Origin of the sequence: Ruegeria sp. TM1040, assembly GCF_000014065.1 — a bacterium.
Classification (GTDB): domain Bacteria; phylum Pseudomonadota; class Alphaproteobacteria; order Rhodobacterales; family Rhodobacteraceae; genus Epibacterium.
In genome coordinates, this window is record NC_008044.1 from 1052530 (window position 1) to 1167427 (window position 114898).

103 protein-coding genes (1 of these 103 cut by a window edge) are annotated in these 114898 nt (G+C 61.2%); 64 read left to right on the forward strand and 39 right to left on the reverse strand.

The genetic code is table 11. The features are described from left to right. Window positions 1–1312, forward strand: the 3' portion of a protein-coding gene (locus TM1040_RS09265; RefSeq protein ID WP_011538327.1) for a methyl-accepting chemotaxis protein. 515 nt of this gene lie to the left of the window's left edge; only the last 1312 of its 1827 coding nucleotides appear in the window; the start codon falls outside the window, past its left edge; the stop codon is at window positions 1310–1312. Between the two features lie 1033 nt (window positions 1313–2345). On the opposite strand, the gene TM1040_RS09270 is transcribed toward TM1040_RS09265, so the two are convergent. Then, window positions 2346–6149, reverse strand: coding sequence for an efflux RND transporter permease subunit (locus TM1040_RS09270; RefSeq protein WP_011538330.1), 3804 nt, complete (start codon window positions 6147–6149; stop codon window positions 2346–2348). Next, on the reverse strand, window positions 6146–7393 hold the full coding sequence (locus TM1040_RS09275) for an efflux RND transporter periplasmic adaptor subunit (protein ID WP_011538331.1): 1248 nt from the start codon (window positions 7391–7393) through the stop codon (window positions 6146–6148). The genes TM1040_RS09270 and TM1040_RS09275 overlap by 4 nt, the downstream gene beginning before the upstream one ends. Before the next feature lie 364 nt (window positions 7394–7757). On the opposite strand from TM1040_RS09275, the gene TM1040_RS09280 reads away from it, so the two are divergent. The 5 genes from TM1040_RS09280 to TM1040_RS09300 all read left to right on the forward strand — a co-directional run bounded on the left by TM1040_RS09280 (window position 7758) and on the right by TM1040_RS09300 (window position 13595). After that, window positions 7758–8426, forward strand: a complete 669-nt coding sequence (locus TM1040_RS09280) for a hypothetical protein (protein ID WP_011538332.1) — start codon at window positions 7758–7760, stop codon at window positions 8424–8426. Window positions 8427–8494: 68 nt separating this feature from the next. Next, window positions 8495–9820, forward strand: a complete 1326-nt coding sequence (locus TM1040_RS09285; RefSeq protein ID WP_011538333.1) for a PQQ-like beta-propeller repeat protein — start codon at window positions 8495–8497, stop codon at window positions 9818–9820. Window positions 9821–10133: 313 nt separating this feature from the next. Then, window positions 10134–11612 (forward strand): ribosome biogenesis GTPase Der, encoded by a 1479-nt coding sequence (der, locus tag TM1040_RS09290; protein WP_011538334.1) that lies wholly within the window; start codon window positions 10134–10136, stop codon window positions 11610–11612. A gap of 249 nt (window positions 11613–11861) precedes the next feature. After that, window positions 11862–12815, forward strand: coding sequence for a fatty acid desaturase (locus tag TM1040_RS09295; protein WP_011538335.1), 954 nt, complete (start codon window positions 11862–11864; stop codon window positions 12813–12815). Between the two features lie 120 nt (window positions 12816–12935). After that, window positions 12936–13595 carry a helix-hairpin-helix domain-containing protein gene (locus TM1040_RS09300; RefSeq protein ID WP_011538336.1) on the forward strand — a complete coding sequence of 220 codons (660 nt, stop codon included), beginning with the start codon at window positions 12936–12938 and terminating at the stop codon, window positions 13593–13595. Between the two features lie 119 nt (window positions 13596–13714). Here the strand turns inward: TM1040_RS09300 and serS are convergent, their stop codons facing one another. After that, on the reverse strand, window positions 13715–15007 hold the full coding sequence (gene serS, locus TM1040_RS09305) for a serine--tRNA ligase (RefSeq protein WP_011538337.1): 1293 nt from the start codon (window positions 15005–15007) through the stop codon (window positions 13715–13717). 255 nt (window positions 15008–15262) lie between these two features. Between serS and yajC the strand changes: the two genes are divergently transcribed. From yajC to TM1040_RS09350, 9 genes are all read left to right on the forward strand, one after another. After that, window positions 15263–15547 carry a preprotein translocase subunit YajC gene (gene yajC, locus TM1040_RS09310; protein ID WP_011538338.1) on the forward strand — a complete coding sequence of 95 codons (285 nt, stop codon included), beginning with the start codon at window positions 15263–15265 and terminating at the stop codon, window positions 15545–15547. Between the two features lie 34 nt (window positions 15548–15581). After that, the gene (gene secD / locus TM1040_RS09315; RefSeq protein ID WP_011538339.1) at window positions 15582–17246 is read left to right on the forward strand and encodes a protein translocase subunit SecD; all 1665 of its coding nucleotides are present in this window, start codon (window positions 15582–15584) and stop codon (window positions 17244–17246) included. 3 nt (window positions 17247–17249) lie between these two features. Beyond that, a complete protein-coding gene (gene secF, locus TM1040_RS09320) occupies window positions 17250–18218 on the forward strand; it encodes a protein translocase subunit SecF (protein ID WP_011538340.1) in 969 nt (322 codons plus the stop codon). Window positions 18219–18465: 247 nt separating this feature from the next. Further along, complete coding sequence (locus TM1040_RS09325) at window positions 18466–18819, forward strand: Mth938-like domain-containing protein (protein ID WP_011538341.1); 354 nt, start codon at window positions 18466–18468, stop codon at window positions 18817–18819. An 84-nt stretch (window positions 18820–18903) separates the two neighbouring features. Further along, window positions 18904–19518, forward strand: a complete 615-nt coding sequence (ccmA, locus tag TM1040_RS09330; RefSeq protein WP_011538342.1) for a heme ABC exporter ATP-binding protein CcmA — start codon at window positions 18904–18906, stop codon at window positions 19516–19518. After that, a complete protein-coding gene (gene ccmB / locus TM1040_RS09335; protein ID WP_011538343.1) occupies window positions 19515–20171 on the forward strand; it encodes a heme exporter protein CcmB in 657 nt (218 codons plus the stop codon). The genes ccmA and ccmB overlap by 4 nt, the downstream gene beginning before the upstream one ends. 44 nt (window positions 20172–20215) lie before the next feature. Beyond that, a complete protein-coding gene (locus tag TM1040_RS09340) occupies window positions 20216–20950 on the forward strand; it encodes a heme ABC transporter permease (RefSeq protein WP_011538344.1) in 735 nt (244 codons plus the stop codon). Then, window positions 20943–21098 carry a heme exporter protein CcmD gene (gene ccmD / locus TM1040_RS09345; protein WP_011538345.1) on the forward strand — a complete coding sequence of 52 codons (156 nt, stop codon included), beginning with the start codon at window positions 20943–20945 and terminating at the stop codon, window positions 21096–21098. Before TM1040_RS09340 ends, ccmD begins: the two co-directional genes overlap by 8 nt. After that, window positions 21091–21627 (forward strand): DsbE family thiol:disulfide interchange protein, encoded by a 537-nt coding sequence (locus TM1040_RS09350; protein ID WP_011538346.1) that lies wholly within the window; start codon window positions 21091–21093, stop codon window positions 21625–21627. The genes ccmD and TM1040_RS09350 overlap by 8 nt, the downstream gene beginning before the upstream one ends. Window positions 21628–21629: 2 nt before the next feature. Here TM1040_RS09350 and TM1040_RS09355 read toward each other — a convergent pair whose 3' ends face one another. The 3 genes from TM1040_RS09355 to acnA all read right to left on the reverse strand — a co-directional run bounded on the left by TM1040_RS09355 (window position 21630) and on the right by acnA (window position 25754). Beyond that, window positions 21630–22334 (reverse strand): SDR family NAD(P)-dependent oxidoreductase, encoded by a 705-nt coding sequence (locus tag TM1040_RS09355; protein ID WP_011538347.1) that lies wholly within the window; start codon window positions 22332–22334, stop codon window positions 21630–21632. Window positions 22335–22518: 184 nt separating this feature from the next. Beyond that, window positions 22519–22866: a hypothetical protein gene (locus tag TM1040_RS09360; protein WP_011538348.1), complete on the reverse strand. Its 348-nt coding sequence runs from the start codon at window positions 22864–22866 to the stop codon at window positions 22519–22521. Between the two features lie 140 nt (window positions 22867–23006). Next, the gene (acnA, locus tag TM1040_RS09365) at window positions 23007–25754 is read right to left on the reverse strand and encodes an aconitate hydratase AcnA (protein WP_011538349.1); all 2748 of its coding nucleotides are present in this window, start codon (window positions 25752–25754) and stop codon (window positions 23007–23009) included. Between the two features lie 219 nt (window positions 25755–25973). On the opposite strand from acnA, the gene TM1040_RS09370 reads away from it, so the two are divergent. Beyond that, window positions 25974–26681 carry a DUF1223 domain-containing protein gene (locus tag TM1040_RS09370; protein ID WP_044026714.1) on the forward strand — a complete coding sequence of 236 codons (708 nt, stop codon included), beginning with the start codon at window positions 25974–25976 and terminating at the stop codon, window positions 26679–26681. Between the two features lie 3 nt (window positions 26682–26684). Here the strand turns inward: TM1040_RS09370 and TM1040_RS09375 are convergent, their stop codons facing one another. The 6 genes from TM1040_RS09375 to TM1040_RS09400 form a co-directional block, all read right to left on the reverse strand. Beyond that, window positions 26685–27605, reverse strand: a complete 921-nt coding sequence (locus TM1040_RS09375; RefSeq protein ID WP_011538351.1) for a lysophospholipid acyltransferase family protein — start codon at window positions 27603–27605, stop codon at window positions 26685–26687. Window positions 27606–27758: 153 nt separating this feature from the next. Continuing rightward, a complete protein-coding gene (locus TM1040_RS09380; protein ID WP_011538352.1) occupies window positions 27759–28862 on the reverse strand; it encodes a flagellar motor switch protein FliG in 1104 nt (367 codons plus the stop codon). Window positions 28863–28940: 78 nt separating this feature from the next. Beyond that, entirely contained in the window at window positions 28941–29486 is a 546-nt protein-coding gene (locus TM1040_RS09385; protein WP_011538353.1) for a tetratricopeptide repeat protein, read from the reverse strand. Window positions 29487–29627: 141 nt separating this feature from the next. Next, window positions 29628–30932 carry an adenylosuccinate lyase gene (gene purB, locus TM1040_RS09390; RefSeq protein WP_011538354.1) on the reverse strand — a complete coding sequence of 435 codons (1305 nt, stop codon included), beginning with the start codon at window positions 30930–30932 and terminating at the stop codon, window positions 29628–29630. 114 nt (window positions 30933–31046) lie between these two features. Next, window positions 31047–31307 carry a DUF6455 family protein gene (locus tag TM1040_RS09395; protein ID WP_044026715.1) on the reverse strand — a complete coding sequence of 87 codons (261 nt, stop codon included), beginning with the start codon at window positions 31305–31307 and terminating at the stop codon, window positions 31047–31049. Window positions 31308–31391: 84 nt separating this feature from the next. Beyond that, window positions 31392–32663: a bifunctional alpha/beta hydrolase/OsmC family protein gene (locus TM1040_RS09400; protein ID WP_011538356.1), complete on the reverse strand. Its 1272-nt coding sequence runs from the start codon at window positions 32661–32663 to the stop codon at window positions 31392–31394. A gap of 128 nt (window positions 32664–32791) precedes the next feature. Here TM1040_RS09400 and TM1040_RS09405 point away from each other — a divergent pair, with 128 nt between their 5' ends. After that, window positions 32792–33379 carry an NUDIX hydrolase gene (locus TM1040_RS09405; RefSeq protein ID WP_011538357.1) on the forward strand — a complete coding sequence of 196 codons (588 nt, stop codon included), beginning with the start codon at window positions 32792–32794 and terminating at the stop codon, window positions 33377–33379. Between the two features lie 53 nt (window positions 33380–33432). Beyond that, the gene (locus TM1040_RS09410; RefSeq protein ID WP_254658869.1) at window positions 33433–34284 is read left to right on the forward strand and encodes an endonuclease/exonuclease/phosphatase family protein; all 852 of its coding nucleotides are present in this window, start codon (window positions 33433–33435) and stop codon (window positions 34282–34284) included. An 18-nt stretch (window positions 34285–34302) separates the two neighbouring features. On the opposite strand, the gene dddP is transcribed toward TM1040_RS09410, so the two are convergent. Further along, window positions 34303–35646: a dimethylsulfonioproprionate lyase DddP gene (gene dddP, locus TM1040_RS09415; RefSeq protein ID WP_011538359.1), complete on the reverse strand. Its 1344-nt coding sequence runs from the start codon at window positions 35644–35646 to the stop codon at window positions 34303–34305. 193 nt (window positions 35647–35839) lie between these two features. Here dddP and TM1040_RS09420 point away from each other — a divergent pair, with 193 nt between their 5' ends. Next, window positions 35840–36607, forward strand: coding sequence for a heme-dependent oxidative N-demethylase family protein (locus TM1040_RS09420; protein ID WP_011538360.1), 768 nt, complete (start codon window positions 35840–35842; stop codon window positions 36605–36607). A gap of 37 nt (window positions 36608–36644) precedes the next feature. On the opposite strand, the gene TM1040_RS09425 is transcribed toward TM1040_RS09420, so the two are convergent. The 3 genes from TM1040_RS09425 to TM1040_RS09435 form a co-directional block, all read right to left on the reverse strand. After that, window positions 36645–37649, reverse strand: a complete 1005-nt coding sequence (locus TM1040_RS09425; protein WP_044026716.1) for a hypothetical protein — start codon at window positions 37647–37649, stop codon at window positions 36645–36647. Between the two features lie 261 nt (window positions 37650–37910). Beyond that, entirely contained in the window at window positions 37911–38723 is an 813-nt protein-coding gene (locus tag TM1040_RS09430; RefSeq protein ID WP_011538362.1) for a lytic murein transglycosylase, read from the reverse strand. An 87-nt stretch (window positions 38724–38810) separates the two neighbouring features. Beyond that, a complete protein-coding gene (locus tag TM1040_RS09435; RefSeq protein ID WP_011538363.1) occupies window positions 38811–40073 on the reverse strand; it encodes an Hsp70 family protein in 1263 nt (420 codons plus the stop codon). Between the two features lie 164 nt (window positions 40074–40237). Here TM1040_RS09435 and TM1040_RS09440 point away from each other — a divergent pair, with 164 nt between their 5' ends. Next, window positions 40238–40699 (forward strand): hypothetical protein, encoded by a 462-nt coding sequence (locus tag TM1040_RS09440; RefSeq protein ID WP_044027069.1) that lies wholly within the window; start codon window positions 40238–40240, stop codon window positions 40697–40699. 146 nt (window positions 40700–40845) lie between these two features. Here TM1040_RS09440 and glnA read toward each other — a convergent pair whose 3' ends face one another. Both glnA and TM1040_RS09450 read right to left on the reverse strand, forming a co-directional pair. Continuing rightward, the gene (gene glnA, locus TM1040_RS09445; protein WP_011538365.1) at window positions 40846–42252 is read right to left on the reverse strand and encodes a type I glutamate--ammonia ligase; all 1407 of its coding nucleotides are present in this window, start codon (window positions 42250–42252) and stop codon (window positions 40846–40848) included. Between the two features lie 87 nt (window positions 42253–42339). Next, on the reverse strand, window positions 42340–42678 hold the full coding sequence (locus tag TM1040_RS09450) for a P-II family nitrogen regulator (protein ID WP_011538366.1): 339 nt from the start codon (window positions 42676–42678) through the stop codon (window positions 42340–42342). Between the two features lie 168 nt (window positions 42679–42846). Between TM1040_RS09450 and TM1040_RS09455 the strand changes: the two genes are divergently transcribed. Further along, complete coding sequence (locus TM1040_RS09455; protein WP_011538367.1) at window positions 42847–44433, forward strand: bifunctional ADP-dependent NAD(P)H-hydrate dehydratase/NAD(P)H-hydrate epimerase; 1587 nt, start codon at window positions 42847–42849, stop codon at window positions 44431–44433. On the opposite strand, the gene TM1040_RS09460 is transcribed toward TM1040_RS09455, so the two are convergent. Continuing rightward, on the reverse strand, window positions 44430–44978 hold the full coding sequence (locus TM1040_RS09460) for a Hint domain-containing protein (protein WP_011538368.1): 549 nt from the start codon (window positions 44976–44978) through the stop codon (window positions 44430–44432). The genes TM1040_RS09455 and TM1040_RS09460 overlap by 4 nt on opposite strands. Before the next feature lie 268 nt (window positions 44979–45246). Between TM1040_RS09460 and TM1040_RS09465 the strand changes: the two genes are divergently transcribed. From TM1040_RS09465 to TM1040_RS09505, 9 genes are all read left to right on the forward strand, one after another. Then, window positions 45247–48036 carry a bifunctional aconitate hydratase 2/2-methylisocitrate dehydratase gene (locus TM1040_RS09465; protein WP_011538369.1) on the forward strand — a complete coding sequence of 930 codons (2790 nt, stop codon included), beginning with the start codon at window positions 45247–45249 and terminating at the stop codon, window positions 48034–48036. A gap of 504 nt (window positions 48037–48540) precedes the next feature. Next, complete coding sequence (locus TM1040_RS09470) at window positions 48541–50823, forward strand: methyl-accepting chemotaxis protein (protein WP_254658887.1); 2283 nt, start codon at window positions 48541–48543, stop codon at window positions 50821–50823. A gap of 637 nt (window positions 50824–51460) precedes the next feature. Next, window positions 51461–55207, forward strand: a complete 3747-nt coding sequence (locus tag TM1040_RS09475) for a chemotaxis protein CheB (protein ID WP_011538371.1) — start codon at window positions 51461–51463, stop codon at window positions 55205–55207. 4 nt (window positions 55208–55211) lie between these two features. Beyond that, entirely contained in the window at window positions 55212–55595 is a 384-nt protein-coding gene (locus tag TM1040_RS09480; protein ID WP_011538372.1) for a response regulator, read from the forward strand. A gap of 16 nt (window positions 55596–55611) precedes the next feature. Further along, window positions 55612–57957: a transporter substrate-binding domain-containing protein gene (locus TM1040_RS09485; RefSeq protein WP_011538373.1), complete on the forward strand. Its 2346-nt coding sequence runs from the start codon at window positions 55612–55614 to the stop codon at window positions 57955–57957. After that, window positions 57954–58349 (forward strand): response regulator, encoded by a 396-nt coding sequence (locus TM1040_RS09490; protein WP_011538374.1) that lies wholly within the window; start codon window positions 57954–57956, stop codon window positions 58347–58349. Before TM1040_RS09485 ends, TM1040_RS09490 begins: the two co-directional genes overlap by 4 nt. A 463-nt stretch (window positions 58350–58812) precedes the next feature. Beyond that, a complete protein-coding gene (locus tag TM1040_RS09495) occupies window positions 58813–59934 on the forward strand; it encodes a porin (protein WP_044027071.1) in 1122 nt (373 codons plus the stop codon). Window positions 59935–60231: 297 nt separating this feature from the next. Continuing rightward, complete coding sequence (tig, locus tag TM1040_RS09500) at window positions 60232–61563, forward strand: trigger factor (protein ID WP_011538376.1); 1332 nt, start codon at window positions 60232–60234, stop codon at window positions 61561–61563. Window positions 61564–62001: 438 nt separating this feature from the next. Next, window positions 62002–62943, forward strand: a complete 942-nt coding sequence (locus tag TM1040_RS09505; RefSeq protein WP_011538378.1) for a GGDEF domain-containing protein — start codon at window positions 62002–62004, stop codon at window positions 62941–62943. Window positions 62944–63087: 144 nt separating this feature from the next. On the opposite strand, the gene TM1040_RS09510 is transcribed toward TM1040_RS09505, so the two are convergent. Then, on the reverse strand, window positions 63088–65046 hold the full coding sequence (locus TM1040_RS09510) for a bifunctional 2',3'-cyclic-nucleotide 2'-phosphodiesterase/3'-nucleotidase (protein ID WP_011538379.1): 1959 nt from the start codon (window positions 65044–65046) through the stop codon (window positions 63088–63090). A gap of 280 nt (window positions 65047–65326) precedes the next feature. Further along, window positions 65327–65797: a lytic transglycosylase domain-containing protein gene (locus TM1040_RS09515; RefSeq protein ID WP_011538380.1), complete on the reverse strand. Its 471-nt coding sequence runs from the start codon at window positions 65795–65797 to the stop codon at window positions 65327–65329. 485 nt (window positions 65798–66282) lie between these two features. On the opposite strand from TM1040_RS09515, the gene TM1040_RS09520 reads away from it, so the two are divergent. The 3 genes from TM1040_RS09520 (at window position 66283) to TM1040_RS09530 (ending at window position 69448) form a co-directional block, all read left to right on the forward strand. Then, window positions 66283–67131, forward strand: coding sequence for a flagellin (locus tag TM1040_RS09520; protein ID WP_011538381.1), 849 nt, complete (start codon window positions 66283–66285; stop codon window positions 67129–67131). 329 nt (window positions 67132–67460) lie between these two features. Beyond that, the gene (locus TM1040_RS09525; RefSeq protein ID WP_011538382.1) at window positions 67461–68306 is read left to right on the forward strand and encodes a flagellin; all 846 of its coding nucleotides are present in this window, start codon (window positions 67461–67463) and stop codon (window positions 68304–68306) included. Window positions 68307–68596: 290 nt separating this feature from the next. Continuing rightward, window positions 68597–69448 (forward strand): flagellin, encoded by an 852-nt coding sequence (locus TM1040_RS09530; protein WP_044026718.1) that lies wholly within the window; start codon window positions 68597–68599, stop codon window positions 69446–69448. Between the two features lie 1156 nt (window positions 69449–70604). On the opposite strand, the gene TM1040_RS09540 is transcribed toward TM1040_RS09530, so the two are convergent. The 4 genes from TM1040_RS09540 to rpsF form a co-directional block, all read right to left on the reverse strand. After that, a complete protein-coding gene (locus tag TM1040_RS09540) occupies window positions 70605–70889 on the reverse strand; it encodes a hypothetical protein (protein WP_044026720.1) in 285 nt (94 codons plus the stop codon). A 185-nt stretch (window positions 70890–71074) separates the two neighbouring features. Continuing rightward, window positions 71075–71689 (reverse strand): 50S ribosomal protein L9, encoded by a 615-nt coding sequence (gene rplI / locus TM1040_RS09545; protein WP_011538386.1) that lies wholly within the window; start codon window positions 71687–71689, stop codon window positions 71075–71077. Between the two features lie 13 nt (window positions 71690–71702). Then, window positions 71703–71930, reverse strand: a complete 228-nt coding sequence (gene rpsR, locus TM1040_RS09550; RefSeq protein WP_005608650.1) for a 30S ribosomal protein S18 — start codon at window positions 71928–71930, stop codon at window positions 71703–71705. 30 nt (window positions 71931–71960) lie between these two features. Then, complete coding sequence (gene rpsF / locus TM1040_RS09555; RefSeq protein ID WP_005608637.1) at window positions 71961–72314, reverse strand: 30S ribosomal protein S6; 354 nt, start codon at window positions 72312–72314, stop codon at window positions 71961–71963. 397 nt (window positions 72315–72711) lie between these two features. Between rpsF and TM1040_RS09560 the strand changes: the two genes are divergently transcribed. The 3 genes from TM1040_RS09560 to TM1040_RS09570 all read left to right on the forward strand — a co-directional run bounded on the left by TM1040_RS09560 (window position 72712) and on the right by TM1040_RS09570 (window position 75109). Then, window positions 72712–73245 carry a hypothetical protein gene (locus TM1040_RS09560; protein WP_011538387.1) on the forward strand — a complete coding sequence of 178 codons (534 nt, stop codon included), beginning with the start codon at window positions 72712–72714 and terminating at the stop codon, window positions 73243–73245. Window positions 73246–73515: 270 nt separating this feature from the next. Then, window positions 73516–74091 (forward strand): YceI family protein, encoded by a 576-nt coding sequence (locus TM1040_RS09565; protein WP_011538388.1) that lies wholly within the window; start codon window positions 73516–73518, stop codon window positions 74089–74091. Between the two features lie 235 nt (window positions 74092–74326). Further along, window positions 74327–75109 (forward strand): substrate-binding periplasmic protein, encoded by a 783-nt coding sequence (locus TM1040_RS09570; protein WP_011538389.1) that lies wholly within the window; start codon window positions 74327–74329, stop codon window positions 75107–75109. A 147-nt stretch (window positions 75110–75256) separates the two neighbouring features. Here the strand turns inward: TM1040_RS09570 and TM1040_RS09575 are convergent, their stop codons facing one another. Next, on the reverse strand, window positions 75257–76489 hold the full coding sequence (locus TM1040_RS09575; RefSeq protein WP_011538390.1) for a cytochrome b/b6 domain-containing protein: 1233 nt from the start codon (window positions 76487–76489) through the stop codon (window positions 75257–75259). A gap of 246 nt (window positions 76490–76735) precedes the next feature. Here TM1040_RS09575 and fabD point away from each other — a divergent pair, with 246 nt between their 5' ends. The 24 genes from fabD to TM1040_RS09695 all read left to right on the forward strand — a co-directional run bounded on the left by fabD (window position 76736) and on the right by TM1040_RS09695 (window position 97770). Beyond that, a complete protein-coding gene (gene fabD, locus TM1040_RS09580) occupies window positions 76736–77671 on the forward strand; it encodes an ACP S-malonyltransferase (RefSeq protein WP_011538391.1) in 936 nt (311 codons plus the stop codon). Between the two features lie 20 nt (window positions 77672–77691). Then, window positions 77692–78429, forward strand: coding sequence for a 3-oxoacyl-[acyl-carrier-protein] reductase (gene fabG, locus TM1040_RS09585; RefSeq protein ID WP_011538392.1), 738 nt, complete (start codon window positions 77692–77694; stop codon window positions 78427–78429). 384 nt (window positions 78430–78813) lie between these two features. Continuing rightward, complete coding sequence (locus tag TM1040_RS09590) at window positions 78814–79047, forward strand: acyl carrier protein (RefSeq protein ID WP_005645147.1); 234 nt, start codon at window positions 78814–78816, stop codon at window positions 79045–79047. Window positions 79048–79230: 183 nt separating this feature from the next. Continuing rightward, complete coding sequence (locus tag TM1040_RS09595) at window positions 79231–79974, forward strand: HisA/HisF-related TIM barrel protein (RefSeq protein WP_011538393.1); 744 nt, start codon at window positions 79231–79233, stop codon at window positions 79972–79974. A gap of 561 nt (window positions 79975–80535) precedes the next feature. After that, window positions 80536–81804 carry a beta-ketoacyl-ACP synthase II gene (gene fabF, locus TM1040_RS09600; RefSeq protein ID WP_011538394.1) on the forward strand — a complete coding sequence of 423 codons (1269 nt, stop codon included), beginning with the start codon at window positions 80536–80538 and terminating at the stop codon, window positions 81802–81804. A gap of 1 nt (window position 81805) precedes the next feature. Further along, a complete protein-coding gene (gene mltG / locus TM1040_RS09605; protein ID WP_011538395.1) occupies window positions 81806–82960 on the forward strand; it encodes an endolytic transglycosylase MltG in 1155 nt (384 codons plus the stop codon). A gap of 320 nt (window positions 82961–83280) precedes the next feature. Beyond that, window positions 83281–83634: a hypothetical protein gene (locus tag TM1040_RS09610; protein WP_044026721.1), complete on the forward strand. Its 354-nt coding sequence runs from the start codon at window positions 83281–83283 to the stop codon at window positions 83632–83634. Next, window positions 83603–84904, forward strand: a complete 1302-nt coding sequence (locus tag TM1040_RS09615; protein ID WP_254658870.1) for a DNA-packaging protein — start codon at window positions 83603–83605, stop codon at window positions 84902–84904. Before TM1040_RS09610 ends, TM1040_RS09615 begins: the two co-directional genes overlap by 32 nt. Before the next feature lie 249 nt (window positions 84905–85153). Beyond that, window positions 85154–86359: a phage portal protein gene (locus TM1040_RS09620; protein WP_011538398.1), complete on the forward strand. Its 1206-nt coding sequence runs from the start codon at window positions 85154–85156 to the stop codon at window positions 86357–86359. Further along, window positions 86352–86576: a GTA head formation protein, RCAP_rcc01685 family gene (locus TM1040_RS09625; protein WP_011538399.1), complete on the forward strand. Its 225-nt coding sequence runs from the start codon at window positions 86352–86354 to the stop codon at window positions 86574–86576. The genes TM1040_RS09620 and TM1040_RS09625 overlap by 8 nt, the downstream gene beginning before the upstream one ends. A gap of 34 nt (window positions 86577–86610) precedes the next feature. After that, window positions 86611–87183: an HK97 family phage prohead protease gene (locus TM1040_RS09630; protein WP_011538400.1), complete on the forward strand. Its 573-nt coding sequence runs from the start codon at window positions 86611–86613 to the stop codon at window positions 87181–87183. Between the two features lie 20 nt (window positions 87184–87203). Next, a complete protein-coding gene (locus TM1040_RS09635; protein WP_011538401.1) occupies window positions 87204–88400 on the forward strand; it encodes a phage major capsid protein in 1197 nt (398 codons plus the stop codon). A gap of 178 nt (window positions 88401–88578) precedes the next feature. Beyond that, window positions 88579–89181, forward strand: a complete 603-nt coding sequence (locus tag TM1040_RS09640; RefSeq protein WP_011538402.1) for a head-tail connector protein — start codon at window positions 88579–88581, stop codon at window positions 89179–89181. Further along, window positions 89178–89516, forward strand: a complete 339-nt coding sequence (locus TM1040_RS09645; RefSeq protein WP_011538403.1) for a head-tail adaptor protein — start codon at window positions 89178–89180, stop codon at window positions 89514–89516. Before TM1040_RS09640 ends, TM1040_RS09645 begins: the two co-directional genes overlap by 4 nt. After that, a complete protein-coding gene (locus TM1040_RS09650) occupies window positions 89513–89920 on the forward strand; it encodes a DUF3168 domain-containing protein (RefSeq protein ID WP_011538404.1) in 408 nt (135 codons plus the stop codon). Before TM1040_RS09645 ends, TM1040_RS09650 begins: the two co-directional genes overlap by 4 nt. Before the next feature lie 35 nt (window positions 89921–89955). Continuing rightward, window positions 89956–90369 (forward strand): phage major tail protein, TP901-1 family, encoded by a 414-nt coding sequence (locus TM1040_RS09655; protein ID WP_011538405.1) that lies wholly within the window; start codon window positions 89956–89958, stop codon window positions 90367–90369. Window positions 90370–90372: 3 nt separating this feature from the next. Continuing rightward, window positions 90373–90696, forward strand: coding sequence for a gene transfer agent family protein (locus tag TM1040_RS09660; protein ID WP_011538406.1), 324 nt, complete (start codon window positions 90373–90375; stop codon window positions 90694–90696). After that, complete coding sequence (locus TM1040_RS09665) at window positions 90693–90908, forward strand: rcc01693 family protein (protein WP_011538407.1); 216 nt, start codon at window positions 90693–90695, stop codon at window positions 90906–90908. The genes TM1040_RS09660 and TM1040_RS09665 overlap by 4 nt, the downstream gene beginning before the upstream one ends. Window positions 90909–90911: 3 nt before the next feature. Further along, window positions 90912–91571: a phage tail tape measure protein gene (locus TM1040_RS09670; RefSeq protein WP_011538408.1), complete on the forward strand. Its 660-nt coding sequence runs from the start codon at window positions 90912–90914 to the stop codon at window positions 91569–91571. A 13-nt stretch (window positions 91572–91584) separates the two neighbouring features. Then, window positions 91585–92217, forward strand: coding sequence for a DUF2460 domain-containing protein (locus tag TM1040_RS09675; protein ID WP_011538409.1), 633 nt, complete (start codon window positions 91585–91587; stop codon window positions 92215–92217). Further along, window positions 92217–93095, forward strand: coding sequence for a DUF2163 domain-containing protein (locus TM1040_RS09680; protein WP_011538410.1), 879 nt, complete (start codon window positions 92217–92219; stop codon window positions 93093–93095). Before TM1040_RS09675 ends, TM1040_RS09680 begins: the two co-directional genes overlap by 1 nt. Continuing rightward, a complete protein-coding gene (locus TM1040_RS09685) occupies window positions 93092–93529 on the forward strand; it encodes an NlpC/P60 family protein (protein ID WP_011538411.1) in 438 nt (145 codons plus the stop codon). Before TM1040_RS09680 ends, TM1040_RS09685 begins: the two co-directional genes overlap by 4 nt. Window positions 93530–93541: 12 nt before the next feature. Continuing rightward, window positions 93542–97462: a baseplate multidomain protein megatron gene (locus tag TM1040_RS09690; protein ID WP_011538412.1), complete on the forward strand. Its 3921-nt coding sequence runs from the start codon at window positions 93542–93544 to the stop codon at window positions 97460–97462. Beyond that, on the forward strand, window positions 97459–97770 hold the full coding sequence (locus TM1040_RS09695; RefSeq protein WP_011538413.1) for a hypothetical protein: 312 nt from the start codon (window positions 97459–97461) through the stop codon (window positions 97768–97770). Before TM1040_RS09690 ends, TM1040_RS09695 begins: the two co-directional genes overlap by 4 nt. A gap of 112 nt (window positions 97771–97882) precedes the next feature. On the opposite strand, the gene TM1040_RS09700 is transcribed toward TM1040_RS09695, so the two are convergent. Then, a complete protein-coding gene (locus TM1040_RS09700; RefSeq protein WP_011538414.1) occupies window positions 97883–98089 on the reverse strand; it encodes a cold-shock protein in 207 nt (68 codons plus the stop codon). 358 nt (window positions 98090–98447) lie between these two features. Here TM1040_RS09700 and cysE point away from each other — a divergent pair, with 358 nt between their 5' ends. Together cysE and TM1040_RS09710 are read left to right on the forward strand one after the other, a co-directional pair. Further along, entirely contained in the window at window positions 98448–99254 is an 807-nt protein-coding gene (gene cysE / locus TM1040_RS09705) for a serine O-acetyltransferase (protein ID WP_011538415.1), read from the forward strand. A gap of 169 nt (window positions 99255–99423) precedes the next feature. Beyond that, complete coding sequence (locus TM1040_RS09710; protein ID WP_011538416.1) at window positions 99424–99723, forward strand: DUF1330 domain-containing protein; 300 nt, start codon at window positions 99424–99426, stop codon at window positions 99721–99723. Window positions 99724–99869: 146 nt separating this feature from the next. On the opposite strand, the gene TM1040_RS09715 is transcribed toward TM1040_RS09710, so the two are convergent. The 7 genes from TM1040_RS09715 to pgk form a co-directional block, all read right to left on the reverse strand. Further along, window positions 99870–101210: a pyruvate dehydrogenase complex dihydrolipoamide acetyltransferase gene (locus TM1040_RS09715; RefSeq protein WP_011538417.1), complete on the reverse strand. Its 1341-nt coding sequence runs from the start codon at window positions 101208–101210 to the stop codon at window positions 99870–99872. Window positions 101211–101221: 11 nt separating this feature from the next. Next, window positions 101222–102598 carry a pyruvate dehydrogenase complex E1 component subunit beta gene (locus tag TM1040_RS09720; RefSeq protein WP_011538418.1) on the reverse strand — a complete coding sequence of 459 codons (1377 nt, stop codon included), beginning with the start codon at window positions 102596–102598 and terminating at the stop codon, window positions 101222–101224. A 17-nt stretch (window positions 102599–102615) separates the two neighbouring features. Further along, window positions 102616–103629 carry a pyruvate dehydrogenase (acetyl-transferring) E1 component subunit alpha gene (gene pdhA, locus TM1040_RS09725; protein WP_011538419.1) on the reverse strand — a complete coding sequence of 338 codons (1014 nt, stop codon included), beginning with the start codon at window positions 103627–103629 and terminating at the stop codon, window positions 102616–102618. A gap of 430 nt (window positions 103630–104059) precedes the next feature. Next, complete coding sequence (locus tag TM1040_RS09730; protein ID WP_011538421.1) at window positions 104060–104359, reverse strand: FtsB family cell division protein; 300 nt, start codon at window positions 104357–104359, stop codon at window positions 104060–104062. A gap of 231 nt (window positions 104360–104590) precedes the next feature. Next, entirely contained in the window at window positions 104591–104914 is a 324-nt protein-coding gene (locus TM1040_RS09735; RefSeq protein ID WP_044026722.1) for a low molecular weight protein tyrosine phosphatase family protein, read from the reverse strand. Window positions 104915–105144: 230 nt separating this feature from the next. After that, complete coding sequence (locus tag TM1040_RS09740; protein ID WP_011538423.1) at window positions 105145–106917, reverse strand: methyl-accepting chemotaxis protein; 1773 nt, start codon at window positions 106915–106917, stop codon at window positions 105145–105147. A gap of 304 nt (window positions 106918–107221) precedes the next feature. Beyond that, a complete protein-coding gene (gene pgk / locus TM1040_RS09745; protein ID WP_011538424.1) occupies window positions 107222–108412 on the reverse strand; it encodes a phosphoglycerate kinase in 1191 nt (396 codons plus the stop codon). Window positions 108413–108791: 379 nt separating this feature from the next. On the opposite strand from pgk, the gene TM1040_RS09750 reads away from it, so the two are divergent. Then, window positions 108792–109298, forward strand: coding sequence for a peptidylprolyl isomerase (locus TM1040_RS09750; RefSeq protein ID WP_011538425.1), 507 nt, complete (start codon window positions 108792–108794; stop codon window positions 109296–109298). Further along, entirely contained in the window at window positions 109291–109839 is a 549-nt protein-coding gene (locus TM1040_RS09755; protein ID WP_011538426.1) for a peptidylprolyl isomerase, read from the forward strand. The genes TM1040_RS09750 and TM1040_RS09755 overlap by 8 nt, the downstream gene beginning before the upstream one ends. 91 nt (window positions 109840–109930) lie before the next feature. Here the strand turns inward: TM1040_RS09755 and TM1040_RS09760 are convergent, their stop codons facing one another. The 5 genes from TM1040_RS09760 to TM1040_RS09780 all read right to left on the reverse strand — a co-directional run bounded on the left by TM1040_RS09760 (window position 109931) and on the right by TM1040_RS09780 (window position 114849). Then, window positions 109931–110563, reverse strand: a complete 633-nt coding sequence (locus tag TM1040_RS09760; protein ID WP_166485540.1) for a calcium-binding protein — start codon at window positions 110561–110563, stop codon at window positions 109931–109933. A gap of 387 nt (window positions 110564–110950) precedes the next feature. Next, a complete protein-coding gene (locus TM1040_RS09765) occupies window positions 110951–111472 on the reverse strand; it encodes a bactofilin family protein (protein ID WP_011538428.1) in 522 nt (173 codons plus the stop codon). Beyond that, complete coding sequence (locus tag TM1040_RS09770) at window positions 111462–112793, reverse strand: DUF5930 domain-containing protein (protein ID WP_011538429.1); 1332 nt, start codon at window positions 112791–112793, stop codon at window positions 111462–111464. Before TM1040_RS09770 ends, TM1040_RS09765 begins: the two co-directional genes overlap by 11 nt. A gap of 227 nt (window positions 112794–113020) precedes the next feature. Then, window positions 113021–113863 carry a ferritin-like domain-containing protein gene (locus tag TM1040_RS09775; protein WP_011538430.1) on the reverse strand — a complete coding sequence of 281 codons (843 nt, stop codon included), beginning with the start codon at window positions 113861–113863 and terminating at the stop codon, window positions 113021–113023. Window positions 113864–114387: 524 nt separating this feature from the next. Next, window positions 114388–114849: a peroxiredoxin gene (locus TM1040_RS09780; protein WP_011538431.1), complete on the reverse strand. Its 462-nt coding sequence runs from the start codon at window positions 114847–114849 to the stop codon at window positions 114388–114390. Window positions 114850–114898: the final 49 nt, after the last annotated feature.

Genomic DNA, 114898 nt, shown 5'->3' on the forward strand with positions numbered 1-114898 from the left:
TGGTTTTGCGATTTTCGCAGGCTTTTCGGTCGTCTTCTACCTCATCGCAGTTGCGGTATCGCGCCCGATCGAGAATGTGGTGACGCATATTGACGCGCTGCAGCACGGTGACACGACGCGTGAAATCCCCGAGGCGAACCGCCGTGATGAAATTGGCGCATTGGGCAAGGCGCTGGTCGATTTCCGCGACACATCCGCCGAGCAGAAGCGCATGGAAGAAGAAAAACGCAAGCAGGACGCGGTGCAGGAACATGTCGTGACCGTTCTCTCCGAGGCGCTTGGCAAGCTGTCCACCGGCGACCTCACGGTGAGCATCAAGGACGATTTCCCGGCGGATTACGAGAAGCTCAGCAAGGATTTCAACGCTCTGGTCAATCGCCTGTTCGATACGGTTTCGGCTGTGGTCGATGCGGCGGACAGCATCCAGAACGGTTCCACCGAGATCAGCTCGGCCTCTGACGATCTTGCGCGCCGCACCGAGAGCCAGGCGGCCACCCTTGAAGAAACCGCTGCTGCACTGGATGAGCTGACTGCATCGGTGCGTCAGGCCGCCGAAGGGGCTGGAAGCGTGTCCAACACCATGGAAGAGGCAAAAGCCGAAGCCGTGAACAGCGGCACCATCGTCAACAATGCCGTTTCGGCCATGACCGAGATCGAGCAATCCTCGAATCACATCTCTCAGATCATCGGCGTGATTGATGACATTGCCTTCCAGACCAACCTTCTGGCGCTGAACGCGGGTGTCGAAGCCGCGCGTGCAGGTGAAGCAGGGCGCGGGTTTGCCGTGGTGGCCTCCGAGGTGCGCGCCTTGGCGCAACGCTCCTCCGATGCAGCCATGGAGATCAAGACCCTCATCGGCGACAGCTCCAAACAGGTGGAACGTGGTGTGGATCTCGTCGGCAAGGCAGGCGATGCGCTTCACAACATCGTTGAGCGTGTCACCCAGATCTCCGGCCTGATCTCTGACATTGCACAAGGCGCGAGCGAGCAATCCGCAGGTCTTGGCGATATCAACAGCGGCATGGTGGAACTGGATCAGGTGACCCAGCAGAACGCCGCCATGGTGGAAGAGGCGACTGCCGCGAGCCATATGCTCAAGGCCAATGCGGTCAACCTCGCGCAGATGGTTGCTCATTTCCAGCTCGGCGCCGGTGGGCGCGCGGCTTCTGCTGCTCCAGCCCCTGCTGCAAAGGATGCCGAGACGATCGCGCCGTCGGCCCATGGCGAGGATTGGGACTATACGCCCGAACCAAGTCAGGTGGCCGTCGCCAGCAGCGGCAACGCGGCGGCGAAGATCTGGGAAGACTTCTGACGCAATTGTTGCTGGTGGCCAATACGCGCCGGCCTCGATTGCAAAGCTCAGCTTACCCCGGCGCCACCTGGCGCCGGGTTTTTCGATCTGAGCCCAATATGCAGTCTCATCGCACGCTGTACAGGGACGTATGGCGGCGGAACGAAGGGAGCCGCGACGGTCTGACGCGAGATGCGATGAAACTGAGCCCCCATGCCGTTGTGTTCACGCAGAGAGTTGCATTGTGATCCACGTTTTGACCTCCAAGCGCGCTCCGAGCGTGATGAATGGTGCTGTGTTCAGTTTTTCCATCGGCACCGGCCCAATTGAGATCAGACATGTGATGGGCGCAGGCTCATTCGTGCCCTGTGCAATGCGCGCCATCCTCGAGGCGTCCGCGCCTATCAGATAGAGGATGATTGGGCACGGCCGTGTGGCAGTCAGGCTGTCATCGCAATGGCGCAAAAAGACGCGCAATCCCAATCCTTGTTGAGAGTCTTTGAACGGGATTGTTTCGCGCCGATCCCGTTTGGACTGGGATCGCTGATCCAACAGTGTGGCCTTTCGCAAGGCTCGACTAAGGTATTGAAAATAGTCCGATGAAAGGCAGACGCCTCATTGGTGTATCCGCTCCTTCGGTCAGCCTGAAGGACGCGCAGAGACACGCGCTTGGCGCGATCCGCAAAGAGCAGGGGGGCAATTCCGCCAAAGGCCCTCGTAGCAAGATTGTCCCGAACAAACGCAGAGGGCTCTGCCATGTAGAGGGCGCTCCAACACGCGCGGTTATCGGTTGAGTGACCTGAAACGACTGGTTGGCGACAATGTGGGTAGGGACAGGCCGGAGTGTTCTGGCGCGGGGATCTCTATGATTTTCCGAAGAACCTGCGCGCGGCGTGGCAGGCCAAGGGGCGGCATTTGCGGGACATGTGACTGAACACGCCAGCGCACCCCGCGTTGCCTCACTCACAGTCTCTTGCGCGAGACTTTGGATACAGGCAATGGGGATCAAAAAACGCCCCGCTGAAGATCCAGCGGGGCGTCCATGGTGCTTGTGCTATTCGGCTGCCTCAAGGGGCTTTGGGCCGATGCGCGGCGGCTCTGTCGTGCCCTTTTGCGCGGGCGGCTTCGTGCTGTCCGGCCAGTCTGGCGCGGTCCAGTCCACCTCTGTCGAGGGCAGTCGCCGTGCTTTCTTGGCAAGCTCCATATCCCGTGCGATCTGGCTGCCGCGACCTCCCGTCACGCGGGCCAGCAGGCGCAGCAGGGCCACCACATAGGTCCAGAACCAAACACGGATCGCCAGCAACGAGGGCGTAACCACCAGCGTCAGAACTGTCGCCACGCCGAGGCCGAACACAACCGCAGTGGCCAGCTGTTTCCACCAGAGCGCGGTCGGGCTGTCGATGGAGTAGCCGCCGTTGACGAAGTCGAGACTCACGCCAAACATCATCGGGGCAAGGCCCGCCATGGTTGTGATCGTGGTCAGCAGCACCGGACGGATGCGCGCCTCGGCGGTGCGAATGATCGCCTCAAGGCGCGGCATGTGCTGGCTGAACTCCTGGTAGGTATCGATGAGAACAATGTTGTTGTTCACAACGATCCCAGCCAGCGCCACGATGCCGGTCCCGGTCATGATGATGGAGAAGGGCTGCTCCATGACCATCATTCCGATCAATACGCCCGTGGTGGACAGGACCACCGCCAGAAGCACCAGTATCGAGTTGTAGAAGCTGTTGAACTGCGCCAGCAGGATCACAAACATCAAACCCAGCGCGCCCGCAAAGGCTTTCATCAGGAAGGCACCGGATTCGGCCTGTTCTTCCTGGTCACCGGTCCATTCCCAGTCGATCGAGGCGTCAAACGGAGAGCTTTCCAACCAGGTGGTCAGTTCCGCGATCCGCTCGTTGGCATTGATCGCGACGGTCTGCGTGCTGCCGCTCGATAGGGCCTCATTGAGCTCGGCAACAGAGCCGACACCGGTGAGGGTCTTTACTTCGACCAGAGCGCCACTCGGTAGGGTGACCGTCTCGCCGGAGGGCGCAATCCCTTCTGGGATCGCCTTAACAACAGCCAACGAGACCGTCTCGCCACTGTCGTCCTCGGTGAGGACACGGCTCAGCCCGGGTTCAACATCTGCCTTCACGTCATAGTAGCGCTGCTGCTCGACGCGCGAGATTTCGGCGAGTTTGGGCACCGGCTTGCGGGTCACAAAGTTGGAGAGTGGCACCAGGCCTTCCTCGGTGCGCAGCTTCAACGTGTCGAGCGTCGACAGAACGCGCTGCTCATCGGGAAGGCGCAGACGGATTTCGATTTCCTCGTCCGAGCTGTCGACGCGCATGGTATCAAGGAGGATGCCGCGGGTCACCAGCTGCACCATCGCGCCCACGGTGGCCACGTCGGCGCCGTAGCGTCCGGCCTTGGCCACATCGACGTCGATTTCCCAATCGATGCCCGGCAGGGGCAGGCTGTCTTCGATCAGCGTGAGCCCGGGCGTGGTTTCGAATTTTTCGCGCGCCATTTCTGTTGCGGCGCGCAGTGGCTCCCACTCGTCGCCCTTGATGCGCAGGTGCAGGGGTTTGCCCGATGCCGGTCCGCCCTCAAGCGCCTTGATCTCCACCTCAAAGCCCGGAAGCGTGTCGGTGAGTTGTGTCAACTCGTCCAGAACCGTGTTGCCGTCAAAGGCATCTGCCGTGACTTCGCGTTCAAACAGTCCACCAAGTATCGGCTCGGATTGGGTGGGGCGGTCTTCCCACGGGATGATCTCGAACTGGACCTGGCCAATGGTGTCGGGCGGTGTGCTGGCGCCCGATGCATCTGTGTTGAGCCCGCCTTCGCCGGCAAAGGAGAACACGTTGATCACAGCGGGGTGCTGCATGATCAAGGTCTCGGTGGCACGCACCATCTCGTCTTTTTCGCGCAGAGAGATATTGCCGCGTGCGCGCACATAGGCTGTGGCCTGCTCGGGTTCGCTTTCGACAAAGAACTCGACGCCGTGGTTGTTGGTCTGAAAGAGGCCAAAGACCGTAACGATGCCAAACCCGACAACGACAAGCGTCACGATCGGCATCACCGGGTTGCCGACGATCATCTTGATGACCCAGCCAAATCCACCAAGGCGCTGGCCTGCGACCACGCGGCGCTGACGCCGTTGCAGTTCTGCTGCGCCAAGCGTGATGGAGGCCGCAACCGCAAAAAGAATGAAGATAAGCGCCCCAAGAAACGTGGCCCAGATGCTCTCGCCGGCGTCAATCAGGTAGCCGGGGTTCAAGAGCTGCATCGCACCGGCAAACATGCCCCAGAGCGACACCGGCACCAGTGCGACACGGACCACCCAGGGCAGCGTGCGGCGCAGGGCGTCAGAGGCCACACCAAAAGCACGGCTCAGACGGCCTGTGACACCGCCCATCACGGGCAGATAGATCAGCGCCACCACGAGCGAAGCCGAAAGAACAAAGATCAGCGTCACCGGCAGCATGCCCATGAACTCGCCCGGTACGCCGGGCCAGAACAGCATCGGCAGGAAGGCGCAGAGCGTTGTTGCGGTCGAGGATACCACCGGCCAGAACATGCGCTGCGCTGCCTCTACATAGGCGTGCATCGGGCCGGAGCCTTCGGCGATGCGTTTGTCGGCGTATTCCACCACGACGATGGCGCCGTCCACAAGCATCCCGACCGCAAGGATCAGGCCGAACATCACGATGTTGGAGACCGAAATCCCCATGACGGCAAGGAAGGCAAAGCACAAGAGGAACGAAGTGGGGATTGCAAAGCCCACAAGCAGTGCCGCGCGGCTGCCCAGGGCGGACAGCACCACGATCATCACCAGCGCCACCGCCGTCAGAACCGAGCCTTCAAGCTGGCTCACCATCGAGCCGACCACGCGGCTCTGGTCGTTGGAGGTGCCAAGGGTCACGGCGGCCTGCAGTTCGGGCGGCCATTTTGCCTGCGATTTTTCAAGCGTCGCCTTCACCTGGTCCACGGTGTCGATGAGGTTGAACCCTTTGCGTTTCACCACCTGCAGGGCAAATGTATCGGCGCCGTTGAACCGTGCGGTGCCCTGGCGATCCTCGAAGGTAAAGTTGATCTCGGCAAGCTCGCCCAGGGTCACGACCCGGTCGCCATTGGTCTTGACAGGCAGGCCGTAAATGTCCTCGACACTGTCAAAGGAGGAGGGGATCTTGACCGAGAACGTGCCCTGATCGCTCTCGACCTCGCCGGCGGCAATCAACTGGTTGTTGTTCTGCACAACATTGATGAGTTCAACGGCGGTGACGTTGTAGGACTCCAGGCGCAGGGGGTCGATCAGCACCTCGACCATCTCGTCGCGGTTGCCTGCGATCCCGGCCTCAAGCACCGAATCCAGCGCCTCGAGGTCGTCCTGCAGATCCTTGGCGAGCCGCGCCATGGTGCGTTCTGGCACCGGGCCGGACATGTTCACGATGACGATGGGAAATTCAGAAAAGTTGATCTCGTGGATCGCGTATTTCTCGGCGCCTTCGGGGAATTCCGCCTCGGCCGAGTCCATCGCGTCGCGCACATCGGCCATGACGGCTGTCTTGTCCCAGCCGAAGTCGAACTCCAGCGCCACGCCCGCATAGCCTTCGGCTGCGGTGGCAGACATTTTGTCGAGCCCGTCAAGATCGGCAAGCTCGGTCTCCATCACCTTCACCAGGAGTGTTTCAGAGTCCTCGGCAGAGATGCCGGGGAATGGCACGGAGATGAAGAGGGCAGGGATTTCGATGTCGGGCTCGCCCTCTTTGGGCAGGCTCACATAGGCAAATCCGCCGACCAGCAGCGAGATCGCGATGAAGGCGAGGACCATCCTCGCCCGATCTGCGGCCCAGTTAACAAGACCGATCATTCACTCATCTCCTGATAGGTGGGGGCAAGGGCGACGCCTTCGGTGACAAAGTCCTGTCCCACGGTGATGACATTTGCTTCCTCTGGTAGCCCATCGAGCCAGACACCGCTGGCTTCGTCGCGCAGCAAGGTGACGGGCACAAAGCCCGCGGTCATGTCGTCGCGCACCACGCGCACACCAAGCTGGCCTTCGTTGTTGAGGGTCAGCGCCGATTGCGGCAAACGATGCGCCTTGGTGCCTTCGGCGGCAATCACGATCTCTGCGGTCTGACCGTCGCGGATTTTGAGGTCCGGGTTGGCGACCGTGATCTCAACCTCGAAGGTGCGGGTTGTTTCATCGGCAGAGCGGCTGATGAAGGACACGGTGCCCGTCACTTGTTGGCCGGTTGCCAGCCGTGCGCCTGCAGCGGCACCCATTTCGACACGGTCGATCGAGGTCTCCGGCACATAGCCAACCAGCTTGATTGTATCGAGCTGGATCACCGTCGCGCAGAGGGTTCCAGCCTGCAACAGGCTTCCGAGCTCTGCGGTGTCGGACTCGAGGATCCCATCAAAGGGCGCGTGGATCACGATGCGTTCGATCTCCTGCTCGGCGGCATCCACTGCGGCAGAGGCGGACTCGATGCTCGCATGCGAAGAGGTGAGCCCGCCCTCGGCTGTCGCGATGGCCGCTTGCGCGGTGCGCTCGGCGGCGCGGGCTGAGGCGAGGCGTGTCTCGGAGGCAAATCCGCCTTCCGAAAGCTTCTCTGCCGCCGTGAGGTTGATGCGCGCTTCTTCGAGTACGGCTTTTGCCTCTTCAAGGCGGGCCTCGGCTGCGGGGATATTGGCACGGGCCTCCGCGAGGCGGGCGCGCGCCTCCAATAGGGAGGCAGGTCGCGTGCCCGGATCGAGTTCACAGAGAACATCGCCCTTCTTCACAGAGGCCCCCTTGCGCAGCGGCTCAGAGATCACGGTCGAGGAGGTCTCTGCCAGCACATTCACCTGCCGAATGGCCCGGGTCTGCCCACGCAGAACCACCGCATTGTCGATGGCGCGCGCCGTGGAGTGCACGGCAACAACTGCGACCTTTGGACCAGATTGCGCCACATCGGTCGATGCGTCGCCCGGTTCAGCCTGCGCGTCAGTGGCGTCAGCAGACGGGGCGTCCTCGCCGCGGGCGAAGGCCAACAGGCTGTCGCGCTCCATGACCACAGCATAGAGGCCAGCGGTCACGACCGCAGCGGTCAGAAGAGGGATGATGCGCATTCTAAAATTCGACTCCGAAATTGGACACTTTTCTGTGATGTCTACCGTGTTCCAAGGCGTCACACTGTGAAGCAGGTCACATTCAGCGAAGGTAATAAGGGCGGCACAAAACGGGACCGCTGCGCGGCTAGAGGTAGAACTTTTCCGCTAACAAGAAAATGGCTCAGATTGCTGATGTTGTACAAATTGGCGCAAATGACGTGAAAAACGGGGTGTTTCAGGCTGGTTTGTTTCCGAAGAGGGGCATTTTTACGCGCAGCCGAGGGGACTTGGCTTGCTGCGCGCCACAGGCTATGTCACATCGACACATATATTATCCGCACCACGCAGGGGCGGAAAGACTTGCGGGACAGGGGCCGTTTTTATGAGCGATACCGACAGTTTTATCGACGAGGTCACAGAAGAGGTTCGCCGGGACCGGCTGTTCTTGATGCTCAAGCGCTATGGCTGGATTGGCGCTGCGGCTGTTTTGCTGATCGTGGGTGGCGCCAGCTGGCGCGAATACAGCAACGCCAAGGCCGTGGGTGCGGCGCAGGACGTGGGCGACAAGATCTCCGCCGCGCTCGCGTCAGATGCGCCCGAAGCGCGCGCAGCCGCCCTTGCCGAGATTTCCGCAGACCAGGCAGGGGCGCAGGCCGTGGTCGATTTTGCGCAGGCGGCAGCGCTTGTGGATGCGGGCGAGGTTGAACAGGCCGCAGCCCTTCTCGACGGGATCGCGCAGAACGGCGATCTGGCGCAGGTGTATCGCGACATTGCGGCTTTTAAATCGGTGACGCTGCAGGCTGAAACCCTCGCCCCCGAAGAGCGCCGCTTGCGCCTAGAAACACTGGCCGCGGCCGGCGGGACGATGCAGTTCCTCGCCAGCGAGCAACTGGCGCTTCTCGACATCGAAGAAGGCGAGACCGACGCCGCGCTTGCACGGCTGAGAGACATCGCAGCCTCTGCCGGTGTGTCTCGAGACTTGCAAGAGCGGGTTTCACAAGTGATTGTGGCCCTCGGTGGATCGCTGGACGAAGCAGCGCAAGAAGGCTGAGGTCGGGTTCGGGCGGGACGCGGCCGAACCAGTGATAATGACCCATGGAAAGTGACAGGGGCGGAGTGATGATGGCAATTCCAGGTGGCTTTGGCCTGCGCGCGGGCGTGATGGCGACGGCGATGGCGGCTCTCTTGATGGGCTGCGCAGAGCCGGAGGAGATCCTGCGCGGCCCCCGCGAAGACATCCGCGCCGAAGCCCGGGGCGGAGAGTTCGAAAACCGCTCGGTCGCCATCTCATTGCCCCGCGTCGTGACCAACACCGCGTGGCAGCAAAGTCCGGGTCAGCCGACCACGCGCACCGCCCATGCGGCGCTCTCGGCGGCACCGGCGCTGGTCTGGTCCACCAATATTGGCGCAGGAGACAGCCGCAAACAGCGCATCACCGCAGCTCCCGTGGTGGGCGGAGGCCGGATCTATACGCTCGATGCGGCCTCGACCGTATCTGCGGTATCGCCCGCTGGCGCCGTCTTGTGGCAGCACACCATCGAGCCGGCCAGTGATGATGCGGACGATGCCACGGGAGGCGGCATCGCTTACGCGGATGGCGTGCTTTATGTGTCGTCGGGCTTTGGCGTCCTGAGCGCGCTTGATGCAAAAACCGGCGCGCCGGTGTGGCGACAGGAACTGGACGCAACCGGCTCTGGCAGCCCCACGATTCGCGATGGGCTTCTGTATCTGGTGGCCGGGGATGACACCGCCTGGGTGATTGACACGAAGGATGGGCGTATCGCCTGGCAACTGGAAGCGACGCCAAGCGCGTCCAACATCCTGGGCGCTCCGGCGCCTGTGGTGGGCTCCGAGATCTCGATCTTTGCCTTTGGCTCGGGGGATCTGATCGGCACGTTCCGTCGCGGAGGGTTCCGCCGCTGGATCGCATCTGTGTCTGGTGCGCGCACCGGGAGCGCGATTTCGCAGATCGGAGATGTGACCGGCGCCCCCTTCATGGATGGCAATCGCGTCTATGTCGGCAACCAGTCGGGGCGTACCGCGGCCTTTGATGTGGCCTCGGGCGATCGCCTCTGGACCGCGTTTGAAGGCACGTTCGGCCCGGTCTGGGCGACGGGCGGTAGCCTGTTCTTTGTCAGTGACCGCAGCCAGCTGATGCGCCTCAGTGCCAATGATGGCAGTCCGATCTGGTCTGTGGATCTGCCGGGCTACCTGAAAGACAAGCCCCGCAAACGTGCAGAGATCGTAGCGCATCACGGCCCCATTCTCGCTGGCGGTCAACTGGTGGTGGCCTCCAATGATGGGCTTTTGCGCTTCTTTGATCCGGTCGATGGACGGCAGACCCGCACCGTCGAGATCAAGGGCGGTGCCACGACGGAGCCCGTCGTGGCCAATGGCACGCTTTATGTGGTGACGCGTGATGGCCAACTGGCGGCCTTTCGCTAAGAGAGACTTCTGACCCGAGGTTTTGCGCTGCGCCTTGCGCATCGCCGGGGGCGCGCCGTTGGCGCGGTGAGGCCGGGCGTAAGACGGCATTGGTTCTGGTTGGATCGACGCTGCTGCTTCAACTGTGCCCTTACGCGTGTTTCTGGCGCGGTCTCAGGAAGGCGAGCGCGCCTGGGCATTCAGGCTCTGACCTCTGCAAGACGCGTGACTGCGGCAAATTTCTCTGCCATGGGCGCGTTTGAATTTATTTACTGGCGTGTGCAGCAAAGATACGCTATGCGCGCGGTTCACCCATCACGGAAAGTTCTGTTCCATGTCGTTTACGCTCGCCATCGTGGGGCGCCCAAATGTGGGCAAGTCCACTTTGTTCAACCGCCTTGTCGGCAAGAAACTCGCGCTGGTTGATGACCAGCCCGGAGTCACGCGCGACCTGCGCGAGGGCGAGGCACGGCTGGGCGATCTGCGCTTTACGGTGATCGACAGCGCCGGTCTGGAAGATGCAACCGACAACAGCCTCGAGGGCCGCATGCGCCGCCTCACCGAACGTGCGGTGGAAATGGCCGATGTGTGCCTGTTCCTGATCGATGCGCGCGCAGGCGTGACACCCACCGATGAGGTTTTTGCCGAGATCCTGCGCAAGAAATCCGCGCATGTCATTCTGGCGGCGAATAAATCCGAAGGGTCTGCGGCGGATGCGGGCGTGCTGGAGGCCTATGGCCTCGGGCTGGGGGAGCCGATCCGCATGTCCGGTGAGCATGGCGAAGGGCTGAATGATCTCTATTCCGAACTGCTGCCGGTTTCGGAAAAGTTCGAAAAACTCGCCGAGGAGACCGCGCCCGAAACGGATGTGGTCCTCGACGAGGATGAAAACGAGGCGTTCAACGCGGGCGAAGAGATCGCGGCCACGCCGGTTCCGACACTTGAAAAGCCGCTTCAGGTGGCCGTTGTCGGGCGCCCGAATGCCGGGAAATCCACGCTGATCAACAAGATCCTTGGCGAGGACCGTCTCTTGACCGGTCCCGAAGCCGGGATCACCCGCGATGCCATCAGCCTCAAGATCGACTGGTCCGGCACGCCGATGCGAATCTTTGACACCGCCGGCATGCGCAAGAAGGCCAAGGTGCAGGAAAAGCTCGAGAAACTCTCGGTCTCTGATGGCCTGCGCGCGGTCAAATTTGCCGAGGTCGTGGTGGTTTTGCTTGATGCGGCGATCCCGTTTGAACAGCAGGATCTGCGGATTGCGGACCTTGCCGAGCGCGAGGGGCGCGCGGTGGTGATCGCGGTCAACAAATGGGACATCGAGGACGAAAAGCAGGAAAAGCTCAAAGCGCTGAAAGAAGCCTTCGAGCGCCTGTTGCCGCAGCTGCGCGGCGCGCCTCTGGTCACGGTTTCGGCCAAGACGGGCCGGGGGCTAGACCGGCTGCATGCCGCAATCATGAAAGCCCATGACGTGTGGAACCGTCGGGTGCCGACGGCTGCGCTCAACCGTTGGCTTGCGGGGATGCTGGAACAGCACCCGCCGCCCGCACCGCAGGGCAAGCGCATCAAGCTGCGCTACATGACCCAAGCCAAGACCCGTCCGCCGGGCTTTGTGGTGATGTGCTCGCATCCCGACAAAATGCCCGCGAGTTACAACCGCTATCTGGTGAACGGGCTGCGGGAAGATTTTGATATGCCGGGCACGCCCATTCGTCTGACTTTGCGCGGTCAGGGGGACAAGAACCCCTATAAGGGCAAGAAAAAGTCGACGCCCTCGCGTCTGCGCAAACACCTTGAAGGCCGCAAGAGCTGAGCGACCCGATCTGAACGGGGTGCGGCGTGCAAACAGGCGTGCCGCGCCAGATCCTGCCTTTCCTCTGCCGTGACCCTGATCCCCCCAGCCGGTTGTTGCACCGGCTGGGGCGTTTGCGTGTGGGGGCTGCGGTTGCCAATCTGCGCCCTGGGACTTGTCTTAGACCGTATGCATATTAACTATATGGAAGTGATTTAATCGGACACCGCAGTCACGCGGGTGTCACAGAGCGTATTTATGGGGTCAGACATGGATCTGAGAGCCTACACACGCCAGTACACCAAAAAGGACAACCGGCTCGCCGCGTTGAACTACTTTGGAACCTTCGTTGTCTATTTTACGAGCCTCTATCTGGCGATTACCTATTCAAATCTATGGTTTGTGATGTGGCCTGCGGGCATTGTTTTTGCCTTCAGCGCCGTGCGGCTTTATGTGCTGCAGCACGACACCGGGCATCATTCTCTCTTTGAAACCCGGGCACAGAACGAATTCGCGGGGCATGTGCTCTCGCCTTTCACCTTCGCTCCCTTTGAGGTGATGAAGCAAAATCACAACCTGCATCACGCCAATGTGGGCAATCTCGAACACCGCGAAACCGGCGAGATCCATACGATGACGGTCGAGGAGTGGAACCGGGCGGGGTTCTTGGAGCGGGTGCTCTACCGGCTCTATCGCAATCCATTTGTGCTGGTGCCCCTCGGTGCGGCGTTCACCTATTTTGTTCGCTACCGCTGGCCCAAAAACACGGTTGAATTCGGCGTTTTTCCGGTGCTCCTGCACAACATCGCCATCATCGCTCTGCTCTATGGGCTCTATCTGCTGGCCGGGGCAGAGGGGCTTTGGATCTGGCTTGGGTTCTCTTTTCTGGGTGGTATGATCGGGGTGTTCCTCGTCTATTTGCAGCATAATTTCGAGGATACCTATTGGGACCGGCGTCCCGATCTCGATCCGCGCGATGCGGCCTTGCAGGGATCGTCCTGCCTGGATTTCGGGTGGTTTTTCGATTTTGCCGTGGCCAATATCACCCTGCACGACATCCACCATTATAACGCGCGCATCCCGTGTTATCGGCTGCGCCAGTGCCATCACAATATGCCCGAACATATGTCGCTGCGTCGGATCAAGTTTCGCGAGGCGATCCGCGCGCTTGGTCTGAAGCTCTGGGATGAGAAGCAAAAACGTCTGGTACCTTTCCCGAGCTGAGAAAAGGCCGCAAGGTTGCTGCGCACAATCCGTACGCATGAGAGGTTGGACAGATCGTCGAACCCGGTGCTACGCTCGCGATGTGATTGACTTCAGGCAGGTGTGAGGAACGAGGAACGCATGACCCCAATTTTGAGACTCCCAGGCGTCGGGCCGGCATTGGCGAAGGCTTTGCAGGATCACGGTATTCGCAGTGTCGAAGATGTCGCTGCACGATCCGAAGCCGAGTTGACGGCGGTGCCCCGGCTGGGGGTTGCGCGCGCTCAACGCCTGAAAGCCGCTGCGCAAGACATGACCAAGGCAGCTGCAGAACCTGCGGCTCCACGTGCGGCCAAATCTACGGCGCGTGCCAAAGCCCCAGCCAAGCCCCGCACGGCCCGCGTTAAACCGGCCAAACTCAAGGCGGTGGAGGCCGCAAAGGATGCGGCGCAGTCTGCGGCCAAGGCCGTAAAGGCAGGCGTGAACGCTTCTGAGGAAGAGACCCGCGAAAGCCTGCAAAGTGCGGTCGCGGCGGCAGAGGCCGCACGTCTGGCGGCGGAAGAAAAAGCGGCCAAGGCTGAGGCCAAGGCGGCCAAAGCTGCCAAGAAGGCCAAGGCGCTGATGGCCCAGTTTGCTGAGGCCAAGGAAAAAGCCTCCTCCAAAGCCGCCAAGGAAAAGACCAAAGCCAAGAAGGAAATCGCCAAGGAGAAAGCCAAGGCGAAGAAAATCCTCAAGGAGCAATCGGACGAAAAACCAAAGAAGAGCAAAAAAGCCAAGAAAAAGAAGAAGAAGGACAAATAGACTTTGTGGCTTAGGGCCTTTGAGTGAAAAAACCGGTGCGATGTGGCACCGGTTTTTCTGTTTTAACGCTCTGTTGCGATGGGCTGGGGGACACCCCTCGGCCCGGCAGGCGGTTTAGATCAGGCCAGTTGGCCCTCTGCGGTCAAGGTCAACTTGCCGCCAAGATAAGGCGCAAGCGCGTCGGGCAGTTTTACCGACCCATCCGCCTGCTGGCCGTTTTCGAGCACCGCAATGAGACAGCGCCCCACCGCAAGACCGGAGCCATTGAGCGTGTGCAGGAACTCCGGCTTGCCCCCATCTGCGGGCTTGAAGCGCGCGTTCATGCGGCGGGCCTGAAAGTCGCCTGTGGTCGAAACCGAAGAAATCTCACGATAGGTGTTTTGCCCCGGCACCCAGGCCTCGATGTCATAGGTGCGACGCGCGCCAAAGCCCATGTCGCCGGTGCAGAGCACGACGGTGCGATAGGGAATGCCGAGCTTTTCCAGAATGCCCTCGGCGCATCCCAACATGCGCTTTTGCTCCTCGTCGGAGGTCTCGGGATGCACGATCGACACCATTTCGACCTTCTCGAACTGATGCTGGCGCAGCATGCCCGAGGTGTCCTTGCCTGCCGAGCCTGCCTCCGAGCGGAAACACAGCGTATGCGCGGTGTAGCGGATCGGCAGCGCTGCCTCGTCGATGACGTCTCCGGCCACCGAATAGGTCAGCGGCACCTCGGAGGTGGGCACCAGCCACCAGCCATTGGTGGTCTGATAGCTGTCCTCGCCGAATTTCGGCAGCTTGTCGGTGCCATACATGGCCTCATCCCGCACCAGCACGGGCGAGTTCACCTCGGTGAGGCCGTTTTCGTCGACATGGGTGTCGACCATGAACTGCGCCAGTGCGCGGTGGATCCGTGCGACAGCGCCTTTCAGCACCACAAAGCGCGAGCCAGAAATCTTGGCGGCGGTTTCAAAGTCCATCGCCTTGGCGACACCGGCGATCTCGAAATGCTCCTTGGGGTCAAAATCGAACGCGGGCACATCGCCCCAGCGCTTTACCTCGACGTTGTCGTCCTCGTCTGCGCCGTCCGGCACATCTTCGGCCGGGCTATTGGGGATGCGCGCGAGCATGTCGGTGAGCTTGGCATCCAGCTCCTTGGCTTCGGCCTGCATGGCGGCCACTTCGGCCTTCTTGTCGGCCACTTCGGCGCGCAGGCGCTCAAACTCGGCCTCATCGCCCTTCGCCTTGGCGGCGCCGATGGCTTTGGCGGCCTTGTTCTGGTCGGCCTGAGCGGTTTCGGCCGCGAGGATCTTGGCGCGGCGGGCCTCGTCGAGTTCCAGCACCTGAGACGACAGGGCAGAGTCTCCACGACGGGCCAGGGCGGCGTCGAAAGCGGCCGGATTCTCGCGGATTGCACGGATATCATGCATGGGTCTGCTCCTGTGATGCAGTTTGAATCAGTGACGCTAGCTATGCCCGAGAGGGGCGCGAAGGGGAAGGGGGCAGGGGCTGTGTTCCAGGCCCTGTGGCGCGTGGTGTGGCATAGATGGACGAAAAGCGCCCCTCAGAACGTATTCCGGCACCAGAACAGCATCGCCCCGCCTTGCAAAGCCCTGATGCACCGCATAGGTTCCACGCAAAATCCGGGCGCTGACGTGGCCCCCAAAGACAGAAGGAAATACCCCATGGAAGGTGGCGCAATCGCCCAGTTTATCCCGCTGATCCTGATCTTTGCGATCATGTACTTCCTGCTCATTCGTCCGCAGCAGAAGAAAATGAAGCAGCATCAGAACATGGTCGAGGCCCTGCGCCGTGGCGACCAGGTTGTCACCCAGGGTGGCGTGATCGGCAAGGTCTCCAAGGTCAAGGAAGACGGCGAGCTTGAGATCGAGATCGCAGAGGGCGTGAAGGTGCGCGTGGTGAAATCCACCATCGCTCAGGTGCTGAACAAGACCGAGCCCGCATCCTGAACCCCGCCGCTGAGGCAACGAAAAAGGCAGGGTAATGCTGCAAATTGATACCTGGAAGAGGGTTCTCATCTGGCTGGTCTGTGTGGCCGGCCTTTTGGCTGCCCTGCCCAATGCGTTCTACACCCGTGTAGAGCAATCCAATGACGCCTGGGCCGCGATCGAGCTTGAAGGCGAAACACCGGAGCGTCTGGATGTGGCCGCGCAATGGCCCGAGTGGATGCCTTCGGGGCTGGTAAACCTCGGTCTCGATCTGCGCGGTGGCGCGCATCTTCTGGCCGAAGTGCAGGTGGGCGACGTTTATGCCGCCCGCATGGACGCGCTCTGGCCCGAGGTCCGCAACACCCTGCGCGATGAGCGCGCAACCATCGGTACGTTCCGCCGTATTCCCGACGCCCCGGCGGATCAGATCCGCCTGCGCCTGTCAGATGAGGCGGGCATGAGCCGCGCGCTTGAACTGGTGCGTGGGCTGGCCAACCCGGTGACATCGCTCACGGGGGCCGGCGCCACCGACATCACGGTGAGCGGCCAGGGCGATGTCATCACCGTCTCGCTCTCTGAAGAGGAAAAACTCGCCTCCGATGACCGTACGGTCCGCCAGTCGCTCGAGATTATTCGCCGCCGGATCGACGAGGTGGGCACCCGTGAACCCACGATCCAGCGTCAGGGCAGCGACCGTATTCTCATTCAGGTGCCAGGTATCGGCTCTGCAGCGGAGCTGAAGGAAATCATCGGCACCACCGCGCAGCTGACCTTCAACCCGGTTGTGAGCCGAGGCTCTGACGCCGAGGCAAACGCCGGGATCGGCAACAAGGTGATCCCCTCGCTGGATGAGCCGGGCACCTATTACACGGTTGAAACGGCGCCTGTCGTCACCGGCGAAGAGCTGGTGGACGCGCAGCCCGCATTTGACCAGAACGGCCAGCCGGCGGTGAACTTCCGCTTCAATACGGCTGGGGCGCGCAAATTCGGTGATTACACCGCTCAGAACATCGGCGCCCCCTTTGCCATCGTGCTTGATGATGAGGTGATCTCTGCCCCTGTGATCCGGTCGCATATTCCAGGCGGGTCGGGCATCATCACCGGGAACTTCACCGTCGAGGAAAGCACACAGCTTGCGGTGCTTTTGCGCGCCGGTGCCCTGCCTGCAAAGCTCGAGTTTCTCGAAGAGCGCACCATCGGCCCGGAACTGGGCCAGGACAGCATCGACGCGGGCAAGGTTGCCACTGTGGTCGCCTTTGCCGGGGTGCTGGTTTTCATGATGCTGAGCTATGGGCTCTTTGGGGTCTTTGCCAATGTTGCCTTGATCCTGAACATCGCGCTGATCTTTGGCGCGCTGAGCCTGATTGGCGGCACGCTGACCCTGCCGGGTATCGCCGGGATCGTCTTGACGGTTGGTATGGCGGTCGACGCCAACGTGCTGATCTTTGAGCGCATCCGCGAAGAGCTGAAGGCCGGCCGTGGTCCGGCCCGCGCCATCGATGAGGGCTACTCCAAGGCGCTCTCGGCGATTGTGGACGCCAATATCACCACGTTCATCACCGCCGTGATCCTGTTTGCAATGGGCTCCGGTCCGGTGCGTGGGTTTGCAATCACGCTTGGCCTCGGCATTCTTACGTCCGTTTTCACCGCGATCTTTGTCACCCGACTGATCATCGTGATGTGGTTCGAACGTCGCCGTCCAAAAACCATCGAGGTATAACTGATGCGCTTGAAACTGGTTCGCGAAGGCACCTCCTTCGACTTCTTCAGGCTCTGGAAGCTCTGGCTCGGCATCTCGGCGATGATGGTTGTGATCGGCTTTGCCTCCTTTGCCATCCAGGGGCTGAACTTTGGGATCGACTTTCGGGGCGGTACCACCATCCGCACCGAGGCGACGCAGGATCTCGACATCGGCGTCTACCGCGAGGCCATCGCGCCTCTGGAGCTAGGTGACATCACCATCACCGAGGTGTTTGATCCAACTTTTGACGAAGATCAGCATGTCGCCATGATCCGCATTGAGGCGCAGGAAGATGGCGAGGCGCTCTCCAGCGATGTGATCGCAGCGGTGCAGGGCGCGCTCGACGCGGTGGCGCCGGGGATCAAGTTCATCTCTGTCGAAAGCGTCGGGCCCAAGGTCTCGGGCGAGTTGGTGCAAACGGCCGTGATCGCGGTGGCCTTGGCGATTGGCGCGGTTCTGATCTACATCTGGCTGCGGTTCGAGTGGCAGTTTGCCCTCGGCGCGGTGGCCGCCCTTGTGCATGACGTCATCCTGACCATCGGCGTGTTCTCGGAACTGCAGATCAAATTCGATCTGGCCATCATCGCGGCGCTCCTGACCATCGTGGGGTATTCGCTGAATGATACGGTGGTCGTGTTTGACCGCGTGCGCGAGAACCTGCGTCGCTACAAGAAAAAGCCGCTGGCCGAGGTGCTCAATATCTCGATCAACGAGACCCTGAGCCGAACCGTGATGACCTCGGTGACAACGCTTCTGGCCTTGATCTCGCTCTATGTTCTGGGCGGCGATGTGATCCGCGGGTTTGTCTTTGCGATGATCTGGGGCGTTATCGTCGGCACCTATTCGTCGATCTTTGTGGCCTCCACGATCCTGTTGTGGCTTGGCGTGAAGCGCGACTGGAGCAAGAACAACGACACCACCGGAAATCAGTTCGCCAATATTGACGCCTGATCCTTGTGGTTCGAGATGAGGAGGCAGCCGCGACCTGGTGTCGCGGCTGTTTCGTTTCTGGACCTTTGACCGGGGGCGCTGCCCCCGGACCCCCGGGATATTTGGCGTTAGAAGAAGCCTGCTCGCGCGATTGATATATGCGCATGTAGACCCGGTGCAGAGCATCGCCACAGAGCCGCAGTTGTCGGTTTCGAAGGGGGGGCTGGCATGGTAAGGAAAGGGCCAAACGCTCTGACAGGAGATCGTGATGCGCCTTAACGAAGTGGTTTATTCGGATGCTTTGCCCATTGATGGCTATGGGCCGGGTTTCTTTCGCGTCGGCGGAGAAATCAAGGAAGGGGCCATGTTGACCGGGGCCAAGGGCACGTCCGCGTGGGGGGGCTATGAGGACGCTGAACCGCTCTTGGCGTTGGCGGGGGAGGTGGATGTTCTGTTCATCGGCACCGGGGCAGAGATTGCGCATATTCCAGGCGCCTTGCGACAGGCGCTTGAGGCAGAGGGGCTGGGCGTTGAGGTGATGAATTCTCCGGCGGCCTGCAGGACCTATAACGTCTTGCTCTCTGAAGGGCGGCGGATTGCACTGGCGGCATTGCCGGTTTGATCTGGCGCAAGGATGCGCTGAGCTTTTGATGCGCAGAGTGCGCCGTGGCGCGGCAGGCTGCGCAAGCGATATATCGGGACACGCATGATTGAGGTCAGGGATCTAGGGGTCAGCCGGGGCGGGCTGCCGGTGCTCGCGGGGGTGAACTTCGCGTTGTCGGGCGGTGAGGCGCTTGTGCTGCGCGGGCCCAACGGGATCGGCAAAACCACGCTTCTGCGCACGCTGGCGCGTCTGCAGCTGCCTTTGGCGGGCGAGATCCTCGGGGACGCCGAGGATATTGCCTATGCCGCCCATGCGGATGGGGTAAAACTCACTTTGACCGTGGCCGAGAACCTGTCGTTCTGGTCGCGTGTCTTTGCGGGGGGCGACCCTGCGGTGGCCATCGCGGCGTTTAATCTCGATGCGCTACAGCATCGCCCGGCCGGCGGGCTCTCGGCGGGGCAGAAACGCAGGCTTTCCTTGGCGCGGCTCATGGTGACGGGGCGGCGGCTGTGGATCCTGGATGAGCCGACCGTGAGCCTTGATGCAGCCTCTGTGCAATTGTTTGCCTCAAGCATCCGCGCCCATCTGGCGTCGGGCGGAGCGGCGATCATGGCGACCCATATCGACCTTGGGATCGAGGGCAGGGTGCTGGACCTTGGTCCCTTTAAGGCCAAGCTTCCGGCGCTGGACGCCGAGGATCTGGGGGGCTTCTTGTGATTGCACTCTTGATGCGGGATCTGCGGCTGGCGTTGCGGGCCGGGGGAGGATTTGGGCTTGGGCTTGCGTTTTTCCTGATCGTGACCGTGATGGTGCCTTTCTCGGTCGGCCCCGAGGCCGAGACATTGGCAAAGATTGCACCGGGCGTTTTATGGCTCGGGGCCTTGCTGGCGTGTCTGTTGTCGCTCGATCGTCTTCTGGCGCTGGATTGGGAGGATGGCTCGCTGGACCTTTTGGCCACGGCCCCGCTGCCGCTTGAAGGGGTCCTCAGCATCAAGGCACTGGCACATTGGTTGACCACGGGGCTGCCCCTGGTGCTGGCAGCCCCCGTGCTGGGCGTCCTGCTCGGCCTTCCGGCGGGCGGCTATCTCTGGATCACGCTGTCGCTTTTGCTGGGCACGCCGGCACTTTCGGTTGTGGGTACGTTTGGCGCGGCCCTGACCGTCGGGCTTAAGCGGGGCGGTTTGTTGTTGTCGCTGCTGGTGATGCCGCTCTATGTGCCGACCCTGATCTTTGGCGCCGAAGTGGCGCGTCGGGGAGCGGCGGGGCTTGCGGTAGAAACCCCCATGTTGATGCTTGGGGGGATCACCCTTGGCACCATCGCCCTGTTGCCCTTTGCCTCCGCTGCCGTCCTGCGCGTCAATTTGCGCTAGGACAGGTGATTGTGATGACCAAGAACAAGAGCTAGATAGCCACCATGTCGATCTGGGAATACGCCAATCCAAAGAAATTCCTGCGCACCAGTGAGCGTGTGCTGCCTGCCCTTTGGGGCATTTCAGCTCTGCTCATCGTGAGCGGGCTGATCTGGGGGTTCTTTTTTACACCCGATGATTACCGCCAGGGTTCGACGGTCAAGATCATCTATCTGCATGTGCCTGCGGCGCTGATGGCGATCAACGCCTGGTTCATGATGCTGGTGGCCTCGCTGATCTGGGTGATCCGCCGACATCACGTAAGCGCACTGGCGGCGAAGGCAGCCGCGCCCGTGGGCGTTGTGATGACACTGATTGCCCTCGTTACCGGCGCCATCTGGGGGCAACCGATGTGGGGCACCTGGTGGGCGTGGGACCCGCGGCTAACGTCCTTTCTGGTGCTGTTCCTGTTCTACATTGGCTATATCGCGCTCTGGGAAGCGATCGAGAATGGCGATACCGCAGCGGATCTGGCGTCGATCCTCTGCCTTGTGGGGTCTGTTTTTGCGGTGCTCTCGCGGTATGCGGTGAATTTCTGGAATCAGGGCCTGCACCAGGGGGCGTCGCTGTCGCTCGACAAGGAAGAAAACGTCGCCGATGTCTTTGCCTTTCCGCTCTATACCTGCATGGCCGGGTTCGGGGCGCTGTTTATCGCGCTGGTGCTCTATCGCACCGGTACCGAGATCCGCGCGCGCCGGATGTCGGCGCTGATCGCACGCGAAAGGATGATGGATGCCTGATTTGGGAAAATACGCAGAAACGGTTCTTTCGGCCTATGCTGTCTCGCTGGTGTTGCTGGTCGCGCTCCTGGTCGTGACCTTCCTGCGCGGGGCCAAGGTGCGCGCTGCGCTCAAAGACGTTGAGGAAAGGGTGCGCCGAAATGGCTAAGATCTCTTTGATGATGGCTATTCCAGTGGTCGTCTTTTCCGGCTTTGTTGGCCTTGCCCTCGTGGGCATGGGCCGCGACGATCCCGAAAGCCTGCCCTCGGCGCGCGAAGGCAAAGCAGCGCCCTCCGTCGCGCTCAGCGATTTTCCCGGCAAAGAGAGCTTTGACGACGCCACCCTGCGCGACGGCACCGTAAAGCTTGTCAATTACTGGGCGAGCTGGTGTGGCCCCTGCCGCGCCGAACACCCGAGCCTGACCGCGCTTTCCGAGGAAGGCGTGCCGATCTACGGCGTGAACTACAAGGATCAGCTGGCCAATGCCCAGAGTTTCCTCGAGGAACTCGGCGATCCCTATGCCGGTGTGGGTCGGGATGAACAGGGGCGTATGGCGCTGGATTGGGGGCTGTATGGCGTGCCCGAAACGTATGTCATCGACGGCGACGGCACGGTGGTTCTGCGCTTTGCCGGGCCGATTACCAGCCGGGTTCTGGAAGAGACCATTCGCCCCGCCATGGAGCGCGCGGCCCAGTAAGCTCAGAGCCGGTAGCCGCCCGCGACCGTCAGGATTTCGCCAGTGATAAAGCTCGCCTCCTCGGAGGCGAGAAAACGCACGGCCTTGGCGATGTCGTCGGGTGTGCCGATGCGCCCCAGCGCCGTGTCTTTCACAAAAATCTGCGTGAGCTCTTCGGAGCGAGGCGCCTCCGGCACATTGATGGCGCCGGGCGCCACTGCATTGACGCGGATTCCTTCGGGGCCAAGTTCCTTTGCCATGGCTTTGGTCCAGAGGTTGAGCGCAGCCTTGCTCGCCCCATAGCTGGCCGCGTCGCGTGGCGGCAGGGTGGCATTGACCGAGGAAATATTGACGATCGCGGCCCCCGGACGCAAATGCGGCAAGGCGGCCGCCAGGACGGCCTGCGGCGCAATGGTGTTGAGTTCAAACACCTTCCGGTGCTCTGAGAGATCAAACTGCGCCTTGGGCGTGCTCTGCACGAGGCCCGCGTTGTTCACGATGACATCGATGCGGCCAAACTGACCCATGGCCTGCGCGACAAGATCCTCGGCTGCACCGTCCTGCAGCAAGTCGCAAGCGCAGGAGACGACGTTGGGTTGCGCCTCCAGATCGTCGCGAGGCGGCGTCTTCTTAAAAGAGCGCAGGACATTGTGGTCAGGTGCAAACCGCGCCGCGATAGCCAGTCCAAGACCATAGGTGCCGCCCGTAACCAAAACAGTGCGCATCATGAGATCCTCTTTGGGTTTGTCGTGCGCCTTGAGCTAAGGCGCTCCGCACCAGCGTTTGTTTGGCCTCAGGATTTATTTCAGGCTTGAAATCGGGCTGTACCTCCGGTTGAGCCTTTGGCTCCGCCTGTCATCAATCTGACTTCCGGCAGAGGGCACTGACCGAGCGGTAAGGCGACCGTTCAGTTCAGGTGCCGAAACGACGCTGAAGCTCGGTCTCTTTGGGCAGTTGGGCATTCACCCCCAAATCGACGGTCTCGTAGACATTGGTGTCGATCTCGCGGCGAAGATAGTGGGACTGAAACTCCATCAAGGAGCCATCAGATGTCACCTTTACCAGGTACTCCTCGAGGATTTCCATGCTTTCCCAGAGGCTTACGGTGGTGATCTCGCCGCCGTCACGATCGCAGAACAGGCGCGTCTCAAGGCAGCCCACACGGCATTTTTCCTCGTCCCGGGCCATCACAACGGCACGTTCGAGGACCTCGTCAAAATGCTCCCGGTTCGGGAAAAACCTCGTAAAAGCAGCGATCATTCTTCGCCCCGCACACAATACTCTGGACCTGAATCACTCTATCACAGGTTCCGTTAGCCTTCCATTACCAGCGCAATGGTAGAATAAAAAGGGTGGCCGACTGGCCACCCTCAGTTGTCTTTGGCAAATTGTCCCTGACCTCAGCTCTTGGCCAGGTTGCGCAGCACATAGTGCAGCACGCCGCCGTTCTCGATGTATTCGATCTCTGGCGCGGTATCGATGCGGCACTTCAAGGTGATGGTCTTTTTGCTGCCGTCGCCATAGGTGATGTCGCACTCGACCTCCTGCAGCGGTGTCACGGTCTCCAGACCCCGAATGTCAACCGTTTCATCGCCGGTGAGCTTGAGCGATTTGCGGGTGTCGCCTCCGGTGAACTCGAACGGGATGACGCCCATGCCCACAAGGTTGGAGCGGTGAATACGCTCGAAACTCTCGGCAATAACGGCCTTCACCCCCAAGAGCGCGGTGCCCTTGGCCGCCCAGTCACGCGAGGATCCGGCGCCATATTGTTCGCCGCCAAACACCACCAGCGGGGTGCCAGCCTCGTGATGCGCCATCGACGCCTCATAGACCGAGGTCTGCGCACCATCTGGACCTTTGGTATAGCCGCCCTCAACACCGTCGAGCATCTCGTTCTTGATGCGGATATTGGCGAAGGTGCCGCGCATCATGATCTCGTGGTTGCCGCGACGCGAGCCATAAGAGTTGAACTCGCGCGGCTGCACCTGACGGTCCAGCAGGTATTTGCCCGCCGGTGTGGTGGTCGCAAAAGACCCCGCCGGAGAGATATGGTCGGTGGTGACCATATCCCCGAGAATCAACAGAGGCTTGGCGCCGATGACGTCCTGAATCTTGCCCGGCTCTGGGCCCATGCCCTGAAAATAGGGCGGGTTTTGAATATACGTCGAGGCAGCGGGCCAGTCGTACGTCTCGGCCTCAGTGGTCTCCACGCTTTGCCATTTTTCGTCACCCTTGAAGACATCGGCGTATTTGGACTGAAACGCCTCGCGGGTCACAGTGGCCTCGACCAGATCGGCGATTTCCTTCTGGGTGGGCCAGATGTCCTTCAGGTAGACGTCATTGCCGTCTTTGTCCTGGCCGAGCGGATCGCGTGCGAGATCCACGTTCATGTCGCCCGCCAACGCATAGGCGACCACCAGCGGCGGCGAGGCGAGGTAGTTGGCGCGCACATCCGGGCTGATGCGGCCCTCAAAGTTGCGGTTGCCCGACAGCACCGAGGTGGCGACCAGATCGCCCTCGGCAATCGCCTCGGAGAACTCTTTCTGGATCGGGCCGGAGTTGCCGATACAGGTGGTGCAGCCATAGCCCACGAGGTTGAACCCGATCGCATCCAGATGCTCTTGCAGGCCTGCGGCCTCAAGGTATGCCGAGACCACCTGAGAGCCCGGAGCCAGCGAGGTTTTGACCCAGGGTTTGCGGTTGAGGCCCAGTTCATGCGCCTTTTTCGCCACCAGACCGGCCCCGATCATCACATAGGGGTTTGAGGTATTGGTGCAGGAGGTGATGGAGGCAATCACCACCGAGCCGTCGCGCAACGCAAAGTCTTCGCCTTTGACGGGGTGCGATTTGCACGGATCCACCGGTGCGGTCGGGGCAGGGCCCTCTGACGCCATCTCGGCTGCGTTGGCTGACGCATCCACACCGCGATACTCCGATACCACCTGTTTGAAGGCCTGCGCTGCGCCGTCCAGCGCCACATAGTCCTGCGGGCGTTTGGGGCCAGAGATTGCCGGCACGATGGTGCCCATGTCGAGGCTCAGTGTCTCGGTGTAAATCGGCGCGTAGGTCTCATCGCGCCAGAAACCGTTTTCCTTGGCGTAGGTTTCAACCAGCGCAATGCGGTCCTCGTCGCGGCCGGTGTTGCGCAGGTAGCGGATGGTTTCCTTGTCGATCGGGAAAAAGCCGCAGGTGGCGCCATATTCCGGTGCCATATTGGCAATGGTGGCACGATCCGCCAGCGGCAGGTTGTCGAGGCCAGAGCCATAGAATTCCACGAATTTGCCCACCACGCCGAGCTCGCGCAGCATCTCCACCACCTTGAGTACAAGGTCTGTGCCGGTGGTGCCTTCAACCATCTCGCCGGTCAGTTCAAAACCCACAACCTCGGGGATCAGCATGGAGATCGGCTGGCCTAGCATCGCGGCCTCGGCCTCGATCCCGCCCACGCCCCAGCCAAGCACAGCCGCGCCATTGACCATGGTGGTGTGGCTGTCGGTGCCCACAAGCGTATCCGGATACGCCACTTCCTCGCCGTTTTGGTCAACATCTGACCAGACGGTCTGGGCCAGATATTCAAGGTTCACCTGATGGCAGATGCCGGTGCCGGGTGGCACCACGCGGAAGTTGTTGAACGCGCCTTGGCCCCATTTCAGGAATTGGTAGCGCTCCATATTGCGCTCATATTCGCGGTCCACATTCATCTGAAAGGCGCGCGGGTTGCCAAATTCGTCGATCATCACCGAGTGGTCGATCACCAGATCGACAGGCACCAGCGGGTTGATCTTGTTGGCATCCCCGCCAAGGGTCTTGATCCCGTCACGCATCGCGGCCAGATCGACCACCGCAGGCACACCGGTGAAGTCCTGCATCAGGACGCGCGCCGGGCGATAGGCGATCTCGCGCGGGTTCTTCCCGCCGTTTTTGGCCCAGTCGCCAAACGCCTTGATGTCGTCGGTCGAGACCGAAAAACCGCCATCTTCAAACCTCAAGAGGTTCTCAAGCACCACTTTCAGGGCTGCAGGCAGTTTGGTGAAATCACCATATCCGGCGTCTGTTGCGGCTGGAATGGAGTAATAAGAAATAGATTTTCCGTTCACGCTCAATGTTTTGCGTGTTTTGGCTGTGTCCTGTCCGACGGTGATGGGCATGTTGGCCTCCCTCGAGAATGGAATTGGGACTTCGCTGCTCTTTTTGTCTGCACGATGCAGGCAAGTCGTTCAATAGGTATGACATGCTGAGATATAGAAATGTATACCAAGGAATACAATATGCGCACCGCGTTTTGCGACAGCCTCTCAAGAATGATTGATTGGCCATTGAGCGGCGGCAGGACTAAACCGTTAGTCAAACAATCTGATAGGCGACTCATGCGGCGTATTGCGCTTTCCTCTCTGGTGATCTCTGCGGTTCTGGCTGCCTCCGGCCCGGCTTCTGCCGATCCGGCTCCGGTGGTGATTGAACTCTTCACCTCGCAAGGATGTTCCTCCTGTCCGCCCGCAGACGAGCTGGTGAAGCATTTGGCAGAGCGCCAGGACGTGCTGCCCTTGGCCTTCCATGTGGATTATTGGGACTATATCGGCTGGGCCGATATATTTGCAGATCCGGCCTATACCGACCGCCAGCGTGGCTATGCGCATGTGGGGGGGCGCAACATGATCTACACCCCGCAGATGATCATCATGGGGCGCGAGGATGTGGTGGGCGCCGATGTGATGGAGGTCTCCGAAGCGCTCAGTGCCTATCTTGGTCAAAAACCAAAGGTGCAGCTGACCACGGGGCGTTCAGAGGAGCAGCTCACGGTCTCCGCACCTGCGCTCCCGGATGGCATGAGCGGTCAGTTCCGTGTGCAGCTGGTGCGCTACAAGCCGCTGGAACGGGTGGAAATCAAACGCGGCGAGTTGGCCGGCAACACCGTAGATTATGCCAATATCGTCGAGAGCCTCGAGGTGCTGGCCGACTGGACCGGTGCAGAGCCGCTCGAGGTCACAGCAAGCTTTGCGGGGGAACTTCCGGCGGCGGTGTTGGTGCAGGAATGGCCCTTCGGCCCAATTTTTGCGGCCGCACGGGTGGAGTGACCCTCAGCGCTTCGGGTAATCCGGGTGTGGTGTGTCATGCATCGGCTTCCAGCGCCGGTGCAGCCAAAACCACTGACCCATATGGGCGCGAATGCGCTGCTCCAGATCATCGCAGACCGCCTGGGTCATGGTCACCGGGTCTGAATGGGCGATCTCTTCGGCCACAACCACGTCAAAATCCATCCCGTTTTCGCGCCTGATGCCGTAGATCGGGATGAAGGCGGCCTTGTATTTCAACGCAAGCTCCGCCGGTACGGTGGAGGTCAGGGCCGGGCGACCGAAGAAGGGCAGATAGGTCCCGCCCATCGCGTGCATATCCGCGACAATTGCAATATTGCCCCCGGCTTTCAGGTGACGCACCATTTCGACCATCCCGCGCTTTCCCTGTTCAAACATGGGCTTGCCGGTGGCCGAGATCGCTTTGACGTAGTGTTCGTTGAAATAGGGATTGGCCATGCGCCGATAGAGCGATCCCATATTAAAGCCCATCTGCACCAGCTTTGAACGCGCGGCGTCATAATTGCCAAAATGGCCTGTCACCAGGATCACCGGGCGACCTTCGGCCTGCGCGCGCTTCAAGGCTTCTAGACCGGGGCCGCTGATGTCTGCGGCGTTTGCGCGGGCCCAGAAAGGTTTGCCTGCATAAAGTTCGGCGAGGGTGCGCCCCACGTTGTCGGCCACCTCATGACAGAGCCGGTTCACCTCGGCGTTGCTCAGGTCCGGGCGGGTATATTCGAGGTTCCGGCGCACGCGTTTGTGGAACCCCACCAAGGGTGCCAGCATGCGCAGGATCCAGCCCATGGAAGGCACGCGCCAGCGATAAGGGATGAGCTTTAGCCCGCCGATCAGGGCGCGCAGCACAAGGTTGCTGGCAAAGTATTTTGCACGCTGAGAAAAAACCAGCTCCGACTGAGCTACGGGCATCTGGGTTGGGGCTCCTGCTGGAGGGATTGCAAGGCCGGATCATACTGAGCTGCGCCGGGATGCACAAGAAAGCGCAAAAGAGAAACCCGCGCCACCGGGGCGCGGGCATCTGGAGGTCCGAAGGGGCGGACGCAGGGCGCCCAATTTCTCAGATCATTCCTCTTCTTCGTCTGATTTCAGCTCGATATCGCCATTGACGACCATCTCGCGCAACATGTTGACGATGAGTCCAAAGGCAGCCTCGCCATCGGCCTGCTTCACGCGGCCAAGCTGATTGGCCTCTTCGCGCAGGTTGTTGGCCATGCGGGACGACATGTTTTCGAGCAGGAAGTTGACCGAGGCCACATCGTCGTCTCTGGTGGCAAAGGCAATCGCGGTGGTGATCTCTTGCGGGCCAAGAGCGCGGACCAGCTTTGGCACATCCACCGGTTCGACCTTCTCTGCGATCAGAGCGAAGGTGAAGATCGACTTGCGCACATCTGTTGCGAACTCCTGATCCTCTTCGTCGAGCGCGGTCAGCACCTCCTCGCGCTTGGCAGCGGCCGATTGGGTCAGAATCGCGCCAACGCGTTGGCCAGGCGTTTGTTCAAAGGCCATTTGCGGACGTGCTTCGATCTGCGAGGCCAGCGACAGGCCGATGCGATCCACTGTATCGGGCGTGACATTGCTGGTCTGGCTGACGGCATAGGTGATCCGCCGGGCCAGAGGACCGGGCAGATGTTGCAGCATCTCGGCCGCCTTGGCAGTGTCGATCTTGGAGAGCAGGACGGCTGCAACCTCGGTGCTTTCGGCCTTTGCTAGTTCCGCGAGCTCCTCTGGGGGGAGCTTGCGCAGCCGCTCCCAAGGATCGCCGAACTGGCGCACTCCGGCTTCTTTGCGCAGACGGCTATGGGTGTGACGGCTGATTTTGCCTTCCATCGCGGTCAGCGCACCGGCAAGACCGTTGGGGAAGGACAGGCCGACGTTTTCCAACTGCTCCGCAAATTCGGCCGCAACCGCGTGCAACGTCTGGCGATCGACCAAACGCATTTTGCCCATCTGCTGCGTGAGCTCCAGCTGGAGATCATCGGGCAACTCTTCCAGGGGCACATCTGCCCCCTCGTTGAGGAGAAGTCGCACGACGATGGCGGCTTTGGCTTTGCCGCTTAACTGAGGGACGCCCCCCGATAGAGCAGGTGCCGGTGGTGCTGGCGAGAAATCGCCAAGCCCCATATCCGGAGATGCCATGGGGAGCGCTAAGGCTGATGATTGTTCCATTCTTGAACCTTGACCCGAAAAGATTCTCTTTCTGTCAGGTCACAAGATAAACCTTCAGCCGTAAAGAAAGCCTGAAGCTTAGTAGTTAACCGTGACACCCGTCTGAATTGCATGCCGGAGCGAGGTTTCAGCCCATGTGCCTTCGCCGCCGCGGGCCTTGATTTCCTTCCATTCTGCCAGTGCCTTGGCATATTCTCCCGTCTCTACAAAGCCTTGCGCCATATAACTGCGGGCAAGAATATTGTCGGGGTTCTGCGCAATTGCGCGGGTGTAATAGTCCAAAGCAATATCGCTGCGGCCCAATTTGCGATGTGTGAAGCCCCAATAGGTCATAACCCTGCTATCCGTCTGCACGGGGTGCGCGGCCAGTACAGCCTGCGCATCGTCAAAGCGTTCGAGATAGGCGAGCTCGCGCGCGGTCTCCAGGAGCTCTTGGCCATTGAGGGATGATTCTTCGGGTTTGACGCATTTCTTGGCCTCGTCATCCCAGACCCGTTTGCCCCAGCATTCCTTGGTGGTGTCGGAGGGCTTTGGCGGCGTGGTGGTATCCCCACCTGCGGCAAGTCCCGCAACCGGCAGAGAGAGGGGTAGGGCAAGTGCAAGCGCGAGGGCCGTGAAACGCATGAAGATCTCCTATCTGTTGTTGCACAAATTACGTTGAAAACGCGCGGATCGTCCAAATTTTGTTTTCACGAAGCTGTGAGGGGGTAAAAGAAAAACCCCGCCGAGGAGGGCGGGGTTTCTGATCTGTGCATGAGGGTGGGATTATTCGCCAAACACCCGCTTGAAGATCGTGTCGACATGTTTGGTGTGATAGCCCATGTCGAATTTCTCGTTGATGCCGTCCTCGCCCAGGGCCGCAACCACCTCGGCATCCGCCAGCAGCAGCTCGCGGAAATCAAGGCGCTCTTCCCAGACCTTGAGCGCGTTGCGCTGGACCATGGAATAGGCGTCCTCGCGGCTCACACCCGCCTGGGTGAGCGCCAGCAGAACGCGCTGGGACATCACGAGGCCGGGGAACTTGTTCATGTTCTCAAGCATGTTTTCCGGGAACACCAGCATCTTGTCGATCACGCCCGCCAGACGGTGCAGCGCAAAATCGAGCGTCACGGTGGCGTCGGGGCCGATGCCACGCTCCACCGAGGAGTGCGAGATGTCACGCTCGTGCCAAAGCGCCACGTTCTCCATCGCCGGGATCACCGACATGCGCACCAGACGCGCAAGACCGGTGAGATTCTCGGTCAGGACCGGGTTTTTCTTGTGCGGCATCGCCGAGGAGCCTTTCTGGCCCATGGAGAAGAATTCCGCACCTTCCAGCACCTCGGTGCGCTGCATGTGGCGGATCTCAACCGCGATGTTCTCGATAGAGGAGGCAATCACGCCGAGGGTGGCAAAGAACATGGCGTGGCGGTCGCGGGGGATCACCTGCGTGGAAATCGGCTCCGGGTTGAGGCCCAGCTGTTCGCAGACATGTTCTTCGACGCGTGGGTCGATATTGGCAAAGGTGCCCACGGCGCCAGAGATCGCACCGGTGGCGATTTCCTCGCGTGCGGCGATCAGGCGTTTCTTGTTGCGGTCCATCTCGGCGTAGAAGCGCGCAAAGGTCAGGCCCATGGTGGTGGGCTCGGCGTGGATGCCGTGGCTGCGGCCAACGCGCACGGTGTCTTTGTGTTCCAGCGCGCGTTTTTTGAGCGCGTCCAGGAGCTTGTCCATGCCGACCATCAACAGGTCCGCAGCGCGCGTCAGCTGCACGTTGAAACAGGTATCAAGCACATCCGAAGAGGTCATGCCCTGATGCACAAAGCGCGCTTCTTCCGATCCGACATGCTCGGCCAGATGGGTCAGAAAGGCGATGACGTCATGTTTGGTTACGGCTTCGATCTCGTCGATGCGGGCGACGTCAAACTCGACATCTTTGGCTTTCCAGACCGCTTCGGCATTCTCGCGCGGGATCACGCCGAGGTTTGCCATGGCGTCGCAGGCGTGCGCCTCGATTTCGTACCAGATGCGGAACTTGGTCTCGGGAGACCAGACGGCAACCATATCGGGGCGGGCGTAGCGGGGGATCATGGGCAGCAGCACCTTTCAAAGACGGTGGAAGAGATGGCGCTCTCATAGACGAGCGATGCCGCGGCGGCAAGCGCCGCGCCGCAGCAGGGCCCGATCTGCCGTTGAAAACGTGCCTTAGACCTGGGTTTCCGGGATCTCAAAGCTGGCTTTGTTCTCGCAATAGCTGGGGCAGGCCGAAAGATGATCATTCTCGGCTTGAAGCGCGCCACAGGCGACCTGCTCGTGGCATCCGGCGCAGCGCGTGACCATTTGCATCAGGCGGCGCGCTTCACGCTCTGGGTCGCGGGCCATGCGGGCGGCCTGATCTACACCGAGCCGCTGGCTCATTCCATTGACGAGATCGGCGCTGTGGCCGAGTTTGCGCATCAGTCCCATGGCGGGCATCCTCTTGTTGCTGGCTCCGGAGAGCCTAGCCGAGAGGACGCGCCGCACATTGATGTCGATCAAATGGGATGTCGATCAAATGGAGGCGGTGTCGAGATCCTGCCCTTCGCGGGACATATCAGGCAGCTTTGGTGCATCTTCCAACCGTGTTTCGACCCGTGAGCTCTGTTCAAGGGTGCGATGCACCGGGCATTTGTCGGCAATCTCCAGAAGCTTGGCGCGCTGCTCCGCATCTAGATCTCCCTGCAGATGGATCACCCGCATGAAGCGATCGATCTTGGCAGGGCCAGAGGGGATGGCATCCTGCGCATGGACCTTGTCGTGGCAGACCTCGACGCTGATCCCCTCGAGGAGCCAGTCTTTGCGCCGGGCATACATCCGCAAGGTCATCGACGTGCAGGCCCCAAGGCCGGCGGCCACAAACCCATAGGGTGACAGGCCCCGGTTGGTGCCACCATAGGCTTCGGGCTCGTCAGCCAGCAGATGATGGTAGGGGCCGTTCTGCACATCCTGCAAGAACCCCTGCGGGTCCGCCTCGGTGACGCGGATGACACCCTCTGGGGCGCCGGGCGGGGGCGCGGGGGGCTTCATGTCTACATACCGCGTGGCCCAGGTGGCAATCATATCTGCTGCATATTCGGCATCACAGGGATCGGTGATCAGGTGATCGGCATCATCAAGGGTGACAAAGCTCTTGGGGTGGCGCGCCGCACCAAAGATCTCGGCCGCGTTGTCGATCGAAACCGTGGCATCCCGCGGCGCATGCATCACAAGAAGTGCGGCCCTGAGGTCCGAGATCGCCTCTCCAAGTTCCGTCTGGCCGATGTCATCGACAAATTCCTTGCCGATCACAAAGGGCCGCCCGCCAAGGTTTACTTCGGCCCGGCCCGTGCGGTTGATTTCCTCCAGCGCATCCTCGAAATGATGCGCCACATGACCCGGATCAAAGGGCGCACCCAGCGTCACCACGCTTTTGACCGAGGGGATACCTGCCCGCGCGCGCAGCACCGCCGCACCGCCCAGCGAATGTCCGATCAGCATATCTGGCGCCATGTTGCGGCTGGCCAGATAGCGCGCAGCCGCAATCAGATCGGCGACATTGGAGGTGAAGCTGGTGTTTGCAAACTCGCCGCCCGAATGACCCAGCCCGGTGAAATCAAATCGCAGCACCGCGATCCCCATGGCGGCCAGACGCGCGGCAATACGCCGGGCGGCGGGGATGTCTTTGGAGCAGGTAAAACAATGGGCAAAAAGGGCGGTGGCCAACACCGGCCCTTCGGGCAGGTCGAGGCGCGCGGCGAGGTCATGTCCGGCATGGCCGGCAAAGCTGATGCGTTCGGTTGGCATGGGCGTCGCTTTCGGGGGTTGGGCTTTCGGGGCTGGCGAGGGTGGTTCGACCTCTTTAAACTGCGCCGATGGGGGAGCAACGGCAAGTCGGCGATGGCTCCCGTCACGGTAAGGTGAAGGAGCGTCACATGGGCGTGCAGGACATCGCGGCCCCGTCCGAGGCCATGGAGGCCCTCGCAGGTATCGGCCGCTTTGCGCCGCTGGATGCGCGCGATCGCGAGATGTGGGCGCGGCTTTCGGCCTTTTGCGCCGAGTTTGGCGCTGAGGGGCCCGGCGCTTTTGGACGTGATCCGGGGATCGGTCATGTGACCGCTTCGGCCTTTGTGTTGTCTGCGGGTCTCGACGCGGTTCTCTTGACCCATCACGCCAAGCTCAACCGCTGGCTGCAGTTGGGCGGGCATTGCGATGGCATCGAGGACGCCTGTTTTGTCGCCACCAAAGAAGCCTATGAGGAAAGCGGTCTGCGCCGCATCCGCCTTCTCAGCCCCGAGGTGTTCGACGTCGATGTGCATGAAATCCCCGCTTCATCGAAAGAGCAGCAGCATCTTCATTACGATGTGCGGTTTCTTTTTGTTGCCGAGGCCGGCGATCCGGTGGCCAGCGCGGAATCTCATGCGCTGGCCTGGGTGCCGCTGAGCGCACTTTCAACAGAGCCCGAGAGCGTTGCCGTACTGGCGCGCAAATGGCCCCTGTGGCATGCGCGGTTGGGCCTTTGATGCGGCTGCGCAGATGGGCACGGATGGGGCTCTGGGGAGGCTTGGCACTGAGCATGCTGGCGCTTTCTGGGGGCTACCTTGGTGCGCTGCATCCCCTTGGCGATAGTCTTGCGGTCTTTCGCGTGCCCTTCGCCGGGGGGGCGATCGTTTTTGCCTTCTTGCTGCGCCACGACGTGCGCGCGGCGCTGTTCGGTCTCTTGGCGAGTGTTGGGATGCTGGGGATGTGGCTCGGTCACTCCGGCGGGGGGCAGGATCTTACCGCGCCAGAGCTCACGCTCTATCAGCAGAACCTGCTCTGGCGAAACGCAGGCAATGCGCGTCTTGTAGCGGCCATTCGGGACTCCGGTGCGGATCTGGTGACGCTGGAGGAGGTCTCGGACCAGAACCTGCCCATTCTTCAGAGCCTGCAGCCAGATTACCCGGTGCAGCATGTCTGCGCGTTTCGCAAGGTTGGTCGGGTGGCCGTGCTGGCGCGCGGGCTGCGCGCGACCCAGCGGCTGACCTGCGCCGAAGACCTCGGGCTGGCCGCCATGGAGGTCGAGGGACCGAAGGGGCGTTTCTGGGTGGCAGCCCTGCATCTGCCCTGGCCCTGGCCGCACGAGCAGGCCGCTCATGTGGAGCGCATTGTGGCGGAGCTGACTGCGCTTGAGGGGCCAATGATCCTTGCCGGGGACTTCAACGCCGTGGCCTGGTCTCACACGGTGAAACGCATCGGGGCTGCGGGGGGCATGGCGCGGGTTGGTCCCTATGGGGCGACCTTTGAGCTGCCCCCGCTCGGCTACCCTATCGGGATCGATCATGTGCTTGCGCCCAAGGGCCTCGGCGTCATCGAAAGACAGCCCAAGCTGGCGTCGGATCATCACGGGCTTCTGGCCCGCCTGCCATGGCCGGAGGCGCAGGACTGAAGCACGTGAGCCTTGCGGTCACTCCTGTCCCATCAGCGCCGGGTCAAAGGGGTAGGTGGTCAGGTTCTCATATCCATCCTCGGTGATCAGCACCTGATCTTCGAGCTTGATGGAAAAATCCCCTCCCACTTCGCCCACCAGCGCCTCGACGCAGAGCACCATGCCCGGCTCCAGCGGGTAGTCATAGGCGCCCTCCACCGCGTGATCCGGATAGGCCACAAGGGGCCACTCATCACAGAGCCCAACCCCATGCATCAGGCAGCCGTATTTCTGCGCCTGATACTTGGCATCAAGCACATGGGTGCCTGCGCTGAGCTCGGGGATCATCACGCCGGGTTTGAGCATCTCCATATTGGTCATGATGTGCTCATGGGCGTGCTGCATCGCATAGATCATGTCCGGGCGCGGTTTCTCATCCCCGATCCACCAGCTGCGCGAGATGTCGACGCAGATCCCGTAGCTGCCCACAAGGTCGGTATCAAACGAGATGATCTCGTTGCGCTGCGTGATCCGGGGGCCGCATTCCTGAAACCACGGGTTGGTGCGCGGTCCAGAGGCCAAGAGCCGCGTCTCGATCCACTCGCCGCCGCGACGGATGTTCTCGGCATGGAGCACCGCCCAGATATCATCCTCTGATGTCGTGCCGTCGCCCACATTCAGCCGTGCGAAATCCTCCATTGCGCGTACAGCCGTCTCGCAGGCATGTGAGGCACAGCGCATGGCGAGGATCTCGTCCACACCCTTGATGGCGCGCGCCTTTTCGGTGACCTCTTCGCCTTCCATGATCTCAAAGCCTTGCGCTTCGAGCGCGCGCAGCCCGTGGAGCATGATCTTGTCCACCGCGAGGCGCTTGTTGCCACCGCCATGCTCTGCAATTAGGTTCCGGATTTCATTGGAGAGCGCATCCGCTGCAACGTCCACCTTGTCGCCACGATCAAAATAAAACAGATCCGCGCCCGAGCGCTGTTCGCGTACCAAGGGGTTGAACGTCGAAAGAAACGGTGAATTCTTGTAGTCCCACATCACCATGTAACCGTCCGCACACAACAGCAGGGCGCGAAACGGGTTGTGCGTGTTCCAGAGCTGCATGTTGGTGCTGTCGGTGGCATAGCGGATGTTGAGCGGGTCAAACATCAACAGCCCGCCATAGTCCCGGTCGACAATCGCCTGCGTCAATCGCTGCCAGCGATAGCTCCGCATTGCCTCAAGGTTGGGCAGGCTGAGCCCCGCCGCCGTCCATTCCGCAAACGCCAGTTGCGTGGGGCCGATCTCGATGCGGTCATTGTCGTTGGGGGTGCCGTCGCCAAGCACAGCGCCTCGGCTGGGGTCGATCTTGCGACGATCGCGAAAATGTTCGTTCATCTGCACCTCCCTGCGGTCTCAGCTGTGGTCTCAGCGTTAGCCTGCAGGGCGCTGGGCGGGCGGGCGTTCCCAAATGCGACCTCGAAAGGGGGCATTTTGGCGAATTTGGATGGAAAATGCCGGTACTACCCTCTGAAACTGTCCAGAACTGTACAGTGGTAGACAGATTTGGTCGGGCTGCTATGGCTATGCGATGACTGAGATTCTCCACCGCACCCTGCCATATCATCCGATGACACCGCGCCCGCTGCCCGGTATTGAGCCGCTTGCGCCCGAGGACTGGCTGCGCTTTGACGAGGGGTTTGCCCCCCAGATGCAGGAGCGCACGCGTCTGTTGCGCGATCATGCGGATGCCGTGCTGGCAATGGCCCCCGAGGCGGAGCCTGCCGCACAGGAGCTGCTCGATCATGTGCTTGCAGCGCGCTATGGCGCGGGGCGACAGGTGCAGCGGATCACGCGCCCGGATGGGATTGAGGTGGCACTCAATCGTGCCGCCCCGATGGAGACCCTGGGCCACATCGCGCAGCAGGATTTCTGTATTCTTGAAAAGCCCGAAGGCAGCACCGAGCATATCCTGACAGCCGCGGTTTTGTGTTTTCCCGCCAGTTGGACCCTCTCGGAGAAGGTCATGAAACCACTGCTGGCGATCCACGCTCCGGTGCAGGACTATGACAGCGGGATTGCACGGCGGGTGCAGCGATTGTTTGACGGTGTGCAGGCAGGTCGGCCGCTCTGGCGCTTTAATGCACTGTGGTATGCGGATCCGAGCCTGCATCAGCCACGTTTGGAACAGGATCCACGCCCAACGTCGACGCCAGAGACCCGCGCCTATCTACGCAGCGAATTGCAGTCTATTTATCGGCTGCCCCAGACCAGAGCGGTGGTGTTCTCGATCCACACGCAGGTGCTTGCCCGCGCGGATGTGCTCAGCCAGTGGGGAGACGAGAAAACCCCGCAATAGGCTGATATTGCGGGGCTTATATGTCCATTTTTGCGCGTCAGTTGACAGCGGCGTTCAACAGTACCGTTGATTCAAGGAACACCAACACCGCAAGCAGGGCCATCATCTGCACACTGAAACGCATGTCGCCGCCGCGAATGAAATTGACTGCCGCCGCCGTGATGCCAAGCGGGAGCGAAAACAGTGCCATGATCGCTGTCAGCACCCAGGCGCTGGCCTTGTTGGGGTTGCAATTTTCGAGCGAGAGCGCCCCGGAGACCTTCTTGTAGGTCGCAGAGAGATCCTTTTGGGCAGGGGCCCGCCGCTCAATGACCCGGTCGCAGGCCAGGGACAGGCTGCCAAAGGTCTCATCTACCGGCGCAAACCGTGCAGCGCCTTTGGGGCATTGCGGTGCTTCGCGCGCGTCCTGCTCTGCATCGGCATTGCGCGCAGCGTAGCTGTCAAAGGCCATCACTGGCGCCATGACGGGCGTCGCCGCAGGCCGGGCGTCCCCAATCGGGGTGGCGCTTTGGTCGTCGATGGGCAGTTGGATGTCGCAGGCCAGATCGACCCCGTCGAGGGGAGCGGTCTGCTCTTCTGATTGCGTCTCGGGCGCAAAGGCTGCCAGAAACGCGTCGCGATCCAGCATGATCCCGGTCTCCAGCCATTCTACCGTGGTTGCATCAAGCTCGGCCAGAAGGCTCTGCAGGGTGCGCGCCAGGATCATCTCGGTAAGCTCCGCATCCACATGATCGGGAAAGCGGGGCGTCAGGATCAGGTCCAGATGGCTGCGGCAGGGGTTCCCGTCGCTCTGTCGCATGGGGTGTGGGCTGCGACGATGGCGGATGTCGACGATATAGTGGTCACATTCCAGCCGGATGCGATGCGCCCTTTTGGTGTGAAACTGATCCACCTCATGCCCAAATTCTTCGAGCGTTTGAACAACAAGCACCGAGGCCTTTGACAGCGCCGCTTCGTCCCGCTCTCCAAACCCGAGCTTGCCGCGATAGGCCGAGGTCTGCACATTCTGTGTTGTCTGATCGAGCACCGTGAAATCCTCCATCGGTTGTGGTCCAACCCAAGGTAGATTCCGAAAACGTAGAAATTTGGGCGGGAACGACAGATATATCGTCGTAAAATTCCAAGGTGCCCGTCGCTCGTCGGTTTGGCGTAAGTTACTATAAATAATAAATATATTTCGCGGAGGTTTTGCGCGGGCGGGCAAATGCGGCAGGAACTGGACCTCTGACAGCCACATTGATGCCCAAGCCCTTACAATCTGGCGACCTCGTCGTTGATTGTTCTTAACGCCCGGATCTCAGGCTCAGGAGCCGTCGATCTGCCGGCCCATGATGGCGAGGGACTGCTGGTACACGGTGGCGGCATTCCATTGTTTGAGCACTTTGTAGTTGGGCTCGCCCTGCTGATAGCCTTTGCCCGGCCGCCAGCCTTTTTGACGCAGGAAATGCGCGGTAGAGGCGAGTGCGTCGCCCATGTCGTAGAAATCCACCCGCCCGTCGCGGTTCCAGTCCTGACCATATTTCAGTGCGTTGCCTGGCAGAAACTGCGTGTGGCCCAGCTCCCCGTGTTTCGCACCTTTGGTGGCCATCGAGATCGCACCCTGATCCACGAGCTTGAGCGCGCCGATGGCGTGGGGTTCAAAAAACTCCGAGCGGCGGCAGTCATAGGTGAGGGTCACAATCGACGACACCACCTGACTGTCGCCCATATAATTGCCAAAGGCGGTCTCCATGCCATGAATGGCGATCAACAGCCCCGCCGGCACGCCATATTTGCGCTCAAGCGCGGCAAAGAACTCTGCATTGCGGGCCTTGTGACGGCGGCCCTGTGCCACGATGGTTGTCGCGCCGCGCACCTGCATGAACTTCTCAAGACTATAGCGAAAGCTCTTCTGATTGCGGTCGGCGGCGATGGTGCCGGTGGCATATCGGGTTTGCGCCAGCGCGTTGAGCCCGGCCTGACGGACCCCGGCCCGTTTGGCCGTGCGCGCAAAATCGGCCTTCCAGGCTTCAAACCCCGCGGCGGTGTTGCCACAACTCGCGGCGCGCACGACCTCGGGGGTGGCAACGGCAAGGCAGGTCACAAGACCAAGGGCGGCGAGACGGGAAAACAGCATGAAAGACCCTCATTGGAAATGGCGCGGATAGGATCAACCTACGCGCCGGAGCCTCTGTTTTCATCTCTTATTTGCGGGGAGCTTTTGTCAGGCGGCGCCATCCTGCGTTTCAAGCGCTAGCCCATCGGCCACTGCGGTGAGGGCGCGCTCGGTCTCGATCTCGGCGGTGGGGCAGAGGTCCTGAAGGGCGGCGCGCACCGCCATCAGCAAGGCCGAACCCCCAACCATGACACACCGCGTGACCGCCTCTGGCGCCACATCGGCCAGCCGGAGTGTCTCCTTGGCCTCATCCTGGATCTCGCGCACCATCTGCGCCAGCGACGCTTCCAGCGCGGCGCGGGGCAGGGCGGCAGAAAGACCGCGTTCGATCAGGCGCAGGTCGATCTGGGCGCCCGCGTCGTCGCTGCCATTGGCACGGATTTTCCCGGCCTCCGTTGCAAAGGCCAGATCATGCCCCAGTTCGTCTTCGAGCACCTGCACCAGACGGTTGAGCGTGGTGGGGTCTTCGGCGTTCTGCGCCAGATCCCGCGCGGCGCGGCGAGTGTCGAGACCATAGAGAAAGGGGATCATCTGCCATGTGGCAAGATCGTTGAAGATCCGATTGGGGGCGGGCAGGCTGCCCTCACCAAAGCTGTTGCGGATCATCGCCCCGCGCCCCAGATGCGGCATCACATGGTCGATGCTGATCTGGCGGTCAAAATCGGTGCCCCCCAACCGCAGGCCATGGCTGGCCAGAATACGCGTCCCGCCCGTCGCATCTTGTTCAAAGCAGGTGAAATCCGAGGTGCCGCCGCCGATGTCCACCACAAGGCCGATGCCCGGATGCGGGCGCGCCGCGCGCAAGGCGGCTTCGGGCTCATACATAAAGGTCACATCCTGAAATCCGGCCTTCTTGTAGCAATGGCGCAGGTCTTCTTCGGCGCGGGCGTTGCGGGTCTCATCCTTGGAGTGAAACTTTACCGGCCGCCCCGAGAGCGCATGGGTGAATTCCATCCGGGTTGCAGTTTCGGCGCGGGTTTTCACCTCGCGCAGGAAATGCGCGATCACATCGGTGAAATCCATCGTCACACCACCGAGGCGACGTTTTTCATAAAGGAGCGATGTGCCAAGCAGGCTTTTCAATGCGCGCATGAAGCGGCCCTCTTCGCCCTCAATGAGCGCGCGGGTCGCGCTGCGCCCGATGCGCATCTTCTTGCTGTCGCTGTCAAAGAACACCGCCGTGGGCAGCGTTGTCTCGCCCGGTTCAAGTTCCACCAGCCAGGGCCGCCCCGCCACCGCAAGTCCCGCAGCAGAATTTGAGGTGCCAAAGTCTATGCCAAGCGTGTTGGGGGACATAGCAGGGGAGTTCATTGCGCGGGCTCCTGTCGGGCGATGGAACGCACCTTCCTATGGGAGACAGCATAGGGCTTCAAGAGAAGAACTCCGAACTGGATTGGGGCGATTGTATTGGGGGCTTCAAGCTCTTGTTTAGGGTGAGTGAGCCAGTAAGGTGCCGTAGATTGGGGAGAAATTTCATGACTATTAAACCGGCCCAACGTTTTTTATCGATCGCATGCTGCGTGATGCTTGCGGCCTGCGGCGAGGTGCCTGCGAGCAATCAACTGCAATTCGACAATGATGGGAATGGCCGATTCAGTGGCAGCGCGGGGTCCGACTGGACGTCTCAGGAAGTCGAAACCCAGCTTTCCGGGCTTGTATGTGGCAATGGCTCGATTGCGGACTTCAACGTCAGTGTCTTGCCCTCGGCGCCCGATTATAAGGTTTTTTCAGGGCGCTGCGCCGCAGGCGTGGTGACAGATTCGAGCACTATGCAGAACCAGCTTGTGTCGAGGCCGGCAGGGGCTTCGGGTGTCGTGCCAATTCAGAATAGGCCAGTTCCTAATGCACCTGCCCAGAATGCGACCTCGGCCCCTGTGCCGGTTCCCACGGCAGGAAACAGGGGCGGCTGGGACGGCTCGACGCCATTCGTGGACTGACCCGGCTTGCACCCTTTGGCCTGGCGCGTCTTGCGGGCGCAACATGTCAGTGAGACGAGGATCGAGCTGAAAACCCCGGCTGCCAGAGCATAGAAAAAGGGCGCCCAGATGGGGCGCCCTTTCCATATCAGTCCAATCTCGAGAGATCAGCAGCTGTAGTACATCTGGTATTCGACCGGATGCGGGGTGTGCTCGTAGGTTTCCACCTCTTCCATCTTGAGGGCGATGTAGCCTTCGATCTGGTCTTTGGTGAACACGTCGCCCTGCAGCAGGAAGTCGTGGTCGGCCGCGAGCGACTCGAGCGCTTCGCGCAGGGAGCCACAGACGGTCGGGATGTCGGCCAGCTCTTCTGCGGGCAGGTCATAGAGGTTCTTATCCATGGCTTCGCCCGGATCGATCTTGTTCTTGATGCCGTCAAGGCCGGCCATCAGAAGCGCTGCAAACGCCAGGTAGGGGTTTGCCGCCGGATCGGGGAAGCGGGCCTCGACGCGCTTTGCCTTCGGGGATTCGGTCCACGGAATACGCACGCAGCCGGAACGGTTACGAGCGGAATACGCGCGCAGAACGGGGGCTTCAAAGCCCGGGATCAGACGCTTGTAGGAGTTGGTGGACGGGTTGGTGAAAGCATTCAGGGTTTTTGCGTGCTTCAGGATACCACCGATGAAGTACAGCGCTTCCTGCGACAGGTCCGCGTATTTGTCACCTGCAAAGAGCGGCTTGCCGTCTTTCCAGATGGACATGTTGACGTGCATGCCGGTGCCGTTGTCGCCTGCGATCGGCTTGGGCATGAAGGTCGCGGATTTGCCATAGGCGTGGGCCACGTTGTGGATCACGTATTTGTACTTCTGCAGCTCGTCGGCCTGTTTGGTCAGGCTGTCAAAGATCAGACCCAGCTCGTGCTGACAGGACGCAACCTCGTGGTGGTGCTTGTCCACTTTCATGCCCAGACGCTTCATGGTGGAGAGCATCTCGGAGCGCAGGTCCTGGGACTCGTCGACCGGGTTTACCGGGAAGTAGCCGCCTTTGACGCCCGGGCGGTGGCCCATGTTGCCGGTTTCATACTCAGCATCGGTGTTCCAGGAGGCGTCGGTTGCATCGACCTCGTAGGACACTTTGTTGATGGAGTTGGAGAAACGTACATCGTCAAACAGGAAGAATTCTGCTTCGGGGCCCATGTAGGCGACGTCACCGATGCCGGAGGCCTTGAGGTAGGCTTCTGCTTTTTCGGCAGTGCCGCGCGGGTCGCGCTCATAGGCTTCGCCGGTGTCGGGCTCGACCACGGAGCAGTGAATGCAGATGGTTTTTTCGGCGTAGAAGGGGTCGACATAGGCGGATTCGGTGTCGGGGATCAGCTTCATGTCGGAGGCTTCAATGGATTTCCAGCCTGCGATGGAAGAGCCGTCGAACATGAAGCCCTCGTCGAGGAAGTCCTCGTCGACCTGATCCGACATCAGGGTGACGTGCTGGAGCTTGCCGCGCGGGTCGGTGAAGCGGATGTCGACATATTCTGCCTCTTCATCCTTGATCAGCTTGAGAACAGCATCTTTGCTCATTTGAAGTTATTCCTCCGTGAGAAACTTGGGTGTTTCGGGGTGTTCATTGTTGCCCGGCGGCACGGGGTCGCGCGCAGGGCAGACCTCTTAAAGGGCGTCAGAGCCGGCTTCACCGGTCCGAATGCGGATGGCCTGTTCAACCGGGCTGACAAAAATCTTGCCATCGCCGATCTTGTCGGTCTTGGCCGCTGCCACGATCGCCTCGATGGCGGCGTCCACCTGATCGTCGTCGAGCACCACTTCGATTTTTACCTTGGGCAGAAAGTCCACGACATATTCTGCTCCGCGATAAAGCTCGGTATGGCCTTTTTGACGACCAAAGCCCTTAACCTCGATGACAGAGAGACCCTGAACGCCGACGTCCTGCAGCGCTTCTTTCACCTCGTCGAGCTTGAACGGCTTGATGATGGCTTCGATCTTTTTCATGTCGGGGCTCCTCGCAACCTTGTCGAATGTGGTCAGATCATTTTCAACTGAGCGCCACAATCCGTAAGCCAAGAGGCAGCCGGTCGTTTGATGCAGATTTCGGCGGGTGCGATGAATATTTAATCGGTGTGGTTAAAAAATAGGCAGAAGTGAATCGGAGGGGTGGAGATGGTTGAGGTTGTGACCGCGCAGCAGATGCGCGCGCTGGAGCAGGCGGCAATTGCGAGCGGGGCTGTGACGGGTTGCGAGCTTATGGAATGCGCGGGCAACGCGGTTGTGGCGGCGATTCTTGAGCACTGGCCGGAGTTTGCCGGTCGGGCTGACGGGGGCGCTGCCCCCCGGCCTGCGGCCGTCCCCCGGGATATTTCTGAAAAGCTGAAGCGCGCCGTGGTGCTTTGCGGGCCGGGCAACAATGGCGGTGACGGCTTTGTGGTGGCGCGGCTGCTGAAGCTCCGGGGCTGGGCGGTGGAGGTTTTTTTCTACGGGGATGCGGCGAAACTGCCAGCAGATGCCAAGGTGAATTACCAGCGCTGGTGCGCGCTTGGTGACGTGCATCGCCTTGATGCGGCAACGCTTGCGTCAGGGACCAAGGTGCAGCACGCGGATCTGGTTGTGGATGCGCTTTTTGGGACGGGGTTGACGCGTCCAGTGGATTTGCCGCTGGGAGTGATCTGTGAGGTCGCACGGAATGTGGTGGCGATTGATGTGCCCTCGGGGCTTTGCAGTGACAGCGGGCGTGTGATCGGGGCGGCTGCGGTGCAGGCGGATCTGACGGTCACCTTTCATGCACAGAAGCTGGGGCATGTGTTGGCGGAAGGGCCGCAGCACTGCGGGACGGTGAGGGTGGCCTCGATCGGGTTGGAGGGCCATGAGCTGCCCGTCGCAGCGGTGCCCACAGTATCTTTTGATGCACCGGATCACGCGGACCTCGCGAAGGGGTCTGGCGCGCATAAGTTTTCCTATGGCCATGCGCTGATCTTGTCTGGCGGAGCGGGACAGACGGGGGCGGCGCGGTTGGCGGCGCGCGGGGCGCTTCGGATCGGCGCGGGATTGGTGACGCTGGGTGTGTCCCCTGCCGCGCAGATGGAGGTGGCAGGCCATGTCACCGCCGTGATGCTGCGCCGCGTCGAGGGAGCGGACGGGTTGGAGGCTGTTCTGCAGGATGCGCGGATCAATGCGCTCTGTCTCGGGCCGGGGCTGGGGCATGAGCGGGCGCGGGCGCTTGTGCCGGTGGCGCTGGCGGCAGGGCGGGCAACGGTTCTGGATGCAGATGCGCTCTCAGCCTACTCTGACGCGCCGGATGCGCTGTTCGACCAGCTGCACAAAAACTGCGTTCTGACCCCACATGGGGGAGAGTTTGCGCGGCTGTTTCCGGATCTTGCGCAGCGGCTCGCAGAGCCCGCAACGCGCGGACCCGCCTATTCCAAGGTGGACGCCACCCGCGACGCCGCAGCGCGCGCGGGTTGCACCATCCTGTTCAAAGGGGCCGATACAGTGATTGCAGATGAAGCCGGCGACTGCGCGATTCATGACGCCGCTGGCGCGCGCGCGGCGCCCTGGCTGGCGACCGCGGGGGCCGGGGACGTGCTTGCTGGGTTTATCACGGGGCTTCTTGCGCGCGGTCTTGCCGCCCATGATGGGGCCACAACGGGGGCCTGGTTACATGCCGACTGCGCGCGGCAGTTTGGTCCGGGGCTGATCGCAGAGGATTTGCCTGAGCAACTGCCCCATGTGTTTCGCAAGTTGGGGCTCTAGAGCGGGCGGCATGCCTGCGGGATAGGGACGACCCTCGGGGCCAAGGTATCGTCGAAGGCATGCGCGCTCAGCACTTCCATGCCGCGCACATAGAGGACGGACGGCGCGTCGAGCCAGATCTGCACACAGTCCAACTGCTGCATGCCGGCCTCGGTGATATAGTGATCGTCAATGAGCGCCGCCGCCTGCACGCGCGCCTCGTGGCGGCCAAAGAGTGCCTCAGCCCGCCAATCCCGGACCAACACCAACTGGCGGGCAGGGAGAAGGACGTCCTGCTCGGGCTTGTCTGTGCCCAGAGCCTCGGCCGCAAAGCGGACCATCCGGCTGCGCGCGAATTGGCGGGTGATACGCGTGATGGGCTGAAGACCACGGTCGCGGGTGATCACATGGTCGCCCACGCTAAGCTTAGAGGCATGTTTATAGCCCGTGCGCGTCAGCACCTCGGTCGCAGCACCAATGCCACTGAGCGGACGCAGACCTGCGCGCACGCTCCGGGCGTGCTGATCCGATCCCGCGAGGGAGGGCGGTGACTTTGAATAGGACACAGGCGGGCCTCCCGGTGATACCGTGTGTGATGTGCAATGATGCAGGTTTCATCACTTGCGCGATAAATATGGCGAAAGAAGGCCGGAGATGAGGTGCATCTGAGCGCAGATGTGCTAATCAAGCGTCGGTAAACCAACCATGCGGGAACGGCTTGCAAGTCATTCTGCATTGGTATACTGCCGCATACAGCAAGCTTGTCACGGCTCGCCAAGAGCGTTTGCGACCCCCGTTTCAGGCTTTTTCTTACACAGGATCGTCGGGACCGTCATGAGCTTGTACACAGACTACCTAAATGAGATCGAAACCCGCAAAGGCGAGGGGCTGCACCCCAAGCCCATCGACGATGGCGCGCTGGTTGCGGAATTGATTGCGCAGATCAAGGACACCGGGAGCGAGCATCGTGAAGACTCTCTGAAGTTCTTCATTTACAACACCTTGCCCGGCACCACGAGCGCTGCAGGTGTCAAGGCGGCGTTTCTCAAAGAGATCATTCTGGGCGAGGCCGAGGTGGCTGAAATCACGCCCGAGTTCGCCTTTGAACTGCTGTCGCACATGAAGGGTGGTCCCTCGGTCGAGGTGCTTCTGGATCTGGCCCTCGGTGAGGATGCAGGGATCGCCCAGCAGGCCGCAGACGTGCTGAAGACACAGGTGTTCCTCTATGAGGCGGACACCGATCGTCTCGAAGCAGCTTACAAGGCTGGCAATGCGATTGCGCGTGAGATCCTCGAGAGCTACGCCAAGGCCGAGTTCTTTACCAAGCTTCCCGATGTGGATGATGAGATCAAGGTCGTGACCTACATCGCCGCCGAAGGCGATATCTCCACCGACCTTCTGTCCCCGGGCAATCAGGCGCACTCGCGTTCGGATCGGGAACTGCATGGCAAATGCATGATCTCCGAGGCGGCGCAAAAGGAGATCGAGGCGCTGAAGCTGCAGCACCCCGACAAGCGCGTGATGCTGATCGCGGAAAAAGGCACCATGGGCGTGGGCTCCTCGCGGATGTCCGGCGTCAACAACGTGGCGCTCTGGACCGGCAAACAAGCCAGCCCCTATGTGCCGTTTGTGAACTATGCCCCTGTGGTTGCGGGCACCAATGGCATCTCGCCGATTTTCCTCACCACCGTGGGCGTGACCGGCGGCATTGGCCTCGACCTCAAGAACTGGGTCAAGAAGGTCGATAGCGACGGCAAGGCGATCCTCAACAACGACGGCAACCCGGTGCTGGAGCAGAAGTATTCTGTTGAAACCGGCACGGTGCTGAAGATCGACACCAAGAACAAGAAGCTCCTGAGCGAAGACGGCGAGGAGCTGGTGGATGTCTCGTCCGCGTTTACGCCCCAGAAGGTCGAGTTCATGAAGGCGGGCAGCTCTTATGCCATCGTCTTTGGCAAGAAACTGCAGACATTTGCGGCCGAGACCCTCGGCATCGAGGCGCCGCTGGTCTTTGCACCGGCGAAAGAAGTCAGCCACGAGGGCCAGGGCCTGACTGCGGTTGAAAAGATCTTTAACCGCAATGCCGTGGGCAGCACGCCGGGCAAGACGCTCCATGCGGGCTCTGACGTGCGCGTGAAGGTCAACATTGTCGGCTCTCAGGACACCACTGGTCTCATGACCTCGCAAGAACTGGAGGCCATGGCGGCCACCGTGATCTCGCCGACCGTGGATGGGGCCTATCAGTCCGGCTGTCACACCGCGTCCGTGTGGGACAAGAAGGCACAGGCCAACATTCCGCGTCTGATGAAGTTCATGAACAACTTCGGCCTGATCACCGCGCGCGATCCAAAGGATCAGTATCACGCGATGACCGACGTGATCCATAAGGTGCTGAACGACCTCACCGTGGATGACTGGGACATCATCATCGGCGGCGACAGCCACACCCGCATGTCCAAAGGCGTGGCCTTTGGTGCGGACTCGGGTACCGTGGCGCTGGCGCTGGCAACCGGTGAGGCGACCATGCCAATCCCCGAGTCGGTCAAAGTGACCTTCAAGGGCAAGATGGCCGACCATATGGACTTCCGCGATGTGGTTCACGCCACCCAGGCGCAGATGCTCAAGCAGCATGGCGACAACGTCTTCCAGGGCCGCGTCATCGAGGTCCACATCGGCACGCTCCTGGCAGACCAGGCCTTTACCTTCACCGACTGGACGGCCGAGATGAAGGCCAAGGCGTCGATCTGTATCTCCAATGACGATACGCTCATCGGCTCGCTCGAGCTCGCCAAGAGCCGCATCCAGATCATGATCGACAAAGGCATGGACAACGAGGCGGGTACCCTCCAGGGGCTGATCGACAAGGCCGACAAGCGCATCGCCGAGATCCGCTCCGGTGAGAAGCCGGCCCTGTCGCCCGACGACAGCGCCAAGTATTACGCCGAAGTGGTGGTCGATCTCGACGAGATCAACGAGCCGATGATTGCCGACCCGGACGTCAACAACGAGGACGTCTCCAAGCGCTACACCCACGACACCATCCGTCCGATCTCTTTCTATAACGCAGAGAAAAAGGTCGATCTTGGCTTTGTGGGCTCCTGCATGGTGCACAAGGGAGACATGAAGATCGTGGCGCAGATGCTCAAGAACCTCGAGAAAGCCAACGGCAAGGTCGAGTTCAAGGCTCCGCTCGTGGTGGCCGCGCCGACCTACAACATCATCGACGAGATGAAGGCCGAAGGTGACTGGGAGATCCTGCAGAAATACTCGGGCTTTGAGTTCGACGATCTGTTCCCGAAATCGCAGGCGCGGACCGAGTATGAAAACATCCTCTATCTGGAGCGTCCGGGCTGTAACCTCTGCATGGGCAACCAGGAAAAGGCCGCCAAGGGTGACACCGTTCTGGCCACATCGACCCGCCTGTTCCAGGGCCGTGTGGTGGAAGATGCCGCCGAGAAGAAAGGCGAGAGCCTTCTTGCCTCGACCCCGGTTGTGGTGCTCTCGGCCATTCTGGGTCGCACGCCAACGATCGAGGAATACAAGACCGCCGTGGAGGGTATTGACCTCACCAAATTTGCCCCTCCGGTCGAAAAACCGGCAGGAACGCGCTCGGCGCATTTCTAAACACCTCTGCGCGGCGCAGACGGCTTTCTGGGGGCAATATGCTCACAGGTGACGTCCGCGGCGCGCAGTCTGGAAAGGTCAGACCGACCGCCAGAATCCGGCCCATCGGATGGCACATTCGGTCTTTGAACAACAAAGGGCGTCTCCTATTGGGAGGCGCCTTTTTTCAATCAGAGCGGTCCTGGAGTAAAAATTGCGCGGCTGTGAGCGCAAAGGTTTCCCAGAAATTGACGGTTCGTGAACTTAGCGCAAGGGAAGCGAAATCAGGCCGCAAAGTGGCAGCAAAACGTTAGATTCATGAAGTTTAAAGGCATATCTGCTTATTTTTTCGCCAGGTTACAGGTTTGATGTGCCGCCTCGAATGTTGTTCCGGGGCGGATTGTAAACGAGGGATCGAAGATGTTGCGTTTGAGTAATCTTAAACTCGGTTTGAAATTACCCCTTTTGATTGTATTTCCAGTTGTCGTGATTGTGCTCGTTTCAGGCGCGCTGCAGTTGTTCCAGATGAAGCAGGCGGTGGAACGCGAGCATGAAGTCTCCTTCCTCGGTGTTGTGGAGGGGCGCAAAGACGCGCTGGAATACTGGCTTGCCGAAGTTGAGGCAGAGGTCGTCGCTCTTTCTGACAGCTACGCCGTCAGATTGGCGACACAGGAATTCTCGGAGGCCTGGCAGACTTTTGACGGGGAGGCGTCCTCGGCGCTGCGCAGTCTCTATATTGACGATAACCCCAACCCGGTCGGCCAGAAAGATGTCCTGAATACCGCCGAGGATGGCTCGGCTTGGTCACAGGTGCATGAACGCCATCACGCCGGTCTGCGCGCGCATCTTCGCGCTCATGGCTATTATGATGTCTTCCTCTTCGATCTGGACGGGAACCTGATCTATTCGGTGTTCAAGGAGGATGATTTTGGCCTGAACTTTGAAACCGGGAAATACAAGGAAAGCGGTCTAGGCCAAGTCTACCGCAATGGGCTGACCCTCGCAGAGGGGCAGTTCTTCATGAGTTCCATGGCGCCCTATGCGCCCAGTGCCGGCGCGCAGGCGATGTTCATGTCGACGCCCGTGTTTCTCGAGGGAGAGCGCATCGGGGTGCTGGCGGTTCAGTTCCCGCTTGATGGCATCATGCATATTCTGTCGCAATCCGAGCAACTTGGCGAAACCGGCGTGGTCTATCTGGTCAATGAGCAAGGGCTGTCTCTGACCGCGTCCCCTCGTGAGGGTGGGTTTGCCGCCTTCGAGGCGTTGCCGGAGCGCGAACAGATCAAGAGCGCCCTCTCGGGCCAGTCCGGCTATTTTGATCCCGTGGTGGGGATGCATGGGGATGAGGTCCTCGCGGCCACGACCAGCGTGACCGTTCCCAACGGGAGCGAATGGGGGCTGGTGCTGGAAATCAACCACGATGAGGCGATGGCAGTTGTCAACACGGCGATACGCAGCGCCGTGATCGAATTGGCCATTACCATCGCGTTGGTTGTTGGCATCTCGAGCATGGCGGTGCGCGGCCTGGTAAAACGCCTCGAACGCCTTGCGGGCCATGTGGAGAGCCTCGCTGACGAAAACTATGAAGAGGAAATCTCGGGTTGCGATCAGCGCGACGAGGTGGGCTTTATTTCCGAGACATTGGTTCACCTGCAGGGGCGCTTGCAGGAAGGGGCTGCGGCCAAAGAACGCGAGCGTGTGATCCAGGAGGGCAATGAGATGGTTGTCCGCACGCTCAGCAAGGCCTTGATGAACCTCGCCAAAGGCGACTTTCGCAACCATATCCTCGAGTTTTTCCCGGTCGAACACAAGAAACTGCGCTACAGCATCAATGATGCGATGACGGAGTTGAGCGATGTGATCGAAGAGGTGCGCGAGGTGGCCAGTAGCATCTCCAAAGGTGCTGCGGAGCTGAGCGAATCTGCGGACGACATGTCTTCGCGCACCGAAAGCCAGGCCGCCACGCTTGAAGAGACCGCCGCCGCGCTAGAAGAAGTCACGGCGAGCGTCAAATCTGCCAATGAACACGTCATGAATGTGGAGCACACCGTCAGCCAGGCGCGCGGCATGGCCGAGAACAGCGGTGTGATCGTGACCGAAACCATTGAGGCGATGAACGGGATCGAGAGCTCTTCGCAACAGATCAGCCAGATCATTAGCGTCATTGACGATATTTCGTTCCAGACCAACCTCTTGGCCCTGAACGCAGGGGTTGAGGCCGCACGCGCAGGTGAGGCGGGACGCGGCTTTGCGGTTGTTGCCTCCGAGGTGCGCAGCCTCGCCCAGCGGTCCTCCGAAGCGGCGTTGGAAATCAAGACCCTGATCGAAACCAGTGGCGAGCAGGTCGGGCGCGGGGTGCAGATGGTTGGCAAGACCGGCGATGCGCTGACACAGATCGTGGATCAGGTGAAGGAAATCGCAGGCCTCATCGAAGAGATCGCCAAATCTTCGCAAGAACAATCGACCGCGCTCATCGAAATCAACGTGGGCATGTCGCAGCTTGATCAAGTCACTCAGGCGAACGCGGCTATGGTCGAAGAGAACACAGCGGCTTCGCATCTCTTGCGCCAGGACTCGCAGCGTCTTGCAGAATTTGTGAGCCGGTTCCGCACGCAGAAAGACGCCAAATCCGAAGAGGCGCCCAAGGCCTTGCCGGTTCCGGCAGAAGCTGCAAAACCCACAGCTCACGGGGAAGAGTGGCAAGACAGCGCCACCGAGGCGACCCCGGTCACCGTCGACCTGGCTGCCGACGAGGTGGACGACGTGCCCCAACCAAAGCGCGCAAATGAAAGATGGTCGGATTTCTGACACTCCACGCGTGCCCTGCGCAAGAGTTCTAGGGCGCGCCTGCCCCCTCAGGCCACAAACCAAGAGCGTGCCGGTTCACGGCCGCTCTTTTTCGTTTTTCCTGTGCGCGATGCGGCGGTGAACAGCATTCGTGCCATGCAGCACTTGTTTTGGCTTTGGCCGTGGCATCCACCTGACCAAAAGGCGGGGATACCGTGTGAGGGCGAGAGGCGGGGGAGGGACGCCGACCATTTCTAAGCTCCCGCAGCACGTGCCATTTCCAGTGCGCTGCGCCCCTCGGCGAACATGACTGACGGAAGCGCCGCATCACGCGCGCCAGGGCAGCGATTGTGATGAAAATCGAGCTGCATAATTTGCCGCTTTGGCAGGGACTTAGGGCGCGATGCACGCTGGACCTGACAAGAGACACCAGCTAGGCTTGCGCATAGGTTGCGCGGCGACCTGAGGTTTTGAGGGCGGAGCCTGCGGATTGTCTGAGCAAGAGGTCCGAAATATCGCGCCTTAGTAAGTCGGGACCGGGGTAAATCGGGACCGGGACGGTAACACCGGTCAGGTAGTGCCGGTGAAACATGACCGGTACATAAGACTGGTACTCAAGATTGGTACTCAAGACTGGGTAGGCGGTTCAACAACGACCATGACAGAAAACAACATCTCGCCGCTACACCCTGCGCAAACCGGGGCGCACCGCAAGATCGGCAAGGTCGATGAGCGGTTCTACATTGTTGGTGTCGGGGCCTCTGCCGGGGGGCTTGATGCCATCAAGCAGCTTCTGGCGCGTGTGCCTGTGGATTTTGCGCATAGTTTCGTGGTCGTTCAGCACCTGTCGCCGGACTACAAATCCGTGATGACTGAAATCCTCGGGCGAGAGACGCAGCACAAGGTTGTCGAGGTGTCCGACAACATGCGCGTCGAGCCAAAGCATATCTATGTCATCCCACCGGGGGCCAATATCGTCATCCAGGGCACCGAGGACGATTTGGATGATCGTGTGATCGGATCCAGCGCCGCCCCTTCAGCATCCAAGCCTGTTCATGAGGGGTTGCGGTTCTCGCTTTTGGCGCCGCAACCGCGCCCGGCGCTGAACCTGCCGATCGACATCTTCTTTCGCTCGCTGGCCGAGGCTGTGGGCAAGCGTGCCATCGGTGTGATCCTGTCAGGTACCGGCTCGGACGGCAGCCGTGGGTTGCGTTCGATCAAGGACCGTGAGGGGCTGGTGATCGCGCAGGAGCCCGCCACCTGCGGGTTTGACGGGATGCCGCAACAGGCCATCGCCACCGGGCTTGTAGATCAGGTGCTGCAACCTGATGATATTGTTGGTGAAATATCCAGGTTTATCGATTTGCGAGACCGTGGGATCTCGGACGTGGACGAGATTTTCGACGGTGCGCAGGACAGCTTTCGCGCGATCCTGGAAACGGTCAGCAAACAGGCCGAGATCGATTTTGCGCTCTACAAGGAGCCGACTCTGCAGCGCCGGATCGCCCGGCGTATGGGGTTTCTTGGGCTGAGCAATCTTGAAGATTACCTGAGCTATCTCGGCGAAAACTCCGGCGAAGTCCAACTCCTCTACCGCGAGTTTCTGGTCGGAGTGACCAACTTCTTTCGGGATCTGCCAGTCTGGCAGGCGATGGAAACCCGGGTGCTGGAACGTCTGTTTGCAGAAGGCGACACTGATCAGCCTTTGCGGGTGTGGTCGGCGGGCTGCTCCACGGGGGAAGAGGCCTATACGCTTGCGATGCTGTTGCAGAAGTTTCGCGACGACAACCAGATCGAGCGTGATTTCCGGATCTATGCCACCGATGTGAATGAAAACGCGATCAACACCGCCAAACAGGGCATCTATCCCGATCACACGCTGGAAGAAATTCCCGAGGCCTATCGCAACGCGGGATATATCACGCATCATCCGGGCACATTCGCGATCTCGCCCACCATTCGCAGCCAGATCGTTTTTGCGGTCCACGACATTACGCTTGATCCGCCCTATACGCGGACCGATCTTATCGTGTGCCGGAACCTGCTGATCTATCTCGGCCCCGATGTGCAGGCCAAAGTCATGGTGAACTTCTCCATGTCCCTCAGGATAAACGGCTATCTGCTGCTGGGCGCGGCAGAGACACCCGGCTCTGACGGGGTGCGGTTCGAGTATTTCATGGGCAAGGAGCGTATCTTTCGTAACAAGCGCGTGGCGCGTGCGGGCAGTGGGCGGGCCAAGCTGGCCACGCAGATGCCAGCCCTTGGGATGCTGCCGCGAACGCGGCGCATGATGTCCTCAGGTCTGTCAATCCAGGATGACCTCAGCGCGCTGTTCCAGTTTTCCCTAGAGGCTGGCCAGATGTCGATCTGCGTGCTGGATCAGGGTTCCAATATTCTGAAAACATTCGGGAATATGCAGACCCTTCTGCATATTCCCGAAGGCGGGTTCTCCACCAACATCTTCGATCTCTGCGATGATCGTCTGCGTAGTTCCATCGCGCTGGTGGTCCGTGGTGTCGAGGATCAGACCACCGCACAGGCCTCGGATATGCGTCTGATCGAGGGTGACAGCGTGCGAACCGTGTCAGTGTCTGCGCGCAAGATCATCTGGGAAGGCCATGCCTCTGCTGTTGCGCTTTTTGTGCGGCAGATCACGCAGACCCTGCCCAAAGCGGCGGCCGAGAACAGTGACGAAGAACCTCAGATCGAGAGGAGCGCCTATATCGAACATCTCGAGAGCGAGGTGCGCTCGCTTCAGGAGATGCTCGGGGTGACGGCGCAGGATCTTGGTGCTTCGAACGAGGAGTTGCAGGCCGCCAATGAGGAGTTGATCGCCGCAAACGAGGAGCTGCAGGCCAACAACGAGGAAACCCAGAGCATCAATGAAGAGCTCCATACGGTGAACAGCGAGAACATTGATCGCATCGCCGAGCTCGAAGAGGTGAATGCGGATGTCGACAACCTGCTGGAGACGGCAGCTCTGGGGATCTTGTTGCTCGACACCGATATGTGCATTCGCCGCTTCAGTGCCGGGGTGACGCGCTATCTGGATCTCAAACACAGCGATCTGGGTCGCCCGCTCGAGAGCTTTGCCACCGCGCTGCTGCCCGAGGCTGTCACGCTGCTGGTGGATGATGCCCGGCTGGCGCGGGATCAGGGCGAGGAAACCCAACGCGAGCTGCGTCGGCGCGATGGCGGTTTTGTACAGACCCGCGTGCGCCGCTTTAACCGCCAGCGCGGAGACTCGCATGGGGTGGTGATCACCTTGCTCGACATCACGGATACCAAACTGCTCGAGCAGGAGGCCCGGCGTCAGAGCGAAATCCTGTCCAGTGTGCTGGAGAGCGAGGAATCCGGCTATTGGGATTGGAATATCCCAGAGGATAAACTCTATATCAGTCGCCGTTTTGTGGAGTTCCTGGGCTTTGGCGTCGGGGAACTGGCGCCAAATTCCTCAGCGTGGCAGGGCCTGATCCACAGCGATGACCGACCGCAGTTTCACGAGGCGTATCGGGCACATGTGAACGCGCGCGGCGAGGTGCCCTTCCTGATCGAGGCGCGCTATCTCACCAAGGAGGGTGAGGAGGTCTGGATCAGGAGCCGCGGTCAAGTGACCGATTGGGGGCAGGACCATCGCCCCTTGCGCATGATCGGCGTTCACCAGAACATCAGTGACCTCAGGGCGCGCGAGGATGACATTGAGAAACGCGCTGATGACATGCGCCGCTTCGCCTATGTTCTGGCGCATGATCTCAAGCAACCGCTGAACACCATCGAGGGCAGCGTTCAGGCGCTCGACGAGGAACTCCCCAAGACGCTGGACGCCGATATTCACGAGCTCATGCGCTTTTTGCAGCAGGGCACGCAGCGGCTTAAAGCGCGGGTGAATGCGGTTCTGGACTATGCGCGTTTGCAGGATCAGACCACCCGGTTTGAACCCTGTGATCTTGCGCAGATCATCGACGCATGTCTTGTCGATCTCGAGGACACGGTGGCGCAGGCCAATGCGGAAATCGTGGTCGAGCCTTTGCCCGCTGTATCTGGCACCCCGGAGCTGCTGGTGCGCCTGATGCGGAACCTTCTGAGCAACGCCTTGAAATTCCGCGATCCGGCGCGACCGTTGAAGATCACGATTGCCGCGATCAACGCCCCCTATGGCCGCGTGGGGCTCCGGGTGGATGATACCGGCATAGGTATCGCGCCGCAGGATCGCGCGCGGGTGTTTGAGCTCTTTTCACGATTGCATGTCGAGTCAGAGATCGAAGGCAGCGGCCTTGGTCTGGCGATGTGCGATCAGATTGTGTCCATCCACGGTGGGCAGCTCGAGGTGGTCGAAGCCGAGACCGGCGGCGCCAGCTTCCGTTTCACCCTACCGGCAGCCCCTGCCGCCCCAGACGGAGCGTGACGCCATGACGACCTCGTCCCCCCGGATCCTGTTGATCGACGACTGCGATGCGGATCGCTATTTTTTCAAACGCAACCTGCGCAAGCTCGATCCGGAAGCAAGATTGATCGAATTTGCCTATGCGGATGAGGCGCTCGAATATCTGAAGACCCCCGGAAAGGCGCCTGTGGACTTCATCTTTGTCGATATCGACATGCCCAGACTGAACGGGTTTCAATTCGCGGATGTCTATCATTCGCTTTATCCTGAACTAAAAGGGCATGCGCGGCTTTTTGTCTGCTCGTCCTCCATCGACCCAACGCACCGCCAGCGCACAGAAGACCATCCCGACATCGACGGGTTCTATGAAAAGCCGCTGTCGCGTGATGCACTGAACGAGATCCTCTGAGATGGGGGGGCTGCGCATGCTCTTCTTGGGTCTGTTGACCTTTGCGTGTGCCTTGGCTCTCTTGATGGGCGCCTCTCTGGCGCAATCTCAGGAGACCGTGCGGGTCCCATGGACCGAAGCTCCGCCGATGATGATGTCCGATGCAGAGGGTCAGCCAAGCGGATTTACAGTGGAGCTGGCGCAGATGCTCGCCCAAGAGGCGGGCTTTGACATTGAGTTTCGCCACTATGACCGTATCGATGAGGTCACAGCCGCGCAGGCGCGTGGCGAGACGGATATGCTCGCCGGTGTTGATTTGATTGACGTTTTTCAGCCCCAGAACCGGATTTCCGATCCCATCGCGCGGATCACGGTCTCCCTTGCGGTGCCAACGGAACGGGCCGAGCAGTTTGATCCAACCAATCTGGACGGCAAGCGCGTCGCGGTGATCCCACCGATCCTAGGCTCTGATCCGGACTTGTTGCCGGGGGCCACGCTGGTGAATCATACTAATCCCGAGGCGGCGTTGGTTTCGGTATTGTCGGGGCAGGCGGATGCAATGTCCTACTCCACCAATGTGACCTTTGCCATGTTGCGTGCTGCGCGTCTGGATGGTCGGATTGCCTTTTTGGACCCGCCGCTTTTGGAAACAACACGTGGCGTGGTGGTGCACCAGAGCCGGCCGGAGCTTCTGGAGCGGATCAATGCGGTGCTGCCCCAACTTGAGGCCAAGGGCAGCCTGCAGGCGCTGCGCGAGAAATACCTGCTGGCTATTCCGGCGCCTGTGCCGGACACGCTGACCGTGGGGGTACATCATGTGCCGCCTTTTGTGTCGATCTCTGAGGATGGCACGCCGGGCGGGTTCGGGGTCGAAATTCTTGAGAGCCTCGCGGAACGGGCCGGGCTCAAACTGCGCTATCAGCGTATTACCGACGCCGAATTTGGCCGCGGCCCGCGACAGGGTGGGGTGGATGTTATGCCGATGATGGCCTCGAACCCGACCCGTCGCGCGCGAATGGATTTTACCTTTCCCGTGCATCGGGTGCCGTTTTCAATCTTCACCCTGCATGAGGCGGCGATTGCGCCGCAGGGTCTGGATGATCTGATCGGGCTCAGGGTCGGGGTCGAGGATGGCAAGAACGCCGCCCAGTTGGCGGAGGTGCATGGCGGTCTGACGCTTTCGTATCACGAGGGCAAGGACGGCATCATGAACGCGCTGCTGCAAGGGCAGGTGGATGCCGTGTTGGCGCCCAACTCTGCCTTCACATCGCATCTTGAGCGAAACCACCTGCGCGACAAGGTCCTCATCAGCCGGGAGCCCTTTTATACATCCGAGTCCGGGCCTGCATTGCGATTGGGGCTGGGGGAGGTCCGGGAGGCGCTGAACGCGGTGATCCCGGCCTATCTGATCTCGGAGGATTATGAGCGGCTGCAGCAGGAGTGGTTTGGCACTCCCACCTTCTGGACGTCTGCCCGGCTGCGCATGCTGCTGGCGCTTGGGCTTGCGTTCCTTCTGTTCGCGCTTGGCTTTGGCATCTGGCAAAAGATGCAGCGCTCGCGCGCGCAGGAACGTCAGGCCCGCCTGTTGCAGCAATCGCGCCAGCTTGAGGTCCTGGTGGACGAACTCGAGCGCTCGAACCGGGAACTCGACAGTTTTGCCGATATTGCCTCTCACGATCTCAAGGAACCGCTGCGCGGCATCCAGTGGCAGGTTCAGGCGCTGCAGGAGCGCGCGGCAGAGGCGCTGCCGGAGGAAATCTGCCGTATCGAGCAGCTCTGCGCACAGATGGAGACCACGATTTCGGATCTGTTGGCCTCTGCTCAGCATCGCGGCAAGGGCAGTGACATCGCCGACATCGAAACCGGTGACGTGGTCGATGAGATCCGCACCGAGCTTGCAGAGCTTCTGACAGAGACCAAGGGGGAGCTCCGCGTGGAGACGCCCTTGCCGCGCGTGCATGCCAGCCGAGCCAAAGCCAAGGTCGTGTTTCAGAACCTTATCGCCAATGGTCTGATCTACAATCGGTCCGACACTCCGGTTGTGCGCGTCGGCTATCTGAGCGAGGACACCCCCGACGACAGCGGGCTCTTGCATGTGTTTTATGTGCGCGACAACGGCATCGGCATCGCGACCGAGGATCAGGGGCAGATTTTCCAGCCGGGCGTGCGGGGCAAACACTCTGGCATGCGACGCTTGCCCGGCACCGGGGGAAATGGTCTAGGCCTTTCCTTTGCCAAAGAAATCGTGGAAAGTTACGGCCAGTTGATCGCATTTGAAACCACCCCCGGAGAGGGGACTACCTTTTACTTTTCGCTGCCCAATGCGAAAGGTGAAGAGGCGATTTCTGTGACGGGCGAGGCGAGATTGGCGGACGCAAAATGACCAAGGTTCTGATTGTCGATGACAGCCCGGAGGACACCGAGATGCTGCGCAGGTTCTGCAGCGAGCTGCCCTCCTGCGTGATCGAGACCGCTGCCAGCGGTAGCGAGGGCGTGGCGCGGTTTGAAAAATGGCACGCAGATTGCGTACTGCTGGACTATCACCTCGCCGATAACAATGGTCTTTCGGTACTGGCGGATCTCAAGGCGCGCGATCCCTTTGTACCGGTGATCGTTCTGTCGGGACGCGGCAGCGAAGAGCTGGCTGCGGCCACGATGAAAGCTGGCGCCACGCGCTATCTGACCAAGCGCGGGCTGTCGCTTGATATGCTGCGCACCGCCATCGAGGCCTCGATCCGATGGATGCAGCACGCAGCCTTATCGCAGCGCAAATAGGTGCTGCTGGCCAGCCCTCGCTGCACCCGAGGCGCCGGGGTGTGGCTCCGTTTCCCAAAACCGATTGCCGTGGTTGACGCCAGCCCAGCGGGGGCGCCCGCGCTGGGTTTGCGTGTGTGTCGGACGCCCCGCTGCGGGCGCGATGCCTTTTGTGCTGAGGTGCGGCGAAGGGCTTGATTCGATGCCTGCCCGCCCTCCACACCGAGCCATGCACAGAGCGACTACCTGAGTCTTTGAAAAATCAAACGTCAGGGGTTGAAGTCGACCAGGTAAATTCCTTGCCGGATCAGCCCATTGGCGAAAAAGTGCCTTTGTTACAGCGCTCCCCCTTATGTGAACTGACCCGTTCAGTTGCCCTCGCTTTCAAGACCTTTTCCCAAAAAACTTAGGTGTTAGCTCCGTTGTCAGCCGGGTCCGGGGATGGAGGACGTCCGGCTGGCTAAAAAACCAGGAGACTCAGATGATGAGCACCAAAACCCTTGCGGTGGGCTCCAGCGCCCTTGCGCTGTCCGCCCTTCTTGCCGCCCCCGCCGTTGCGGGCCCCACCTATACCTCGGACAATGGTGGGTCCTTCCGTTGGTACGGTCAGCTCAACCTGGCCTATCAGGGCTATGACGACGGTCAGGAAGACTATAACCGACTCGTTGATAACGGAAATTCCGGATCGCGCGTTGGCTTCTGGCTGGAGCAGCCCTTTGGCGAGAACACCCTGAAATTCCGCTTTGAGACCTCCTTGTCGTTGCGCGGCTCGGATGGTGTGAACCAGAACGACCAAGGCGACATCACTGATTGGACCCGCAGCGATCTGCGTCATGTTGATCTGCAGTGGCACACCCCGCGCTACGGCACCTTCTCGCTGGGTCAGGGCTCCATGGCGGCAGATGGCGCCACCGGCATTGATCTCTCTGGCACCGGCGTTGTGGCTGGCTCTGCAGTCGCGGATGCTGCGGGGGGATATTTCCTGCGTGACACCGCAGGCAACCTCACCGGGATCGAAATCGGCGATGTTTTCTCGACCTTTGACGGCTCGCGTCGGGGCCGTATCCGCTATGACTCGCCGGAATTCTCGGGCTTTACCGTCTCTGCCTCTTATGGTGAGGACATCCTGACCCGGGACGCTGACACCCAGCAGTACGACATTGCCCTGAATTACCTGAACGAAGACCTCGGTGATTTCACTGTGGCCGGTGCACTGGCCGTCAGCTGGACCGAAAAGGGCGGCTCTGAGGACACCCGTGACACCATCGCTTCGGCGGCGGTTCTGCACGAACCCACGGGCCTCTCGCTGAGCGCGGCCACTGGCGACCGGGATACCGGTGGCGACTACGGCTATGTCAAGCTGGGCTACACCGCGAACCTGATCTCCGTTGGCGCCACCGCCTTCTCTGTCGACTACTATGACGGCTCGGATCTGGTTTCCACCAACGACAGCGCCGAGTCCTTTGGCATCGCGGCGGTCCAGAACTTCGACCAGCAGAACCTCGAGGCCTATATCGCGTATCGCGAATATTCCTACGATGATGCCTCCGCCACCAACTACCAGGACGGCTCTGCCATCCTTGCGGGCGCGCGCTGGAAGTTCTAAGCCACGTCTCAAGACAAATGCGGCGGCTGCGAGGGGTTTTTACCTCGTGACTCACTTGCCTTCGCCGCATGTCGTCATGCTGCGCCCTCCGGTCCCTGGCCGGAGGGCGTTCGCGCTCTCTTGGGGAGAATTGCGGCCTCGACCCCCGAAAACAGGGTGAAAAAGCCCCATTGAGGCGCTTGCCGGGGCGGATCAAGGCGGATGCCTCTTGCACCGCGACGCGCAGGCCAATAGAAGGCCACAAATTGTCTGGGGGCGGAGCCTGCGCGCGCGCCCCGAATCTCTATGGGGAATATGATGCAGGTCACCGAAACTCTGAACGAAGGTCTGAAGCGCGGCTACGCGATCACCATTCCGGCAACCGAGTTGGAAGAAAAGGTCAACGCGAAACTGGCCGAAGCGCAGCCCGAGATCGAGATGAAGGGCTTCCGCAAGGGCAAGGTGCCGATGCCGCTTCTGAAGAAGCAGTTCGGCGCGCGCCTGATGGGCGAAGTCATGCAGGAAGCTGTCGATGGTGCGATGAACAAGCACTTTGAAGAATCCGGCGACCGTCCGGCGCTCCAGCCCGACGTCAAAATGACCAACGAAGACTGGAAAGAGGGCGACGACGTCAACGTCGAGATGTCCTATGAAGCGCTGCCCGCGATCCCCGAGGTCGACGTATCCGGCGTGGAACTGGAAAAGCTCGTTGTCAAAGCCGAAGACGCAGCCGTGACCGAGGCGCTCGAAAACCTGGCGTCCTCCGCTCAGGAATTTGAAGCCCGCGAAGAAGGTGCTGCATCCGAGGATGGCGATCAGGTTGTGATCGACTTCGTCGGCAAAGTGGACGGCGAAGCGTTCGACGGCGGCTCTGCCGAAGATTACCCGCTGACGCTGGGCTCCAACTCCTTCATCCCCGGCTTCGAAGAGCAGCTGGTTGGCGTGAAGGCAGGCGACGCAAAAGACGTTACCGTGACCTTCCCCGAAGAATACGGCGCCGAGCACCTTGCTGGCAAAGAAGCCGTGTTCTCCTGCACCGTCAAAGAAGTCAAAGCCCCCAAAGCGGCCGAGATCAACGACGAGCTGGCGAAGAAATTCGGTGCCGAGGATCTCGATCAGCTCAAAGGTCAGATCTCCGAGCGTCTCGAAGCAGAATACGCCGGTGCCGCCCGTCAGGTGATGAAGCGCGCCGCGCTTGACGCCCTGGCCGAGCTGGTCTCCTTCGACCTGCCGCCGAGCCTCGTTGAGGCCGAAGCCAAGCAGATCGCACATCAGCTGTGGCACGAGGAAAACCCGGACGTGCAGGGCCACGATCACCCGGAAATCGAGCCCACCGATGAGCACAACAAACTGGCCGAACGTCGCGTGCGCCTTGGTCTGCTGCTCGCCGAAATGGGTCAGAAAGCCGAAGTCGAAGTGACCGACCAGGAAATGACCCAGGCGATCATGCAGCAGGCACGTCAGTACCCGGGCCAAGAACGTCAGTTCTTTGAGTTCATCCAGCAGAACGCCCAGATGCAGCAGCAGCTGCGTGCGCCGATCTTCGAAGACAAAGTGATCGATCTCGTGTTCGATCAGGCAAAAGTGTCTGAAAAAGAAGTCTCCAAAGAAGACCTGCAGAAAGCCGTTGAGGCACTCGAAGAAGAGTAAGATCTACTCATTTTGTATTTTCGAAAAGGCCGCCGTTCTGGCGGCCTTTTTTTGTTTTTGTGAGCAGCTGCGAAAAATATAGCGCGCGTCAAAGACCGAGCGCACGGCAGAGGCTTGCAACTTGAGAGGGTGACTCAATCAGGCCAGGGTTGCGGAGCCTACGCGACAGCGATGCCCGCGTGCATGCCCGACTGGAGGGAGCTCCAAATTCCCTTGGCAGAAAGGAAAGTTTCCGTTTCTACTCTTGCGTGCTATCGGATTGTGCGCAGCGATCCTGTCTATCGGTCCCGGGCTGGCTTAGGGGGAGAAGCCAAAGATTTTTCCCTCGCGATTGTCTTTGATGCAGACTTCATTTTTGCCCGCGGAAAATTCATTAAGTTTGGAAATTCGAAAGCCTTGGGGTGACTCGTTGCCTCGCCGTGGTCATAGGACGGACAAATGGCAGCACAGACCGCACGCACGCGCGTTGATTTCTACCTCGGAGCCTGTTTGGCCGTGGTCTGTGCTGGCATGGTGGTTCTGAATGTCTGTCGCGCGGATTACATCCTTGCGGGCGCCATTGCCGCTTTGCTGCTGAGTGTTGGCGCTGATCTTCAGGCTGCGTATCGCGGCAGAACGCTGCCGATTCCCATCCCGGCGATCCTGATCGGGCTTGGCGCCGTGATTCTGTTCTCGGTCTGGCGTCTGGGGCCACAGCTTGGGTTCTATGTCTTTCCCACATTGATTGGCGGCTATCTGGCCATGCCCGGACGCGGCGCCCTGTGGTATTCCATCACGCTGATCGCGGGCGTGACCGCAGTTCTTGTGGCGATAGGCGCCGACACCGCGTTGGTGCTGCGGTTGGGGTTTGCCCTGCTGATCTGCGTCGTTTTCCTGAGCTATGCCGCCAAACGCATTGTCGAAGCGCGCGATTCTCTTGAGGACAGCGCCTTTCTGGATCCGCTCACCGGCTGCTTCAATCGCCGCCATCTTGCACGGGTGGCGCAGAGCCAGGACCTGAGCAAAGCCGCCCTTATCTTGTTCGACCTTGATTACTTCAAAAGCGTCAACGACACCTATGGCCACCCCACCGGGGACTTTGTGCTGCGGGCTGTCACCTCGCTTGTGCGCCAGTTCCTTGGCCCGGAGGATCTGTTTTTCCGCATCGGTGGCGAAGAGTTCATGGTGTTGCGCCTGCGTTCGGAGGAGGGCAGTACGCGCGCCCTCGCGGAGAAATGTCGTGCGGCGCTTGATGACTCGCAGATCCTGTCGTCCCGGCGTGTCACGGCCACCTTCAGCTGCGCAGAGTTCGACGGGCGCACCGAGATCGAACCGGTATTGGGGCAAGCCGATGTGGCGCTGCTGCAGGCCAAAAGGGCAGGCCGCAACCGGGTCGTCTGATGGGGAAGCCGGGGGCGGGATCAAGGACGCCGTCCAGTCGGCCAGTCTCCCGGTTGCCCGGTTGCCCTGTCGCCCAGTGGAAAACGCCACCAAAAGAAAAACGCCGCCCAGTCCAATGCTGGGCGGCGCGATGCCGTTTTTCGCTCAGAGCGTGATCTTGAAGCGGGCAAACCCGTCCGGCCCATCCCCTGCAGGTGCGATGGTAACACCGGGGACGCTCTCGGCATAGGCGGCGGCTTTGGGGCCGGTGTCAAACAGAACCGAGGTGTCCGGCAGCGGGGCAAAGCTCCAGTTGCCATCCGCCTTAGGGCTGATGGTGCCCTGTTCGACGATATAGCGCACGATCACATCGCGGTTGGTGTCTGGCCCTTCAAAGACGATGGTATCACCCATCGCACCGGGGAAGCTGCCACCGCCGCTGGCACGGTAGTTATTGGTGGCAATGATGAACTCCTGCGCGGGATCAATGGGGGCTCCGTTGAACTCAAGGTTCACGATCCGGTTGCTATCCGGGTTGATCAGCTCGCCCTTGGGCGCGAACATCGGCGGCTGGCTCAGGTCAATCTGATAGGTCACGCCGTCGATCACATCGAAGTTGTAGCTGGGGAACGACGGGTTGAGCAGCACCTGGTCGGCCTTGCCGGGCTCGATCTGGTTGAACATGCCCGCCGAGCGCTCAAGCCAGTCCTTCACCTGCTGGCCGGTGACTTTCACGGCGCGTACGGTGTTGGGATAGAGGTAGAGATCGGCGACATTCTTGATTGCCACATCCCCCACCGGAACATCGGTGTAATACTCCGGACCACCTCGGCCACCTGCCTTGAAAGGGGCGGCGGCAGAGAGGATCGGCAGAGCCTCATACTCGGTGCCCTTCAGCATCTGAGAGATATACCAGGTCTGTGCAATCGACACGATCTGCACCGAAGGGTCATCTGCCACCAGCGCAAAATAGCTGTGCAGCGGTGCATCAGTCTTGCCCACCGCGCGGCGCACATAAGCAAGCGTGGCGTCGTGATCGGCCTGCACCGCCTCCAGCACGCTCTGATCGCTCTCGACCAGTGCGGTCACGCTGCGATCCTCGTTGCGCTTGGAAATCGGGCGCGCCTCGGAGGCATGGCCCACAACGCGCCAGCCATTGCCATCGCGCTCCAGCATCAGGTCAATGAGCCCCATATGGCTGCCCCAATAGCCGCCCATGACGGCGGGCGTGCCGTGGATCGTGCCTTTGTCGGCGTCAACGCCTGCAAAATCCGCATAGGTCGAGGAGGGGAACACCAGATGGCTGTGACCGGTCATGATGGCGTCAATGCCCTCTACTGCCGCCAGCGGCACCGAGGCATTTTCCATGCCGTCACTGTGATCGGCCGAGCCGATGCCGGAATGCGAGAGCGCGATGATGATATCTGCGCCTTTCTCCTTCATCTCCGGCACATAGGCACGGGCGCATTCGACGATGTCGCGCGCCTGCACGTTGCCTTCAAGATGTTTGCGGTCCCAGTTCATCACCTGCGGCGGCACAAATCCGATGAGGCCGATCTTGATCGGGTGCGCCTTGCCCGCGCCATCGGTGAGTTCGCGCTCCAGAATCACATAGGGCGGCAACAGGGTCTCATCCTCGCGCGGTGAGGCACCGGTTTTCTTGGCGACATTGGCACAAACCACCGGGAACCCGGCGCCCGCAAGGGATTTCATCAAAAAGGAAATCCCGTAGTTGAATTCGTGGTTGCCCAAGGTCGAGGCATCAAAGCCGACGGTGTTCATCGCGGTGATCACCGGGTGCTGGTCGCCTTCTTTCATGCCACGCTCATAGGCGATGTAGTCGCCCATCGGGTTGCCCTGCAGGAAATCCCCATTGTCCACCAAGAGCGAGTTTGTGGCCTCGGCGCGGATGTCGTTGATCAGCGATGCGGTGCGGGCGAGGCCCAGGGTGTCCACGGGTTTGTCGCCATAATAGTCATAGGGAAACACATGGACGTGCAGATCCGTTGTTTCCATCAGGCGCAGGTGAACCTGCCCCGAGGCCGCAGCCACCGAAAACGGATGTAGCGCAATAAGGCCCGCGCTGCCTGCGAGAAAGGATCTACGATTAATCTGCCACGACATTTAACTCTCCTGAAGTCTTGAGATCGTCACGCATGCGTCGAGCGACAGCTGCGCGATTCCACTTATGATAGCGCTATACTGTGACAGTTTGTCATGGGTTTTTGCGCGCGCGTCGTCCTTTGCGCAGGGGGCGCGGCACCTCGCCTTTGGATTGGGCACGACTCTGTGGACGGAGGAGAGGGGCGCGATGCTGAAGTCCGCCAGCGCACAGGGCGACAGCGGACTTCAGGTCCCAATTCCAAAATGTGCCTCTGACATGACTGAGAGAGCCGGGCAGATCTCAGCGTAGCCCGGTCTCTTTGAGCATGCCACGGCGCTTGGCTTCGTAGTAATAGCCGCGCGAATAATGTTTGACTGCGTTGTCTTGACTGCCATCGGAAATCAACCACGCTCCGCGCAGATAGCGCACCGCGTATTTCAGGTTGGTATCCGCATCCAGAAGCTCCTGCGGCTGGCCCCGAAACCCCATGGATCGCGCTGTGGCAGGCAGAATCTGCAACAGACCGTAATAGGGGCGATTGACGGCCCAGGGGCGGTGCGTGCTCTCGCGGATGGCGAGTCGGTGCACGAGGCTGCGCGGCACCTCATAGTAATCGGCCCAATAATTGATCTTTTTCCGCAGCTCCGGCGTTTCATTTGGATAAAGCGGAGGGTTGAAGCTGCGGCTGACATCATTGTCGGTGCGCGCGCATCCCGCCACGGAGTTGAGGAAAAGAGCCGCCAAGGTCAAAATCAGATGACGACGATGCATGGGGATAACTCACGGTTGTTTCGCCCACTCACTCTATCGAGGCGGCTTGGGGCGGCAAACCTGCAATTTTAGACAAGGCGGAGCCTTGCCGACCTTTCGGATTTTGTAGGGGAGGTGCGGGTATTGATGTAGTAAAAACAATAACTTGCTTTCTGATCCGGCGCGCCAGGATGCTGGGGCGGGCAGGGGGGGCAAGCGCCGAAATTCACGCGTGTTTTACTCAATTATCCATCGCAATTGTCATGGATTTTCGAAGATTAGCAAATCATTCAGATGGGTTAAAATTGTAGAGATGGTCGGGGGCCACATTAATCAGTCAGTAAGAGACGCTGTGGCATTCAGAGGATGCATCTGGAGACGGATGGCGCTGACGCCGCGAGGCGGGATGCAGGTTTAGGACGGGACCACTCGCCCCCGTGTAACGGGATAACCTGAATTTAGGACAGCTGTAAAAGCCACTGTCCTGCCACTAGATAAGGTGCTCTATGTCCAGCATTCTGACAAACAACGGCGCAATGGTTGCGCTCCAGACCCTGAAGTCCGTCAACGACGACCTCGGCAAAGTTCAAACCAGCATTTCCACCGGTAAAGAGGTGGGTACAGCGAAAGACAATTCCGCTGTTTGGGCGATCTCCAAGACCATGGAATCCGACATCGCAGGCTTTGAAGCCATTGAGGATGGCCTCTCCGTGGGTGAAGCCACCGTTGCGGTTGCCTCCGCCGGTGCCGAGCAGATCGTTGAAAAACTGACCGAGATGAAAGAGCTGATCGTCTCCGCGCAGTCCGAAAACGTGGACCACGCCAAGATCCAGACAGACATCGACTCCAAAGTGGCACAGGTCGATGCGATCATCTCCGCTGCGCAGTTCAACGGTGCCAACCTGCTGGCGACCGACGTTGACGGCAATGGCGCAACCAGCCTGGGTGTTCTGGCGTCGCTGGACCGTGAGGGTGCCGGTGGCACTGTGACCGCGGTTGAGATCAGCGTAGCGTCGGTTGACTTCGAGGCGGACCTTGATCTGTCTTCCAGCCTGACCTCGATCACCGACTCCACCACCGCGGCCACCGCGCTGGGTGAGATCGAGACCATGATCCAGACTGCAATCACCGGTGCGGCTTCGTTGGGTGCGGATGCTGCACGTCTCGAGGACCAGTCCGAATTTGTGGGCAACCTCGTTGACTCCATGACCCTCGGTGTGTCGACCATGACGGACACCGACATGGAAGAAGCCTCCGCGCGTCTGTCTGCTCTGCAGACCCAGCAGGATCTTGCGACCCAGTCGCTGACCATCGCGAATGAAGCGCCGAGCTCGCTGCTGCAGCTCTTCCGCTAAGACGTATTTCACGCGTTGAATTGGATCGCCGGCCCCTTGGGGTCGGCGATTTTCGTTTTTATCCCAAGTGTTTGGCAGGATTTTATGATGCATTTTCGACGCTTAGAGAGTTGTTTAGATGTCCTAAAATTGTAGTAATGCGCCGCGAGACCATTAAGGTTTTGTAAGGGTCTTTATGGCAATTTGACGGTGCATCTGGAGACAGTTGGCGCTAACGCCGCAAGGCGGGAAGCAGGTTTAGGACGGGACCACTCGCCCCCGTGTAACGGGATAACCTGAATATAGGACAGACATAAGAACAACTGTCCTGCCAAAAAATAAGGTGCTCTATGTCCAGCATTCTGACAAACAACGGCGCAATGGTTGCGCTGCAGACCCTGAAGTCCGTCAACGACGACCTCGGCAAAGCTCAAACCAGCATTTCCACCGGTAAAGAGGTGGGGACAGCGAAAGACAATTCCGCTGTTTGGGCGATCTCCAAGACCATGGAATCCGACATCGCAGGCTTTGAATCGATCGAAGACGGCCTCTCCGTGGGTGAAGCCACCGTTGCGGTTGCCTCCGCCGGTGCCGAGCAGATCGTTGAAAAACTGACCGAGATGAAAGAGCTGATCGTCTCCGCGCAGTCCGAAAACGTCGACCACGCCAAGATCCAGACAGACATCGACTCCAAAGCCGATCAGATTGACGCGATCATCTCCGCTGCGCAGTTCAACGGTGCCAACCTGCTGGCGACCGACGTTGACGGCAATGGCGCGACCAGCCTGGGTGTTCTGGCGTCGCTGGACCGTGAGGGTGCCGGTGGCACTGTGACCGCGGTTGAGATCAGCGTTGCCTCTGCTGACTTTGAGTCCGGTCTGGATGTTGCAGGCATGACGTCGATCACCGACGCCACCACCGCGGCTACCGCTCTGGGTGAGATCGAGACCCTGATCCAAACCGCGATCACCGGTGCCGCGGCTCTGGGTGCGGACGCCTCACGTCTTGAAGACCAGTCCGAGTTTGTGGGCAACCTCGTCGACTCCATGACCAAAGGTGTGTCGACCATGACGGACACCAACATGGAAGAGGCCTCCGCGCGTCTGTCCGCTCTGCAGACCCAGCAAGACCTGGCAACGCAGTCGCTGACCATTGCGAATGAAGCGCCGAGCTCGCTGCTGCAGCTCTTCCGCTAAGACGTATTTCACGCGTTTGAATTGGACCGCCGGCCCTTCGGGTCGGCGGTTTCTTGCGCGTTATAATACTGAAATTAAACAGATTTCAGTCATGCGGCGCGTTAACGCCCGCGTAACTGTTAGGCATATGTTAATCTTTTTCTGTATATCGTTAACAGGCATCCTGCGGGACAATCTGGGGATGGCGCCGGGCCTTTGGTTTGGCAGTGTCCAAAGCGATACGGGGCGATCTTAGAAAACGGGATCTTCACCTGTGGGACGGCATGTCCCTCGCGATGGAACCTTCTCAAATGTCCAGTATATTGACCAATTACGGGGCGATGACGGCCCTGCGCACTCTCAAGGCCATTAACGGCAACCTGAACGACGTGCAGACCTCGATCTCCACCGGCAAGCGGATCGGTGCGGCCAAAGACAATTCTGCGGTCTGGGCCATCTCCAAGACGATGGAGGCCGACATCTCCGGCTTCCGCTCAATCAAGAGCAGCCTCGCGTTGGGCGAGGCAACCGTGGCCGTGGCCTCTGCCGGAGCGGAGCAGATTGTTGAAAAACTTACGGAAATCAAAGAGCTGATTGTTTCGGCGCAGTCCGAGAACGTCGATCATGATACCATTCAGACCGACATCACCTCCAAGGTGGACCAGATCGAGGCGATCATCTCTGCCGCGCAGTTCAACGGTGCAAATCTGCTCTCGACCGATGTGGATGGCAATGGCGCCACCTCACTTGGGGTCCTGGCTTCGCTGGATCGCAGCGGCGCTGGCGGCACCGTCACGTCGAGCGAGATCTCCGTGGCTTCGGTGAATTTCGACTCCTCTCTGGATCTGGCCAGCAACCTCACGGCGATCACGGATTCCACAACCGCGGCCACGGCGCTGACCGAGATCGAGGATTTCTTGCAGGTGGCGATCAACGGCGCGGCATCGCTGGGCTCATCGGCCTCGCGGATCGAGGATCAATCGGATTTTGTGGGGCGTCTGGTGGACGCCATGGAGCAAGGTGTCTCCGCCATGACCGACACGGATATGGAAGAGGCCTCGGCGCGTCTCTCGGCGCTGAAGACCCAGCAGGAACTGGCGATCCAGTCGCTCACCATTGCCAATCAATCCCCAAGGCTGCTGCTCGAGCTGTTCCGCCGCTAGAGGGCGGCGAATGGGCGGCGCACCGCAAGCAAATCTAGTGAGCACAATAGAAAAGTAGTGTCCGCAAATCGTGTTGGTCCTCGTCGCTTTTGGCGTAGGTGGCCAATATTATTCGGCTTTCTGAAAGGAGCCGAAAATGCACCAGCACCAATTTACCCAGTTCCTCAAGCACTTTGATTTACTGGGCACTGCGCAGATTGAAGAAGCGAGGGCTCGGATTAGGATAAAGGAAGCACTCGCTCAAATCGAGGGTTGCGGCGCTCGTGAATGCCCCCAGTGCGGTAGCGGCAAGCGTTAAAAATGGGGCAAGATGCGCACGAATGTGCAGCGCTACCGTTGTGGAAGCTGTAAAAAGACCTTCAGTGGACGCACTGGCACACGGATTGCGCGCATTCATCGGCCAGGGCTGTTCTTCGATGTGTTGAAGGATATGCCGGGGCCACGCCCGCTATCATCCGTTCGCGTGCTGGCAAGATGCCTTGGTCTCAACAAACACACAGTATGGCGCTGGCGTTTGATTGCACTCTCCGCTCTTTCTGGCACATCCGATACGGACTTTTCAGGCATCGTTGAGGCCGACGAAACATACCAGAGGGAATCCCGCAAAGGCAGTCGTGAGTGGATCAGACATCAGCGCGATCCTCTCGACGACTCCAAGCCTCCTAGAATGCGCTGGTATGAATAGGGCAAGAAAGGGGTGCCTATGCTGTGCGGTCTCTCCAAGTGGCAGTTGCCCATTCTCACTGTTGTTGATCGTTACCGTGCCCGCTGCTTTGAGCGCATTCCCAATCGCAATCATTCTACCATCAGGCGAGCACTGTCTCCGATGCTGGCTCCCGATGAGGTTCTCTGCACTGACGCTCATCCCGCCTATAAGGCGCTTTCATAGGCCCAAGGCTTCGAGCACTTTATGGTTCGAAGCAAACCGGATCAAAAGACCATGTCGGCCTCATATCACATCCAGAGCGTCAATCCTCTGCATTCGCGCTTCAAAGATTTTCATCGCCCATTTCGCGGCCCCGTCTCCAAGAAACTCGCGGGCTATATTCAATGGTTCCATGCACGCGCCAGAAGTATTAACCCTTCGGACGCCATGCAACGGGCATTGAGGTGAGGTGCTTTAGGTTTGGAGAACGATTGCTGTGATCTGTCAGGTTCAGCTTGCACGACGGATGAAGCGGATGACGCCAAGAAGGATAAGCCCGATTGGAATCCACAGAAAAACACCCATCAAGTAGAATCCCAGCGACCAAAGCGGGTAGATGTATTCGCCGACGTCCGTTCCTAAGAATAGGCATTCTTCAGGGCCTCTTGCCCATATCCTACAGCCATTGAGCCGGGCAAGTTGAGCGACGAAGAAGCCAATGAGCCAGAGGCCAGCCGGCCAAAGGACAACTAATAGGGCGAGCGATGTGGAAACCCTGTCGTTCTTGTCTTCCATGCCAACTGCGCCCGAAATCTGGTTTGTCGTGTACCAAATTGGCCAGACGCCGCGAAACCACAAGATGCTATAAACAGACCAAACGATTTGAAGACACTACTAAAGAAAAAGGCGGCATCCGAAGATGCCGCCTTTTCTGTTCCCGACAAAGGGCAGCCTCAGCCGCCTTTGCCATAAGCCAAAGCTTACTTGGACTCTTCTTCGTCTGCGGCGGCTGCCGGAGCGTCGCCTTCGTCGTCGGAAGCTGCGCCACCGATGTCGTCGAAGAGTTCGGAGATTTCGAACTCTGCTGCGGCTTCTTCTTCAGCGGCCAGTTCCTGGATGGACTTGCCGGAGGCCTGAAGTTCCGCTTCCTCGGGGGAGCGGGCCACGTTCAGCTCGATGGTCACCATAACCTCGGGGTGCAGGTGCACTTCTGCGATGTGCAGACCCAGGGTTTTGATCGGCTCACGGATGATGACCTGCTTGCGGTCCACCGAGAAGCCTTCTTCGGTTGCAACGTCAGCCGCGTCACGGGTGGTGACGGAGCCGTAGAGGTTGCCGCCATCGGAGGCAGAGCGAATCACGACGAACTGCTGGCCGCCGAGTTTCTCGCCTAGAGCTTCTGCTTCTTTTTTGGTCTCCAGGTTGCGCGCTTCGAGCTGCGCTTTCTGGGCTTCAAAAGCTGCGATGTTGGCGTCAGACGCGGTCTGAGCCTTGCCCTGCGGCAGCAGGTAGTTGCGTGCGAAACCGGGCTTTACGTCAACGACGTCGCCCATCTGGCCGAGCTTTGCAACACGTTCAAGAAGGATAACTTGCATGGATCAGGTCTCCTTACTTCACGGCATAGGGCAGCAGGGCGAGGAAGCGGGCGCGTTTGATGGCACGGGCCAGTTCACGCTGCTTCTTTGCCGAAACGGCGGTGATACGGGACGGCACGATCTTGCCACGCTCAGAGATGTAGCGCTGCAGGAGACGCGTGTCTTTGTAGTCGATTTTGGGTGCGTTCTCACCAGAGAACGGGCACACTTTCCGGCGACGGAAAAATGGTTTGGCTGCCATGGTTTAGCGTCCTTTTTCTCAAGCGTTAGATCAGCGGCGCTCGCGACGGTTGTCGCGTTCGTCACGTTTCTGCATCTGGACCGAGGGGCCTTCGGCGTGCTCTTCGACCTTGATGGTCAGAACGCGCATCACGTCATCATGCAGACGCATCAGGCGCTCCATTTCCTGAACGGCCGACGACGGGGCGTCGGAGCGCAGGAAGGCATAGTGGCCCTTGCGGTTTTTGTTGATCTTGTAGGCCATGGTTTTCACGCCCCAGTACTCCTGGTCGACCAGCTTACCGCCGTTGTCGGACAGAACAGCACCGAAGTGTTCGATGAGGCCTTCAGCTTGCGAGTTGGACAGGTCCTGACGCGCAATCATGACATGCTCGTAGAGTGGCATGCGAACTCCTGTTTGTGTCTGGGCGCATTTCATAGGAGGGGCATATTTGCCTTCCGCTGCCCCACCACGAGAGTCTGCGCGGATCAAAAGATACGGAAGGAGGCCTTCCCTTAGACGGCTTTGCCCCAAAGCGCAAGCGGCCATACTGCCCCGTCACATGACCGCCTGTCGCGATGCCATTTGTGCAGCCTGTCGTCGATCGCAAACCGCGGGCCAACCGGGCAGGGGGCGGCGTGACGAGGCCGTCCCAAAGGCGGCGCAGAGTGAGGCGGCGCAGGGTGAGGTGCGGATTTTTCCCAATGACGGCCACACTGCTGCCCCAATCCGACGCAATCAAATAGGTTAACAACTCGTTAACGGCGCCCGGCGGCGCGGTGGAGCAGGAAGGATTAAAGCCATGGCCATGATCGATCAGAACGTCATCGACTTCACCCGTGTTGCTCCGATTGACCATGTGCCGGGGTTTCGCACCGATGCGCCGTCGCAAGTCACCCTTCGTCCCGGCGGATCCGTGTCTGCCCTGCTGCTGCGTCTGCTCGGCGGTGGCATGGTGCTGGCCTCGACCGGACTCTGGCTGATGCCCGAGTCCGGTGCGGATCCGCAGATGGCGCTCATTCGGATCGGGGTCTCGGTGTTCCTGCTGTTTGCTGGGCTCTGCCTCTTGCTGCAGCGGGACGTGAAACTGCCCCCGGAGTTTCATTTCGACGCCCAACGCAACGAGCTGCGGATCGAGGAAATGCGCAGCGATGGTCGCCCGGTGGTGCTGATGCGGCGCAGCTATGCCTCGCTCGGTGCGGCGCGGTTTGATGGCAAGGTGTTGCAGATCCTCGAAACCGATGGCCGCCTTCTGGCGGAGCTGCCGCTCGAAGGCCGCGCCACCCGCAAGCTCCTCTTGGCGCAACTGAGGCCGCATCTGCGCATCGTGAGTTGACCGCGCCAGCACGGCGCCGCTGATCCCGCCCGCGCGGGGCGTGGCCCGGGCCCGTCAAGACCCCACATTTCATGACATTCCCGTGAGGCCCGCCCGATCCGACAGGATTTGGCGGGTCAATTGTGCAGCGCCGTTTTATACCAATCGCATCCGGCGCACAGCCGGGTGTTCATTTCCCAACATCACATGTTGGGTTTTGCGGACTAGCTGAAGCCAACCGCATCGCCGACATTAGACCCATCAAACACACACACTCTGGAGCCCAGACACATGAAAAAGATCCTCCTTGCTGCTGCGCTGATCGGCACCACTGCGACCACTGCTTTTGCAGCCCCCGAGAAGTACACGCTGGATGCGAGCCACAGCCAGATCCTGTTCAACTACAACCACCTTGGTTACTCGACCACTTGGGGCATGTTCTCCGGCTTTGAAGGCGAGATCATGTTCGATCAGGAAGATCCGGCGAACTCCTCCGTGTCCGTGTCCATGCCCGTGAAATCCATGTTCACCGGCTGGGAAGGTCGTTTCAACCACTTCATGTCCGATGACTTCTTTGGCGCGACCGACGACGAGATGGTGTCCTTCACCTCCACCGCGATCGAAGTGACCGGCGAGGACACCGCCAAGATCACCGGCGATCTGACCCTCAACGGTGTGACCAAATCCGTGGTGCTGGATGCCAAGCTCAACAAAGTCGGCGAGCACCCGATGGCAAAGAAACCCTGGGCGGGCTTTGACGCCACCACCACTCTGGTACGCTCTGAGTACGAGCTGGGCCAGTTCGCGCCCTTCGTCAGCGACGAGGTCGAAGTGCAGATCTCTGTCGAGGCGATGAAGGCCGAGTAACGGCGACCCCACTCACGGCGCCAATCGACCACTGGTCCCTCGGGGCCGGTGGTTTTTTGTTGCCGTGCTGCGCCTGCTGATCCCGCATGGGCAGCTCTGCGCGAACTTCAAGACGTTTGCTAAACTCTTAGACAGATCGGCCGCTCCCACCTCTGCGGTGTTAAGGCCTCGTTAGTGAGCCTGCCGGATCATAATGGCACTTGGATATACATGCTGCCCGATCAGGAGCCTTACGATGTTAAAAGCCACCAGTTTTGTTGCCGCGCTCTCGCTGGCTCTGTTCCAGAGCCCGTCTCATGCCAGCGCGGATGAGATCACGATCCTCGCCGGAGATCTGCCGCCCATGTTCAACGAGGACGGCAGCGGGCGTGAGGCCGAGGTGATCTCTACCGTGATGGAGCGATGCGGGCATACGGTGACGTTTGAAATCCAGCCCTTCACCCGCCACTGGAAGACCTATTCCAATGGAACCGCTGACGCCGTGGCCACCGTCCCCGTTGGCATGCCGCTCGGCGGCACCCAGAGCGATGTGTATGTGCAGTATCAAAACGGCGTGTCGTTCCTCAGCGAGGCGGGTGAGAGCTATGGCGATCTTGCCGCGCTTGCGGGCCATTCCGTGATCGCCTTTATGGGGGCGTCCGACATTCTGCCGGGTCTGAAGGACGCGGTCCCGAGCTTCAAGAGCTACAAGGAAATCGCGGATCAGATCGGCCAGAGCCGGATGATCTTTGGCAAACGCGTCGATGCGGTTGTGGGCGATGGTATGATCTTTGCCGAATATAACCGCCAGCTGCGCGAGCAATCCGGCGATCTCATGTTCGACCCCAATCAAAGCGTGACCTTCCAGGCGATCTTTGCACCGTCGGATTATGCGATGAACTTCCGGGATGCGGCGCTCGCAGAGGATTTCAACCGCTGCTATGCCGAGGCCAAGGCGGATGGCTCGATCGATGCGATCAACAAAGCCTGGGCGGAGCGCTATCGCGACACGCTCGGCACCCAGTACCTCGGTCATTGATCGTGCGGGTGCGCGGTCTCTGATTGCGACGATTGCAACAAAGACCATGACATGAAAACAGGCCGCCGCGCGTCCCATTTATGGGAGCGCGGCGGTTTTTGCTTGGAGCGGCATTTACGCGCCAGCGTTTGATCTGGGGTGTGCGTCTCAGGGCGCGCGTGTCGCGACCAGATCCACCGTGATGTCGACGCCAAAGGCCAGGGTGCCCTCGTCTTGCGTGCCGGTCCCGATGTTGAAATCGAGACGGTTAACCTCCGTTCGCCCGCTCATGGTGGCCGTATCCCCGTCAAGATCGAGCGTGAAGGGCAGGGTGGTCGCCACCGTCTGATCGCGAATGGTGAGCGTGCCTTTTGCCTCGTACTGCGCGCCCTCGATCTGGATGATCTCGGCCTCAAACGTCGCCTGCGGATAGGTCTCGGCGTCAAAGTAGTCCGACCCCATGGCCTGATCGGTCACAGACCCGAGCGTGAGCGATGGGATGGCAATGGCGACCTCGACACGACCGGCCGGGCCGGGGCTGGCGGGTTCTTCAAAGTCGATCTTGGCGCGCCAGTCGGAGAATGTACCCGTGATGGCGCTGCCCATCTGGACCACTTCGATCGCCAGCGTTCCGTTTTCGACAGTCCAGCCCGAGCCTTCAACCGGTGCAGCTGCCACCGGTGCCACGGTGCCTTTGGCGCTCTGGGTGTTTAGAAAGAGCATTGTGCTGCCACCGATCACCGCGCCCCAGACCACGAGCGCTGTCAGCAGCGGCAAGGCAGAATGGTGTTGTGCGGGCGGCTCGGGCAGAGCGCGACGGCCCGGCAGCATGCGCACCAACGTGCTGTCTTTATCGATCACATGATGTTTGAGCGCGCCACCCACATGCGCCAGGATCGACGCGCCAAGCAACAGCATCGCGTAGAAATGCACCGAAGAAGACAGTTTGGAGACAAACTCGGATTTGGGCACCAGCGGCAGGTTTTGCCCAAAGGGCCACCAGATGGGCGCAAACCCATCGGTCGCGGCGTGATGAATCCAGCCCGAAAGCGGCACAATCACCATCGCACCATAGAGCACCCAATGGGCCGTCTCTGCCGCCCAGGCCTCCAGCTTGCGATCCGGGTGCAACAGGCCCGGCTTTTCCTGGGTGATGGCCCAGAGGATGCGGAGGAGCGCGGTAAAGAACACCGCAACGCCAATGGTTTTATGAAGCGAAAACAAGAGCGTAGCGCGATCAATCGTCGCTTGGGAGCCGTCAAACGCGCTGCTCTGGATATGCTCTGCCAATTCGGTCGCAAAATATCCAAGCGGAAAGGCGGTCAGGATCAGGAGGGCGGTGAGCCAGTGAAAGCTCTTGGTGATGGAGCCGTAGCTCTGCGGGGTGTTTTGGCGCGACATGGAACATCTGTCCTTGATGAGAGGAAACCTGGGATGAGAGGACTCCGGACGCGGGGCCGGGTGTTATAGCCAAGGTAATGACACTGGGCCTGCACGCAAGGGTGCGCGCTCTTCACTGGCGCACAGAAGGCCTGCGTGTCGGCGCGAGGTGTGCGCTCTGGAACTCTCGCACTCGTGAAATGCTTGTGTGCCTTCCCTTGGGTCGCTAAACCAGCCCGAAAGACAGTTTTAGGAATGAGGACAGCCATGTCGATCGCTTTTGTTTTCCCCGGCCAGGGGGCTCAGACCATCGGAATGGGCAAAGCGCTGGCGGAGGCTTATCCGGCCGCCAAAGCCGTGTTCAACGAGGTGGACGAGGCCCTCGGAGAGAGCCTGAGCCACCTGATCTGGGAGGGCGACATCGAGACCTTGACCCTGACGCAGAACGCTCAGCCGGCGTTGATGGCGACCTCCATGGCGGCAATGCGCGCGCTGGAGGCAGAGGGCGTCAGCATCGACAAGGCCGCCTTTGTGGCCGGGCACTCCTTGGGGGAATATTCCGCGCTGGCGGCAGCCGGTGCGCTCTCGATCGCCGACACCGCTCGCCTGCTGCGCACTCGAGGGCAGGCGATGCAAAGCGCCGTGCCGGTGGGTGTCGGTGCGATGGCCGCGCTTCTCGGGCTTGATTTTGAAACCGTAAAAGCCGTGGCCGCCGAGGCCGCAGCCGAGGGCGAGGTGGTGCAGGCCGCAAATGACAATGACCCGACGCAGGTGGTGGTCTCCGGCCACAAGGCCGCGGTAGAGCGCGCCGCCGAGATCGCCAAGGAAAAAGGCGCCAAACGCGCGGTGATGCTGCCGGTCTCCGCCCCCTTCCACTGTGCCCTGATGCAGCCCGCCGCCGATGTGATGGCCGAGGCACTTGCAGGCGTGGAAATCAAGGCGCCTGCGGTGCCGCTGATCGCCAATGTGCGCGCCGATGCGGTCACCGACCCCGACACCATCCGCGCCCTTTTGGTGGAGCAGGTCACAGGGTCGGTGCGCTGGCGCGAGAGCGTCGCGGCGATGGCGGCCAAGGGCGTCACAGAGTTCTGGGAGATCGGCGCGGGCAAGGCGCTTTCGGGTATGATCCGCAAGATCGACCGTTCCCTGGTCTCAAAACAGGTCGGCACCGACGCTGACGTCAAAGCCGTGACCGGCGCATAATCCATAAGGAAGAGACAAAGATGTTTGATCTGACAGGTAAGAACGCGCTGATCACAGGCGCATCCGGTGGCATCGGTGGCGACATTGCGCGCGCGCTCCACGCAGCGGGGGCGACTGTTGCGCTCTCCGGCACCCGGCCAGACCCGCTGCACGCCTTGGCCGAGGAGCTTGGCGAGCGGGCTCATGTTGTGACCTGCAACCTCTCCGACGCCGAGGCCGTCGAGGCGCTGCCGAAACAGGCCGCAGAGGCGATGGGCTCTGTTGACATCCTGGTCAACAACGCCGGGATCACCAAGGACAACCTCTTTATGCGGATGAAGGATGAAGAGTGGCAGAGCGTTCTCGATGTGAACCTCACCTCCACCATGCGCCTGTGCCGCGGTGTGCTGCGCGGCATGATGAAGGCACGCTGGGGCCGGATCGTGAATATCTCCTCCGTTGTGGGCGCCACCGGCAACCCCGGTCAGGGCAACTATGCGGCCTCCAAGGCGGGCATGGTCGGCATGTCCAAGTCGCTGGCCTATGAGGTTGCAAACCGTGGCATCACCGTGAACGCCGTGGCGCCGGGCTTCATCGCGACCGCCATGACCGACAAACTCAACGACACCCAGAAAGAGGCGATCCTCAGCCAGATCCCCGCAGGCCGTATGGGGGATTCGAAAGAAATCGCCGCCGCAGTGCTTTATCTGGCGTCGCAAGAAGCCGCCTATGTCACCGGCACCACGCTGCATGTGAATGGCGGCATGGCGATGCTCTAAGCGCCACACCCGCTCAAAGAACCAAGCCGCGCCTTTATCGAGGTGCGGCTTTTTTATGTGTTTCAACGGCTTGCATGACCTAACGGCAGTCTGTTCAGACCCATCGGTGGCAGTGCCCGGAGCAGTGCCATGACGCCATCGCGCGGGTTCGGGGCGGGCGCGATGGCGGCAGCCGCAAAGGTGGGTAAGATATTGGAAATCATTTGCGTCGGCTTGCGTCTGTGCTATAGGCCCCCCATCTTGCGTGTTGGCAGGCGTCTCGTCTGGCCATCTCGCTTCCGTTTCCAAAACGGGACCCCCACCGCCCGCTTGGGCAAAAACCAACCTTCCCGAGTGGGCAAGGGCAGAACCGGGCGCAAGCCCAGTAAAGAACGAGGAATAGACATGAGCGACGTCGCAGATCGCGTGAAAAAGATCGTTGTAGAGCACCTGGGTGTTGAAGAAGACAAGGTGACCGAGAGCGCCTCCTTCATCGACGACCTTGGCGCAGACAGCCTCGACACAGTTGAGCTGGTTATGGCGTTCGAAGAAGAGTTCGGCATCGAGATCCCGGACGACGCGGCCGAGACCATCCAGACCTTCGGCGACGCAGTGAAGTTCATCTCCGAAGCGTCCTGATCGGACTTAGTAAGAGACCTCACGATTTCGTGATTGAAGAGGTGGCGCTTTCCTGAAGGGAAGCGCCGCTTTCTGTTTGTCTGCCCGCTTGTGTTAACCATTCACCTGCCGGCAGCGGGTCGAATTTTGCTGACTTCGTGCTACACTGATAATCATTATGAAATTGATCGGAGAGAACAGCGCATGATGATTTATCCCACGATGGAACTTTTGGACGGGCGGTGTGTGACGCTGGACAAAGGCAATCTGGATGCGCCGATGATCTGGCATGTGGACCCGGTTGAAACCGCCAAGGGCTTTGCCGAGGCGGGCGCCGAGTGGATGCATCTGACCGATTTCAATGCGCTTCAGGGCGACAGCAGCAATCAGGACCTTGTGGAGGAGCTCATTCGCACGGCGGGTCTGCCCATCCAGCTCGGCGGCGGCATCCGCTCGCGCGAGCAGGCCGAGTTCTGGATCGAAAAAGGCGTGGGGCGCGTGGTGATCGGCACCATGGCGGCTTATGATCCTGCTGCGGTGGCTGAGCTGGCCAAATACTATCCCGATCAGGTGGTCCTCGCGGTGGATGTGTGGCAGGGGCAGGTGATGACCGAAGGCTGGCGTAAATCCGGGGCCTGGACCCCCGAGGCTTTTGTCAAAGCCTTTGGCAACGCCCCATTTGCGGGCATTCTGGTGACCGACATCGATAGTGACATGAGCGATCTGGACGCCCAGCTTGGCTTGATCTCAGGCCTTGCGGAGCAGGCGCATTCTCCGGTGATCGCAAGCGGCGTGGTGCGCAGCAAGGACGATATTTCGAGGCTGAAATATCTGCCCAATATTTCTGGCGCTCTGGTGGGCCGGGCACTCTTCAACAAAACCATCACCCTCGAAGAGGCGATGGAGACGGCGCAGCCCAACCCCGAACCCGTGGCAGAGTTCCTCTGATCACTCGGGGGCTCTGGTCCCCACTCCGAGCGGCCCGCGTTGAACCTGTGCTGACACCGAATGCGGTCTTGGCCAATCTTAGCGCGACGCGCCGGTTCAAGGCCGCTGACGGTGTATAAGTCAGACCTTGGGTGCAGGGGGCTCTGCTCTCCTTTGCCCCAAACCCGGCGTCCCCCAGTCTCTCTCGAGGGGGGCATCATAGGGTCTGCGGCCAAACGCTCCGCCTGCGGACGCCTGCGAACGTGCCCCTCGGAACTGCAGCCCTGAGAGCCGCGCCACGAAAATTTTCAAAGGGTCTGAAACGTCACAGGCCGCAGGCAAATTATTCGCCTACGGCCTGTTTTCTTGAGAGGGCGCCATCTGCGACCCCTGGAATGTTGCTTCGTCCAAGGACCAGTTTCCTTGATCACGCTTACCAAACCCTTACGTCCTGTGGAAAGTTCGGCGAGATTTGACGCAAATATGCCGGAACGCCCCGCGCGGCTTCCTGCACTTGCGCCCTTTGGTCATTCCAAGCTATTTGGGTGGGCAAATCGCCTGAAGCGCTAAGGAGAGCAAGGAATGCGTCGAGTAGTAGTTACCGGTCTGGGCCTGGTGACCCCCCTGGCATCTGGGGTTGAGGAAACTTGGGCACGTCTTCTGGATGGCCAGTCCGGCGCGGGCCCCATCACTCTGTTTGATGCAGAGGCCAGCGGTGTTGCAACAACCTATGCCTGTGAAGTGCCCCGTGGCGACGGCAGCAATGGCACCTTCAATCCTGACGATTGGGTTGTGAAAAAAGATCAAAAGAAGATCGACGATTTCATCCTCTACGGGATCGCCGCCGCTGAAATGGCCGTGAAGGACGCAGGCTGGACCCCCGAAGCCGAAGAGGACCGTCTGCGCACCGGCGTGATGATCGGCTCCGGTATCGGTGGTCTGAGCTCGATTGCAGATACAGCCGTCATGATTAAGGAAAAGGGCCCGCGTCGCGTGTCTCCGTTCTTTATTCCCGGCGCGCTGATCAACCTCATCTCCGGTCAGGTCTCCATCCGTCATGGCTTCAAAGGTCCAAACCACTCGGTTGTGACCGCGTGTTCCACGGGCGCTCATGCGATTGGCGATGCGTCGCGTCTCATTAAATCCGGCGATGCGGATGTGATGATCGCGGGCGGGGCCGAGGCGGCAATCTGCGAGATCGGCATTGCGGGATTTAACGCGTGCAAGGCGCTTTCGACGAAATATGCCGAGGATCCCACCAAAGCCTCGCGTCCCTATGATGCGGACCGTGACGGCTTCGTGATGGGCGAGGGCGCGGGCATCGTGGTGCTCGAGGAATACGAACACGCCAAGGCGCGCGGCGCCAAGATCTACGGCGAGGTTCTGGGCTATGGTCTGTCGGGCGATGCCTATCACATCACCGCCCCCTCCGAGGATGGCGAAGGCGGCGAACGCTCCATGCGCGCTGCACTGGCCAATGCGGGGCTGAGCGCGGCAGATGTCGACTATATCAACGCGCATGGCACCTCCACCATGGCCGACACCATCGAGCTTGGTGCCGTGGAGCGTCTGTTGGGCGATCACGCCAAGAATGCGACGATGTCCTCGACCAAATCCGCAACCGGGCACCTTTTGGGCGCGGCGGGTGCGATCGAGGCGATCTTCTCCATTCTGGCGATCCGCGATCAGGTGGCCCCGCCCACCATCAACCTCGACACCCCTGCCGTGGAAACGCCGGTTGATCTGGCCCCCAATGCCAAGCGCGAACGCAAGATCGACGTGGCGCTGTCCAACTCCTTCGGCTTTGGCGGCACCAATGCTTCGGTGGTCTTCGGGAAAGTGAGCGACTGATATGTGGCGCAGTCTGGCCTCGAACATGCTGACGATCCTGATCGTCGGCCTGTTTCTCTTCGCGGGGGTGATCCTGTGGGGCAAGAATGAATACACCGCCGAGGGCCCCCTGTCCGAAGCGATCTGTTTTCAGGTGCCCTCGGGGACCAATATGGCACGGGTGTCGCGCCGTCTTGAAAGCGACGGCGTGGTCTCGAGCGGCACCATCTTTCGCATCGGGGTGAAATATTCCGACAAGGCGCAGGACCTCAAGGCAGGCAGCTACCTTGTGGAGCCCGGCGCTTCGATGGAAGGGATCGTGGATCAGATCACCCGGGGCGGGGCCTCCACCTGTGGCACCGAGATCGTCTATCGCGTTGGCGTGACCCGCGTGCTGGCCGAGGTGCGCGAGCTGGACCCGGCGACCAACGCCTTTGTGGAACGTGCTGAATTTGTCCCCGGCGTGGATGAGACCCCCGCGGTCTATACCGAGAAAAAATCCGAGGCTGACACGCGCTACCGTATTGCACTGGCAGAAGGCGTGACCAGCTGGCAGGTGGTCGAGTCCCTGAAGGCGATGGACATTCTCGAGGGGGAGCCGGGCCGCCGTCCGCCGGAGGGCAGCCTTGCGCCCGACAGCTACGAGGTCCGCCCCGGAACCTCGCGCGAGGCGGTGCTGGCCGAGATGCAGGCGCGGCAAGACAGGCGGATCGCGGACGCCTGGGAAGCCCGTAGCCCCGATGCGGCTGTCAAAACCCCAGAGGAAATGCTGATCCTCGCCTCGATCATCGAGAAGGAAACCGGCGTTGCTGAGGAACGCGGTGTGGTGGCCTCTGTCTTCACCAACCGCCTGCGGCGCGGCATGCGCCTTCAGACCGACCCCACGGTGATCTATGGTGTGACCAAGGGAGAGGGCGTTCTGGGCCGGGGCCTACGGCAGAGCGAGCTGCGCGGCGCAACGCCGTGGAACACGTATGTGATCGAAGGTCTTCCACCAACACCCATCGCCAATCCCGGGCTTGAAAGCCTGGTGGCGGCAGTGAACCCGGATCAGACTGACTATGTGTTCTTTGTGGCCGATGGCACCGGCGGCCATGCTTTTGCCGAAACGCTCGAAGAGCACAATCGCAACGTCGCGAAATGGCGAAAGATCGAAGCCGAGCGCAACAACAACTGACAGTCATGAGGGGGGCGCTGCCCCCCTCGTGCTTTGCTGGGCAAAGCCCTCACCCCCCGGGATATTTCAGGTTAGAAGAAGGGCGGCCATGCGAGGGGCTGCTTCTTCTAACGCCAAATATCCCGGAGCGCGAGGCAGAGCCTCGCATCCCCTGTTGCCACAGGGGCGAACGCCGGATTGACGAGACCTTCAGGCGGCAGGTGTAAAACCTATCACAGCAGCTGGAAAACGTGGGGGCAAGGATCGCAGGACCTGGACGGGCCTTGATCCTCGCCTCCCGTTTCTCCCGTCGGATCGTTCAGAGACGAGGCTGTGCCCCCATGACATCACAGACCCCCGAAGAGCTGATCGAGATCAGTTCGGAGCTTTTGCGCTCGCTCCATGAGAGCCTCCGGCGCGCGCGCCGCGTGAGCGAGGAGTACCTCGCCCAGTATGAGGCCGAGCAGGACATCAATCCCGACACCGCCCAGTTGAAACCGCAGATCGCAAGGCTCGATGGCCTGATCCGTGACATTCAGAAAGTGGAGAAAACCCTTGTCGATCGCAAAGACTCCTCTGGTGCCGCCCGCATGGTGGCCTTCGACCTCTGTGCCGCCCGCGATGAGATCGAGCGCCGCCTGGCTGGCCTGCGCGCCGCGATTCATGACGCAGATCTGGCTGGAGGAGATGGATGATCACACATTGGCCGCGCTGCCCTATATGTTTGATCTCTGGGCGCTCCCGCATCAGTGCCCCCCGCTGGGCGACTGGCGCGCCTGGGTGATCCTTGGCGGGCGCGGGGCGGGGAAGACGCGCGCCGGTGCGGAATGGGTGCGCAGCCAGGTCGAGGGGGCAGGGCCCTTTGGCGTCGGGTCTGCGCGTCGCGTGGCGCTGGTGGGGGAGACCTATGATCAGGTACGCGACGTGATGATCCACGGTGACAGCGGTATCCTTGCCTGTTCGCCACCGGATCGACGCCCGGAGTGGCGTGCGGGCGAACGCCGACTGCTCTGGCCCAACGGGGCAAGCGCGCAGGCGTTCTCGGCCTCTGATCCAGAGGTGCTGCGTGGGCCGCAGTTCGATGCGGCCTGGGTTGACGAGCTGGCCAAGTGGCGCCGCGCACAGGAGGCCTGGGACATGTTGCAGTTTGCCCTGCGGCTTGGGACAGCGCCGCGCGTCTGCGTCACCACCACACCGCGCAATGTACCCCTTCTGAAGGGGCTGCTTCAAAGCCCCTCGACCGTCACCACCCATGCCCCCACCGAGGCCAACAGCGCAAATCTTGCACCAAGTTTCCTCAGTGAAGTGCGGGCGCGCTATGCGGGCTCCCGACTGGCGCGGCAGGAGCTTGATGGTGTCTTGCTTGCGGATGTGGACGGCGCGCTCTGGAGCTCTGACATGCTGGCAGAGATTCAGCGGCGCGACACCCCGCGTCTTGATCGCATCGTGGTGGCCGTCGACCCCTCGGTGAGCGCGCACAAGGGCTCTGATGCCTGCGGGATCATCGTTGCAGGCGCGCAGACACAGGGGCCGATCTCGTCGTGGCGGGCCTATGTGCTGGCCGATCATACGGTTCAGGGGCTTGGCCCCACCGGCTGGGCACGGGCGGCGATTGCGGCGCGCGATGCCTACAAAGCGGACCGCCTGGTGGCAGAGGTCAACCAAGGCGGCGCGCTGGTGGGCACGGTGTTGCGCCAGGTGGATCCCTTGGTGCCTTTCACCCCGGTCCATGCCAGCAAAGGCAAGGCGGCGCGGGCGGAGCCCGTCGCGGCGCTCTATGAGCAGGGGCGCGTGCATCATGCGCCGGGCCTGCAAGAGCTCGAAGAGCAGATGTGCCTGATGACCGCGCAGGGCTATCGCGGGGATGCATCGCCGGATCGTGTGGATGCGCTGGTCTGGGCGCTGCATGCGCTGATTATCGGCCCGGCAGAGCAGCATCGCTGCCCCAAGATCCGCCGGCTCTGATGCTCAGGCAGGGCTGATCCACGGTGGGGGGAGTATACCCTCGCCGAAGGTCCGGACCCGTCTTTTGAAACCTCTGGTGAAACGCCCGCCTCGCGCGGGCGTTTTTCATTTTTATCAGAGGCTAAGCGTGGGGTGTTGCGCCCCCAGCGCGCGCCCTGCTGGCAGGATGTTCAAACCCCTGTGGCAGATTGTTTCCCAACACGACGGGCATGGCCCCGACGCAAAACCGGACCAACAAAGGAGAGCACCATGGTCTTTGACCTGCTGCGACGCAAGACGGGGCGAGTGGATCAGACGGCGGCTGCGGCCCCGTCGCTCAAGGCCAGCGCGGCTGCGCGGGTGCTGCCCATGGGCAATGGCACACGCGCTGCCTGGGGGCCGCGCGATACGGTCTCTTTGACCCGGGCCGGGTTTATGGGCAACCCGGTTGGACATCGCGCGGTGAAGCTCATCGCCGAGGCCGCAGCCGCGCTGCCCCTGGTGCTGCAAAGCACGGAGGCCCGCTACGAGAGCCATCCGCTGCTGGCGCTGCTCTCCCGACCCAACGCCACCCAGGCGCGGGCCGAGATGCTGGAGGCGCTCTATGCCAACCTTTTGTTGTCAGGCAACGCCTATCTGGAAGCGGTCGCGGCAGAGGAGGGCTGGCCCGTCGAGCTGCATGTGCTGCGCCCGGATCGCATGCGGGTGGTGCCGGGGGAAGATGGCTGGCCGGTGGGCTATGACTATGCGGTGGGCGGCAAGACGCATCGCTTTGCCATTGACCCCGCGCGCCCGGCGATCTGCCACCTCAAGAGCTTTCACCCGCTGGATGATCACTACGGGCTCGCGCCGCTCCAGGCGGCTGCCACCGCGGTCGAGGTCCATGGCGCCGCCGCGCGCTGGTCAAAATCCCTGCTGGACAATGCGGCGCAACCCTCCGGCGCGCTGGTCTGGACCGGCTCGGATGGGCTGGGGCAGATGGGCGACGACCAGTTCCGCCGCCTCACCGAAGAGATCGAGGCCAATTTCCAGGGTGCGCGCAATGCCGGGCGGCCCATGGTGCTGGAGGGCGGGCTCGACTGGAAACAGATGGGCTTCAGCCCCTCAGATATGGAGTTTCACCGCACCAAGGACAGCGCTGCGCGCGAGATCGCGCAGGCCTTTGGGGTGCCGCCGATGCTCTTGGGCATTCCGGGCGATGCCACCTATGCCAACTATCAGGAGGCCAACCGGGCGTTTTATCGCCTGACGGTGCTGCCCTTGGCGATGCGGGTGGCGGCGAAACTCTCCGATTGGCTGATGCGCTTTGGCACCGAGGCGGTCGAGCTCAAACCCGATCTTGACCAAGTGCAGGCCCTCAGCAGCGAGCGCGAGGCCCAGTGGCGGCGCATCACTGCGGCTGATTTCCTGAGCGAGGCCGAGAAACGCCAGATGCTTGGGCTGCCCCCACGCACCGCGGAGGTGGCGGATGACTGACTATCCGTTGCCGCCCTTTGACTGCGCCCCAAGCCAGCGCCTGAGCGCCCATGAACGGGTGAGCGAGATCCGCCAGGAGGCGCTGAACCGGCGTCTGGACCGGATGGAGCAGATGATGGAGCGGCTGGAAAAACGGCTCTGGATCACCGTCTACGGCGTTGCTGCCGTGATCCTTGCGCAGGCCTTTCAGGGCTTTCTCTCCGTGCAGATGCCCTGAGTGATTATTTTAGTTTCCAGAGAGGTAGAGCGATATGCTGACAGAGCATGCCCCCGAGCTTGAGACCAAATTCGCCCGTTTTGGTGAGGCGCTGACCCTGACTGAGGGCGAGGTGATCGAAGGCTACGCAAGCCTCTTTGGCGTGGCCGATCAAGGCAAGGATATCGTCACGCGTGGCGCTTATGCGGCCTCGCTGGCGGCGCATCAGGCGCGCGGCAGCAAGGTCAAGATGCTCTGGCAGCATGACCCGAGCCACCCCATCGGTGTCTGGGACGAAATCCTTGAGGACGAGACCGGCCTGCGCGTCAAAGGCCGTATCCTGACAGAAACCCAGAAAGGCGCCGAGGCCGCCGCCCTGGTGCGCGCGGGCGCCATCGAGGGGCTGTCGATCGGCTATCGCACCCTCAAGGCCACCCGCGACAAGGAAGGCCATCGCCGGCTTGAGGACCTCGCCCTCTGGGAGGTGTCTCTGGTGACGTTTCCGATGCTGCCCTCCGCGCGGGTGTCCCGCACGGCCCGCCGCGCGGCAGAGGCCGCGAAATCCGACGCCCCCGAGGCGGGGCTGCGCGCGCTTGCCGAAGCGCTGCGGGCCGCCACCAATCCCTAACCCCCGAAAGAGGATCAGAGATGACAGACCATCCCTTCACGGGCCACGCGCCCGAGGATGCGGCGACCCCGCCGCAGAATGTGGCCACGGAAGTGAAACAGGCTGTTTCGCAATTCGTGCAGCATTTCAAGGGGTTCCAAGACGACGTGACCCAAAAACTCAAACAGACGGAAGAGCGTATGACCATGTTGGATCGTAAAACCCAAACCGCGGCGCGGCCGCATCTCGCAGCGGCCGAGGTCGATGGCGCACCGCATCAAAAGGCGATGCAAGCCTATCTGCGCCAGGGCGACGAGGAGGGCTTTCGCGGCCTCGACCTGGAGGGCAAGGCCATGTCCACGGCGGTGAATTCCGATGGCGGTTTCCTGGTCGATCCGCAGACGGCGGATGTGGTGAGATCGGTGCTGCACTCCACTGCGTCGATCCGTGCGGTGGCCTCGGTGGTCAATGTGGAGGCGACCTCCTTTGACGTGCTGATCGACCATTCCGACGTGGGCGCGGGCTGGGCCACCGAGACCGGCTCGGTTACAGAGACCGGCACGCCGTCCATTGACCGTATCGTGATCCCGCTGCACGAGCTCTCGGCCTTGCCCAAGGCTTCGCAACGGCTGCTGGATGACAGTGCCTTTGACATCGAGGGCTGGCTTGCGGGCCGGATCGCCGACAAATTCGCCCGTGCCGAAGCGCAGAGTTTTATCTCGGGGGATGGCGTGGACAAACCCACCGGCATCCTGACCCACCCCACGGTGGACAATGGCAGCTGGAGCTGGGGGAACATCGGCTATGTGGCCACCGGCAGCGATGGCGGCATAGGCTCGGCAGATGCGATCGTGGATCTGGTCTATGCGCTGGATGCGCGCTACCGCGCTGGGGCGAGCTTTGTGATGAACTCCAAAACGGCGGGTCTTATCCGCAAACTCAAGGACGCCGATGGTCGTTTCCTGTGGTCCGACGGTCTTCAGGCGGGCGAACCTGCGCGGCTGATGGGCTATCCGGTGCTGGTGGCCGAGGATATGCCGGATGTGGCCTCGGATAGTCTCTCGATTGCCTTTGGGGATTTTGCCGCGGGCTACACGATCGCCGAGCGTCCCGATCTGCGCGTTCTGCGCGATCCCTTCTCTGCAAAACCGCATGTGCTGTTTTATGCCTCCAAGCGCGTGGGCGGCGACGTGAGCGATTTTGCCGCGATCAAGCTGATGAAATTCGGGCTGAGCTGAGGCTTCCAGCCCGAATGACGGGGCCGGCAGCCCGGCTCCGTCGGTGGGTGCGCGCCCATATGGGTTTGTCGTCCAGCTGCTCCCCTCCGTCCGAGCGGCAGACCCGGCGCGCACCCGCCCCCTAAGGGAGGCACAGCAGACCCTGTGCGCGGAGCGAGATTTCCAGCGGAGATTGCCGATGATTTTGCACGAACTGACCCCGCTGCCGGACAGCGCCCTACCGCTCGCGGCCTTCAAGGCGCATCTGCGTCTGGGCACGGGATTTGGCGAGGAAACGCTGCAGGACGCGGTGCTTCTGGCCTTCTTGCGCGCCAGCCTTGCGGCCATTGAGGCGCGGATCAACAAGGCGCTGATGCAGCGCGACTATGTGTGGCGCCTCAATGCCTGGCCCCGCGTGGTGGAGCTGCCGGTGGCGCCGGTTTCGAGCGTCACGCAGGTGGCACTGGTGGACCAAACCGGCGCGGAGACCGAAGTGCCCGCGGCGGCCTATGCGCTGGCACCCGACGCCCATGCGCCGCGCCTCACTCCGGTGGCGGGCCTCTGGCCGATGCTGCCCACGCAGGGCGGCGCGGTGATCCGTTTCACCGCCGGGATGGCGGCGACATGGGATGCGATCCCGGCGGATCTGGCGCAGGCGGTGATGCTGCTGGCGGCGCATTACTACGAGTATCGCGATGACACCTCCTTGCATGCAGGCTGCATGCCCTTTGGGGTGGCGAGCCTCTTGGACCGCCACCGGATGCCGCGCCTGAGCCTGGCCCGGAGCGAGGTGCAATCATGAGCGCGCCACGTCTGAACCGCCTGTTGCACCTCGAAGATCCACAAGCGACCGGTGACGGCGCCGGAGGGTTTGAGGTGACTTGGGTTGTGCTGGGCCAGCACTGGGCCGAGGTTGATGCGCTCACGGGGCGCGAAACGGGGCGCGGCGGCACCTCACTGTCGCTCCAGCGCTATCGGATCATCCTGCGCGCCGCCCCTCAGGGCTCATCTGCGCGGCCCCGGCCGGACCAGCGGTTTCGCGAGGGCAGTCGCATCTACAAGATCGATGCGGTGGCCGAGCATGACCCGCAGGGGCGGTACCTCCAGTGTTTTGCAACCGAGGAGCTGGCCACATGACCTATGCGCTGTCTCACAGCCTGCAAACCGCGGTATATCAACACCTTATGGCCGACGCGGCGCTGGCCGCCGAGGTGGGCACTGCGATCTATGACATGCTGCCCTCCGGCAGTTTGCCCGGGCTTTATGTGACCCTCGGCGCGGAGAGCGTGCGGGACCGATCCGATGTCACAGGCGGCGGCGCGCTGCATCGCTTTACCGTGACCGTGGTGGCCAATGCAGCCGGGTTCAGCGCCGCCAAACGCGCGGCGGCGGCGGTATCGGATGCGCTGGTGGATGCGCCGCTGACCCTGGCGCGCGGGCGTCTGGTGGGGCTGTGGTTTGACCGCGCCACAGCCAAACGCCTGAGCAACGGGGATCGCTCCATCGCGCTGCGGTTTTCCGCGCGTCTCGAAGACTCCTGACATGATTTCAACGCATTAGCATAAGGACCTCTCTCATGAGTGCTCAAAACGGCAAGGATCTCCTGATCAAGGTGGATATGACCGGCACCGGAAGTTTCACCACCATCGCAGGCCTGCGCGCCACCCGTATCAGTTTCAACGCCGAGAGCGTTGATGTGACCAGTCTCGACAGCGCGGGCGGTTGGCGTGAGCTGTTGGGCGGTGCGGGTGTGCGCTCGGCAAACCTTTCGGGCTCTGGCGTGTTTCGCGATGCGGATACTGATGAGCGCGCGCGGCAGCTGTTCTTTGATGGCGAGACACCGGCGTTTCAGGTGGTGATCCCGGATTTTGGTACAGTTGAAGGGCCATTTCAGGTCACGGCACTGGAATACGCCGGGAGCCACAATGGCGAGGCCACCTATGAGCTGTCGCTGGCCTCTGCCGGTGCGCTGACCTTTACGGCGGCCTGAGCCATGGCAAACCCCTACCGAGGCGAAGTGACGCTGGTGCTCAACGGCCAGCCGCAGGTGCTGAAGCTGACACTGGGTGCGCTGGCAGAACTGGAGGCGGAGCTGGGCGAGGGTGACCTTATTTCCCTGGTGCAACGCTTTGAAAGCGAGAGATTTTCCTCGCGCGATATGCTGGCGCTCTTGGCGGCAGGGCTGCGCGGGGGCGGGTCTGAGATCAGCCGCGCAGATCTGGCGCAGGCCGAGATCGAGGGCGGCGTGATGCAGGCCACCAGGGTTGCCGCGCAATTGCTGGCGCTGAGTTTTGCGCTGCCGACGGAGGACGCATGAGCCGTGCGGCGATGCTGGACTGGCCCGCCCTGATGCGGGCCGGAATGCTGGGGTTGCGGCTGACCCCGCGCGAGTTCTGGCAACTGACCCCGGCAGAGCTGCGGCTGATGCTGAACCTTGATGCCAGCACACCGCCCATGGACCGCGACCGCCTGAGCCATCTGATGACGCAGTTCCCGGATCATATCAACGACGTGAATCAACCGGAGTAACCCATGGCAAACACAACAGATTCCGACTTTGAATCCCAGACGGGGCCGCTGGAGGACAGCCTTGGCGATGCGGCCGGAATGGCGGCGCAGTTCACCGCCGAGATGGACCGGGTGCGCGCGGCCTTTGCCGCCACGCAGGCGGATGCGGCGGATTTTGAAACCGGCCTCAGCCGGGGGCTGCGGCGCGCGATGAAGGATCTGGTGGTGGATGGCGACAGCCTGAGCGATGCGCTCACCGGCCTCGCCAAGACGATGATCGACACCACCTTCAACTCCGCCATGCGCCCGGTGACGGATCATCTCGGCGGGCTGGTGAGCGACGGGATCGGCGCGCTTGTGGGCGGCATCCTGCCCTTTGCCGATGGCGCGGCCTTCAGTCAGGGCAAGGTGACACCCTTTGCGCGCGGTGGCGTGGTGTCCTCGCCGACGCATTTCCCGATGCGCGGCGGGCTTGGCCTGATGGGCGAAGCGGGGCCGGAGGCGATCCTGCCATTGGCGCGCGGCCATGACGGCAGCCTTGGTGTCAAGACGCAAGGCGGCGGCACATCTCCGACCGTGGTGATGCATGTCACAACCCCCGACGTGGCCGGGTTCCAGCGCTCCCGTGGGCAGATCGCAGCCCAGATGAGCCGCATGCTCGCACGCGGAAACCGCAATCGCTAAGGAGGCTAAGCCTATGAGTTTTCACGAAGTTCGTTTTCCCGAAACGCTCTCTTTTGGCTCTGTTGGCGGGCCGGAGCGGCGCACGGATGTGGTGACGCTGGCCAATGGCCACGAGGAACGCAACACCCCCTGGGCGCACGCGCGGCGGCGTTATGATGCGGGCCTGGGCCTGCGCAGCCTTGAGGATATTGCCGCGCTCATCGCGTTTTTCGAGGCCCGTCAGGGCCAGCTCCATGGGTTTCGCTGGAAGGATTGGACCGACTATGCGTCATCGCTGCCGGGGCAGGAGGTGACGTTTGAGGATCAGCTGATCGCGACCGGCGATGGCGACAGGCGTGTGTTCCAGCTTGCCAAACGCTACCGCTCCGGCCCGCATGAGTATCTGCGCCCGATCAGCAAACCCGTGGCGGGCACCGTGCGCCTTGGGATCGACAATGAGGCGCTGGTCGAGGGCGTGGATTATGGCCTCGACCTCACGACAGGGTTGGTGACGCTGGCCTATGTGCCTGAAATTGGTCGTGAAATCCGTGCTGGCTTTGAGTTTGACGTGCCAGTGCGCTTTGACACGGATCGCATCCAGACCTCGGTGGCGTCGTTTCAGGCGGGCGAGGCCCCGAATGTGCCAGTGGTGGAGGTGCGGGTGTGATGGATCGCGAAGGCTTGAACACGCATCTCAAATCCGGGGCCACCACGGTGTGCCGCGCCTGGGAAGTCCGTCGCACGGATGGCGTGACGCTGGGGTTCACCGATCATGACCGGGACCTGAGCTTTGACGGGATGACCTTTCGCGCCGGAACCGGCCTCAGCGCGCGCAGCCTGATGCAGAGCACCGGGCTTGCGGTCGACAACAGCGAAGCGCTCGGCGCGCTCAGCTCCGATGCGGTGCGCGAGGCGGATATTGAATCCGGGCGCTATGACGGCGCGGAGGTGCGCGCGTGGTTGGTGAACTGGGCGGACACAACTGAGCGCGCCCTGCAGTTTCGCGGCTCCCTCGGCGAGATCCGCCGCGCAGGCGGCGCCTTTGAGGCCGAATTGCGTGGCCTCACCGAAGCGTTGAACCAGCCGCTTGGGCGGGTGTTCCAAAAGCCGTGCAGCGCGGTTCTGGGCGACGCGGCGTGCAAATTCGACCTGAGTACGGCGGGCTATGCTGTTGAAATTGATGTTGAAACATTACGCGATGGGCAGTTGTTCGCGTGGGCGAGCCTCGATGGATTTGCGCCGGGGTGGTTCACTGGCGGGCGGCTTACGGTTCTGGGTGGGGCGGGCGCAGGTCTCTGGGCCCCAATCCGGTCGGACAGTCTGAACGCGCGCCGCGAAATCACCCTCTGGCAGCCGATCCGCGCCGATATTCAGCCGGGCGACTTGGTGCGTCTGAGCGCAGGCTGCGACAAACGGCAGAGCACCTGTCGGCTGAAGTTCGACAATCTGGTGAATTATCAGGGCTTTCCCGACATTCCCGGCGAGGACTGGATGGTGGCAGTCCCCAAGCGCACCGGCCAGAACACCGGTGGCAGCCGCAGATGAGCCGCGACATCAACACAGAGGCGGTGGCCCTCGCGCGGCTCTGGCTGGGCACGCCCTATCGCCATCAGGGGGCCACGCGGGGGGCGGGCTGCGATTGTCTCGGGCTGATCCGGGGCCTCTGGCGCAGCCTTTATGGCAGCGAACCCGAACCCGTGCCGCCCTATACCCGCGACTGGGCCGAACGCGGCAGCGAGGAACGCCTGTGGCGGGCAGCACTGCGGCACATGCAGCCCGCCCAAGACCCCATGCCCGGGCAGGTCATCCTGTTTCGCATGCGCGCAGGGGCGGTGGCCAAACATCTTGGCCTCCAGAGCGAGAGCGCGCGCTTTATCCACGCCTACAGCGGCCATGGCGTTGTCGAAAGCGCGCTGACGCCCGCGTGGCAACGCCGCATCGTGGCGCGCTTTGCCTTTCCCGACCCCAACGATCTCTGAGGAGGACATTTCATGGCGACACTGGTTCTGGCAGCGGCAGGCTCCGCCGTGGGTGGGGCAATCGGCGGCTCTGTGGCGGGGCTCTCGACGGCGATCATCGGCCGCGCGGTGGGCGCGAGCCTCGGCCGCGTCATTGACGAGCGCCTCCTGGGCAGTGGCAGTGCGGCGGTGGAAACCGGCAAGGTCGACCGATTTCGCATCACCTCCGGCAGCGATGGCGAGCCGATGGCGCAGGTCTTTGGCCGGATGCGTCTGGGCGGGCAGGTGATCTGGGCGACAGAGTTTGTCGAGACCGCCACCACCACCTCCTCTGGTGGCAAGGGCACCACGCCCTCGCACAGCACCACCAGCTATTCCTATAGCCTGTCGATGGCGGTGGCGATCTGCGCGGGCGAAATCACACGCGTGGCGCGGGTCTGGGCCGATGGCGAAGAGGTCGCACCGCGCGACCTCAACATGACCGTGTATCGCGGCACGCCGGATCAGCAGCCCGACCCCCTGATGGAGGCGGTAGAGGGCGCGGGTCAGGTGCCGGCCTATCGCGGCACCGCCTATGTGGTCTTTGAAAACCTCGATCTGGAGCGGTTTGGCAACCGGGTACCGCAGTTCTCATTCGAGGTGCTGCGCGCCGAGCAACCCTCGGGCGCGGCTTATGAACAGGATCTGGCGCAGATCGTGCCCGGCGTGGCGCTCATTCCCGGCACGGGCGAGTACAGCCTGGCCAGCCAGCCGGTCTATATGCAGCAGGGGCCGGGCGCGCAGACCGCGGCCAATATCAACCAGATCTCGGGCGAGACCGACCTTGTGGCCTCGGTCGAGGCACTCACTGAGGAGCTGCCGCTGGCCGAGGCGGTATCCATGGTGGTGTGCTGGTTTGGCGATGATCTGCGCTGTGGTGACTGCACCCTTGCGCCCAAGGTGGAGCAAAAACTGGCGGATGGGTCGATGCCGTGGCAGGTGGCGGGGCTCACCCGGGTCAGCGCGGACGAGGTCATCAACAACGCAGGCACCGCCGTTTATGGCGGCACGCCGGCGGATCAGGCGGTGGTGCAGGCCATCCAGCATCTGAACGCCCAAGGCAAGCGGGTGATGTTTTACCCGTTTATCCTGATGGAGCAGCAGGCGGGCAATACCCTCCCTGATCCCTATAGCAACGCCGAGAGCCAGCCGGTGTTGCCCTGGCGGGGGCGGATCACGCTCTCGACCGCACCGGGACGTTCCGGCAGCCCGGATGGCACTGCGCTTGCGGATGCCGAGGTCGCGAGCTTTCTCGGCAGCGCACAGGCCAACGATTTTACCATCTCGGGCGGGCAGGTGAGCTATCACGGCCCCAATGAGTGGAGCTTTCGCCGATTTATTCTGCATTACGCTGCCCTTTGTGCGGCGGCGGGCGGCGTGGAGGCGTTCTGCATCGGCTCGGAATTGCGCGGGTTGACGCAGATCCGGGGCGCGGGCGGCTTTCCCTTTGTGCAGGGGCTCAAGGATCTGGTGTCTGAGGTACGCGCGCTTTTGGGACCGGAGGTCAAACTGGGCTATGCGGCGGATTGGTCGGAGTATTTCGGCTATCAGACGCCGGAGGGCGACCATCTGTTTCACCTCGATCCGCTGTGGTCCGACCCGCAGATCGATTTTATCGGCATCGACAATTACATGCCGCTCAGCGACTGGCGCGAGGGTGAGGATCACCTCGACGCGCAGGAGTGGCCCGCGATCTATGATCTCGGCTACCTCAAGGCCAATATCGAGGGCGGCGAGGGCTATGACTGGTATTACCATTCCCCCGAGGCCGAGGCGGCGCAGATCCGCACGCCGATCACGGATGGTGCCTATGATGAGCCGTGGATCTATCGCAACAAGGACATGCGCAGCTGGTGGTCGCTGCCGCATCACGACCGGATTGGGGGCGTGCGGTCCGAGACCGCGACCGATTGGGTGCCGCAATCCAAACCGATCTGGTTCACGGAACTGGGCTGTGCGGCCATCGACAAGGGCACCAATGAGCCGAACAAATTTCTCGACCCGAAAAGCTCTGAATCGCAATTGCCGCGTTCGTCCAATGGCTTGCGCGATGATCTGATCCAGCAGCAATATCTGCGAGCGCAGTTCACTTACTGGCAGGAGGCGGCGCATAATCCAACCTCGAGCACCTATGGCGGTGCGATGGTGGACCTGAGCCATGCGTATGTCTGGGCATGGGATGCGCGTCCCTTTCCCGCCTTTCCCAACCGGGTGGAGGTCTGGGACGACGGCGAGAATTACGCGCGCGGGCATTGGCTCAACGGGCGCGCGGGGCAGCGCACGCTGGCCTCTGTGGTGGAGGAGATCTGCCGGGAGGCGGGCGTGACGGAAATCGACGCAAGCCAGCTCTGGGGCATTGTGCGGGGCTATGCGGTCTATGATGTGGCGCAGGCGCGCAGTGCCTTGCAGCCCCTGATGCTGCGCCACGGCTTTGACGCCATAGAGCGCGACGGCAAGCTGATCTTCCGCCTGCGTGACGGGCTGCATGCGCTAAATCTTGAGCCGGAGGCGCTGGCAGTGCTGCCAGAGATGGACGGCGATCAGGAGCAAAGCCGTATGCCTGAGGCAGAGCTGATGGGCCGGGTGCGCCTGCGCTTTGTCGAATGGGGGGGCAGCCATGACACGGTCGCCGAAGAAGCGGTGCTGCCGGACGAGGCCACCCATGCGGTCAGCCAGAATGACCTGCCCATGGCGCTGACACGTGCTGAGGGGCGGCAGGTGGTGCAACGCTGGCTGGCGGAGGCGCGGATTTCGCGCGACACCGCACGTTTTGCGCTGCCGCCCTCCATGGCGCTGGAGGTTGCGGCGGGGGACGTGGTGCGACTTCCGGGGCAGGACGGCGAAGGGGCGGCGCGCTACCGGGTGGACCGGGTGGAGCAGGCCGAGGCGCAGATCCTCGAGGCCGTGCGCATTGAACCCGTGGTCTACCAGCCGCTCGCCACGGCGGAGGATCTGCCGCGTGACACCGCCTTTGCCGCACCAACGCCGGTGCTGCCGCTGTTTCTCGATCTGCCGTTGATGCGCGGGGATGAGGTGGCCCATGCGCCCCACGTCTGCGCCACGGCCCGCGATTGGCCGGGGGCGGTGGCACTCTACGGGGCGGATCTGGGCGGGGATTTCCAGCTCGAAGACCTCTTGCCCGCCCGTGCGACCGTCGGGATCACGCAGACCGATCTTTTGGCCGGGCCGGTGGGACGCTGGGATCGTGGCGCGGATCTTGAGGTGGAGCTGATTGCCGGCACGCTCGAAAGCCGCGACGGGCTGTCGGTGCTGGGCGGGGCCAACCGGCTGGCGATTGGCGATGGCAGCCCGGATACGTGGGAAGTCATCCAATTTGCAGAGGCCGAGTTGATCGCGCCCGGGCGCTACCTGATCCGGGGCCGTCTGCGTGGCCAGTACGGCAGCGACGCGGTGATGCCAGAGGTCTGGCCTGCGGGTTCTTATGTGGTGCTGCTGGACGCTGCCGTCGAACAGCTGGATCTCGCGCTCTCGGACCGCCGGATCGCACGGGACTATCGATTTGGACCCTCGCGGCGCGCCTATGATGATCCCGCTTATGTGGGGCTCTCTGCGGCCTTTGACGGGATCGGCCTGCGCCCCTATGCGCCGGTGCATCTGAGGACGGCGCAGACCCTTGGCGCCGACATGGGGTTTGACTGGATCCGGCGCACCCGGATCGAGGGCGACAGCTGGGACCTCGAGGAGGTGCCGCTTGGCGAGGAGACAGAGGCTTATCGCGTGCGGGTGCGCTCTGGTGCAACGATTTTGCGCGACGTGCGTGTCACCGTGCCCGCATGGACCTATTCTGCGGCAGAGCAGGCCAGTGACGGCGTGCAGGCCGGGGATGTGGTGGAGGTGGCGCAGATCTCGGCCCGGTTTGGCGCCGGGGCGGTGGCGCAGTGGGCGCTGGCATGAGGCCGGTGCCTTGTGCGACGGACATTCTGCGCCCGGTGCTCTGGGAGGACATCCGAAGCCTTGCGCGCGCGCTTCTGGCGCATCCGGCGCAGCGCCGGGGCGCGCTCTGCCAGGAGATCCTGAAGGGGGCGGCGCGGGCACGGGTTTACGCCGCCGCGACCGGGCGCTGCCATCCGCGCTGGGGCGATGGATCGGTGGATCGGGCGGCGCGCCGGTTTCCGCTGGCGCCGGAGCCGTTTCCCGGCGCGCCGGACTATGCGGGATGCCTGCAAATGGCGCTTGCGGCCGCTCAGCACCGCAAACCCTAAGCGATAACCTGGAAACGATCGGACCACAAAAAACGCCCCGGCGCGATGCGACCGGGGCGTTTCAAATCTCGATCCGTCAAAAGAGGCGGGCAGCGCCCCCTTTGTCCGATGCTTAGGCCAGAGCCAGATCGGTTGCGGATTCGCGGCCGTCACGACCGGACTGGATCTCGAAGGTCACTGCCTGGCCGTCGGCCAGACCGGTCAGACCGGAGCGTTCCACTGCGGAGATGTGCACGAACACGTCGTTGGAGCGGCCTTCAACCGCGATGAAGCCGTAACCTTTGGTGGAGTTAAACCACTTCACGGTACCATTAGCCATTTTCAAAGTTCCTTTTGGTCTTTGTCGCCCGCAACGTGCGGCGACCCGGCAGCTTAACGTCGAAAGCGGTCGGGTAGACAGAACTTCGAAAGTATAAGGTTGCTCCTCTCTTTTGACCTTAAATCAGAGTCGTGACAAGTAGGTTTCTGGGGCTTTCACGTTGGGTTTGCGAGAACTTGCCTCAAGAAAACAAGGGTTTTTACCACGTTGTTACATTTCAAGCGATGATGGGAGACATCACGGGATTGCGCTTGGCAATTGAGGACATAGATAGCTAGGCTAGGAACCCGGAGTGTCGCGAGATACTGACATTTCGCCCGGATCGCGCGGGAGCGCTGCAAAAGCAAGGACCAAGCCTATGTTGGATACACATAAGGCCGTGAGGCAAATCGACCCTGTCTGGGGCCGGATCACCGAAGAAGCGGAAAGAGCCGTCGCAGAACAACCCTTGATGGGTGGGCTGATTCATGCCTGCATTCTCCACCACAAGACGCTCGACAAGGCGCTGAGTTACCGGATTGCGGCCAAGCTCTGTTCCAACGAGATGTCGATGGTGATCCTGCGCGAGATCGTTGATGGCGCTTATGAGGCCGAGCCCGCGCTGGTTGAGGCCGCGCGCGCCGACCTGATGGCCGTCTTTGAGCGCGACCCTGCCTGCCACCGGCTCTTGCAGCCGATCCTCTACTTCAAAGGCTATCAGGCCATTCAGGCCTACCGCGTGGGCCATTGGCTCTGGCAGCAGGGCGATTGGGACCTGGCCTATTTCTTCCAGATGCGGATCTCCGAGATCTTTGGCGTCGATATCCATCCGGCGGCGAAGATCGGCAAGGGGATCATGATCGACCACGCCCATTCCATCGTGATCGGGGAAACCGCCGTGGTGGGGGACAATGTGTCGATGCTGCATTCGGTGACGCTGGGCGGGACCGGCAAGGAAGAAGAGGACCGTCACCCCAAGATCGAGGATGGCGTGCTGATCGGTGCGGGCGCCAAGGTGCTGGGCAATATCCGCATCGGTCACTGCTCGCGCATTGCGGCGGGGTCCGTGGTGCTGCAGGAGGTGCCGCCCTGCAAGACCGTGGCCGGGGTGCCCGCAAAGATCGTGGGCGAGGCGGGCTGCGATCAGCCCTCCGTCAGCATGAACCAGGTGCTTGCGGGGAAATAGCGCTGCGGCGCGGGCCGCGGCGTCTGGCGCGCTCGCTTCCACGTCGATGCGAACAGAGGGGTCGGACCAGTCCGGCCCCTTTGCGTTTTTGGCCCGCGCGGGATTTGGCAAATGCGCAAGCAGGCTCTAGGCTCCTGAGGGATCAACAGCGAGACGGGGAGGCAGCCGCATGACGGCCTATATCATCGGCCAGTTGCAGATTCAGTCGCGGGACTGGATGGAGGAATACTATGCCAAGGTGCCGCAGGTGCTCGAAGCGCATGGCGGGCGTTTTTTGGTCCGAGGGGGAGACCCGGCGCGCATGGAGGGCATGGATCCGACGCCGGATGCGGCTGTGGTTCTGGAGTTCCCCGACCGCGCCCATGCAGAGGCGTTCTGGAATTCGGATGCGTTTCAAGCGCTTGCGCAGCTGCGCCGGACTGGCTCCTCGCTGAACGCGATCCTGGTGGATAAGCTCCCCGACGCCTGATGCATGCCGGAGAAGGCCGTGCGCTGGCGCGGGATGCGCAGTTGGCACAGCGCTCAAGACGGGGCCCGGCAGATCGAAGAAGCAGATAGAAAAAGGGCCGGACGTCTGTGTCCGGCCCTTCTGCGTTCGGTGTGAGTCGCAGCCGATCAGGCCAGCATCACCATCGGGTTTTCCAGATTGTCGACGATGGCCTTCAAGAGGTCCGCGCCCAATGCGCCGTCGATCACGCGGTGATCCACGGACATGGTGACGCTCATGACGGTGGCAACGGTCAGCTCGCCATCGGCGCCCACCACGGGTTTCTTGACGCCGGAGCCGACGGCCAGAATACCCGCATGCGGCGGGTTCACGATGGCGTCGAAATTGTCGATGCCGAACATGCCGAGGTTGGAGATCGCGAAGGAGCCGCCCTGGTATTCATGCGGCGCAAGCTTGCGGTCGCGCGCACGGGTGGCGAGGTCTTTCATTTCGCTCGACAGGGCCGACAGCGACTTCATGTCGGCGTCTTGCAGGACCGGCGTGAAGAGACCGCCGTCGATGGCGACCGCAACGGCCACATCGGAGGCTTTCATCTTGAGCACACGATCCCCGGCCCACACGGCGTTGGCGTCCGGCACCGATTGCAGCGCCAGCGCCACGGCCTTGATGATGAAGTCGTTGACCGAGAGCTTCACACCGCGGCCTTCAAGCTGCTTGTTGAGCTGCGCGCGGAATTTCAACAGCGCGTCGAGCTGGATGTCGCGGCGCAGGTAGAAATGCGGGATGGTCTGCTTGGCTTCGGTGAGACGCGCGGCAATGGTCTTGCGCATCCCGTCGAGTTTGACTTCCTCGAAGCTGCGGCCCTCGTACATCTTGGCCACCTGATCGGCGGAGGGGCCGGCGGGGGCTGCGACTGGCGCGGGGGAGGCACTTGCCGCAGGGGCGGCGGCAGCCTGCGCGTCGGTCTGTGCGTCGGCCTTGGGCGCGGCGGTGGCGTTTTCCACGTCCACCTTGATGATGCGACCACGGGGGCCGGAGCCTTTGATGGCGCTCAGGTCGAGTCCCTTGTCGGCAGCGATGCGACGCGCCAGTGGCGAGGCAAAGATGCGCGAGCCATCTGCCGCAGCGGGCGCTGCCGGGGCAGGGGTTGCCGCAGCCGGGGCGGCGGCTTTCTCGGCGGCGGCAGGCGCCTCCTCGGCAGCCGCGTCAGCGGCGGGGGCCGCTTCCGGTGTTGCCGCCGATGTGTCGATATCATCGGCGCTTTCGCCGTCTTCCAGCAGCACCGCGATGGGGGTGTTGACCTTCACACCCTCGGAGCCTTCGGCGATCAGGATCTTGCCAACGACACCTTCGTCCACGGCCTCGAATTCCATCGTGGCCTTGTCGGTTTCGATTTCGGCAATCAGATCGCCAGAGGAGACGGTGTCGCCTTCTTTGACGAGCCATTTCGCCAGCGTGCCTTCCTCCATGGTGGGAGAGAGGGCGGGCATGAGAATTTCAGTGGGCATCCTTGCTCTCCTTAGCGGTAGGTCACTTGCTTCACGGCTTCGATCACCTCGTCGGTGGTGATCAGCGCGTGTTTTTCGAGGTTGGCAGCATAGGGCATCGGCACGTCCTTGCCGGTGCAGACCGCGACGGGCGCATCGAGATAGTCGAACGCCTGTTGCATCACCTCGGAGGCGATGTAGGAGCCAACGGAGCCCTGCGGCCAGCCTTCCTCAACAGTGACCAGACGGTTGGTCTTCATCACCGATTTGATGACGGTGGGCAGGTCCATCGGGCGCAGGGTGCGCAGGTCGATGACCTCGGCGTTGATGCCGTCCTCGGCCAGCTTGTCCGCCGCGTCAAGCGCGTAGGTCATGCCGATGCCGAAGGACACGATGGTCACATCATCGCCCTTGCGCCAGATCTTCGCCTTGCCGAAGGGCACGGTGTAGTCATCAAGCTTGGGCACCTCAAAGGATTTGCCGTAGAGGATCTCATTCTCGAGGAAAATCACCGGGTTGGGGTCGCGGATCGCCGATTTCAGCAGGCCTTTGGCGTCGGCAGCGGAGTAGGGCATCGCCACTTTGAGGCCGGGGATCTGCATGTACCAGGCCGCATAGTCCTGAGAGTGCTGGGCAGCCACGCGGGCGGCGGCGCCATTGGGGCCACGGAACACCATCGGTGCGCCCATCTGACCACCGGACATATAGAGCGTCTTGGCGGCAGAGTTGATGATGTGGTCAATCGCTTGCATGGCGAAGTTGAAGGTCATGAACTCCACGACCGGGCGCAGGCCCCCGAAGGCCGCGCCGGTGGCGATCCCGGCAAAGCCATGTTCGGTGATCGGGGTGTCGATCACGCGTTTGGAGCCGAATTCGTCCAGAAGACCTTGGGTGATCTTGTAAGCGCCCTCATATTCGGCGACTTCTTCACCCATCACAAAGACATCTTCGCTGCTGCGCATCTCTTCGGCCATGGCGTCGCGCAGGGCTTCACGGACGGTCTGGCTGACCATCTCGGTGCCTTCGGGATAATCGGGGCTTTCATCCACCTCGGGTGCGGCCGGGGTGGCGGCAGCCGCGGCGACCGGCGCGGGCGCTGCGGCCTCTGCGGCGGGGGCTTCGGCTGCAGGCGCGGCTGCGGAGGAGACCGCATCCTCGACGCTTTCCCCTTCTTCAACAAGGATCGCGATGGGCGTGTTCACTTTTACGCCCTCAGAGCCCTCGTCGATGAGGATCTTGCCGACGATACCTTCGTCGACGGCCTCGAATTCCATCGTGGCCTTGTCTGTTTCGATCTCGGCTAGAATATCGCCGGAATTCACGGTATCGCCTTCCTTGACCAGCCATTTGGCCAGTGTGCCTTCCTCCATGGTCGGCGACAGGGCGGGCATCAGAATTTCAGTTGCCATAGTCTCAGTCTCTCCCCTCAGGCGCTCTTTTGCGGAATATCGTCGGCGTAAATATCGGTCCAAAGCTCCTCGAGCGCGGGCTCGGGGCTCTCTTTGGCGAAATCAGCGGACTTGTTGACGATATCCTTGATCTCTTTGTCGATGGCTTTGAGGTCTTCCTCGGAGGCGTGCTTGCCGGTGAGCAGCATCTCGCGGACCTGTTCGATCGGATCGCGTTCCTCGCGCATTTTCTGCACTTCCTCGCGGGTCCGGTATTTCGCCGGGTCCGACATGGAGTGGCCGCGATAGCGGTAGGTTTTGACCTCGAGGATATAGGGACCCTTGCCCGCGCGGCAGTGGGCCACGGCGCGCTCGCCGGCCTCTTTCACGGCCAGAACGTTCATGCCGTCCACTTCTTCGCCCTTGATGCCGTAGGCCTCGCCGCGCTTCCAGAGCGCGGGCGACTTGGTGGAGCGCTGGACGCTCGTGCCCATGGCGTATTGGTTATTTTCAATGACAAAAATCACCGGCAGATCCCAGAGCTGCGCCATGTTGTAGGTCTCGTAGACCTGGCCCTGGTTCGCCGCGCCATCGCCAAAATAGGTGAAGGTCACGCGGTCGTTGCCCTTGTATTTGTCGGAAAAGGCAAGGCCTGCGCCGAGCGGCACCTGCGCGCCGACGATGCCGTGGCCACCATAGAAATGCTTCTCCTTGGAGAACATGTGCATGGAGCCGCCCTTGCCCTTGGAGTAGCCGCCCTCGCGACCGGTGAGTTCGGCCATCACGCCGCCGGCATCCATGCCGCAGGCGAGCATGTGCCCGTGGTCGCGATATGAGGTGACGCGTTTGTCGCCTTCTTCTGCGGCGGCCTCAAGGCCGACCACAACGGCTTCCTGACCGATGTAGAGGTGGCAGAAACCGCCAATCAACCCCATGCCGTAGAGCTGACCCGCCTTTTCCTCGAATCGCCGGATCAACAGCATTTCGCGGTAGTACTTGGTCAGTTCTTCGGCGGAAACATTTGATTTCTGAGCGCTTTTTCTTGCGGCCATAACGGCTTGCTCCCCCTAAAGCTTAGGTAGTTTAACACTAAACTATCTCATAGTGTATTTTGCTCCAGCATGCGAGGGATAATCTCGAAGCAGTTGAAATCCGGCTTGGATTTGCTGTTTTTTGCACCAAAACAGGCCCCACATCTGGCAGTCTTCTGGCCCCAGCGAGCGCCGCTTGCTGTGCGACGGAACCGCTGTGACAACTGCGGCAGGGTGGCGGGTTGCGCGCACAAAATCAAGCCCGGGCGCCGCGCAGCGGATCTGCGCAACGTCCCCGCGATGAGACATCCGCCCAACGGGAGGCTTGCGGGCGCTCTGGGAGTGAAAACAAGAGAGATCTGGGGGCTCTATGTGGGACCTGAGCGCGCAAGCATCAAACCGCGGTCAATATCAAGGGGGGCACAGGCGATTGGGCGTCAAGCCGCGTGGATCAGTCGATGATGATCTCATCGGCGCGCGCCATGCCCAGCACCGAGCGCGCTTGTTCATCCAGAAGATCCAGATCGAGATAGTCATCCGACAGGCGCCGGGTGAGGTTTTCCATCCGCGCGATTTCCACTTCGAGCCGCTCCAGATCCTTGGCCAGCCCGTCGGCCTCGGCCTGCAGCTCCACTCGCCGGAACAGGCCAAAATCCCCCTGCACGGCGGCAAAGGTGAAATAGGCGCTCAAAAGGAACGCTGCGGCAAAGAACAGCAAGGTGCCCAGAGAAGGCGTGGATTTTCGCGTCACGTTGATGGTGCCTGTAAAGATCTTGCTCGATTGCGCCGGTTTGTCCGGCGTCTGAGAGGGTTATGGCACAGGCACCGGCGCCTGTGAATCCCCAAAAGGGTTAACACTGCATGGTGTCGCATAGGCGGAACAGGTGGGCGAGGCTCTTGTCTTCTGGAAAGGAGACGTGCGACGTCAGAATGCCTCTGGCGGTCCAAAATGACGCAGTTTGGCGCTGGAACGCGTGTTTCTCTAGCGAACGATACGTTTAAGTCTCGACCGAACGATCTCCACCAGTTCTGGTTGCATGCATTCACAGGTGTCCGGAATGTCGAGGCAGACAATCCGCTTGCCCTTGAGGTGAGACCCCATGTGACGCTTGAGCCGAGAAAGCTGGGACTTTTCCATCACCGCAATCGTGTCGGCCCACAGCAAGTGATCGCGACTGACGCGTTCATCGGAGTCGGCACTTAGTCCCGCAAAATCAGTTGGCTGACCGAGTTGCTCCGCCGCAATGGTCGCAGCAGTTGGACTTCTTTTTCGACCCTTGCCGCAGATAAACAGTAGATTTCCCATCGATGAAACATCACCCCAACATGTTTCAGTATTCAAGCATAACATGTGTTTTGCGTCTGCACGCTCGACCTTTGCCGGGGGTGTTCTATGCGTGACGATAGAGCGACGTGGCAGGCTATATGACATAGGCCGCGTTCGTTTTTAGGCCGACGCCCCCCTGTCAGGAGGGTTTCCTAAAAAACACCCGGCGCAGAGGATGCGCCGGGATGTATCGGTAGATGCCTTGCGGATCAGGCCGCGCGGGCGGGAGCTGCGGTGCTAGAGCTTGCCTGCCCACCGGTAAAGCCTTCTAGCAGGTTGGTGAGGCGGGAGGCCTGGGTGCGCATCTCATGGCTGGCGGAATAGGTTTCCTGCACCATGGCGGCGTTTTCCTGCGTGGCCTTGTCGAGCTGCGCCACGCCGATGTTGATTTCCTGGATGCCGGCAGCCTGCTCGCTGGAGGAGCTGGCGATGGCGGAGACCATGCCAGAGACATTGGTGACGCTCTCGACGATCTGGGTCAGGGTTTCGGCGGTGGCCTGTACCAGCTGCTCTCCCTCTTCGACCTGGCTGGAGCTTTCCTGAACCAACTGCTTGATTTCACTTGCAGAATGGGCCGCTTTCATGGCCAGTCCGCGCACTTCGGAGGCCACCACCGCAAAGCCACGGCCGGCTTCCCCGGCCCGCGCGGCCTCGACGCCCGCGTTGAGCGCCAACAGACTGGTCTGAAAGGCGATATCGTCGATCGCGGTGATGATCTGGGAGATGCGGTTGGAATATTCCGCAATCGAGGCCATGGCGCGGCTCGCCTGCGCCATCACCTCGCCGCCCTGTTCGGCGCGGCGGCGGCCTTCCTCAACTTCGCGGTCGGCGGCCTTGGCCTGCGCGGCGCTGGATTGCACGGCGGTCGACATTTCTTCCAGCGCGGCAGCGCTTTCTTCCAGCGTGGCGGCCTGGGTCTCGGAGCGCTGCGACATCTGATCCGACATCCGTTCCATTTCGCGCGCGTTTTGTTCCACGACGGTGGAGCTTTGATTGAGCTGGGCCACCAGATCCGAAAGCGAGGAGGAGAGCGCGTTGAAATCCTCGCAGAGCGTGGCGTAACCGGGGCCGAGGTCTTCCCAGTCCTGCGCCACGATGTTCTGGTCGAGATCGCCGCTCTTGAGACCGCTCATGGAGGCACCGAGGACGCCAAATAGCTCGACCCGGCGCGCGTTTTCGGCGGCGTTCTGGCGGTCATGCGCGTCAGCCTCGGCGAGCTGAGTGCGCAAATCCTTGAGATTGCGGGCAATCTGACCGAGTTCGTCGCCGCGCTGAGTGCCGGAAATCTCTGCCACGTAGTCCTTCTTTGCCAGCGCCGCGATGCTCTGCGCTGCGTCAGACACTGGTTGGCTCAATTTGCGCCCAAAGACAAAGGCCACGGTCACCGCGACAAGCGCCGCTGCGACGCTGGTGGCGATCTGTATGATCTGGCAGAACAAAATGAGGGAGTCGACCTCTGCGCGGACGGATTTGCTGGTGGCGGCAAGTTTGTCCTGAAGCGCATCCACCACATCGCGCACCTGTCCGGCGAGCGGGAACACCTTGTCAAAGACCACGCGCAGCTGCGCCTCGCCTTCGGTGCGCTCTACCTCCTGCAATGTTGCCTCAAGCTGATCCAGAAGCGGCTCGGTCGAGACCAGCGCGTCGTAGGCCTGCATGTCCCGTGCGGCGATGATGGGGGTGGATTTGAAATTATCCTCTGCGACGGCAAGCTCGCTACGGATCTCTTCGATATTGGCGCGCAGGTCGCTCAGCCCCTCGGGCATGCCGACGGTATAGGACAAGAGATCGCCGATACCTTGTTCGATGTCTTCCTTGATGGCGTCGAAGCTTTTGCTTTGGGTGCTGACCGCGCGATAGTGATAGGTGGCCCCGGCAAGGCGTTGGTTTGCAAACCACGAAATCGCGGCGATGATCAGGATCATCGCGATAAAGATTCCCGCAAAACCAAAGATTTGTTTGCGCAGCGAGAGATTCGTCATCCGGGGGCCCCTTAATACAGATGGGCGCATAGGCGCGCGCATCGCAGAAAGCCTACCGTAAACTGTGTAAAAATTCGGTTGTTGCCCCAGGGGAAAGACGCAATCCCGGGCCGCGCGCGGCACCCATAAAGATCAAATTGTAACAAAGTTGCCCCGCCGCAGGGATTCTGCAGCGGGGCGATGAAAGGCTTCATCTGGCTGGGCCGACAGGTCTGGCCGGGCTGGCCGAATTGACCGAGCTGGCCGGGGGCAGGGCGCGTCAGTTGGCCCCAGCCCTTGCGGCAGGGCGGGGCCGGGCGCAGGTTCAGGTCTGCAGGGCAGCGACGCCGGGCAGGACCTTGCCCTCCATCCACTCAAGGAAGGCGCCCCCGGCGGTGGAGATGTAGCTAAAGGCCTCTGCCGCTCCGGCCTGATTGAGCGCAGCGACGGTGTCGCCTCCGCCCGCAACGGAAATCAGCTGGCCGGCCTTGGTGAGTTCTGCCGCCTTTTGCGCCGCTGTATTGGTCGCAATATCAAAGGGCGCGATTTCAAAGGCACCAAGCGGGCCGTTCCAGATCAGGGTCTTGCTCTCGGCAAAGACTGTGGAAATGGCCGCAACCGAGGCGGGGCCAGCATCCAGGATCATCGCATCCGCAGGGCAGGCGTCCGCGGGTACGGTTTCATTGTCGGCGCCGGCCTTGAATTCGCGCGCGACCACCACGTCCGACGGCAGCAGGATGGTGCAGCCTGCCGCCTCGGCGCGGGCCATGATGTCCTTGGCGGTGCCTGTCATGTCATGTTCGCAAAGCGATTTGCCCACGTCGATGCCTTGGGCCGCAAGAAAGGTATTGGCCATGCCGCCGCCGATCACAAGCGTGTCTACCTTGGCCACCAGATTGCCCAGAAGGTCCAGTTTGGTCGAAACTTTGGCGCCGCCCACAACCGCAGTGACGGGGCGTTCAGGCGTGGCCAGAGAGCCTTCGAGCGCTTTCAGTTCTGCCTCCATCAGGCGGCCCGCGCAGGCAGGCAGCAGGCGCGCCAGCGCCTCGGTGGAGGCATGGGCGCGGTGGGCGGCAGAGAAGGCATCATTGCAGTAGATATCACCAAGCGCGGCCATCTCTTTGGCGAGATCGGCATCGTTTTGTTCTTCGCCGGGATAAAAGCGCGTGTTCTCAAGGAGCAGGATCTGCCCGGGCGCGAGCGCGTCAACGGCGCCTTTTGCAGCGGGGCCTCGGCAATCGGCCACAAACATCACCGGCGCGCCAAAGGCGGCCTCCAGCGCGGGGACCAGCGGCTGCAACGACATCTCGGGCACCACCTTGCCCTTCGGGCGGCCAAAATGCGCCAGCAGCACAGGTTTTGCACCCTTGGAGAGCAGGTCGGAAATCGTCGGCACGAGGCGGCGGATGCGGGTGTCATCGGTGACTTTGCCGTCTTCCATCGGGACGTTGATATCCACGCGGGTCAAAACGCTTTTGCCTTGCAGATCCATGTCGTCGAGTGTCTTCCAGCCCATGTCCGGCTCCTCTGTCAGTGCGACGCGCCCGCGGAGTGCAGGCGCAGAAAATTCAATGTCCTGCGCCTGTGTCCTGCGTTTCCGGGCGTCAGTCAATGGGCAGGCATCCCGATGTGGCTTTTGCGCGCGTCCTGCCGCCACAAGAGGCGCCCGTCACTGATGCTCCTTACTGGGGTCCGTCATTGGAGCCGTCACTGGAGACTGCGCGGACGGAGTGCAAATCGGGACGACCGAGACGACCGGGGCGATGCGGCAGGTTTGCCGGGAACCCTGGGGGACGACTTCCTGCCGACGCAAGGGGATCGCTACATTGATCCCTTGGCAAGCGCGGGCATGGACTTTAGGTATTCCGGCAATACGAATGTGACAGGAGGGCCTCATGGCCGAGATCAAGGATCCCGAAAACACCATCATCATCGAGCTGAAAGATGGCAATGTGGTCATCGAACTGCTGCCGGATGTGGCACCGATGCATTGCGACCGCATGAAAGAGCTCGCACGTGAAGGTCAGTATGACAACGTGGCCTTTCACCGGGTGATCGACGGCTTCATGGCGCAGACCGGCGACGTGCAGCACGGCGATATGGAAGATGGCTTCAACCTCGGCCGCGCCGGCACCGGTGGCTCCGACAAGAAAGACCTGCCCGCGGAATTCTCTGGCGTGCCCCATGACCGTGGCACCCTGGGCGCGGCGCGGTCGCAGAACCCCAACTCCGCCAACTCGCAGTTCTTTATCAACTTCAAGGACAACCACTTCCTGAACCGCCAGTACACGGTCTATGGCCGCGTCATCGAGGGCATGGAGCATGTGGATGCGATCACCCGTGGCGAGCCGCCAGCAAAGCCTGATCGCATGATCTCCGTGAAGGTGGCCGCCGATGCTTAAGCGTCTGAGCGCACTGGCCCTTTTGGCGGCGTCGCCCGCTTTTGCCACCGGTCTGGAGATCCAGGTCGAGGGCGAGGCCAATGGCACCATCGTGATCGATCTCTTGGAAGACGTGGCGCCGAACCACGTCGAACAGATCGCTGCACTGGCCGCTGAGGGCCAGTATGATGGCGTGGTATTTCACCGCGTGATCCAGGGCTTTATGGCGCAGACCGGTGATGTGCAGAACGGTCGTCTCGGGTCCGACATGCGCTATGCTGGCACCGGCGGCTCGGACCGCCCGGATCTGGCCGCCGAGTTCTCTGACGTGCCGTTCGATCGCGGCGTCGTTGGCATGGCGCGCTCGCAGGATCCCGACAGCGCCAACTCGCAGTTCTTTATCATGTTTGATGAGGGCCACTTCCTGAACGGTCAATACACCGTTGTGGGCCGTGTCACCGAAGGCATGGAGATCGTCGATCAGATCAAACGCGGCCACCCGCGGTCTGGTGCAATCACCGGCAGGCCGGATGTGATGAGCAAGGTCACCGTCACCGAGTAAGGGCGCGGGTCTGTTAAGATAGAGAGGGGCTCTGATACGAGATGTATCAGAGCCCCTCTTTTATTTATCTGGTCTGTTCTTTTAGGGGCGATCAAGTGAAGAGGAAGAAATCTTCGCTCTGCAGATCCTCAACCTCCCAGTCGCGCACAATAATAGTGGTTTGGGCATAGGCGATCCGGACGTCGTCGCCATCTTGGCTGAACGTCAGGCCACGCATGCCGCGCGCGCCATGCTGGATCTCGATGACATCATTGCCATTTCCGAAATCCCGGATCACGTTGGCTCCATCGCGGTGCTTGAAGACAAAGGTATCATCACCCGTGTTGCCGGTCAGACGATCCGTGCCACAGCCCGCGATCAGGGTGTCATGCCCGCTCCCGCCTTTGAGGATGTCCCGTCCAATGCCGCCATTGAGGTCGTCGTTCCCGCTGCCGCCGATCAGGATGTCGCGACCGGTCTGCCCATGGATTCGGTCCTGACCTGCTCCGCCCAAAAGGCGATCATGGCCACTGTAGCCGTTTACAATGTCATTGCCGCCTCCGCTCAGGACCCGGTCGTTGCCGGTGCCCGCGAAGACAAAATCATCGCCTGATCCGAGCTCTGCGACATCATTGCCGGAGGAGAGGTTGAGATTGAGATCCACATTCAGGTCTGACACGAAATCGTCATCCCCGGCCATGTCGGTTTCAAGGACGTTCACGAGATCCCCGAAACTCTGGAACAAGAGCAAGTCCGTGATTGGGATCCAAACGTCAGATACAGAAATGATCTGATTGCCGTAATAGCTTACATCAATACCCGAGACCGAGGAGAGCGCGGCATTCCCATAGATGAAAGAACCGTAAACTGTGAAGTTCTACCCCGACCCGACCACGGTAATTTGGTTGGATGTTGACGTTGTGATCTGTGGATTATCTTCAAACCGCCAAAAGTTGATGAAGCCGTACAGGGAGTAGTTTTCGAACGAAAATTCGATATTCGACACCGCTAAAGTCCTAAATCTATTAAACGTTTCAGTCTGGTCAGGGGCGCTACGGTTAAGACATCGCCCACCAAAAAAAATCGGACCCCGATCCGGGATCCGATCATATCTCTAAGCAAGTAGAAAGTTTTAGTCAACTTTTGCGGGTGCTGCCGCAGCGGGTGCCTTGGACGCCGCTTTGCCAGGGCTGAGCGGGTCATCCTGACGCTGCACGGAGCCCTCAAAGTGGGCGCCGGACTCGATCGCGATGGTCTTGTGGATGATGTCACCCTCGACGCGCGCGGTGGAGGTCAGGCGGACCTTCAGGCCACGCACACGGCCCACGATACGGCCGTTGATGACCACGTCATCGGCGGTGATCTCACCCTTGATGGTGGCGCTTTCACCGATGGTCAGCAGATGCGCGCGGATGTCGCCTTCGACGGTGCCTTCGACCTGGATGTCACCGGTGGTTTTGACATTGCCGGTGATGTGCAGATCCGAGCTCAGCAGCGATGCCGGCGGCTTTGCCTTGGGCGCGGCGGGCTTGCTGTAGTCGCTGGCACCAGAGGATGCGCTGCTCGAAGAAGGCGCCGGGCTGGAGGCCGGGGTTGCCGTTGCGGTATCGGCTTGTTTCGGGCCGGGCTCGTTGATTTTGCTCTTAGAAAACATTTCTCGCAGCCTTGATGTAGATCATGGGGTTTACGGGTTTACCATTGACCCTGACCTCGTAATGGAGGTGGGTCCCGGTGGACCGTCCGGTGTTACCCATATCAGCAATGTGATCCCCGCGCGAGACCCTTTGGCCGACTTTGACGCGCAGGTTGGAATTATGGGCATATCTGGTTTCGATGCCAAAGGCATGTTGGATCTTGACGAGCCTGCCATAGCCCGACTGCCAGCCCGCATGGGTGACAACACCGTCGGCGGTGGCAAAGATGTCGGTGCCGGTGCTGCCCGCAAAATCCGATCCTTTATGGAGCCTGCGACCACCCGTCTTGGGGTCGCGGCGATAGCCAAAGCCAGAGGTCTGGCGCACCTGGCCGAGGTTCACGGGGACCGAGAAGGGGGCCTGAGCGGCCGCTATCCGGTAGAGGTTGAGCTGGCTCATCTGATTAAGAAGCGCATTGGCGCGGATTTCATCGGGGCTTGGCTCTTCGCCACGGGTCGAGAGCGACAAGGGCTCCAGCGGGCCGCCTTCGCCATTATAGCCGCGGCGCACCTGCTCCAGAATACGATCGGGCGGCAGGCCCGCAGAGGAGAACATCTTGTTCAGAGGCTCCACGGAAATCGCCATCGCCTCTTCGAGCTGGCGGAAGATCTGATCGTTGCGCTGTGCGCTGAGGCGCAGTTCCAGCTCCAGATCATCACGCTGTGCAAGGGCGGATTGGGCATTGGATTCGATCTTGTCGCGCTCGGCAGCGGTTTCCGCCAGCGCCGTGGTCAGGAATTCGAGCTGCTCTGGCGCGGTTGCCGCGAGCACCTGCTCGGGGCTGTCGGGCGCGGTTTTCTCGCGCAGTTCCAGCACGGTGCGTTTCAAAAGTTCCCGCTCGCTGATGGCCTTGCGCAGGTTCGACTGGATCACGTCGATCCCGGTCTCAAGCTCGCGGCGGCGGGTCTCTGAGGCCAGAAGCTCGGACTGCATGGTGGAGATCTGCTCAAGCGCCGCATTAAAGCGATCCTGTGCGGCCAGCGCCTCTTCGGCGCGGCGGTCGCGTTCCGACGAGAGCGCATTCAGGCGTTCCTGATAGACCTGCTGGTCGCGCCGCGCCTGATCGCGGAAATTGCCAGAGCCGATGCTGTCCATCAGAACGATGGCGGTGGCGACGATCGACCAAGACACAAACAGCGTCAGCCCTGCGACCGCGACGATCTGGGTCTCGGAGCTCAGGCGTATGAAACGGGTGTCGCTGTCGGATTTGAGAAAGACCCGCCGCTCGGGGAACCGACGCTCAAGGAACGCATGAAACCGTAAGAAAAGTCTGCCGCGCAAAGCCTGCTATCCTCATTCCACCCCTGTGAGGTTGCGCCTCTCCTGCTGTTGGGAGCTTGTGGGCAACCTACCTTGGCCGAATGGAATAGCCAGACTGTGGCCATTCAGCAACCCTGTTCCGCGACACCGGCTGATTTGGGGCGCAATTCCTTGGCCTTGGGCAAAAAACTGCCGATATGAGCCAGTTTGGCATTGCGCCGGGCCTTCTTGCGCCGGGCCCGGCCAGTTCAGCGCGCGTAGGCCGGGGCCTCGCCATCCGCGAGCGGCCAGTAGAAATCGGGCGGCAGCCCGGCATCGGCGCGTTTTTCCTCGTTGAAGGGCGGCTTCAGGGCGCCGTGGAAATACTTTTGCACCAGGGCGTGAAACTCGGCCTTGGGGTCGAGATTGTCGCGCCCGCAGAGAAAATTGAACCACTTCGCACCATAGGCCACATGTCCGACTTCCTCGGCATAGATGATCTCGAGCGCGTCGAGCGCCTGCTGCACGCCGGCCTTGCGAAAAAGCGCGATCATGCCGGGGGTGACATCAAGCCCGCGCGCCTCGAGCACCATCGGAACCACTGCCAGACGTCCCATCAGATCATCCACCGTATCCTCGGCCGCGCGCCACATGCCCGCATGGGCAGGGAGGGCGCCATAGTGGCTGCCTAGGCTCTCGAGGCAGTCGCACATCAGGTTGAAATGTTTGGATTCTTCATCCGCCGATTTCACCCAGTCATCGTAAAAGCCAAGCGGCATCGGGATATGGGTGAAGCGGGCGATGATGTCCCAATGGAGGTCAACCGCGTTGAGCTCGATATGCGCAACCGCATGCAGGAGCGCGATTCGACCCTGTGGCGAGCCGGGTTTGCGCTTGGGCACATCGCGGGGGTGCAAAAGTGCGGGCTCGGCCGGGCGGGCCGGGTGCAGGGGCGGGGTCGCATGGCCTATGTCGATCTCTGGCCCGTCGCCGGACCGCGCGGCCCGCCAGGCCGCCGCATAGTTATGCGAGAGCGCGGTTTTTTCACGCCCATCGGCGCAGTTCAGCACGTTGGTGGCCATTTGGGCGAGGGAAAGGGGGCTTTGGGTCATGGCGTCTTTGTCTTGAGGCGCGGGGTGCCGTGGGACGGGCAGGGGCGCGGGTGTGGGTAATCGTGATTTGCGATCGGGGTGGGCGATCTTTTGCAGGCGGGTATGCCGCGCATGGGGCAAGCCTGGCAAGTGAGGAGTGGCTTTTGTGCGACGCGCGGGCTCTTCGGTGCGGTCGTCTCGTGGCGTCTGGCCCGCAGCGTTACCGGTGGAATGTTGTCGCTCGGGTCACGCGGTGTATGGCGGCGAAACTGAGCGAGGCGCCATTGTTATTACCGCTCGGGTCAGCGCGAACTTTCCGAGGGCTTGCGCTTTGCCATGCAAATCGCCGGGGGCGGGGCCGCGCCTTTGGCGCGGCCCCGCCCGGCCCAACGCTTTTCGGGTTGGCTTTGCCACATCTTTGAAAAGGGGCGGGAGGGCCTCCGTCCGAGCGAAAGGGGCGAGCGTGACCCCGCTAAGCCCCTCTTCTGAGCCCAGAGCCTGAGCTCCTCTCCTGAGCCTCCGGCCTGAGGCCGCGCCGTCGGTCCTCAGAGCTCTTTGACGGCTTCCAGAACCTCTTCGACATGGCCGGGCACTTTGACCTTGCGCCAGATCCGGGCGATCTTTCCGTCGCGGTCGATCACGAAGGTCGAGCGCTCGATCCCCATGCTTTTGCGGCCATACATGTTCTTTTCCACCCAGACGCCATAGTCCTCGCACATGGTGCTTTCGGCATCCGACAACAGCGGCACGGTGAGCCCATGTTTGGCGACAAATTTGTCGTGTTTGGCCACGGTGTCGCGCGAGATGCCATAGACAGCGGCGCCCGCATCGGCAAAGGCTTGCAAGTGTTCGGAAAATCCAATGGATTCCTTGGTGCAACCCGGCGTATCATCGCGGGGATAGAAAAACAAAACAACGACCTGACCCTTCAGGTCCGAAAGGGAAACTTCACCGCCGCCATCGCGCGGCAGAGTGAACGCGGGGGCGAGGTCAGAGGGTTCGAGCATGTGTTGGGTCTCCTCAAGGGTTCGCGCAAGTTTAATTGTACCTGCGGGC

Coding starts and splice junctions, on each gene's coding strand:
- TM1040_RS09270 (WP_011538330.1), bottom strand. CDS start 6,149: ATGATCGGTCTTGTTAACTGGGCCGCAGATCGGGCGAGGATGGTCCTC.
- TM1040_RS09275 (WP_011538331.1), bottom strand. CDS start 7,393: ATGCGCATCATCCCTCTTCTGACCGCTGCGGTCGTGACCGCTGGCCTC.
- TM1040_RS09280 (WP_011538332.1), top strand. CDS start 7,758: ATGAGCGATACCGACAGTTTTATCGACGAGGTCACAGAAGAGGTTCGC.
- TM1040_RS09285 (WP_011538333.1), top strand. CDS start 8,495: ATGATGGCAATTCCAGGTGGCTTTGGCCTGCGCGCGGGCGTGATGGCG.
- der (WP_011538334.1), top strand. CDS start 10,134: ATGTCGTTTACGCTCGCCATCGTGGGGCGCCCAAATGTGGGCAAGTCC.
- TM1040_RS09295 (WP_011538335.1), top strand. CDS start 11,862: ATGGATCTGAGAGCCTACACACGCCAGTACACCAAAAAGGACAACCGG.
- TM1040_RS09300 (WP_011538336.1), top strand. CDS start 12,936: ATGACCCCAATTTTGAGACTCCCAGGCGTCGGGCCGGCATTGGCGAAG.
- serS (WP_011538337.1), bottom strand. CDS start 15,007: ATGCATGATATCCGTGCAATCCGCGAGAATCCGGCCGCTTTCGACGCC.
- yajC (WP_011538338.1), top strand. CDS start 15,263: ATGGAAGGTGGCGCAATCGCCCAGTTTATCCCGCTGATCCTGATCTTT.
- secD (WP_011538339.1), top strand. CDS start 15,582: ATGCTGCAAATTGATACCTGGAAGAGGGTTCTCATCTGGCTGGTCTGT.
- secF (WP_011538340.1), top strand. CDS start 17,250: ATGCGCTTGAAACTGGTTCGCGAAGGCACCTCCTTCGACTTCTTCAGG.
- TM1040_RS09325 (WP_011538341.1), top strand. CDS start 18,466: ATGCGCCTTAACGAAGTGGTTTATTCGGATGCTTTGCCCATTGATGGC.
- ccmA (WP_011538342.1), top strand. CDS start 18,904: ATGATTGAGGTCAGGGATCTAGGGGTCAGCCGGGGCGGGCTGCCGGTG.
- TM1040_RS09340 (WP_011538344.1), top strand. CDS start 20,216: ATGTCGATCTGGGAATACGCCAATCCAAAGAAATTCCTGCGCACCAGT.
- ccmD (WP_011538345.1), top strand. CDS start 20,943: ATGCCTGATTTGGGAAAATACGCAGAAACGGTTCTTTCGGCCTATGCT.
- TM1040_RS09350 (WP_011538346.1), top strand. CDS start 21,091: ATGGCTAAGATCTCTTTGATGATGGCTATTCCAGTGGTCGTCTTTTCC.
- TM1040_RS09355 (WP_011538347.1), bottom strand. CDS start 22,334: ATGATGCGCACTGTTTTGGTTACGGGCGGCACCTATGGTCTTGGACTG.
- TM1040_RS09360 (WP_011538348.1), bottom strand. CDS start 22,866: ATGATCGCTGCTTTTACGAGGTTTTTCCCGAACCGGGAGCATTTTGAC.
- acnA (WP_011538349.1), bottom strand. CDS start 25,754: ATGCCCATCACCGTCGGACAGGACACAGCCAAAACACGCAAAACATTG.
- TM1040_RS09370 (WP_044026714.1), top strand. CDS start 25,974: ATGCGGCGTATTGCGCTTTCCTCTCTGGTGATCTCTGCGGTTCTGGCT.
- TM1040_RS09375 (WP_011538351.1), bottom strand. CDS start 27,605: ATGCCCGTAGCTCAGTCGGAGCTGGTTTTTTCTCAGCGTGCAAAATAC.
- TM1040_RS09380 (WP_011538352.1), bottom strand. CDS start 28,862: ATGGAACAATCATCAGCCTTAGCGCTCCCCATGGCATCTCCGGATATG.
- TM1040_RS09385 (WP_011538353.1), bottom strand. CDS start 29,486: ATGCGTTTCACGGCCCTCGCGCTTGCACTTGCCCTACCCCTCTCTCTG.
- purB (WP_011538354.1), bottom strand. CDS start 30,932: ATGATCCCCCGCTACGCCCGCCCCGATATGGTTGCCGTCTGGTCTCCC.
- TM1040_RS09395 (WP_044026715.1), bottom strand. CDS start 31,307: ATGGGACTGATGCGCAAACTCGGCCACAGCGCCGATCTCGTCAATGGA.
- TM1040_RS09400 (WP_011538356.1), bottom strand. CDS start 32,663: ATGCCAACCGAACGCATCAGCTTTGCCGGCCATGCCGGACATGACCTC.
- TM1040_RS09405 (WP_011538357.1), top strand. CDS start 32,792: ATGGGCGTGCAGGACATCGCGGCCCCGTCCGAGGCCATGGAGGCCCTC.
- TM1040_RS09410 (WP_254658869.1), top strand. CDS start 33,433: ATGCTGGCGCTTTCTGGGGGCTACCTTGGTGCGCTGCATCCCCTTGGC.
- dddP (WP_011538359.1), bottom strand. CDS start 35,646: ATGAACGAACATTTTCGCGATCGTCGCAAGATCGACCCCAGCCGAGGC.
- TM1040_RS09420 (WP_011538360.1), top strand. CDS start 35,840: ATGACTGAGATTCTCCACCGCACCCTGCCATATCATCCGATGACACCG.
- TM1040_RS09425 (WP_044026716.1), bottom strand. CDS start 37,649: ATGGAGGATTTCACGGTGCTCGATCAGACAACACAGAATGTGCAGACC.
- TM1040_RS09430 (WP_011538362.1), bottom strand. CDS start 38,723: ATGCTGTTTTCCCGTCTCGCCGCCCTTGGTCTTGTGACCTGCCTTGCC.
- TM1040_RS09435 (WP_011538363.1), bottom strand. CDS start 40,073: ATGAACTCCCCTGCTATGTCCCCCAACACGCTTGGCATAGACTTTGGC.
- TM1040_RS09440 (WP_044027069.1), top strand. CDS start 40,238: ATGACTATTAAACCGGCCCAACGTTTTTTATCGATCGCATGCTGCGTG.
- glnA (WP_011538365.1), bottom strand. CDS start 42,252: ATGAGCAAAGATGCTGTTCTCAAGCTGATCAAGGATGAAGAGGCAGAA.
- TM1040_RS09450 (WP_011538366.1), bottom strand. CDS start 42,678: ATGAAAAAGATCGAAGCCATCATCAAGCCGTTCAAGCTCGACGAGGTG.
- TM1040_RS09455 (WP_011538367.1), top strand. CDS start 42,847: ATGGTTGAGGTTGTGACCGCGCAGCAGATGCGCGCGCTGGAGCAGGCG.
- TM1040_RS09465 (WP_011538369.1), top strand. CDS start 45,247: ATGAGCTTGTACACAGACTACCTAAATGAGATCGAAACCCGCAAAGGC.
- TM1040_RS09470 (WP_254658887.1), top strand. CDS start 48,541: ATGAAGCAGGCGGTGGAACGCGAGCATGAAGTCTCCTTCCTCGGTGTT.
- TM1040_RS09475 (WP_011538371.1), top strand. CDS start 51,461: ATGACAGAAAACAACATCTCGCCGCTACACCCTGCGCAAACCGGGGCG.
- TM1040_RS09480 (WP_011538372.1), top strand. CDS start 55,212: ATGACGACCTCGTCCCCCCGGATCCTGTTGATCGACGACTGCGATGCG.
- TM1040_RS09485 (WP_011538373.1), top strand. CDS start 55,612: ATGCTCTTCTTGGGTCTGTTGACCTTTGCGTGTGCCTTGGCTCTCTTG.
- TM1040_RS09490 (WP_011538374.1), top strand. CDS start 57,954: ATGACCAAGGTTCTGATTGTCGATGACAGCCCGGAGGACACCGAGATG.
- TM1040_RS09495 (WP_044027071.1), top strand. CDS start 58,813: ATGAGCACCAAAACCCTTGCGGTGGGCTCCAGCGCCCTTGCGCTGTCC.
- tig (WP_011538376.1), top strand. CDS start 60,232: ATGCAGGTCACCGAAACTCTGAACGAAGGTCTGAAGCGCGGCTACGCG.
- TM1040_RS09505 (WP_011538378.1), top strand. CDS start 62,002: ATGGCAGCACAGACCGCACGCACGCGCGTTGATTTCTACCTCGGAGCC.
- TM1040_RS09510 (WP_011538379.1), bottom strand. CDS start 65,046: ATGTCGTGGCAGATTAATCGTAGATCCTTTCTCGCAGGCAGCGCGGGC.
- TM1040_RS09515 (WP_011538380.1), bottom strand. CDS start 65,797: ATGCATCGTCGTCATCTGATTTTGACCTTGGCGGCTCTTTTCCTCAAC.
- TM1040_RS09520 (WP_011538381.1), top strand. CDS start 66,283: ATGTCCAGCATTCTGACAAACAACGGCGCAATGGTTGCGCTCCAGACC.
- TM1040_RS09525 (WP_011538382.1), top strand. CDS start 67,461: ATGTCCAGCATTCTGACAAACAACGGCGCAATGGTTGCGCTGCAGACC.
- TM1040_RS09530 (WP_044026718.1), top strand. CDS start 68,597: ATGTCCAGTATATTGACCAATTACGGGGCGATGACGGCCCTGCGCACT.
- TM1040_RS09540 (WP_044026720.1), bottom strand. CDS start 70,889: ATGGAAGACAAGAACGACAGGGTTTCCACATCGCTCGCCCTATTAGTT.
- rplI (WP_011538386.1), bottom strand. CDS start 71,689: ATGCAAGTTATCCTTCTTGAACGTGTTGCAAAGCTCGGCCAGATGGGC.
- rpsR (WP_005608650.1), bottom strand. CDS start 71,930: ATGGCAGCCAAACCATTTTTCCGTCGCCGGAAAGTGTGCCCGTTCTCT.
- rpsF (WP_005608637.1), bottom strand. CDS start 72,314: ATGCCACTCTACGAGCATGTCATGATTGCGCGTCAGGACCTGTCCAAC.
- TM1040_RS09560 (WP_011538387.1), top strand. CDS start 72,712: ATGGCCATGATCGATCAGAACGTCATCGACTTCACCCGTGTTGCTCCG.
- TM1040_RS09565 (WP_011538388.1), top strand. CDS start 73,516: ATGAAAAAGATCCTCCTTGCTGCTGCGCTGATCGGCACCACTGCGACC.
- TM1040_RS09570 (WP_011538389.1), top strand. CDS start 74,327: ATGTTAAAAGCCACCAGTTTTGTTGCCGCGCTCTCGCTGGCTCTGTTC.
- TM1040_RS09575 (WP_011538390.1), bottom strand. CDS start 76,489: ATGTCGCGCCAAAACACCCCGCAGAGCTACGGCTCCATCACCAAGAGC.
- fabD (WP_011538391.1), top strand. CDS start 76,736: ATGTCGATCGCTTTTGTTTTCCCCGGCCAGGGGGCTCAGACCATCGGA.
- fabG (WP_011538392.1), top strand. CDS start 77,692: ATGTTTGATCTGACAGGTAAGAACGCGCTGATCACAGGCGCATCCGGT.
- TM1040_RS09590 (WP_005645147.1), top strand. CDS start 78,814: ATGAGCGACGTCGCAGATCGCGTGAAAAAGATCGTTGTAGAGCACCTG.
- TM1040_RS09595 (WP_011538393.1), top strand. CDS start 79,231: ATGATGATTTATCCCACGATGGAACTTTTGGACGGGCGGTGTGTGACG.
- fabF (WP_011538394.1), top strand. CDS start 80,536: ATGCGTCGAGTAGTAGTTACCGGTCTGGGCCTGGTGACCCCCCTGGCA.
- mltG (WP_011538395.1), top strand. CDS start 81,806: ATGTGGCGCAGTCTGGCCTCGAACATGCTGACGATCCTGATCGTCGGC.
- TM1040_RS09610 (WP_044026721.1), top strand. CDS start 83,281: ATGACATCACAGACCCCCGAAGAGCTGATCGAGATCAGTTCGGAGCTT.
- TM1040_RS09615 (WP_254658870.1), top strand. CDS start 83,603: ATGACGCAGATCTGGCTGGAGGAGATGGATGATCACACATTGGCCGCG.
- TM1040_RS09620 (WP_011538398.1), top strand. CDS start 85,154: ATGGTCTTTGACCTGCTGCGACGCAAGACGGGGCGAGTGGATCAGACG.
- TM1040_RS09625 (WP_011538399.1), top strand. CDS start 86,352: ATGACTGACTATCCGTTGCCGCCCTTTGACTGCGCCCCAAGCCAGCGC.
- TM1040_RS09630 (WP_011538400.1), top strand. CDS start 86,611: ATGCTGACAGAGCATGCCCCCGAGCTTGAGACCAAATTCGCCCGTTTT.
- TM1040_RS09635 (WP_011538401.1), top strand. CDS start 87,204: ATGACAGACCATCCCTTCACGGGCCACGCGCCCGAGGATGCGGCGACC.
- TM1040_RS09640 (WP_011538402.1), top strand. CDS start 88,579: ATGATTTTGCACGAACTGACCCCGCTGCCGGACAGCGCCCTACCGCTC.
- TM1040_RS09645 (WP_011538403.1), top strand. CDS start 89,178: ATGAGCGCGCCACGTCTGAACCGCCTGTTGCACCTCGAAGATCCACAA.
- TM1040_RS09650 (WP_011538404.1), top strand. CDS start 89,513: ATGACCTATGCGCTGTCTCACAGCCTGCAAACCGCGGTATATCAACAC.
- TM1040_RS09655 (WP_011538405.1), top strand. CDS start 89,956: ATGAGTGCTCAAAACGGCAAGGATCTCCTGATCAAGGTGGATATGACC.
- TM1040_RS09660 (WP_011538406.1), top strand. CDS start 90,373: ATGGCAAACCCCTACCGAGGCGAAGTGACGCTGGTGCTCAACGGCCAG.
- TM1040_RS09665 (WP_011538407.1), top strand. CDS start 90,693: ATGAGCCGTGCGGCGATGCTGGACTGGCCCGCCCTGATGCGGGCCGGA.
- TM1040_RS09670 (WP_011538408.1), top strand. CDS start 90,912: ATGGCAAACACAACAGATTCCGACTTTGAATCCCAGACGGGGCCGCTG.
- TM1040_RS09675 (WP_011538409.1), top strand. CDS start 91,585: ATGAGTTTTCACGAAGTTCGTTTTCCCGAAACGCTCTCTTTTGGCTCT.
- TM1040_RS09680 (WP_011538410.1), top strand. CDS start 92,217: ATGGATCGCGAAGGCTTGAACACGCATCTCAAATCCGGGGCCACCACG.
- TM1040_RS09685 (WP_011538411.1), top strand. CDS start 93,092: ATGAGCCGCGACATCAACACAGAGGCGGTGGCCCTCGCGCGGCTCTGG.
- TM1040_RS09690 (WP_011538412.1), top strand. CDS start 93,542: ATGGCGACACTGGTTCTGGCAGCGGCAGGCTCCGCCGTGGGTGGGGCA.
- TM1040_RS09695 (WP_011538413.1), top strand. CDS start 97,459: ATGAGGCCGGTGCCTTGTGCGACGGACATTCTGCGCCCGGTGCTCTGG.
- TM1040_RS09700 (WP_011538414.1), bottom strand. CDS start 98,089: ATGGCTAATGGTACCGTGAAGTGGTTTAACTCCACCAAAGGTTACGGC.
- cysE (WP_011538415.1), top strand. CDS start 98,448: ATGTTGGATACACATAAGGCCGTGAGGCAAATCGACCCTGTCTGGGGC.
- TM1040_RS09710 (WP_011538416.1), top strand. CDS start 99,424: ATGACGGCCTATATCATCGGCCAGTTGCAGATTCAGTCGCGGGACTGG.
- TM1040_RS09715 (WP_011538417.1), bottom strand. CDS start 101,210: ATGCCCACTGAAATTCTCATGCCCGCCCTCTCTCCCACCATGGAGGAA.
- TM1040_RS09720 (WP_011538418.1), bottom strand. CDS start 102,598: ATGGCAACTGAAATTCTGATGCCCGCCCTGTCGCCGACCATGGAGGAA.
- pdhA (WP_011538419.1), bottom strand. CDS start 103,629: ATGGCCGCAAGAAAAAGCGCTCAGAAATCAAATGTTTCCGCCGAAGAA.
- TM1040_RS09735 (WP_044026722.1), bottom strand. CDS start 104,914: ATGGGAAATCTACTGTTTATCTGCGGCAAGGGTCGAAAAAGAAGTCCA.
- TM1040_RS09740 (WP_011538423.1), bottom strand. CDS start 106,917: ATGACGAATCTCTCGCTGCGCAAACAAATCTTTGGTTTTGCGGGAATC.
- pgk (WP_011538424.1), bottom strand. CDS start 108,412: ATGGGCTGGAAGACACTCGACGACATGGATCTGCAAGGCAAAAGCGTT.
- TM1040_RS09750 (WP_011538425.1), top strand. CDS start 108,792: ATGGCCGAGATCAAGGATCCCGAAAACACCATCATCATCGAGCTGAAA.
- TM1040_RS09755 (WP_011538426.1), top strand. CDS start 109,291: ATGCTTAAGCGTCTGAGCGCACTGGCCCTTTTGGCGGCGTCGCCCGCT.
- TM1040_RS09765 (WP_011538428.1), bottom strand. CDS start 111,472: ATGTTTTCTAAGAGCAAAATCAACGAGCCCGGCCCGAAACAAGCCGAT.
- TM1040_RS09775 (WP_011538430.1), bottom strand. CDS start 113,863: ATGACCCAAAGCCCCCTTTCCCTCGCCCAAATGGCCACCAACGTGCTG.
- TM1040_RS09780 (WP_011538431.1), bottom strand. CDS start 114,849: ATGCTCGAACCCTCTGACCTCGCCCCCGCGTTCACTCTGCCGCGCGAT.